88 protein-coding genes, 2 tRNA genes and 3 rRNA genes (2 of these 93 running past the window's edge) are annotated in these 115343 nt (G+C 44.0%); 52 read left to right on the top strand and 41 right to left on the bottom strand.

Annotation, left to right across the window (positions count from 1 at the left end):
- From AC3IRT_RS16105 to AC3IRT_RS16070, 8 genes are all read left to right on the top strand, one after another.
- On the top strand, positions 1-769 hold the 3' portion of the coding sequence (locus tag AC3IRT_RS16105) for a ribonuclease Z (protein ID WP_489394227.1). The gene continues 152 nt to the left of window position 1, outside the view; only the last 769 of its 921 coding nucleotides appear in the window; its start codon lies off the left edge, out of view; its stop codon occupies positions 767-769.
- 91 nt (positions 770-860) lie between these two features.
- Positions 861-1913, top strand: a complete 1053-nt coding sequence (gene hisC, locus AC3IRT_RS16100) for a histidinol-phosphate transaminase (protein ID WP_489394226.1) — start codon at positions 861-863, stop codon at positions 1911-1913.
- A gap of 6 nt (positions 1914-1919) precedes the next feature.
- Positions 1920-3059 (top strand): bifunctional histidinol-phosphatase/imidazoleglycerol-phosphate dehydratase HisB, encoded by a 1140-nt coding sequence (gene hisB, locus AC3IRT_RS16095; RefSeq protein ID WP_489394225.1) that lies wholly within the window; start codon positions 1920-1922, stop codon positions 3057-3059.
- Between the two features lie 32 nt (positions 3060-3091).
- A complete protein-coding gene (hisH, locus tag AC3IRT_RS16090) occupies positions 3092-3682 on the top strand; it encodes an imidazole glycerol phosphate synthase subunit HisH (RefSeq protein ID WP_489394224.1) in 591 nt (196 codons plus the stop codon).
- 111 nt (positions 3683-3793) lie between these two features.
- Positions 3794-4546 carry a 1-(5-phosphoribosyl)-5-[(5-phosphoribosylamino)methylideneamino]imidazole-4-carboxamide isomerase gene (locus AC3IRT_RS16085; RefSeq protein WP_489394223.1) on the top strand — a complete coding sequence of 251 codons (753 nt, stop codon included), beginning with the start codon at positions 3794-3796 and terminating at the stop codon, positions 4544-4546.
- Position 4547: 1 nt separating this feature from the next.
- Positions 4548-5300: an imidazole glycerol phosphate synthase subunit HisF gene (gene hisF, locus AC3IRT_RS16080; protein WP_489394222.1), complete on the top strand. Its 753-nt coding sequence runs from the start codon at positions 4548-4550 to the stop codon at positions 5298-5300.
- 27 nt (positions 5301-5327) lie between these two features.
- Complete coding sequence (hisIE, locus tag AC3IRT_RS16075) at positions 5328-5918, top strand: bifunctional phosphoribosyl-AMP cyclohydrolase/phosphoribosyl-ATP diphosphatase HisIE (RefSeq protein WP_489394221.1); 591 nt, start codon at positions 5328-5330, stop codon at positions 5916-5918.
- Positions 5919-6218: 300 nt separating this feature from the next.
- Positions 6219-7118 carry a WD40 repeat domain-containing protein gene (locus AC3IRT_RS16070; protein ID WP_489394220.1) on the top strand — a complete coding sequence of 300 codons (900 nt, stop codon included), beginning with the start codon at positions 6219-6221 and terminating at the stop codon, positions 7116-7118.
- Here AC3IRT_RS16070 and AC3IRT_RS16065 read toward each other — a convergent pair.
- The 4 genes from AC3IRT_RS16065 to dacB form a co-directional block, all read right to left on the bottom strand.
- Positions 7115-7600 carry a GAF domain-containing protein gene (locus AC3IRT_RS16065; protein WP_489394219.1) on the bottom strand — a complete coding sequence of 162 codons (486 nt, stop codon included), beginning with the start codon at positions 7598-7600 and terminating at the stop codon, positions 7115-7117. The genes AC3IRT_RS16070 and AC3IRT_RS16065 overlap by 4 nt on opposite strands.
- Before the next feature lie 33 nt (positions 7601-7633).
- Positions 7634-8218: a Holliday junction branch migration protein RuvA gene (ruvA, locus tag AC3IRT_RS16060; RefSeq protein WP_489394218.1), complete on the bottom strand. Its 585-nt coding sequence runs from the start codon at positions 8216-8218 to the stop codon at positions 7634-7636.
- 17 nt (positions 8219-8235) lie between these two features.
- On the bottom strand, positions 8236-10512 hold the full coding sequence (locus AC3IRT_RS16055) for an NADP-dependent malic enzyme (protein ID WP_489394217.1): 2277 nt from the start codon (positions 10510-10512) through the stop codon (positions 8236-8238).
- 70 nt (positions 10513-10582) lie between these two features.
- Positions 10583-11995: a D-alanyl-D-alanine carboxypeptidase/D-alanyl-D-alanine endopeptidase gene (gene dacB / locus AC3IRT_RS16050; RefSeq protein WP_489394216.1), complete on the bottom strand. Its 1413-nt coding sequence runs from the start codon at positions 11993-11995 to the stop codon at positions 10583-10585.
- Between the two features lie 219 nt (positions 11996-12214).
- Between dacB and AC3IRT_RS16045 the strand changes: the two genes are divergently transcribed.
- Positions 12215-13351, top strand: a complete 1137-nt coding sequence (locus AC3IRT_RS16045; RefSeq protein ID WP_489394215.1) for a beta propeller repeat protein — start codon at positions 12215-12217, stop codon at positions 13349-13351.
- Between the two features lie 67 nt (positions 13352-13418).
- Here AC3IRT_RS16045 and AC3IRT_RS16040 read toward each other — a convergent pair whose 3' ends face one another.
- Entirely contained in the window at positions 13419-15194 is a 1776-nt protein-coding gene (locus AC3IRT_RS16040; protein WP_489394214.1) for an aminopeptidase P family protein, read from the bottom strand.
- 30 nt (positions 15195-15224) lie between these two features.
- Positions 15225-16283, bottom strand: a complete 1059-nt coding sequence (locus AC3IRT_RS16035; RefSeq protein ID WP_489394213.1) for an Mrp/NBP35 family ATP-binding protein — start codon at positions 16281-16283, stop codon at positions 15225-15227.
- Between the two features lie 126 nt (positions 16284-16409).
- Here AC3IRT_RS16035 and AC3IRT_RS16030 point away from each other — a divergent pair, with 126 nt between their 5' ends.
- Entirely contained in the window at positions 16410-18479 is a 2070-nt protein-coding gene (locus AC3IRT_RS16030) for a transglycosylase domain-containing protein (protein WP_489394212.1), read from the top strand.
- A gap of 11 nt (positions 18480-18490) precedes the next feature.
- Positions 18491-19057: a hypoxanthine phosphoribosyltransferase gene (gene hpt, locus AC3IRT_RS16025; protein WP_489394211.1), complete on the top strand. Its 567-nt coding sequence runs from the start codon at positions 18491-18493 to the stop codon at positions 19055-19057.
- A 3-nt stretch (positions 19058-19060) separates the two neighbouring features.
- Here the strand turns inward: hpt and AC3IRT_RS16020 are convergent, their stop codons facing one another.
- Complete coding sequence (locus AC3IRT_RS16020) at positions 19061-19630, bottom strand: DNA-3-methyladenine glycosylase I (protein WP_489394210.1); 570 nt, start codon at positions 19628-19630, stop codon at positions 19061-19063.
- 102 nt (positions 19631-19732) lie between these two features.
- On the opposite strand from AC3IRT_RS16020, the gene AC3IRT_RS16015 reads away from it, so the two are divergent.
- The 3 genes from AC3IRT_RS16015 (at position 19733) to AC3IRT_RS16005 (ending at position 22538) form a co-directional block, all read left to right on the top strand.
- Positions 19733-20701 carry a DUF4271 domain-containing protein gene (locus AC3IRT_RS16015; protein WP_489394209.1) on the top strand — a complete coding sequence of 323 codons (969 nt, stop codon included), beginning with the start codon at positions 19733-19735 and terminating at the stop codon, positions 20699-20701.
- 14 nt (positions 20702-20715) lie between these two features.
- Entirely contained in the window at positions 20716-21483 is a 768-nt protein-coding gene (locus AC3IRT_RS16010) for a uroporphyrinogen-III synthase (protein WP_489394208.1), read from the top strand.
- Between the two features lie 182 nt (positions 21484-21665).
- Positions 21666-22538 carry a cupin-like domain-containing protein gene (locus AC3IRT_RS16005; protein WP_489394207.1) on the top strand — a complete coding sequence of 291 codons (873 nt, stop codon included), beginning with the start codon at positions 21666-21668 and terminating at the stop codon, positions 22536-22538.
- Positions 22539-22612: 74 nt separating this feature from the next.
- Here AC3IRT_RS16005 and AC3IRT_RS16000 read toward each other — a convergent pair whose 3' ends face one another.
- Positions 22613-25543: a PD-(D/E)XK nuclease family protein gene (locus AC3IRT_RS16000; RefSeq protein WP_489394206.1), complete on the bottom strand. Its 2931-nt coding sequence runs from the start codon at positions 25541-25543 to the stop codon at positions 22613-22615.
- Positions 25544-25578: 35 nt separating this feature from the next.
- Positions 25579-28941, bottom strand: a complete 3363-nt coding sequence (locus AC3IRT_RS15995; RefSeq protein ID WP_489394205.1) for a UvrD-helicase domain-containing protein — start codon at positions 28939-28941, stop codon at positions 25579-25581.
- A gap of 156 nt (positions 28942-29097) precedes the next feature.
- Here AC3IRT_RS15995 and AC3IRT_RS15990 point away from each other — a divergent pair, with 156 nt between their 5' ends.
- On the top strand, positions 29098-29622 hold the full coding sequence (locus AC3IRT_RS15990) for a 30S ribosomal protein S16 (protein ID WP_489394204.1): 525 nt from the start codon (positions 29098-29100) through the stop codon (positions 29620-29622).
- A gap of 99 nt (positions 29623-29721) precedes the next feature.
- On the opposite strand, the gene AC3IRT_RS15985 is transcribed toward AC3IRT_RS15990, so the two are convergent.
- Positions 29722-30588 carry an alpha/beta hydrolase gene (locus tag AC3IRT_RS15985; RefSeq protein ID WP_489394203.1) on the bottom strand — a complete coding sequence of 289 codons (867 nt, stop codon included), beginning with the start codon at positions 30586-30588 and terminating at the stop codon, positions 29722-29724.
- 66 nt (positions 30589-30654) lie between these two features.
- Positions 30655-31620 (bottom strand): hypothetical protein, encoded by a 966-nt coding sequence (locus tag AC3IRT_RS15980; RefSeq protein WP_489394202.1) that lies wholly within the window; start codon positions 31618-31620, stop codon positions 30655-30657.
- Between the two features lie 379 nt (positions 31621-31999).
- Between AC3IRT_RS15980 and AC3IRT_RS15975 the strand changes: the two genes are divergently transcribed.
- From AC3IRT_RS15975 to pnp, 8 genes are all read left to right on the top strand, one after another.
- Positions 32000-32356 carry a hypothetical protein gene (locus AC3IRT_RS15975; RefSeq protein WP_489394201.1) on the top strand — a complete coding sequence of 119 codons (357 nt, stop codon included), beginning with the start codon at positions 32000-32002 and terminating at the stop codon, positions 32354-32356.
- A gap of 91 nt (positions 32357-32447) precedes the next feature.
- Positions 32448-32741, top strand: a complete 294-nt coding sequence (locus tag AC3IRT_RS15970; RefSeq protein ID WP_489396141.1) for an alpha/beta hydrolase-fold protein — start codon at positions 32448-32450, stop codon at positions 32739-32741.
- 201 nt (positions 32742-32942) lie between these two features.
- Positions 32943-33485 carry a DUF1697 domain-containing protein gene (locus AC3IRT_RS15965; protein ID WP_489394200.1) on the top strand — a complete coding sequence of 181 codons (543 nt, stop codon included), beginning with the start codon at positions 32943-32945 and terminating at the stop codon, positions 33483-33485.
- 100 nt (positions 33486-33585) lie between these two features.
- A complete protein-coding gene (gene rimM, locus AC3IRT_RS15960) occupies positions 33586-34113 on the top strand; it encodes a ribosome maturation factor RimM (protein ID WP_489394199.1) in 528 nt (175 codons plus the stop codon).
- A 59-nt stretch (positions 34114-34172) separates the two neighbouring features.
- Positions 34173-34370 (top strand): hypothetical protein, encoded by a 198-nt coding sequence (locus AC3IRT_RS15955; protein ID WP_489394198.1) that lies wholly within the window; start codon positions 34173-34175, stop codon positions 34368-34370.
- Positions 34358-35389, top strand: a complete 1032-nt coding sequence (locus AC3IRT_RS15950; protein WP_489394197.1) for an acyltransferase family protein — start codon at positions 34358-34360, stop codon at positions 35387-35389. The genes AC3IRT_RS15955 and AC3IRT_RS15950 overlap by 13 nt, the downstream gene beginning before the upstream one ends.
- A 109-nt stretch (positions 35390-35498) precedes the next feature.
- Entirely contained in the window at positions 35499-35777 is a 279-nt protein-coding gene (gene rpsO, locus AC3IRT_RS15945) for a 30S ribosomal protein S15 (RefSeq protein WP_166336278.1), read from the top strand.
- A gap of 176 nt (positions 35778-35953) precedes the next feature.
- Entirely contained in the window at positions 35954-38110 is a 2157-nt protein-coding gene (gene pnp, locus AC3IRT_RS15940) for a polyribonucleotide nucleotidyltransferase (RefSeq protein WP_489394196.1), read from the top strand.
- Positions 38111-38187: 77 nt separating this feature from the next.
- On the opposite strand, the gene AC3IRT_RS15935 is transcribed toward pnp, so the two are convergent.
- Both AC3IRT_RS15935 and AC3IRT_RS15930 read right to left on the bottom strand, forming a co-directional pair.
- Positions 38188-38508 carry a DUF493 family protein gene (locus AC3IRT_RS15935; protein ID WP_489394195.1) on the bottom strand — a complete coding sequence of 107 codons (321 nt, stop codon included), beginning with the start codon at positions 38506-38508 and terminating at the stop codon, positions 38188-38190.
- Positions 38509-38556: 48 nt separating this feature from the next.
- The gene (locus tag AC3IRT_RS15930; RefSeq protein ID WP_489394194.1) at positions 38557-40803 is read right to left on the bottom strand and encodes a GH92 family glycosyl hydrolase; all 2247 of its coding nucleotides are present in this window, start codon (positions 40801-40803) and stop codon (positions 38557-38559) included.
- A 154-nt stretch (positions 40804-40957) separates the two neighbouring features.
- Between AC3IRT_RS15930 and AC3IRT_RS15925 the strand changes: the two genes are divergently transcribed.
- A complete protein-coding gene (locus AC3IRT_RS15925) occupies positions 40958-41965 on the top strand; it encodes a LacI family DNA-binding transcriptional regulator (RefSeq protein ID WP_489394193.1) in 1008 nt (335 codons plus the stop codon).
- A 10-nt stretch (positions 41966-41975) separates the two neighbouring features.
- On the opposite strand, the gene AC3IRT_RS15920 is transcribed toward AC3IRT_RS15925, so the two are convergent.
- The gene (locus tag AC3IRT_RS15920) at positions 41976-43136 is read right to left on the bottom strand and encodes a methionine aminotransferase (RefSeq protein WP_489394192.1); all 1161 of its coding nucleotides are present in this window, start codon (positions 43134-43136) and stop codon (positions 41976-41978) included.
- A gap of 484 nt (positions 43137-43620) precedes the next feature.
- Here AC3IRT_RS15920 and AC3IRT_RS15915 point away from each other — a divergent pair, with 484 nt between their 5' ends.
- The 8 genes from AC3IRT_RS15915 (at position 43621) to AC3IRT_RS15880 (ending at position 53845) form a co-directional block, all read left to right on the top strand.
- Positions 43621-45030: a formylglycine-generating enzyme family protein gene (locus AC3IRT_RS15915; RefSeq protein WP_489394191.1), complete on the top strand. Its 1410-nt coding sequence runs from the start codon at positions 43621-43623 to the stop codon at positions 45028-45030.
- Between the two features lie 906 nt (positions 45031-45936).
- A 16S ribosomal RNA gene (locus AC3IRT_RS15910) occupies positions 45937-47464 on the top strand.
- A gap of 150 nt (positions 47465-47614) precedes the next feature.
- A tRNA-Ile gene (locus tag AC3IRT_RS15905) sits at positions 47615-47691 on the top strand.
- 18 nt (positions 47692-47709) lie between these two features.
- Positions 47710-47783 (top strand) — tRNA-Ala (locus AC3IRT_RS15900).
- A 196-nt stretch (positions 47784-47979) separates the two neighbouring features.
- Positions 47980-50866, top strand: a 23S ribosomal RNA gene (locus AC3IRT_RS15895).
- A gap of 196 nt (positions 50867-51062) precedes the next feature.
- A 5S ribosomal RNA gene (gene rrf, locus AC3IRT_RS15890) occupies positions 51063-51174 on the top strand.
- Together the 16S, 23S and 5S rRNA genes with 2 tRNA genes alongside form the textbook arrangement of a ribosomal RNA operon.
- 113 nt (positions 51175-51287) lie before the next feature.
- The gene (locus AC3IRT_RS15885; RefSeq protein ID WP_489394190.1) at positions 51288-52193 is read left to right on the top strand and encodes a hypothetical protein; all 906 of its coding nucleotides are present in this window, start codon (positions 51288-51290) and stop codon (positions 52191-52193) included.
- Between the two features lie 230 nt (positions 52194-52423).
- Positions 52424-53845 carry a Gfo/Idh/MocA family protein gene (locus AC3IRT_RS15880; RefSeq protein WP_489394189.1) on the top strand — a complete coding sequence of 474 codons (1422 nt, stop codon included), beginning with the start codon at positions 52424-52426 and terminating at the stop codon, positions 53843-53845.
- A 93-nt stretch (positions 53846-53938) separates the two neighbouring features.
- Here the strand turns inward: AC3IRT_RS15880 and asnS are convergent, their stop codons facing one another.
- Complete coding sequence (gene asnS, locus AC3IRT_RS15875) at positions 53939-55384, bottom strand: asparagine--tRNA ligase (RefSeq protein WP_489394188.1); 1446 nt, start codon at positions 55382-55384, stop codon at positions 53939-53941.
- An 88-nt stretch (positions 55385-55472) separates the two neighbouring features.
- Complete coding sequence (locus tag AC3IRT_RS15870) at positions 55473-55793, bottom strand: DUF3817 domain-containing protein (protein ID WP_489394187.1); 321 nt, start codon at positions 55791-55793, stop codon at positions 55473-55475.
- A 212-nt stretch (positions 55794-56005) separates the two neighbouring features.
- Between AC3IRT_RS15870 and lpdA the strand changes: the two genes are divergently transcribed.
- Positions 56006-57394, top strand: coding sequence for a dihydrolipoyl dehydrogenase (gene lpdA / locus AC3IRT_RS15865; protein ID WP_489394186.1), 1389 nt, complete (start codon positions 56006-56008; stop codon positions 57392-57394).
- 100 nt (positions 57395-57494) lie between these two features.
- Here the strand turns inward: lpdA and AC3IRT_RS15860 are convergent, their stop codons facing one another.
- On the bottom strand, positions 57495-57989 hold the full coding sequence (locus AC3IRT_RS15860) for a Dps family protein (protein ID WP_489394185.1): 495 nt from the start codon (positions 57987-57989) through the stop codon (positions 57495-57497).
- Positions 57990-58186: 197 nt separating this feature from the next.
- Between AC3IRT_RS15860 and AC3IRT_RS15855 the strand changes: the two genes are divergently transcribed.
- Complete coding sequence (locus AC3IRT_RS15855) at positions 58187-58597, top strand: BrxA/BrxB family bacilliredoxin (protein WP_489394184.1); 411 nt, start codon at positions 58187-58189, stop codon at positions 58595-58597.
- A gap of 139 nt (positions 58598-58736) precedes the next feature.
- On the top strand, positions 58737-60377 hold the full coding sequence (locus AC3IRT_RS15850) for an amidohydrolase (RefSeq protein WP_489394183.1): 1641 nt from the start codon (positions 58737-58739) through the stop codon (positions 60375-60377).
- A 13-nt stretch (positions 60378-60390) separates the two neighbouring features.
- Here the strand turns inward: AC3IRT_RS15850 and AC3IRT_RS15845 are convergent, their stop codons facing one another.
- Together AC3IRT_RS15845 and lipA are read right to left on the bottom strand one after the other, a co-directional pair.
- Positions 60391-61311, bottom strand: coding sequence for a hypothetical protein (locus tag AC3IRT_RS15845; protein ID WP_489394182.1), 921 nt, complete (start codon positions 61309-61311; stop codon positions 60391-60393).
- Positions 61312-61356: 45 nt separating this feature from the next.
- On the bottom strand, positions 61357-62238 hold the full coding sequence (gene lipA / locus AC3IRT_RS15840) for a lipoyl synthase (RefSeq protein WP_489394181.1): 882 nt from the start codon (positions 62236-62238) through the stop codon (positions 61357-61359).
- Between the two features lie 211 nt (positions 62239-62449).
- Here lipA and AC3IRT_RS15835 point away from each other — a divergent pair, with 211 nt between their 5' ends.
- Complete coding sequence (locus tag AC3IRT_RS15835; protein ID WP_489394180.1) at positions 62450-64708, top strand: glycoside hydrolase family 20 protein; 2259 nt, start codon at positions 62450-62452, stop codon at positions 64706-64708.
- A gap of 168 nt (positions 64709-64876) precedes the next feature.
- Positions 64877-67696: a carbamoyl-phosphate synthase large subunit gene (gene carB / locus AC3IRT_RS15830; RefSeq protein ID WP_489394179.1), complete on the top strand. Its 2820-nt coding sequence runs from the start codon at positions 64877-64879 to the stop codon at positions 67694-67696.
- A 385-nt stretch (positions 67697-68081) separates the two neighbouring features.
- Here carB and hemB read toward each other — a convergent pair whose 3' ends face one another.
- From hemB to AC3IRT_RS15795, 7 genes are all read right to left on the bottom strand, one after another.
- Positions 68082-69059, bottom strand: coding sequence for a porphobilinogen synthase (hemB, locus tag AC3IRT_RS15825; protein ID WP_489394178.1), 978 nt, complete (start codon positions 69057-69059; stop codon positions 68082-68084).
- A 6-nt stretch (positions 69060-69065) separates the two neighbouring features.
- Positions 69066-70652 carry a hydroxymethylbilane synthase gene (hemC, locus tag AC3IRT_RS15820; protein WP_489394177.1) on the bottom strand — a complete coding sequence of 529 codons (1587 nt, stop codon included), beginning with the start codon at positions 70650-70652 and terminating at the stop codon, positions 69066-69068.
- A gap of 98 nt (positions 70653-70750) precedes the next feature.
- Complete coding sequence (gene hemA, locus AC3IRT_RS15815) at positions 70751-71992, bottom strand: glutamyl-tRNA reductase (RefSeq protein WP_489394176.1); 1242 nt, start codon at positions 71990-71992, stop codon at positions 70751-70753.
- A 194-nt stretch (positions 71993-72186) separates the two neighbouring features.
- Positions 72187-72807, bottom strand: coding sequence for a DUF8465 domain-containing protein (locus tag AC3IRT_RS15810; protein ID WP_489394175.1), 621 nt, complete (start codon positions 72805-72807; stop codon positions 72187-72189).
- Positions 72808-72837: 30 nt separating this feature from the next.
- Positions 72838-73530, bottom strand: coding sequence for a leucyl/phenylalanyl-tRNA--protein transferase (gene aat / locus AC3IRT_RS15805; protein ID WP_489394174.1), 693 nt, complete (start codon positions 73528-73530; stop codon positions 72838-72840).
- Positions 73531-73546: 16 nt separating this feature from the next.
- Complete coding sequence (gene rbfA / locus AC3IRT_RS15800; protein ID WP_489394173.1) at positions 73547-73927, bottom strand: 30S ribosome-binding factor RbfA; 381 nt, start codon at positions 73925-73927, stop codon at positions 73547-73549.
- Positions 73928-74362: 435 nt separating this feature from the next.
- A complete protein-coding gene (locus AC3IRT_RS15795; protein WP_489394172.1) occupies positions 74363-77191 on the bottom strand; it encodes an alpha/beta hydrolase family protein in 2829 nt (942 codons plus the stop codon).
- A 214-nt stretch (positions 77192-77405) separates the two neighbouring features.
- On the opposite strand from AC3IRT_RS15795, the gene argH reads away from it, so the two are divergent.
- Positions 77406-78740 (top strand): argininosuccinate lyase, encoded by a 1335-nt coding sequence (gene argH / locus AC3IRT_RS15790; RefSeq protein WP_489394171.1) that lies wholly within the window; start codon positions 77406-77408, stop codon positions 78738-78740.
- Between the two features lie 133 nt (positions 78741-78873).
- Here the strand turns inward: argH and AC3IRT_RS15785 are convergent, their stop codons facing one another.
- From AC3IRT_RS15785 to AC3IRT_RS15755, 7 genes are all read right to left on the bottom strand, one after another.
- Complete coding sequence (locus tag AC3IRT_RS15785) at positions 78874-80478, bottom strand: calcineurin-like phosphoesterase C-terminal domain-containing protein (RefSeq protein ID WP_489394170.1); 1605 nt, start codon at positions 80476-80478, stop codon at positions 78874-78876.
- 13 nt (positions 80479-80491) lie between these two features.
- Positions 80492-81928, bottom strand: a complete 1437-nt coding sequence (locus AC3IRT_RS15780; protein ID WP_489394169.1) for a hypothetical protein — start codon at positions 81926-81928, stop codon at positions 80492-80494.
- A gap of 11 nt (positions 81929-81939) precedes the next feature.
- Positions 81940-85110 (bottom strand): TonB-dependent receptor domain-containing protein, encoded by a 3171-nt coding sequence (locus tag AC3IRT_RS15775; RefSeq protein ID WP_489394168.1) that lies wholly within the window; start codon positions 85108-85110, stop codon positions 81940-81942.
- 112 nt (positions 85111-85222) lie between these two features.
- Positions 85223-86164 (bottom strand): FecR family protein, encoded by a 942-nt coding sequence (locus AC3IRT_RS15770; protein WP_489394167.1) that lies wholly within the window; start codon positions 86162-86164, stop codon positions 85223-85225.
- Positions 86165-86273: 109 nt separating this feature from the next.
- Positions 86274-86885 (bottom strand): RNA polymerase sigma factor, encoded by a 612-nt coding sequence (locus tag AC3IRT_RS15765; protein WP_489394166.1) that lies wholly within the window; start codon positions 86883-86885, stop codon positions 86274-86276.
- A gap of 163 nt (positions 86886-87048) precedes the next feature.
- The gene (locus tag AC3IRT_RS15760) at positions 87049-88563 is read right to left on the bottom strand and encodes a TlpA family protein disulfide reductase (RefSeq protein WP_489394165.1); all 1515 of its coding nucleotides are present in this window, start codon (positions 88561-88563) and stop codon (positions 87049-87051) included.
- A 117-nt stretch (positions 88564-88680) separates the two neighbouring features.
- Complete coding sequence (locus tag AC3IRT_RS15755; RefSeq protein WP_489394164.1) at positions 88681-89742, bottom strand: aldose epimerase family protein; 1062 nt, start codon at positions 89740-89742, stop codon at positions 88681-88683.
- Between the two features lie 146 nt (positions 89743-89888).
- Between AC3IRT_RS15755 and AC3IRT_RS15750 the strand changes: the two genes are divergently transcribed.
- Together AC3IRT_RS15750 and AC3IRT_RS15745 are read left to right on the top strand one after the other, a co-directional pair.
- On the top strand, positions 89889-91235 hold the full coding sequence (locus AC3IRT_RS15750; RefSeq protein ID WP_489394163.1) for a deoxyguanosinetriphosphate triphosphohydrolase: 1347 nt from the start codon (positions 89889-89891) through the stop codon (positions 91233-91235).
- 31 nt (positions 91236-91266) lie between these two features.
- Positions 91267-93384, top strand: a complete 2118-nt coding sequence (locus AC3IRT_RS15745; RefSeq protein ID WP_489394162.1) for a type IA DNA topoisomerase — start codon at positions 91267-91269, stop codon at positions 93382-93384.
- Between the two features lie 5 nt (positions 93385-93389).
- Here AC3IRT_RS15745 and AC3IRT_RS15740 read toward each other — a convergent pair whose 3' ends face one another.
- Positions 93390-94514: an acyloxyacyl hydrolase gene (locus AC3IRT_RS15740; protein WP_489394161.1), complete on the bottom strand. Its 1125-nt coding sequence runs from the start codon at positions 94512-94514 to the stop codon at positions 93390-93392.
- Between the two features lie 116 nt (positions 94515-94630).
- Between AC3IRT_RS15740 and AC3IRT_RS15735 the strand changes: the two genes are divergently transcribed.
- Together AC3IRT_RS15735 and AC3IRT_RS15730 are read left to right on the top strand one after the other, a co-directional pair.
- Complete coding sequence (locus AC3IRT_RS15735; protein ID WP_489394160.1) at positions 94631-95641, top strand: hypothetical protein; 1011 nt, start codon at positions 94631-94633, stop codon at positions 95639-95641.
- Between the two features lie 86 nt (positions 95642-95727).
- The gene (locus tag AC3IRT_RS15730) at positions 95728-96180 is read left to right on the top strand and encodes an energy transducer TonB (RefSeq protein WP_489394159.1); all 453 of its coding nucleotides are present in this window, start codon (positions 95728-95730) and stop codon (positions 96178-96180) included.
- Here the strand turns inward: AC3IRT_RS15730 and uvrA are convergent.
- The 6 genes from uvrA to AC3IRT_RS15700 all read right to left on the bottom strand — a co-directional run bounded on the left by uvrA (position 96177) and on the right by AC3IRT_RS15700 (position 105403).
- Positions 96177-99038: an excinuclease ABC subunit UvrA gene (gene uvrA, locus AC3IRT_RS15725; protein WP_489394158.1), complete on the bottom strand. Its 2862-nt coding sequence runs from the start codon at positions 99036-99038 to the stop codon at positions 96177-96179. The two genes, AC3IRT_RS15730 and uvrA, sit on opposite strands and share 4 nt — an antisense overlap.
- Before the next feature lie 78 nt (positions 99039-99116).
- Positions 99117-100169 (bottom strand): hypothetical protein, encoded by a 1053-nt coding sequence (locus AC3IRT_RS15720; protein WP_489394157.1) that lies wholly within the window; start codon positions 100167-100169, stop codon positions 99117-99119.
- Between the two features lie 11 nt (positions 100170-100180).
- The gene (locus AC3IRT_RS15715; protein WP_489394156.1) at positions 100181-101053 is read right to left on the bottom strand and encodes a hypothetical protein; all 873 of its coding nucleotides are present in this window, start codon (positions 101051-101053) and stop codon (positions 100181-100183) included.
- On the bottom strand, positions 101043-101597 hold the full coding sequence (locus AC3IRT_RS15710) for an RNA polymerase sigma factor (protein ID WP_489394155.1): 555 nt from the start codon (positions 101595-101597) through the stop codon (positions 101043-101045). Before AC3IRT_RS15710 ends, AC3IRT_RS15715 begins: the two co-directional genes overlap by 11 nt.
- Before the next feature lie 166 nt (positions 101598-101763).
- Positions 101764-103011 carry a DUF4374 domain-containing protein gene (locus tag AC3IRT_RS15705; RefSeq protein WP_489394154.1) on the bottom strand — a complete coding sequence of 416 codons (1248 nt, stop codon included), beginning with the start codon at positions 103009-103011 and terminating at the stop codon, positions 101764-101766.
- A complete protein-coding gene (locus AC3IRT_RS15700; protein ID WP_489394153.1) occupies positions 103001-105403 on the bottom strand; it encodes a TonB-dependent receptor domain-containing protein in 2403 nt (800 codons plus the stop codon). Before AC3IRT_RS15700 ends, AC3IRT_RS15705 begins: the two co-directional genes overlap by 11 nt.
- A 167-nt stretch (positions 105404-105570) precedes the next feature.
- Here AC3IRT_RS15700 and AC3IRT_RS15695 point away from each other — a divergent pair, with 167 nt between their 5' ends.
- The 9 genes from AC3IRT_RS15695 (at position 105571) to AC3IRT_RS15655 (ending at position 113418) form a co-directional block, all read left to right on the top strand.
- Positions 105571-106776, top strand: coding sequence for an alpha/beta hydrolase (locus AC3IRT_RS15695; protein WP_489394152.1), 1206 nt, complete (start codon positions 105571-105573; stop codon positions 106774-106776).
- Between the two features lie 26 nt (positions 106777-106802).
- A complete protein-coding gene (locus tag AC3IRT_RS15690) occupies positions 106803-107849 on the top strand; it encodes a YncE family protein (protein ID WP_489394151.1) in 1047 nt (348 codons plus the stop codon).
- A 39-nt stretch (positions 107850-107888) separates the two neighbouring features.
- Positions 107889-108863 carry an ABC transporter permease gene (locus AC3IRT_RS15685; RefSeq protein WP_489394150.1) on the top strand — a complete coding sequence of 325 codons (975 nt, stop codon included), beginning with the start codon at positions 107889-107891 and terminating at the stop codon, positions 108861-108863.
- Positions 108860-109810 (top strand): iron chelate uptake ABC transporter family permease subunit, encoded by a 951-nt coding sequence (locus tag AC3IRT_RS15680; protein ID WP_489394149.1) that lies wholly within the window; start codon positions 108860-108862, stop codon positions 109808-109810. The genes AC3IRT_RS15685 and AC3IRT_RS15680 overlap by 4 nt, the downstream gene beginning before the upstream one ends.
- A complete protein-coding gene (locus AC3IRT_RS15675; RefSeq protein WP_489394148.1) occupies positions 109807-110574 on the top strand; it encodes an iron ABC transporter ATP-binding protein in 768 nt (255 codons plus the stop codon). Before AC3IRT_RS15680 ends, AC3IRT_RS15675 begins: the two co-directional genes overlap by 4 nt.
- Positions 110571-111512 carry a siderophore ABC transporter substrate-binding protein gene (locus tag AC3IRT_RS15670; protein ID WP_489394147.1) on the top strand — a complete coding sequence of 314 codons (942 nt, stop codon included), beginning with the start codon at positions 110571-110573 and terminating at the stop codon, positions 111510-111512. Before AC3IRT_RS15675 ends, AC3IRT_RS15670 begins: the two co-directional genes overlap by 4 nt.
- A gap of 2 nt (positions 111513-111514) precedes the next feature.
- Complete coding sequence (locus AC3IRT_RS15665; protein ID WP_489394146.1) at positions 111515-112324, top strand: siderophore-interacting protein; 810 nt, start codon at positions 111515-111517, stop codon at positions 112322-112324.
- Positions 112325-112331: 7 nt separating this feature from the next.
- Positions 112332-113003: a class I SAM-dependent methyltransferase gene (locus AC3IRT_RS15660; protein ID WP_489394145.1), complete on the top strand. Its 672-nt coding sequence runs from the start codon at positions 112332-112334 to the stop codon at positions 113001-113003.
- A 91-nt stretch (positions 113004-113094) separates the two neighbouring features.
- On the top strand, positions 113095-113418 hold the full coding sequence (locus AC3IRT_RS15655) for a transcriptional repressor (RefSeq protein ID WP_489394144.1): 324 nt from the start codon (positions 113095-113097) through the stop codon (positions 113416-113418).
- 8 nt (positions 113419-113426) lie between these two features.
- On the opposite strand, the gene AC3IRT_RS15650 is transcribed toward AC3IRT_RS15655, so the two are convergent.
- Entirely contained in the window at positions 113427-114296 is an 870-nt protein-coding gene (locus AC3IRT_RS15650) for a UbiA prenyltransferase family protein (protein ID WP_489394143.1), read from the bottom strand.
- 169 nt (positions 114297-114465) lie between these two features.
- On the opposite strand from AC3IRT_RS15650, the gene acs reads away from it, so the two are divergent.
- Positions 114466-115343, top strand: partial view of an acetate--CoA ligase gene (acs, locus tag AC3IRT_RS15645; RefSeq protein WP_489394142.1) — the 5' portion only. Its footprint extends 1039 nt past the window's final position; only the first 878 of its 1917 coding nucleotides appear in the window; its start codon is at positions 114466-114468; the stop codon falls past the right edge of the window.

Below are 115343 nucleotides of genomic sequence, written 5' to 3'. Positions count from 1 at the left end.
AAGTAACCGAATCAACCATATCTTTATCAGTCACCTGCACGGAGATCATTACCTTGGTTTGGTAGGTTTAGTTTCGTCCATGCATTTGATGGGGCGGAAAACCGACTTGCACTTATACGGGCCGCCTCCATTGGAAGAAATATTAGCCTTGAACTTCAAATATTCGGAGACAGAGCTTCGGTATAATCTGATTTTTCATCCCACGAATCCCAACGAAAACGAAGTGCTCTATGAGTCCAAATTACTGCGCGTAGAGACATTCCCTTTACGCCATCGGATTGCTTGTACTGGCTTTCGGTTTCAGGAAGGAGAGCGCCCCGCCAAATTAGATGTTGAAAAGGTCGCGAAATTGGATATTCCTGCTGCCTTGATTAATGGCATAAAATGGGGTTTGGATTTCACGGATAAAGATGGGACGGTACATCCTTCGAGCGAACTCACTACGCCAGCGCCCATACCTAGAAGCTATGCGTACTGCTCAGATACCGTGCGCATTCCCGATTATTTGCCATCGATACAGCAGGCAAATCTCTTGTATCATGAATCCACTTTTCTACATGAAATGAAGGATCGTGCTGTAGAAACCTTTCATACGACATCGTTGGAAGCAGGGGAGATTGCCAAAGAAGCGGAGGTTGGTCATTTGCTTTTAGGGCATTATTCGGCGCGCTATAAAACCAAAGAGCTGAACCTGCTGTTAGATGAAGCCCGTTCCGCATTCCCACATACGGATCTTTCCGTAGAAGGAAAGTGGTACGAAGTCGAGTAACTCCGCATCCATTCTACCAAAATAGTTCATGTTATTCGTGATATTTTGCTCATATTTACAAAATCATAATTTTTCCACCATTTAGTTAGTAATGTCATTTAATTTAGACTTTCTTTTAAGGGAAAACATAAAAAATCTACAGCCCTACTCTTCTGCCAGAGATGAATTTGATGGCGAAGCTTCTGTGATGTTGGATGCCAATGAAAATGCTTATGGCTCGCCGTTAAGCCAGTCTTTCAATCGTTATCCTGATCCATTACAATTAGCGGTAAAGCAGAAATTGTCAGCTATAAAAGGCATAAGCACCGATCGCATATTTTTGGGCAATGGTTCCGATGAAGCAATTGACCTCTTGTTTAGAGCATTTTGCAGACCGGGAATAGATAATGTTATTTTGCTGCCACCTACGTATGGCATGTACGAAGTATCCGCTAACATCAATGATGTTGCGGTGCGAAAAGTAACGCTGACTGCTGATTATCAATTGGATATTGATACCATTGCGGCAGCGGTAGATGAGCATACCAAAATAATTTTTATTTGCTCGCCCAACAACCCGACAGGCAATAGCATTCACCGTCAGGATATTGAAACTATTCTAGTCAATTTTGACGGGGTCGTGGTACTAGACGAGGCCTACATCAATTATTCGAAGCAAAGTTCGTTTCTTCCGAATCTGGCCGAATTTCCCAATTTAGTGGTTTTACAAACCTTGTCTAAAGCGTGGGGATTGGCGGCATTGCGCTTAGGAATGGCCTTCGCCAGTACAGAAATCATTCAGATTTTTAACAAAATCAAACCACCATACAATATTAACCAAGCTACGCAAACTTATGCCATCGAAGCCTTGGAACGTATTGATACGGTCAACGAATGGATTCGGGAAACAGTGGATGAGCGGGCTTTATTGGTAGAACAATTGCAGCGAATCCCACAAGTGGAGCACATCACACCATCTGATGCCAATTTTGTATTGGTGCGTTTGCAAGAGGCGAGACCGCTGTACCATCACTTGGTGAGCAACGGCATCATCGTACGTGATCGTTCTACGGTGACCTTGTGTGAAGGCGCTTTGCGAATGACCGTTGGTACGCCAACAGAAAACCAAACGTTGCTTGCTCAAATTAAAGAATTCTATAGTTAATACGATATGTCAGATTTATTGAAGCGCGTCTTATTTATCGACCGTGATGGCACCTTGATACTCGAACCCGAAGACGAACAAATTGATTCGTTTGCGAAGTTGAAATTTTATCCAGGCGCATTGCACTATTTGCCCAAGATTGCCAAAGAATTAGATTTTGAATTGGTCTTAGTGACCAACCAGGACGGATTGGGGACGGATTCGCATCCGGAAGACAACTTCTGGCCAGTGCATCAGTTCATCATGGAGACTTTTGCAGGTGAAGGAGTGGAATTTGCTAGAGAACATATCGATCGTACATTTCCCCACGAAAATGCCGCTACGCGCAAACCAGGTATTGGTTTGTTGGGTGAATATTTCGACACAGAAAACTATAACCTTACCGAATCATTTGTGATCGGTGATCGGGTAAATGATGTGAAGCTGGCGCAAAATCTCGATGCTAAAGCTATCTGGCTTGGGGGCAATACAGCTCTTGGTCTGGCAGAGAACGTGGAAATATCGACCGATACGGTGGCGCTGCAAACCACCGATTGGAAGGAAATCTATGAATTTCTAAAATTAGGCACGCGCACGGCTTCGCATCAGCGGAAAACGAATGAGACTGATATATCCATCACGATCAATCTGGATGGCAGCGGCAAATCGGATATAGATACCGGATTACCATTTTTTGATCACATGCTCGATCAGATCGCGCGCCACGGCGCTTTGGATCTTACGATTCGCGCCAAAGGTGATCTGCATATCGACGAACATCATACCATTGAAGATACAGGGATTGCTTTAGGCGAGATTTTTGCGAAAGTATTGGGCGATAAGCGCGGTATTGAACGTTATGCATTTACTTTGCCGATGGATGATTGCTTAGCGCAAGTGGCGCTTGATTTTGGAGGCCGCAGTTGGATTGTATGGGATGCAGAATTCAAACGTGAGAAGATTGGTGATATGCCGACGGAGATGTTTTTCCACTTCTTTAAATCATTCAGCGACGCTGCCCGTACCAATTTGAATATCAAGGCTGAAGGCGATAATGAGCATCACAAGATCGAAGCTATCTTTAAAGCCTTTGCCAAGTCGATTAAGAAAGCCGTACGACGCGATGCAGAAAATATGCAATTGCCAAGTACCAAAGGCTTATTGTAAGTCGTGATGCAGAAAAATACTTACCAGACCACATGATTGGAATTGTAAACTACGGAGCAGGGAATATATTTTCATTAACAGCCGCATTGGTACGCTGCAATCTGCCGTATGGCATGATTAACGAACCAGCTGATTTTGATAAATACGAGCGGATTATTATCCCCGGTGTGGGTCACGCAGGTGCTGCGATGCAGAAGCTCCGCGATTCGGGATTGGCAGAAGCCATTTCTACGCTCACCAAGCCCGTGCTAGGCATTTGTGTGGGCATGCAATTGCTCACGAGTTTTTCAGAAGAAGGCAATGCTGACATGCTGGGCGTATTCCCGATGCGAACGCTGCATTTTCAACAGCGTATTGCTGAAAAAGTACCGCATATGGGGTGGAATACCACACAAATCCGTCGCGATTGCCGTCTGTTTGATGACATAGTGGATAACACGTACTTCTATTTTGTGCATTCTTTTTTTATAGAATTCCAAGAAAAATATACGGCTACTTCGACCAATTACGGCGTCGATTACGCAGCAAGTATCCATAAAAACAATTTTTACGGCGTGCAATTTCATCCGGAGAAATCCGGTCCAGCAGGAGAGCAATTGCTCCTGAATTTTGCAAGGCTTTAAACAAACTTAATACGGATGTGCACATGATCATAAAGGATCATGCGTACATCGTTACCGATTATTCACTATTTTTGAACAGTAAACTGATTTTTTTTCTTGATTGATTCTACCATGTATATTATACCAGCTATTGACGTTTTAGACAAAAAAGTAGTTCGCCTACGCGAAGGAAACTACGATGATGTCACCCATTACGAGATCTCTTTAGAAGAGCAAATTGCCAATTACCATGCGAATGGTACAGAGATCGTGCATATCATTGACCTAAATGGTGCAAAGGGTGATTTCTCTAATCAGCAGTATCTTTTTGAAGTATTGAAAAAAACGGATATGAAGGTACAATACGGTGGTGGCGTACGCAGTATCGAGAAAGTGAAAGAGCTGGTAGATGCAGGCGTTTACCGCGTGATTGTCGGTACACAAGCGATTACGAATCCTTCTTTCTTAGAAGAACTGAGTGCACTCAACGAAGGACGTGTGAAATATGCGGATCACGTAGTAGTAGCTATTGACGTACTCGACGAGGTGATTAAGTACTCGGGTTGGTTGGAAAGCTCTCCTATCAAACTCATTGAATACATTGATAAATGTCTTTCACTAGGTTTTTACCGTTTCTTGTGTACAGACATTAGCAAAGATGGCAAATTGGGTGGAGCTGGTGTCGAATTGTACAAAAAACTATTGGATCACTCTCCAATCATCAAATTGATCGCATCGGGCGGTATTAGCTCGATGGAAGATATACAAGCGCTACAAGATTTGCAACATATCGAGTCGGTAGTGGTCGGAAAAGCGATTTACGAAAACCACATTTCGATCGATGATATCAAAGACTGGAACTTAAAAGCGTTGATCAAATTCTAGTATGTTAGCAAAGCGCATCATTCCCTGTCTGGATGTAAAGGATGGGCGTACCGTAAAAGGGGTCAACTTTGTAGACCTACGCGATGCTGGCGATCCAGTTGAGTTAGCTTGGCAATATTCACAGCAGGGAGCAGATGAATTGGTGTTTCTGGATATTACCGCCACACACGAAGGCCGCAAAACGATGATCGATTTGGTGAAGTCGGTGGCTCGGCAGGTCAATATTCCATTTACGATTGGTGGTGGAATCAATGAATTAAAGGATGCTGACGCCTTGTTGGCGGCTGGCGCGGATAAGATCTCTATCAATTCTGCTGCAGTACGTAATCCGACCTTGATTGACGAACTAGCTAGATCATTTGGAAGCCAATTTGTGGTCGTAGCGGTAGATACGCGTCTTGTAGACACAAAAAACTTGGTGCACCTGCGTGGTGGCCGCGAACAGACGGATTTCGTCACCGAAGCGTGGATCAAAGAAGCAGAAAGTCGGGGAGCTGGTGAGATTTTGCTCACCTCCATGGATCACGATGGTACCAAAAGCGGATTCGACCTATCTTTGCTGTCCAAGATCAATTCTACGATCAAGATACCGTTGATCGCCTCTGGAGGCGCCGGAAATGAACAACATTTTGTGGATGTATTCCAGCAAAGTGGTGTAGATGCTGCTCTGGCAGCATCAGTATTTCACTATGGCGAAATACTGATTCCAGACTTAAAAGACACATTAAGAAAAAACCACATCGTGGTAAGATGATAAAAAATCGAAGGGATATATAGGGTTATGCAAAAGGTAGATTTTTCAAAAGGAGATGGTTTAGTTCCTGTGATTGTGCAGGATGTACAAACTTTGGAAGTATTGATGTTGGGTTATATGAATTCGGAGGCTTGGGAGAAAACGCAAAAAGAGCGCCGCGTCACCTTTTATTCACGTAGTAAGCAACGTCTGTGGACTAAGGGCGAAGAAAGTGGGCATTATCTCGAGGTACAACACTTGCATGTAGATTGCGATCAGGATACGATCTTAATCAAAGCGCTACCTTTGGGTCCGACTTGCCATACCGGAAGCCGAAGCTGTTTCAATACCGATCATAATCAAAATTTCCTTTTCGAACTGGAACGCGTGATTCAGCAACGTATCGATATCCCGACAGAAGGATCGTATGTAAATAGTCTTCGTCAAAAAGGATTGAATAAGATTGCACAGAAAGTCGGGGAAGAAGCGGTAGAAACGGTTATTGCGGCTTTAGCGGAAACCGAACATGACTTTGTCAATGAATCATCGGATCTGGTATTCCACCTGATTTTACTGCTGAAAGAAAAGGGCTTGGGGCTGCAAGAAATTGCTGCTAACTTGGCTTCTCGCCACAAGTAGATCTTACTAATGCATAATATTATTTTTTCTTCGGCGCAGGGTGAATACTTGCGCCACTATTCCTATAGCACATATTAGCATATTGAACAAAAAGGCTTTTATGCCAATCTGCTCTGTGAGGTAGAAGTACAGAGCGACCACAGCTAGTATGCTAAAACCAATGATAATAACTAATGAAACCTTTTTCATAACGTTGGAGCTTTAGTAAATCGGACACGTATTATCGCAGTACGGTCAAGAATACTACAGCTAAGCGCTTGAAATTGTTTTTCTCCATCACGAAGCTGTATCTTTGTTTCTATGCCAGACGTCTCTTTACTTTATACGCTACGCGGTCATCAAAATCCTATTTTTACGTTAGCAACGGGTGATCATCACACCTTGTTTTCAGGTGGTAACGATAAGGGCGTGGTGGAATGGGATTTGCAGACGATGCAGTTCCGACGGATTCTTTGTGCGGTGTCGCATTCCGTGTATGCGCTTCATCGGATTCCCAATACCGACTTGTTGGCGATTGGCTTGCGCTCTGGTGAGATCCTGATAGTGAATTATTTGGAGCAGAAGCTCGTGACTAAAATGAAAACAGAATCCGGCGCTGTGTTTGCGCTGCAGTCGCTACGTGAGAAGTCAGAACTGATCGCCATCGGAGAGGAAGGAGTAGCTTACGTCTACGATACGATCTATTTTAAGCTTTTGTATCGATTCCGCGTATCAAAGGATACCGTACGCACCATTGCGGTAGATTCAGCTACGTCCACCGTATATTTTGGGGACAAAACCGGGGCTATTTATAAATATGATAGCAGGGAGTACGAACCTGTACAACAAGTCCTAGTGCACAAGATGCCGGTGACCAGTTTGTGTGTGGTGGGCGAACAATTGCTTTCTGGTGGTAGAGATGCTAAATTATATCAATTATCTACTTCTGATTTTGCGGTGCAACACGAAATAACGCCGCATATGTTTACCGTATATGGTATTGTGGCCAATGCCGATCAAACACAAATCGCGACGGCGAGTCGCGATAAAACCTGGAAGATATGGGATCCAAAGACCTTGATTTTACTCAAAAATATCAGTGTAGATCGGGGTTATGAGAGCCACATGCTATCGATTAACAGCATTCTATGGCAAGATCAACACATCATTACAGCAGGTGATGATAAGACGATCAAGGTGTGGGAAGTCGCGGCAGACTAAATTTCAGAAGCGGCTGTTAAAATCGTAATCATTTCTTGTAAATACTGCGCATCTACCTCATCAAAACTATTCAACTCGGCACTATCTACATCTAACACACCAATACAAGCACCTTCGTGCATGATCGGCAGTACAATCTCTGAGCGTGATAGTGAGCTGCAGGCGATGTGCCCTGGAAATGCATCTACATCGGGCACGATAATCGTTTCGGCCTTCGCCCATGCCGTGCCACAAACACCGCGATTGTGTGCGATGCGTGTACAAGCTACTGGCCCTTGAAATGGACCTAGTACCAATTGATCATCTTTTACTAAGTAAAAACCTACCCAGAAGAAACCAAATTGCTCTTTTAATGCTGCAGCGAGATTCGCCATATTGGCTACAAAATCCGACTCGTAATCGATTAAGGCCTTGACTTGTGGAATCAATGCTTGGTATTGTTCTTCCTTGGTGCCAGTTGCACGTGTTAAATCTTCGGCCATAGTAACGATGACATGCTCGGTAAATGAATGTAATTATAGTTTTTTCAAGGCTGCTTTAATCAAGCTTTCCACAGAATGGTCTTCCGTAGATTGCAAAATTTGCTGCATGACCTTTTCTACTTGAGGTTTCGGGAATCCCAGCATGATTAATGCGGAGTTGGCCTCTTCGTGCGCCGATTGCGTAGGAACGTGATCCATTAGCAAGGCGTTTGGCCCTTCTTTCTTCAATTTGTCCTGCAATTCTAAAATCACACGTTGCGCGGTTTTAGGGCCAATGCCTTTGATCCGTTGGATCACAGCAACTTGTCCTTGTACGATCGCTAGTTGGATCTCCTCTGGCGTAATGGAAGAAAGCATCATCCGGCCGGTATTTGGCCCGATGCCAGAAACAGAAATCAAGTGATTGAATAAGTGCCGTTCGCTCTCTGTCGCAAAGCCATACATGGTCTGCGCATCTTCGCGTACCTGAAAAGAAATGAACAGCTTACAGCGTTCTATTTCTTTAATTTGGCTAAACGTGGTTAACGATATGTGCACATGGTAACCCACGCCACCCACGTCAATGATGACGTGGGTAGGGGATTTTAATACCAGTTGTCCGTCGAGGTACTCGTACATAGCTTTTTGTTAGAATATTAGTTTTCTCTAGATTGTGCGTCTACCACGGCAATTTTTACCATGTTGACAATCTCACGCACCGAGCTATCCAACTGCAAGACATGTACCGGCTTGTTCATACCTAATAAGATTGGTCCGACCGCTTCTGCTTCGCCCACTTCTTGCAATAATTTGTAAGCAATATTTCCTGATTCCAAGTTCGGGAATATCAAGGTATTGGCTGCTTCACCATTCAACTTGCTGAACGGGAAGTTTGCATTCAGCATGTCTTTATTCAACGCAAAGTTAGCTTGCAAATCACCATCCACAATGATCTCAGGAGCTTTATCATGTAATATTTTTACCGCTTGACGTACCTTATCGGCTACTCGGCCCTCGGTCGAGCCAAAGTTGGAGTACGATAACATCGCAATGCGTGGTGTAATATTAAAACGCTCTTTCACCGCGTTGTTTACCAAGATGGTGATTTCCGCTAAATCTTCTGCACATGGATCTTCGTTTACCGTGGTGTCAGCCAAGAAAATAGGTCCTTTTTTCGTCAACATCATGTACATACCGGCTACTCGGCTTCCTGGTTTTGCACCAATCACTTGTAATGCAGGGCGAATAGTTGTCGCATAACTGCGCGTCAATCCAGAAATAAAGGTGTCTGCTTGGCCAAACTCGACCATCGAAGCCGCATAATAGTTGCGGTTACCACGGATCAATTTTTCGGCCTCTAAGCGGCTAATGCCACGACGCTGGCGTTTCGTATACAAATGATCCACAAATTGCTTAAACGTATCTGTTTTTACTTGTTTGCTAGGATCGATGATCTGAGTGCCTTCCAATTCGAAAGCATATTCTTCGATGATATGACGAATGCGCTCTTCGTCGCCCAACAAGATAGGAATAGCAATTCCTTCTTCTAGTACGATTTGCGCTGCGCGCAATGTTTTGTAGTTATCTGCTTCGGCAAATACCACGCGTTTCGGGTTGTTCTGCGCGCGTGCAGAAAGCGTCCGCATGATGCCATCATCTTTACCTAGGCGCTTGCGCAATTCTATGCTGTATTCTTCCCAGTTATCAATCGTTTTGCGTGCTACGCCGGATTCTACTGCTGCTTTGGCAACTGCCACAGATACTTCGGTAATCAGGCGTGGGTCCGTTGGTTTAGGGATCACATATTCCTCCCCAAAACGAAGGTTATTGGTGTTGTATGCTTGGTTTACTTCTTCTGGCACGGGCTCTTTCGCCAATTTTGCAATAGCATGTACCGCGGCGATTTTCATTTCTTCGTTGATCGCTGTGGCGCGCACGTCCAATGCACCACGGAAGATATATGGAAATCCCAATACATTGTTTACTTGATTCGGGAAGTCGGAACGACCAGTTCCCATAATCATATCATTGCGCGTAGCGCAAGCCAGTTCGTAGTCAATCTCCGGATTCGGGTTGGCCATCGCCAACACGATTGGTTTGGCCGCCATGGATTGTAGCATTTCTGGTGTCAATACATCCGCCGCAGATAATCCAATAAATACATCGCTGTCTTTTACGGCATCGGCTAAGGTATAAATATCACGATCAGTTGCCCATTCTGCCTTAGTAGGATCTAAGTTGTCACGATCATTGCGGATAACACCTTTGCTATCCAGCATCACGATGTTTTCTTTTTTAGCACCTACAGCGATATACATCGCCGTACAGGAAATTGCGGCAGCACCCGCGCCATTCACTACGATTTTTACTTGGCTAATATCTTTTTGCTGTAGTTCACAAGAGTTGATCAAGGCTGCGCCAGAAATAATGGCGGTACCATGCTGATCATCGTGCATCACCGGAATGTTCATTTCTGCTTTCAGCCTGCGCTCAATCTCGAAACATTCTGGTGCTTTGATATCTTCTAAGTTGATGCCTCCAAAAGTCGGCTCCAAGGCTTTGACTATTTTGACAAACTCATCTACATTTTTGGTGTCCAACTCTAAGTCAAACACATCGATATCGGCAAATATCTTGAATAACAAACCCTTTCCTTCCATCACTGGTTTACCGGCTTGAGCACCGATATCACCTAATCCCAATACGGCAGTACCATTAGAAATTACCGCGACCAAATTGCCCTTTGCGGTGTATTTGTACGCATCTTCGCTATTCTCCGCAATTGCCAAACACGGCTCAGCAACTCCTGGCGAATAGGCCAATGATAAATCTCGCTGTGAACTATGAGGTTTGGTAGGGACTACTTCGATCTTGCCCGGACGACCGGAAGAGTGGTAACGTAATGCGTCCTTTTTTCTATTTGCACTGCTCATTGAATTCTGTTTTGATGTATAAGTTTATGTTTGTGGGTACAAATCTATTATTATTCCATGACTTGAAGAACTATTGTTTTAACACGTTCAGTAATTTGAACATGCGCTGACGCATACTCGCTGCGCTCCCTTTGTAATTGTTGACAAAAAGGGTGAAAGTCAGCTCTTGGCCCGCCTTATTGGTCTGAAATCCGCTGTAGCCAAGTACACCGCCGATCGTGCCGCTTTTCATTTTCATTTGGTTGATCGTGGGCAGGCTTTTGTAGAAATCTGCATACCAAGGCCTGCTGCAAGCGTATTGCATGATGCGGTTCATTGAATTGGCCGTCACGCGGTTTGCAGGCGATAATCCAGATCCATCCAGCATACCTAGATCCGAATGGGGAATGCGCAAGGTCTTGTTCCAGTACGCTACGACATAATCGGCGCTTTCTGCCGTTGTTTTTACATTTTTCTGCTCGCGTCCGATCGTTTTCAATAAGGCTTCGCCGAATAGGTTAATGCTTTTATGATTGAACCAATAGATAATCTCTGACAACGCGGGTGACTGATGAGTCGCAATGGTTTTTGTGGGTAAGCGTTCGTAATCCGTAAGTTTAAAAGCAGAAGCTGCAACACCATCCACCAACACGCCTTCCTGCGCCAGATTTGCTTTCAAATCGTGTGCAAGCTGATACGCCGGATCTGGAATAGAGATTTCGATGGTTTTATTCAAGTCTTTGCCGTAGCTGCCTTTTAACAAGATGGAATTGGCGTAAGGTGTAGAAAAACCAAATACCTTGTCGCCCGTTCCGGCATTTCCTGTAGTTACTTCATTGTGAATGGTCAGATAACTCAGATCGACCGATAGTTTTTTGATGGCCGCTGGTTTGCCAACCGCCGCAGGCGAGAAGGTAATACCTGCTTTATTCTCCTTCCAATTAAGCCCAGAAACACCAGCTCCATAATAATTACCAATATCTGCGGCTGGCCAACCCGTCGGCACTTGGTTGCCATCGAATATAGTATCATCGCCAATGATGTGACCGCGAATACGCTTAATACCCAATTGCTTAATGGCAAATGTCCAATTGTCTAAGATGTTTTGTGCTTGAGTCGCCTCATAGCGATCGCTGCCCAAAGTAGGATCGCCGCTGCCCTTTATGATAATATCGCCTTGAAGATGTCCCATCTTGTCGATTGCACCAGTATACGATAGCGTTGTGGTGTATTTATAATCGGAACCTAGCAATTCGAATGCGGTGATGCTCGTAATCACCTTTAAGGTCGAAGCGGTAGCCATTCCAGTATTCGCTTGATGCTCAAATACGACCTGTCCCGTTTTTGAATCAGTAACAATGAAGGCGGCTTGCTGTGTCGTCAACCCGCCTTCGCTGCGAAATTGATTGAATGCTGTGGAAAGTTTGCTGCTCAGGTTTTGCGCAGAGCTATTGGTAACAAAAAGAATAGAAATGAAAAATAAGAAGGATTTAAAAAATGCCATATCACAAATATCGGGATATGACCTACACGAAGATGTTAAATAGCCCTAGTTTTTCACATAATCATACAACATCTTGTGAACAGCTTAGAATAAGATGCAGTCAATCATTATTTGCAGTGTTAAAGCTATATTAAGAATATATGAATATTAAGGTTGTGTTTCTCTATGTTATGAAATTTAAATATTTTCGTGTCATTGCTATCAAATTAATAACTAAAGATGAATCGCATTTTTTTACTATCAAAGCTATTTATATTAGCTTTACTATTCTCGGTGTTGTCCGGTTGCTCCAAAGAAAATATGATCGAAACAGAGCCCATAGCGGAGCAAGAAGAAAAGTTGAGCTGGAAGGCGGTTGAGCGTTTCAGTTTTTTTGATGTCACGCAGTTGAATGGTTTCGCAACCGAAGATCGCTTTTCTATTTTAGGTACAAGTGGTTTTGCGAATTTGGCCAAATCCGACTCAAACGCTGCTAAAGATGCCCCAATCTTTCAGATGTATGCATTAGATTTTATTCCACCATCGAATCGCAAGTTTCCCATTGGTGCGCATTATTTTGTGGGATCAAATATGTCGTCCAGCGATGCAGTAGGCTTTTTCTGTACTGAAAATCCCATTCGTGCAACTAGGAAGGATTGGATATATATTAGAAGCATTGACCCTCTTTTTGCCGATATGAAAGGCGTACATGTGGCTTCTGGTGATGCGATGGTTATTAATAATAAAAATAACCAAACGCTGATCGCTTATGGCGCTTCGGTCATACCTGGCCATGTGTCATTACTACGTTTTCTTCTGGTAGACGTTGATCCTGGAGATTACGATGCTTATCGTCCGTTAAAAGTACAGTCGACAAAAATTATTCCGATTGATGCTTTGCTAGAAACGAATGTTGTTGCCATGCTTGCAGTGGAAGATCATTTTTTGGTGTCCTCTTTCGAGAAAACCTATCTGATAGATTCGGAAGGAGGTTTTAAAGAAGTATTAGGTGTACCCGTTCACAATATTTTTCAAGATCAGGGTGTCGTGTATGGCACGTCTTTCGGTAATTTAATGATGTCACACGATGGTGGAAATAACTGGACAAAAGCAAAATTGCCTTTTGATAACATGAGAGAGATCAACTTTACACATGTTGGCGATGACCTTGTTGGATATCGGTATGGTCAGCTTTGGCGGTTTAATTTCCGGGATAACGGATATCAAGTAGAAGAGCTTGATAATACGGGTTTGGAAGGAAAGGCAATCACATCGGTCAATGCTTTTGATGGTCAAGTGTATATAACAACGCTCGCAGGCGTATACCACAAACCTGTAGAACAGTTTTTCGAGGTCAAGCCAAAGGAAATTAATTAATACAATGTGATTAAAAAGATTTCAAAAAATAAATGGCCGTAAGATTTCGTCTTACGGCCATTTGTTTTTAAATTTTCGCTGTTTTCTCTTTCAACCAAGCTGCTTCTTCTATGGAGAGCAGCGGCGATAGCTGATTGTAGGTCCAATCATTGTAATTGTTGAGCCAGTCAATGTGTTTTTGATCCAACAATGCCGTATTCACCAAGTCAGTAGTGATATAGCAAACTGTCAACGTTTCAAAATCCATGAAATCACCAAACTCATTATGAGATAGTGCACGGCTCAATACCAGATTTTCGATACGGATACCATACGATCCTTCGCGGTATAATCCTGGTTCTATCGAAGATATCATGCCTTCTTCGATAGCGATATCGACATTTGAAGGATTTAACACCTGTGGGCCTTCATGCACATTCAGAAAGAAGCCCACACCATGTCCTGTACCATGTCCGTAGTTGCGCAAGGTTTCCCAGATTGGGCGACGCGTAATCGCATCAATCTGATAGCCGCGCGTGCCTTGTGGGAAAACAGCCATGGATCCTTCGATCAGACCTTTTAATACAATGGTATAATCTTCTTTTTCTTCCGAAGTGATGTTTCCTAAAGAAACAACACGGGTGATATCGGTTGTACCAGAAGTGTATTGGCCACCAGAATCTACCAATAACAATCCAGCAGATTTTAAGGTTGCATCACTCTTAGGCGTCGCTTTGTAATGTGGCAATGCACCGTGCTCCAAATAGCCAGTAATGGTATCAAAAGAGATATCCACAAAACCATCCTGCGCCGCACGGAATGTCCGCAGCTCGTCGGATATACTGATTTCTGTCAGATTTCCATTGCCTACATTTTCCTCCAACCATTTGAAGAAACGCGTGAGCGCTATTCCATCTTTCAGCATGGTTTCGCGTGAAAAGCTTACTTCGGTAGGATTTTTCACCGCCTTCAAAAATGTAGATGGATTCGTGTCTTCCAAAACCTTCACGGATGCAGGAATGCTTTCGTATACGGCATAACAAGTCCGTTTTGGGTCGATCAGGATCTGTTCTACAGCCAATTGTTGAACAGCAGTATGTATACTGTCGTATGGTTTTATATTAACACCTGCGGCATTCAATGCTGCTTGATCGGCCGCCGATAATTTAGAAATATCGATGAATAGCGTTGCACGCTTTAATTCGACCATCAAGAAACCGAGCACAACAGGATTGCAGGGCACATCATTACCACGAATATTCAATGTCCAAGCCAAGTCATCTAAAGAAGAGATGATATGTGCCTGTGTATGGAGTTTCTCCATCTTGAGGCGAATAGCAGCAATTTTGCTGGCCGCATCTTGTCCGGTCGTATCCGGATGAATGAGGTAAGCGGCATCGGTCGGAAGCAATGGCCTGTCTACCCAAGCGGCGTCTAATAAATCTACACCGCCATCAATCGCTATTCCCAATGGTTCTAACTTTTCTTTGATGGTTTTTGCCAAAAGAAGTGAAGTCAGATTACCATCGAAAGCAACGGTATTTCCTTTGCTGAATTTTTCGGACAACCATTCTACATATTCTGCTTTGTGCTGTATTTTTAGTTTTACCAACTCAAAACCAGTATCTAAGAGCTGCTCTCTACCTTGCACGAAATAGCGCGCATCGGTCCATAATCCAGCAAAATCTTGTGTAATCACCAAAGTACCTGCCGATCCGGTAAATCCTGAAGTCCACGCAATCGCTTTGAAGCGATCGGGAAGGTATTCACTGATATGGGGATCTGCAGAAGGTATAATATAGGCATCTATGCTGCGCTCCGCCATGGATTCGCGAATAGCTGCCAGCTTTTTAATGTGTTCCATATGTATTACTGTTTTGTACTAAAAATCTATTTAGGTATTTGCCAGAATAGATAATTCCTGTGCCACGCGGCCTGCGATCTGCACATACGCTTGTGCTACCGGCTCCTGATCGTCCAACAAGATGGGGAAACCATTGTCGCCTGCGTCGGCTACTGCTTTCACCAATGGTATTTCTCCTAAGAAAGGTACGTTATTTTCAGTGGCTAGGCGCTTTCCGCCATCTTTCCCGAAAATATAATATTGTTTATCAGGCAATTCTGCTGGAGTGAAATACGACATGTTCTCGACGATACCGAGAATAGGCACATTGATGCCTTCCATGCGATACATCGCCATTCCTTTGATCGCATCTGCCAATGCGACGTGCTGCGGTGTCGTCACAATCACCGCTCCTGAAATAGGATAAGTTTGTGATACCGTGATGTGGATATCGCCTGTGCCCGGCGGCATATCGACTACGAGGTAATCGATCTCGCCCCAATCGGCATCATTGAACAATTGCTTGATCGCAGAAGTGGCCATCGGCCCGCGCCAAGGAATCGGCTGATTAGGATCTGTAAAGAAGCCAATGCTCAACAATTTCAGTCCGAATCGCTCGATAGGAAGTATTTTGGTTTGTCCGTCAGCTGTTTGTGTGGATTGTGGCTTCGCGCCTTCCAGGCCAAACATAATCGGCAGCGAAGGGCCATAGATGTCGGCGTCAAGCAAACCCGTGCGCGCGCCTTGCTGGCTTAGTGCCAGCGCCAAGTTGGCTGCTACAGTAGATTTGCCGACTCCACCTTTACCAGAGGAAACTAGAATGATGTTTTTAATTCCCTTCAGCTGATTGCTGTCTGCTCCGATCACGCGCGAGGTCATGTTGATGTCCACGGCGATTTCTTTGGAAACAAATAAACTGATGGCATTGCGGCAGGCGTGCTCGATATGTCCTTTGAGCGGACAAGCTGGCGTCGTCAAAACGACATCAAACCGGATTTTGTTGGGAAGGATCTCTATATTTTGGATCATGTTCAGCGTCACGAGATCCTTTTTTAAATCAGGTTCTTCGACGTGACCCAGCGCATGTAGAATTTGTTCTTGCGTAATCATTATCTTTCGTTGGAGATACAAAGCTAAATAATGCGGTGCATACTCTTGTCATTTGGATGTTTTTAATGGTTTTTTGTCTATTTTTAAGCCGTATTTTCACTTCATATTATCCCAGAAAATCACTTTATGTTTGCTAAGAAGATTCCTATCACCGCTCAACAGAAAAAATGGCTTTTCATTTCGATGGCTGTCCTGTTGCTGATTATGGCGATTGGCTTTATCTACTATTTTTCGGTTCGTCAAGGTTTGTTGGACCGAGCGATGGCTCGTGCGCAGAAACAATTGAAGGAAGAGTACGGACTTACGTTGAGCGTGGAAGATTACGGCTTCGCAGGATTAAGTACCGTAGCGCTGAGCGGGGTAACCGTGATTCCAGATTCTGCTGCGCAGTTAATGGCGGTTAAGCAGCTGAACGTCTCGGTCGAATTTTGGCCTTTATTGCGTAAGCGCATCAAGCTCGATGCAGTCGGCATGGATCATGCGGCGCTTACGATGGTAAAAGAAGGTGATCGCACCAATTACGACTTCTTGTTTCGCAAGAAAAACGCGTCGACCAAAGATACCACAAGCGCCAAAAGTAGTTTAGCGCAAAAGGTAGATCGGCTAATCCGTCAGGCATTCGATAAGATTCCATCCAATCTAGATCTGAACGAAGTTCATGTGACCTATCAGGATAGTTCCGGCATACAAGGATTACATGTTCCCGAAGGCAAAATGCGCAATGGCCGCTATGACGTGGATGTATTCTTGAATGAGGTCAGTGATAAATGGAATCTCAAAGGTCGGATAGATGCCAGTGATGAAGAGTTTAGTGTGACCGTCACGTCCGATCGCCCAGATATGGAAGTGCCATTTTTGCGTAGTCGACTTGGCTTGGCGGTGCGTTTTAAAGCCGTGACCTTCGATCTGAAAGAGATTAAAAGACATGGTAAGGATCAATTAAAATTGTCCGGAAATTGGGAAGTAGAGCAATTGCAGGTACAACATCGCAGATTGTCCGAAAAACCCATCGTCGTGCCTCAGGCCTCTGCCGAAGGCGGTTTTCTACTGTCAGAAAATGCTGCTGAATTGTTGGAAAATTCCTCTATGAAAGTGCGCGATTTTGTCGTGAAGCCAAAGCTTAAATACACGCATACACCGAGCAAATTGCTGGAATTGTCTGTGAGCACGGGCCAGTTTGCCGCGCAAGATTTTTTTGATGCGATACCCAATGGCTTGTTCGAGACCTTGGAAGGCATCCAAGTAAAAGGAAATATCGCCTACCAACTCAATTTTAAAGTAGATTTCGACAATCCAGAGGATTTGGTTTTTCAGTCGCAGATGGATGATCGCGAATTGCAAATCGTGCGTTGGGGCAAGGCCGATGTAGCTGCGCTAAACCAGCCATTCGTACACGGTGTGTATGAAGATACCAGCAAGCTGCGCGATATTGTGGTAGCGCCATCTAATCCCAACTTTCGGAATCTGACGCAGATCGCGCCAATCTTGCAACGCACGGTATTGAATACCGAAGATCCGTTCTTCTATAAACACCATGGTTTTGAGGAAGAAGCTTTCAAGCTATCTATCGTGACTAATATCAAGGAGCGTGCATTCAAGCGCGGTGCGAGTACCATTTCCATGCAATTGGTCAAAAACTTATACTTAGATCGCAATAAAACCATGACTCGCAAGTTCGAAGAAATCGTGTTGGTTTGGCTGATGGAGCGTTCGAAAGTAGTCAGTAAAGATCGTTTGTTTGAAATCTACCTCAACATCATCGAGTGGGGCAAAAACATATATGGTATTACGGAGGCTGCCAATTATTATTTTGGCAAGACGCCTAATGAGTTGAATGTCGGTGAAAGTTTGTTTCTGTCCAGTATTATTCCAAGGCCAAAAACAGGTTTATCATCTTTCGATTATACCGGGCATTTGAAGCCATGGGTACGTCGGCATTTTAATACTTACGGCTATATTTTGTCAAAACTCAACCAGCTCCATGACGTAGAAGTGCCCGAAGCATACGGTTTTTATGGCGTGACCTTACAGCCAAATCTCCGTCCGCCAAGACCGTATGGTGTCGTTGATTCTATACCATCTGCTGATGATTTGCATAATCTCATTGATGGCATCGATGCAGAGGAGCAGCAGCGTCGTAGTTTGATAGAGCGCCTGTTTGGCAAAAAAGAACAAGAAGAAGTAGAAGAAGAATAAACCCGCGATGCATGAATAATAAAATTACGATTGACGATCTGGATTTTGAATTGCTGATCGACAATGACCAAATACTTAAAAGTACCCGCCTGATTGGGATTGATATCAACGTAAAATACGAGGATAAGATGCCCGTCTTTATTGGTGTGCTAAATGGCTGCTTTATGTTTATGGCAGATTTGCTGAAGCAAATCACAGTTCCTTGCGAGATGTCTTTCGTGAAGCTATCCTCGTATCATGGTACAGAGCAGCAAGAGGTCCAAGAATTATTGGGCTTGGAAATGGATCTACGCGGGCGGCACATTATCATTGTGGAAGATATCGTAGACACGGGCAATAGCTTGAAGCATACGATGGAAGCGTTGGAAAAACTGGAAGTGCAATCTATCGCGGTATGTACATTATTGATCAAGCCGTCTTGTGTGGAACATGAGTTTGACAATATTTTATATACGGGATTCGAGATTGAAAAAGAATTTGTAGTGGGCTATGGCTTAGATTATAATGGGATGTGCCGTAATCTCATGCATATCTACAAACATGTTCCAAGAGAAGAAGAAGACCGCAAAGCGGAATAGCTTTTATACGCGAAAGGAGCAATCCGTCACATGGTCGTTCACCATACCGACCGCTTGCATGTAGGCATAGCAGATCGTCGTTCCGAAAAACTTAACACCGCGTTTTTTCAAATCTTTGGCGATAGCATCGGATATTGACGTAGCGGCAGGTACTTCGCTCAGGCGATTAAAGTTGTTGATGATTGGCAGATTATTTGGCATGAAGGAATAAAGGTATTGGTGGAAACTACCAAATTCGGCTTGGATCGCTAGGAAAATTTGCGCGTTGGTAATCGTACTTTTCACTTTCAAGCGATTCCGGATGATTCCAGCGTCCAATAATATTCTTTCTACATCATCTTCGGTGAATTGAGCGACGGCTTGCGCATCGAAATCAGCAAATAGACGCCGGTAATTCTCGCGTTTGCGCAAAATCGTGATCCAGCTAAGACCGGCTTGTGCTGATTCCAATACCAGAAATTCAAACAATATCTGATCATTCGTCACCACCCGACCCCATTCTTTATCGTGGTATTCTTGATACAATTCATCTTGGCCGCACCATCCGCAGCGTGTATATTTGCCTTCTGCCATCTTGTTGGTGAAATTACGAGTTTCTTCGCAATAATTGCTATTCGTACATCTTCCTATTTATCTTTTGTCAATTCCCGATTAACTCTCTATTTTTACGACTGCATGCACATACGAACTTTTTGGATTTCCTTTTTAGCGACTATCGTAATACTGCTGTCTAGTACTGGGCATGGTAGGGCGCAGAACATAGATCTTGCAGCAGATTCTGTAGCGCGGCTGCAAGATAGCCTTCGTCGCGAATATGTGCAGGATTCGGTGCGAAACGTGTTTGCTACAAAATACGCTGCACTGATCTACGATAATCCTTACAGGGAAGGTTTTATAGATCATCGTTTACGAGATGTGTTAAAAGCCGCTCCGGGCAAATTTTTGGTGTGGGAAGAATATCTTGCTGATTCGGCAAGCGATGCAGTTGCAGCTGGAATAGAACGATCACGTCGGCCTTTGTGGGTATTTGGCACTGCGATGGCGCTGCTTCTCTGCGTCGGTGTTATTCGTTTTATATTTCCGGCCGAGTTTCATATTATTATAGATGCTTATTATCGGGAGCGTTTACTACAGCAGATTAGCAAAGAAGATAGTATGGCGACTTCTTGGCCTTACATCTTTTTGTATGGCGTATTTAGTCTAGCCTTAGGTTTGTTTATCGTGGTGTATATGTCCGGTTTTCGTGATGCCCATTTCCTCACTTTTGGCAACTACATGAGAGCATCCGGATTGATCGCTGTTCTCTTTATCCTGAAAATATTGTTGGTGCGATTTGTATCCTATGTTTTCAATCTGCAGCGGCTCGTACGAGAGTATATTACCGTCATTTATTTGGTATACTTCAATAGTGTGTTGTTTCTCCTGCCATTTTTGCTGTTTATCATCCTTTCACCGACCTCGTATTTTAATATTATATTAATTCTATTCGTGTTATCTGTGTCTATTATGTTCATATATAGGGTTTTGCGGACAGTTTTGAATGTGTTCACTCAGACTCGATTTTCTATATCCTATTTAATTATTTATCTTTGCACCTTGGAAATTGCTCCAATCCTATTGCTGATTAGAGCCCTGGGGAACTAAATAATTTCATATTTATGCAGATTGACGTAGAAAGAGCAAAGAAAGTAAAGAGCATACTCGTGACTTTGCCAAGACCTGAAAATGATAAATCCCCTTATTTCGCATTGGCGGAAAAATATAATTTAAAGCTGGATTTTCGCGCTTTTATTCACGTGGAAGGCGTTTCGGGTAAGGATGTGAAGAAAGATAAGATCAACTTTTCAGATTATACCGCGGTAATTTTTACCAGTAAAAATGCCGTTGATCATTTCTTTCGCGTCTGTGAAGAGATGCGTTTCGAGGTATCGGCGGATATGAAATATTTTTGTATCACGGAGGCCATTGCATTGTATTTACAGAAGTACATTCAGTACCGCAAGCGTAAAATTTTCTTTGGTAAGCAGACCGCGAAAGACTTAGAAGATGTGTTGAAAAAGCACAATTCTGAAAAATTCCTTTTCCCATGTTCTGATGTGGCCAACGAGGAAACGCAAAACTGGTTGCAAGATAATGGCTACGATTCTACCCCGGTTGTCCTTTTCAAAACGGTTATCAGTGATTTGAATGACTTAAAGGAAGTGTTTTACGATGTCATCGTGTTTTTTAGTCCTTCCAGCGTACAGTCATTATTCGAGAACTTTTCGGATTTTGTACAAAACAAGACTCGCATTGCTGCATTTGGAGCTACTACACAGCAAGCGTTATTAGATCATAGCTTGATCTTAGATATCCCAGCACCCACACCAGAAGCACCAAGTATGACGATGGCTGTAGAGCAATACATCAAAACAGTAAATAAATAGGCAATCGCCGAATGACTTAAAAAAGGATGACAATTGTCATCCTTTTTTAATAATATAACTTCCAAGGTAAACTAGAAGTTTATTTAGAATGATTCTCGTCACTTATCAATTCCAAATACGCTTGGGCTGATTTTTGTAGTGATTATTTTTTATGTTTGTATTTATATAAAATAGTTGAGCTTGTGAAACTAAAACCAGTAGAAAGTATCGAGGGAATATCTTCCACAGATTTTGTCAGGGATTATCTGAACAAAGGTCGGCCAGCGCTGATCAAAGATTTCATCAGGAAAGATAGTCCTTGCTGGACAAAGTGGAATTATGAGTTCTTTAAGAAAATAGCAGGTAAGGAAAAAATCAACGTATACGGACGTGAGGAGGAGGGGCAACAACATTTCGCCAGTCCACCGATCGGACAGATGACATTTGGAGAATACCTCGATCTGATTCTCAAAGAGCCTACAGAACTGCGTCTATTTTTGTTCAATCTGATGAAAATCAGACCTGAACTCAAAAAAGATGTACTATATAATGATGTGACCGGTGGCAAAGTGTTGCAATGGTTGCCATATATGTTCTTCGGGGGCGAAGGGTCCGCCACACGAAATCACTTTGATATCGATATGTCGCACGTATTTATATCGCAGTTTCAAGGATCAAAACGTATCTGGATTTTTCCAAATAGCCAGTCTGACTTGATGTACAAGTTGCCTTACAATTTCCATGGCATTGTCAATCTAAAAACGGGAGATCCAGAGGAGTATCCTGGTTTGAAATTGTTGGAAGGCTACGAAGCTGTGATCAATCCTGGAGATACCTTGTATATGCCGGCGGGCTGGTGGCACTACATTCAATACGATACCGAAGGATATTCTATTTCTGTAAGGGCATTGCCCAATTCATTACCTGAAAAGATCATCGGTGCGCGAAATCTATTTGTGACGCGTCATTTCGACGATGCTATGCGTAAAATATTTAAAGATCGTTGGTTCAATTATAAAATTGACATGGCCAAGCGACGTGCCGAGCGAGCCATTCGTAAGCGAATAAAGAATTAATCATGCTTTATCACATACAAAAAGAAGGAAGACCACCGGTCTTCCTTCTTTTTGTATGTGATATGTCGTTGCGCTTAATCATTATCTGAACTTTCGTCCAATCCTTCGGCAACGCTATTACGGTAGAATAGCGTATACGGATCGCTCGGGTACACATGCATATCTGCTTTGTGCTTGAATGGAACCGCAGGATCGAAGATCTCTTCTAAGGTCTTGCGTAGAAAGTTGACGAACTCTTCTTTCTGTTCTCGGAGATAATCGCCTTCCAATGCGCCCATATCCTTGCTGACGAATAAAGTACCGTCTTCGCGCATACGGCGTGCTACATAAAGATGCGGTTCTAAATTGCGCATTCCTGTTTTCTCCTCGAATACATAAGTGTAAAACAGCGTTTGTATCAACGCCTTGTGGATGTCGTTGGTGCCATCAGTAAGCGCAAATACGGTTTCTGCGCTTTCCTCATCCGCTTTGTTTTTGGCTTTTTTGAAAGCCACTTTGTCGGCTCCCGTTTTATAATCCACAATACGCGTTTTTACTTCGCCATCTGGCGTCACGACCTCATCGATTCGGTCAATAATGCCGTATATCTTAATGTATTCGGTCTTGCCTTGTACCGTGATCGGGAAGTCGAGGTAATAATCTTCGCTGTTTTCTAGCTCGATAATACGGAAGGATTGGTACTGCTCGATATCATATTCCAAATACATGCGTATGTATGCCGAAGCAATCTGCAACATGATACGTTGCAAACTATTGAGGTCAGTGGCCGTTTCGTACGTCGTATGGTATTGATGGCCGATCTCCTTCACGACCATTGTTTCAATCTGTGGAATGCTTTCTTCTAGGCGCTTGGTGGCGACAAAGTCAGTCATTCCCCGATAGGGGCTAAAAATTCTTTCCATCACTTCGTGAATGATAGAGCCCAGGTTATTGATTTCAAACTCTTGAGATACTGAAGGCGGCTCTTTGATGCCGGCAATATGCTTTAAGAAAAACTGTAAAGGTGATTGCAGATAGGTCGTGAATCCGGTAGCCGATATATGGCTGGTCTTATCGCGCAGGTAATTGTTGTACAGATTATCCCAAACTTTCCCAGTCTTCTCGATGACCAATTCCGGCTCTTGCGCTGGGAAAGAAATTGGTTGTTGTTGCGTATGATGGATGATGTTGAATTGGCTCTCAAATGCCAGCTGCTTAATAAAGCGACTTTCCTCGCCCGAGCTATTCTCATCCACAATGCTGTTGTAAAACAAGTGTATGGATTCGCTATGTTGAAAATGACGGTAAAAGATATAAGCCGACAATGCATCTTGATTGGCAAGAATAGGCAATCCGTAAGCACGACGCAGATTGTCTGGTAAGAAGGTCGGGGAGTTGGTTGTTTTGGGTAAAATGCCTTCGTTGGCGCCCAATATATATACGTGATCGAAGTTCAGACTACGGCTCTCTAATAAACCCATAATCTGTACGCCTTGCAGCGGATCGCCCTCGATGGCAGCCGATATCGGCAGGAGCGCTTTACGAATCAGGCCGATTTGGAATGGAATATTCAAAGGCCCAATCTGATCCATCCCGAGTAAGAGTTGCTGTAGCACGCGCCGTGTTTCGAAAAGCAAGGTATAATCGATCTGCAAGGCAATGCCCTCGCTGCTGGTCGATTCCTGCAATTTTTCGAGCATCGTGATCATCTTCGGGATTAGTGCTCTTGACTCACCTACCGGCGCAAAGAAATCTGGAATCACGGCGCTACTGATCTGCAACACATCCAATCCTACTTCGAAAAGTTGCTTGTCTAGCACTTCTTTCTGAATGCTATTCTTTTGTTCGCTTGCAATCTTGATTAGCGGATGGCTGAGAAAACTTTCGATAAGCGGATAGGGCAGTTTATGCTTCTTGCGCCAGCTCACTTCTTCCTGCACGGTAAGCCACAAATCGAGTAAGCCGTATAAAGGCGATTGCAATAAGGGAAATCCGGTGGTGATATTCACGCGAATAGCAGGCAGACTTTGCAAAAGCGGTACTAGCAAACTTTCGTCGGCTAGCAAGATCGCGGAGGATTTGCCTTCTTGCTCGTGCTTCTCCAAGATTTGGTAAAGCAGCTTGGTTTGACTCACTCGACCAAGCGAAGCATACAAGTGTATATCATCACGCCGTTGCCCGATCACGTGTGGGGCTTCGCCCAATGAATTGACTAGGTTGTTTACATTACGTCGGATAAAAAGTCCGGCTTCTTGCATCGTATCTTCGACATAGTAAGCGTCGGTATCAAAATAGAATAAGGCTTTGTCTTCGTCTTGCCATCGTTTGAACAAGGTGGATTCCACCCGGTTCAATGCATTAAATCCTACAAAGAGTACTTTTTTGTACGGTGCAATGAACTGCTGTTTGGTAGCGCGGCCTTCGGCCAATTCCCGATACAGCGTCGGGTAGTTCGTTTGCTTTTCTTGCGCCAAACGCCCTTTGAAGCGGCTGTACAAGTGCGGTAACCTTTTCCACAGTTGCAAAAATCGCTGTTGCACCCCGGTGTGCCCCGCCATGGAGAAGGATTGCCAGAATTGACGAATATAACCTTGCTGCTCCGGCGTGAGGTGCTGAAATTCTAAATCAATCTTGCCGGTATCATACAATTCGGTGTAAATCTGATCTACGGCTACCAATTCATAATCCAACTGACTGAAATCACTGAGAATCAATTCGGCAATGGGGTAAAACTCTTCCGGACTTTCGGGTTCGCGACCTTCTTGCTGCAGCAGTTCGTTGTGAATCTCATACAGGTAGAAGAATTGCCGCAAGGCCGAGGCATCCGTTTTGTCCGTAGCCTGCTTGAAAAACTCCTGAATGGTGAAAAATTGTGGTGACCAAATGGCTTGGCCGTACACCTCAGAAAGGTATTTCTTGAGGTAGGTGATCGGACGTTTATTATTGAACACGATAGCGATTTCGGACAGATCTTGTCCGAATCGCTGTTGTATATCTTCGGCTACTAATTGTAGGAATGGCTTCATGGAATGGGCTGATGTTAATGTGTTGCTTGGCATTGCTATACGACCTCCTGTAATTGATTAGAAATGGCGTAATACAGGAATCCCTTCACGTTTTGATATCCCAAATTGCGCAGCGCCTGCATGTATTTGTCGACCTGCGCTTGGTGCCCGACATAATCGCCTTGCGTAAACTTAAAATCGAGCACGATGGTATCTGTGGCATTGGTAAAGACCTTGTCGGGACGAATCGTTTCGCCATCTTTGGTGATAATGCTCGACTCGTTCCAGATTTTGTAATCCTGCATGAGCCATTCGCTGATGCGCGGATGATGCCATACTTGATAGATGTGCTTGCGCAATTCTTCCTTGTCGTCTTTAGCTAATATTCCTTCTTCAATATATTGAGCGATGCGGGATTCGATCTCCAATTCGTTGGCCACTTCAGACAGAATCTCGTGTGCCATGATGCCGTACTGCGCTGCTTTCTCTACTTGTGGTAGCGTAGCTAATGATCGACGGCTGGATTTGTTCCAGGCTTGATCTAGTTCTGCGGAAATCGGATATTGGGTAATAGTAATGCTGTTGTTCGCTACCGAAATTGTTGCTTCGGTCGCTGGTGTCTCGGTCGAATCGTGAATCCGCAACTCCGCGTCTTCCACCAGAAATGGGCTAGTGCTTGTATCCAAAACTTGGAAGATCGCATCGCTGATGTATTCATCTTTAATTTCCAATCCGCTGATCTCGCCCGTCTTTTTGTCCACCGTTTCTTTGAAAAATGGCGCAGTGATGTACAGATGCTTGATGGCGCGTGTGGTGGCGACATAGCAAGTGTTGAGCGCATCCATGTAGTTGAATAGCATTTCTTCAAAATACTGTTTATAAAACAGCGACTGCCCTAAACTCGATGTGTATTTTAGTGGGATTTTGCCCAAAGCTTCAAACGGCGTGCCGTCAGCATCGATCCAAAAATCTCCTAAAGGCATGCCGTCGAGTTTCCAGGCGGCAAACGGCAACATCACTACATCGTAAGCCAATCCTTTTGATTTGTGCACGGTGGTTACTTCAATCGCATTGATCTTGCCGCCGGAAGGCAGCACGGCACGATGTCCATCTTCTTCCCAATACGTCAAAAATTGATGAATACCGCGCTCGCCATTGGCCGAAAATCCAGCAACCAAATCTTTGAAGGCCAATAAATACGGAATATGCAAGTTTTCCGGTTCGGTAAAGCCGAAAATTTCGATCAATCGTTCGATCAGTTGTACTAAAGGAAGCTCAGGCCATTGACCCCAAAACTCAATCAACTTTGGCGGTAAGATCGCGTGTAAACGCTGTATGTCATTCTCCCGAAATAATAACCATTGGTCCTGATCGAAAGCTTCTTGGCGTTGCAAGATTTGGTACAGATAGGCCATATTTGCTTTGTGCACGGTGTGCTTTGCCGAATTATAGACTAAGGCGCGCAGCGTCTCGATGAAGAGCTGTATCGCATCATTAGCCTGTAGGCTAAGTGCATCGCCAGAAATCACTTCGAAGGATAAATTGGTGCTTTGCTTATAAGCCATCAAGGCCTGAATCACATCCTGCGCCTCCTTATTTCTGCGTACCAAAATACCAATCTGATTGGGGCGGTATTTGCCCGAAGAAATCCATTCGCCAATCTGCTCACACAATTTTTGTATTGCATCGGCAGCCACGCGGTTGCTGCGGTACCGCCCGTCCGCCACGGGCAGATATACTAGATCAATTTCTCCTTGCGGCTTATCTAGCTGTTGCTTTCCGGCAGGTACGGCTTGATGGCTATTTTCATATGCTTTGACCAGCATTCGATCATTGCCAGATTGATGCCACCATTGCAGATCCTCATCGCTTAGCGCCTCTTGTACATGTGCATTGAGCACCTCTTGCAAATGCGTCGGTAATCCGGCGTAGATGTGATTGTTGAATTGGATAATGTTGGGCAAGCTGCGGTAGTTCACGTCCAATGTTTCGCTCGCGATAAAGCTGGGCTTGTCTTGCTCGCTCAAGTGAAATGCGGATCCGACCTGTTCTTCGACTTGCTGTAGCAAGATACGCCAGTCGCCATTGCGCCAGCGATAAATGCTTTGCTTTACATCGCCCACTACGAGGTGCTCGCTCAGCTGTCGGTCGGCATTGCCGAGCGCATTGATAAGCAAAGGGCTGTAGTTTTTCCACTGCGTACGGGAAGTATCTTGAAATTCATCAAACAGAAAATACCGAAAACGACTCCCGATCTTCTCCCAAATAAAAGTCGGATCGTTGTGCGCATCTAATCCGAGCTTGCTAAGCAATAACTGCGAATCGGAGATGAGCTGTGCGCTATTTTCCTTGCGCCAGCGCGCCAAGAGATCGCTCATTTCTTTGAGTAAGCGTAAGAAATATAAATTGGCCTGCACTGATTGGTAGGCTACGAAAGTCGGGAAGAGTTTTTCCAGCTCGGCCATGCTCTGCAAGACCGGATTGAACTGTGCGATCAAATCATAGCGCACTTGCTTTTGCTGATCGGTGAAAGCATCTTCATTATCAATGAGCTTGGTGTACCTCTCGATGGTTTTCTGGAGGTCGCTGGCCGAGAGCTTGTTGACTTGCGGGCGTAGTTTGCTGGCCGCAAATAATGGATTGCGGGATTTGCCTTTGAGCTCGTCGCCTTGCACTCCTGATGCGGTATATGTTTCTTGAAAAGTGCGAATGGCTTCGGCTAAGGCATCGGTATAGCCTTTGGTCATGGTGGCGCTTTCCTGATTGAGGCGTTCGAAGACTTGGCGCGCATCATTTTGCAAGATGTGGGCATCAAACTCCTGAAAGTTTTCTGAAAAGATCAACCCCGCCAATGATAGGAGTTGCTGGCGGTAATTCCAGTTTTCATTGTTGGCGATTTTTTTCTCGGCGTACTCGATGATCCATTCCAGCAAATCGGGGCGATCGTCTAGCAATTGATTGAGCATAACGGTTAGCTCGGCCTTCACCTTGTTGATGTTCATCTCCACCTTATAACCGGCATCCAGATGCAGCTCGTAGGTGAAGCTGCGGATTACTTTTTGGGAAAATCCATCAATGGTGCTCACGGTGAAATGACTATAATCGTGTAGTATCCTACGGTATACTTGGTGTGCCTTCTGTTGGATGATGGCTTCCGTCCATTGGGTCGATTGCGCTAGCAGGATATTTCTGAAGTCGGCTATTTTGCGATCTTGATTGCCTTCGGCCAATCCTTGCAGCACGGAAAGAATACGCTCTTTCATTTCGGCCGTGGCTTTATTGGTAAAGGTAACGGCCAAAATCTCGCGATAGCTATTCTCATTGTGTAATAGCAGCGTGAGATAATGAATAGTAAGGCTAAACGTCTTGCCCGAGCCGGCGGATGCTTTGAGAATCTTTAAAGGAGGAACCGTATTCATACCGTGAAGGTAATAACTAAGGCTGGTATTTGGAAAAGCAGAGGTTGGCCTGATCGATAGATTTCATTTTGTCTTTACCAATCAAATAGTTACCTTTGCGTCCCCTCTTGTGATTAAGCTCGGGGGATATGTTGAATACATAAAAATTAAAAGAAAATGGCAACTAAAATCAGATTGCAAAGACACGGTAAAAAAGGAAAACCTTTTTACTACGTAGTAGTGGCAGACTCTCGTGCTCCACGTGATGGTAAATTCATCGAGCGTATTGGTTCGTACAACCCAAACACTAATCCAGCGACTATCGTATTAGATTTCGAAAAATCATTGGATTGGATCAATAAAGGTGCTCAACCTACAGATACTGCTCGTGGTATTCTTTCTTCTCAAGGTGTTTTGTACAAAAAACACTTACAAGGTGGTGTGAAAAAAGGTGCTTTTGACGAAGCAAAAGCAGAAGAACTTTTCACTACTTGGTCTGAAGGTAAAGAGTCACGCGTTGAGGGTGCTAAATCTACATTAGCCTCTTCGAAAGACGAAGCTAAAAAAGCAGCTTTAGCGGCAGAAGCGAAGAAAAAAGAAAACAAAGCAGCGGCTATCGCAGCTAAAAATGCACCTGTAGCAGAAGAAGCTCCTGAAGAGGAAGTAGAAGTTGCTGAAGGTACAGAAGAAACAGAAGGATAATTTCTATTTCAAATGTATTCGGAAAAGCCGATCCTTTATGGGGTCGGCTTTTTTTGTGAATGCATTATATGTTTCGGAGAGATTTCCTGCTCAGTGATTTTACTCTTTAAAGTTCCTAGACACAAATGGTAGGCAGTAATATAGCGCCGAGTGCCAATACAGTGCATCGTGCGCACCATCTCTTATGCGAAACTCGACCGGAATCTTCGCTTCACGCATGGCGCGAAAAAAATCAATGTTAGTATCTAACAGGAAATCGTCGTCACCACAATCAACAAACCATTTTACCGTTCTCAATTCTTCTTTTTGCTGTTCTGTCGCATTGACGACATAATCCACACAGCTGTTTTTAATGACGGATTGCGATAATAGGGAAAACTTGTCATCCTCTTTTGGTGGTGTTGAACTATTCGGCATGGCCATCAAGGCACTCATGGCATATATCGAGCTAAACATATCTGCGTGGCGCTGCGCATAACTAGTACTTCCGCCGCCGCCCATAGAGAGGCCAGCAATTGCTCTATTTTGCTTGTTGCCGATAACGCGGTAAGTGCTTTCTATATGTGGTAGAAATTCTTTGTAAAAGAATTGTTCATAATTCCATCCGGGCATATCAAAATAGCCATTCCATTCTGTTTTCGGGTCGCCGCCAGCATTGGGACTTACGATAATCATATCTACCGATTCGCCACTAGCGGCGAGTTGATCTTGCACCTCTCTCACATCATATTTTTCGAACCAAGTGGTGTTTACGCCAGACAGTCCGTGCAGTATATACAGGATGGGGTATTTTTTCTGCGGATTATTTGCGTAATCTTTGGGTAAATAGATTGTGTAAGCTCGATCAGCATTTAAGATTTTGCTGTGCATGATATTGGTTTCTACCGTGCTTTTGGATGCTTGATTTTGGGCACTCGTGCCTATAGCTACGGTAAGCAGAAAGAGGAATAATAGGTGGTATTTCATGGCTAAAATAAATTGTGGTATCTATAAAAATAGAGAATTTTTGTAAGACTTTAAGTGGACATTATTCTATTTACTTGGACTCACGATTGGCGTATTGGATTCAATAATAATGGTAGGGATCAGCGGTAGCGTTTGTTTCCAAATCCCCGATACATCAAATCGATGACCCGATTCCTCATTTTGAATGGTAAATGTGTATTCACAGACGCGTTCCACATACGTCATCTTGCCTTTGAGCTGCAACTTTCTACCCGGATTCACATCGAAATGCGTGCGCGACTGGTTTTCGTCCAGATAGAATGTTTGGGTAGTTCCTTCTTGATATTTTACTGCTGGCGACCACCGATTTCCGCCGTCAACGATTAATTCTTGCATATATACCATGGAATCCTGATCATTCCTTATCCAATCAAACGTGCCATACTCGTTACTCTCGAATGTGGAAGTGTATTTTACATTTTTAAAAATATCTTCGGTCGGCATACTCTTCATTTCTGATGAGCTATTGATCAATTGCAGTGGAGAGCATTCGTGATCACTCGTGTATTTTGTTCGGAATTCTTCCAGCTCTGTAAATTTTCGGTCGACAATTCTATAGCTGCTGCCACGGCGTTGTGTGATCTTGATCTCGTCTCTTTGTCCGTTAGAGACTAGGCCGATGTGAACTGTTCTCGGTGTCTGCTCAAAATTTTCCTTTAGACTCAGAAATAGGGTTGCGCCATTCTGTGACTTGGCCATTTGCAGCCAACCATTAGCGGCAAACACGGTGTCTTGACCATTTAGCCTTAATGCTCGGCCACTGCTATCTGCTAAATTATGCGGTTGATCTTCGAGTTTTACGTAATCTACCACCCAATCTGCACCGGCTATTTCTATATTAGTTGATAAGCCACTGCTAGCACTAAAGTCCTTAAAAGTATTTTCCACCAGTGGAATTGCTGGGCTAGCATCTTTCTTACAGGAAATGATTGCAGTGGTAGCGAAAGTGAATATCATTAAGAATAATGCGGATTGGAGATGCTTTCGATTCATGAGAATAAAATTGGATAGTGTGGCGGCCATCCGGTAGATAACAAGTGACCATCGGTAAATATATGAAAAAATACTATCTGGTCGGCATCAGGTTTTATTAGCGGCGAGCAGTTCCTAAGTTTGTAATAAGTTATTGCTAAAAAGCTTTATTGCTTCGTTAAGTTGCGAAGTAATCATAATTGTCTTTACTCAATTGGCAGATAGGCTTATGTTCCCAATCAGGGAGAGTTAAAGCATTTTATAGTATAAAACTTTAAGGTTAATTTAAATTATTTATTTGAATATTTACCTCGTTTGGATTAGACCTTGATTGTTTTTAGTTAACAACATCTTCTTTGCTATGAATAATCAATTGTGTCCTAAAAAAGCTACGATAATAATGCTATTTATTGTAGCTTTCTCGTTCTTAAGTATTGCGCAGGAACGTCAAGTTCAAGATGAACCTAATCTTGTTAAGTTCAATGCATTGCCACTGGTGATAGGCAAGTTTGCAGTAGAATACGAACGTTTGCTTACCGACCGTATTTCTGTGGGAGCAGAGGTGGCCTTTCGACCCAATAATCGGCTGCCTTTTCGTTCATTTATCGAGAATAGAGTAGACGATGGTGATGTTAGAGATCTAGTGAGAAATTTTAGGAGCACAAGTTTTTCACTCACTCCAGAAGTTCGATTTTATACCTCGAGACGCGAATCTTTCACTGGATTTTATATCGTACCTTACCTGCTAATACATTGAATGAGCTAATAAAAGCAAATAAAATCCCAGCGGTGATGCTTGTTGGGATTGAAAACACGCAAAGAAGGCGAGATTTGACGGGCCGACAAGTATCGAGCAGGACAAAGAAATAGCGCCTGTAGCCGGTGGTTCGGCTGAATTCAGAGCTTTTATTAGTGCAGAACTGATTCTGGAAATCGGTAAGCGGTACAGGACAAATGGGAAAAATGGTATTCTTGGAGAATCTTTGGCTGGGCTTTATGTGGCGGAGACCTTTTTGTTGCAGCCTGATCTTTTTGATTTTTATATGGCCTTTGATCCATCATTGTGGTGGAGTGACGAATATTTTGTAAAAACGGCGGACGTGCATCTAGATAAATTGAAGGACACGAATAAAACTTTCTGATTTGCGGTAGCGGGCATAGACGGGGTTGCCGCATCTGCGCGCAAGCTGTCGGATATTTTGCCAGGAAGAAATCAGGAAAACATTACTTGGAAGTATGCTGATGAAACGAATGAAGAACATCATACTATTTTCCGGGCTACCAAAGAAAGAGCGATTATCTGGACATTGAACAATTTATAAAGATCCTTACTACACATAGTTATGATAACATACATTTCGATATTGAGAGGAATAAACGTAAGCGGACAAAAAACAATTAAAATGGACGCGCTGAAACGTATGTATGAAAGCCTAGGTCTCGAAAACGTGCGCACCTACATTCAGAGCGGAAACGTTCTGTTTTCATCGTCGGGAACAAATTCAAAAGAACTGGAAGACCTAATCTCTAAGGAAATCCAGAAGGAGTTTAGATTTGAAGTACCTGTGCTGGTACTTAATCTAACAACATTACAAGCAATCGTCGCCAATAATCCATTCGCCAAAGAGAATAGCAAAGATATGGCTCTTTTACACATTACTTTTTTAGCGAGCAGTCCAGCAAGTTATGATCTGGAAAGCATTCTCCAAAAGAAACAACCAAGCGAGGAAATTGCGATTACGGCCAACGCTGTCTATTTATATTGTCCGAACGGATATGGCAAAATAAAACTCCACAACAGCTTTTTGGAAAATAAGCTGAATACGCAGGCCACCACACGCAATTGGAAAACGACAAACGAATTGCTAAAATTGGCACTGGTTTAAGAACAGAGCAGTTCTTTGTTGGATAATATCAAAGTTGTCTGCGGTCAAAGGTTTTTTTTAATCTAAGTATATCTTAAAAACATCTGCTTACTTTTGTGGTATGAATATCGATGAATCTTTCTATATAGGGTATATCTCTAAAACGCGCGGCCTCAAAGGCGAATTACAATTCTTTTTCGAATTCGAGGACTATAAGGATTTGGATTTTGATGTGCTCTTCGTAGAGATCAACAAAAAGTTGGTGCCTTATTTTGTGGATCAAATAAAAGTGCAAAATAATAGTACGGCATACGTGAATCTGGAAGATGTGGATCATATTGATAAAGCACAACCGCTTGTGCGCAAGAAAGTATATTTGGCAAATGATAAAATGCCGGTGCGCGATCCTGATGATTTTAGATACAGCGACCTGGTCGGATATGAAGTCGTGGACAATCAGGAAGGCAAGCTGGGGGTGATTACCGGCGTGCAAGAGTTGCCACAACAGCATATTGCGACGGTAGATATGGAAGGCAAGGATTTGATGTTTCCGCTTACCGAACAATTGATTGTAAACATAGGTAAAGACGATCGACTGCTGGAAGTTGATCTGCCAGAAGGATTGGTAGCACTTTACCGCGAGGTATAACAAAATCCCCGACAAGCCGTCGGGGATTTTGTTATATTAGATGTCGATCTACAAAAATTATGACCATGCAACCTCGTTATTATTCCTTAGATATTTTTCGTGGCGCTACCGTCGCATTAATGATTCTGGTAAATAATCCAGGAAGTTGGGCACATATGTTTGCGCCGCTGCAGCATGCGCTTTGGCATGGCTGTACGCCGACTGATTTAGTTTTTCCTTTTTTTTATTTGCCGTGGGCAATGCCATGGCTTTCGTGATGCCACGTTTGCAGGAAGCGGGAGCAGCGACTTTCTGGGGAAAAGTGCTAAAACGAACGGTACTGATTTTTCTAATTGGCTTAGGGCTCAACTGGTTTCCGTTTGTCGCTTGGTCTGCCGATGGCTTGGTTTTCAAAGAATGGATCAATAGCAGTGATGCGAACCAAGGGATTCGACTATTTGGTGTTTTGCAACGCATAGCGATTGCTTATCTTGGTGCTTCCCTGCTAGCATATTATCTAAAACCCAAAACTTTACTGTATACCGCTATCGCATTATTGTTAGGTTATTGGGCGCTTTGCGCATTGTTGGGTAGCGGTGATCCTTATTCTTTGGCTGGTTGGTTTGGTACAGATGTCGATAAATTGCTTATTGGCGTGCCGCATATGTATAAAGGCGAAGGTGTGCCCTTTGATCCGGAAGGAATAGGAAGTACTTTGCCGGCAGTAGTGCAAGTTGTTTTTGGGTATTTGACGGGTGTTTTTATTCGCCAACGCGGAAGTGTTTCTTGGTTTTGGAAGAAAGTGCCGACTTCGCAAGAACCACATTTTAAATTGATCGCCAGTCTTTTGGTCACAGGTTTTATCGTGTTGATCTTAGGCTGGTTTTGGTCTTTAGGCTTCCCGATCAACAAAAAAATCTGGACGAGTTCCTATGTTTTTTACACCACAGGATTGTCCATCTTAACTTTGGGCGCTGTGATTTGGTATACGGATTTGCAAGGTGTGCGTAATGCAATTACACGGTTTTTCGACGTGTTTGGGAAAAATCCGCTTTTTATTTTTGTGCTTAGCGGTATGTTACCCAGAATCTCAGGACTAATAAGAATGCAGCAAGGCGTAGATGAAAACGGCCAAGCCATCTACACTACACCGCTAGCTTGGTTTTATGACAATGTATGTGTGCCATTGCCTGGTCCGCCAGAAGTGGGCTCATTCTTTTATTCTCTATGTTTTCTAGTCGTGATGTGGCTTGTTTGCGCGATTCTCGATAGAAAGAAGATCTATATTAAGGTATAAGCGGTTACTGATGCACGCATGTGCCAATATGATCTTGTCTATTTGGTTGAGATTTAGTAGCTTTGCAGCCAATTAACAATTTTTATTTACGCTTTCATATTATTCAAGAATGTATTTAAGTAAAGAGTACAAAGCAGATATCTTCGCAGAGTTCGGAGGTGGAGCAACAAACACAGGTTCTGCAGAAGGACAAGTAGCATTATTTACTAAGAGAATTGCTCACTTAACAGAGCATTTGAAAAAGAACAGAAAAGATTTCAATACACAACGTTCTCTACAGATGTTAGTAGGTAAACGTCGTTCATTGTTAGCTTATTTGCACAAAAAAGATATTAATAGATATCGTGCGATCATCAAAGGCTTAGGCTTGCGTGAAATCATCAAATAAGTTTTAGTAAAAAACAAGAGAGAAGCCATCCGATTTATCGGGTGGCTTTTTCTTTTTATCCCCCCTCTAGAAAATTGAATAAGCTAACGATATTTAGTGTACCTTTGTGCTGAAATTAAAAGTCTTAGTATTTTCGGTATGTCGCCATGATGAAAACATACCATAATGAACACACAATGAGTTATAACGAAATCAAAACAACTATCGATATGGGCAATGGAGCTCAGATCGAACTTTCTACTGGAAAGTTGGCCAAACAGGCAGACGGATCAGTAGTGTTGAAACAAGGAAGCACCATGCTGTTGGCAACAGTAGTGTCTGCCAAAGAGGCAAAACCAGGAGTGGATTTTCTTCCATTATCTGTAGATTATCAAGAGAAATATGCAGCTACCGGACGTATACCTGGTGGTTTTTTACGTAGAGAGGCAAGATTATCTGATTATGAGGTGTTGATTTCTCGTATCGTGGATCGTGCTTTACGTCCATTATTCCCTGAAGATTATCATGCGGATACGCAGGTGATGATTTCTTTGATCTCTTCAGACAAAGAAGTGATGCCAGATGCATTAGCAGGTTTAGCGGCATCTGCTGCGCTTGCGGTATCGGATATTCCTTTCAACGGACCTATTTCAGAAGTTCGCGTAGCGAAAATCGATGGCCAATTGGTGATCAACCCAACGCGCACTGAATTAGAAAAAGCGAGCTTAGAGTTTATCGTTGCTGGATCCGCACAGGATATCGTGATGGTAGAAGGTGAAGCAAATGAAATCTCTGAAGCAGAGATGGTAGAAGCAATTGCTTTTGCACATGACGCGATCAAAAAACAGGTAGCAGCAGTTGTAACCTTAGCAGAGCAAGTGGGTAAAACGGTAAAACGTACGTACAGTCACGAGCCGACAAACCCAGAATTGCGCGAAGCGGCTTTCAAAGCTACTTACGATCAAGTATATGCGGTAGCAAAATCGGGTTCAACCAAACACGAGCGTTCAGAACAATTCTCTGTAATTGGCAAAGCATTCTTCGAAACATTAGGCGAAGAGTTGGATGCAGATACAACATTCTTAGCTAAAAAATATTTTCACGATGTACAGTACGATGCGGTTCGTAACCTTTTGTTAGATGAAGGTATCCGTTTGGATGGCCGTAACTCGACAACGGTTCGTCCGATCTGGACTGAAGTAGATTACTTACCTGCAGCACACGGTTCGGCGGTATTTACACGTGGTGAAACACAATCATTGACTTCTGTCACATTAGGAAGTAAAGATGATGAGCAAATGATCGATGGTGCATTCATCAACGGTTACAATAAATTTATCTTACACTACAACTTCCCTGCGTTTTCTGTAGGCGAAGCAAGACCAAACAGAGGTCCAGGTCGTCGTGAAGTAGGACACGGTGCATTGGCGATGCGTTCATTGAAACAGGTATTGCCTGCTCAAGACGAAAATCCATACACGATCCGTATTGTTTCTGACATCTTAGAGTCAAACGGTTCGTCTTCGATGGCTACTGTTTGTGCAGGTACTTTAGCATTAATGGATGCCGGTGTGAAAATCAAAGCGCCAGTTTCTGGTATTGCTATGGGATTGATTACGGATGAGAAATCTGGTAAATACGCGATTCTCTCGGATATCTTGGGTGATGAAGATCACTTAGGTGATATGGATTTCAAAGTAACAGGTACTGCAAAAGGTATTGTAGGTTGCCAGATGGACTTGAAGATCAATGGTCTGAAATGGGAAGTGTTGACACAAGCTTTGGATCAAGCGAAAGAAGCTCGTCTTCACATCTTAGGTGAGATGAACAAAACATTGACTGCTCCACGTGAAGATTACAAATCTCATGCGCCTCGTTTGGTATCCATCACCATTGATAAAGAATTTATCGGTGCTGTTATCGGACCCGGTGGTAAGATCATTCAAGAAATGCAACGCGAAACGGGTGCGAGCATCTCGATCGAAGAAGTGGACAACAAAGGAGTTGTACAAGTATTCGCAGACAATAAAGAAGCAGTTGATGCGGCGCTGACTCGTATTAAAGCGATTGCTGCTAAGCCAGAAGTTGGTGCTATCTATGAAGGTAAAGTGAAGTCTATTATGGCGTTTGGTGCTTTCGTAGAGATTATGCCAGGCAAAGATGGTTTGTTGCATATCTCCGAAATCGATTGGACTCGTCTAGAAAACATGGAAGGTGTATTCACCGAAGGAGAGATCGTAAAAGTGAAATTATTAGATGTGGACAAACAAGGTAAATTGAAGCTTTCTCGCAAAGCGCTATTGCCACGTCCTCCACGTGAAGAAAAACCAGCTGCTGCTACACCAGCAGAGTAGTTCGGATTTTCTATACTAAGTAAAAAAGGCTCGCCATTTGGCGAGCCTTTTTTTTGTGTTGGCAAAAGATGCATTGCTCACAGCATCATCACCGATTCTATCTTGGATACCGACTTGTAATAATTGATCACTTCGTCGGCAGAGTTTACGTACGTTTCCACGGTGATGGATTTGTATTTGCCACCGCTAGATTCTTTAAACGAAAACTTCGAACTGGTATGTTTGAAAATTTCGTGGATCTCCGGCTCTTTGTCTAAGGCACTCTTCACGATAAATTTAAACTTGTATACGGAAGGAAATTGCTCGACATCGAGCAATTTCTCCTTAAAATTTTGATAGAAATCTTTGTCATTTCCATCTTCCATATCTTGGATATTGATGTTGCTAAAATCTGACATATATAATCCTTTCTCCTTGTTTAGCAATAAGTATACTTATCTTTTGTCTTATTTACCAAATTTTTTGTTTGGTTTGTTGCTCATTTCTAGCTCCAACTTACCGCCTTGCATCAATTCTTCGTGGGTGATGTGCGTGCGTGTAAGGGCTGCGCCATTCAGCTTTGCTGATTTGATATATATATTGGCGTCGCTTTGGTTTTTTGCATCTATCACAAAGGTGTTGCCATTTGGCAAATTGATCGCTGCATGCTTCATACGTGGAGAACCCAACACATATTCGCCACTCATCGGGTTAGCAGGATACAATCCCATGGATGAAAATACATACCAAGCGCTCATTTGTCCGGCATCATCGTTCCCGCACAATCCATTAGGAGCTGAGGTGTAGTTTTGCACCATAGCTTCATTCACCAATTTGGCTGTTTTCCAATGCTCGCCAGCCATAGCGTACAAATAAGGTACGTGGTGGTTTGGCTCATTGCCTTGCGCATATTGGCCGATCAATCCAGAGATATCTGGCGATGCATTGTCCAATTCTTCTGGCAAGTTGATGAATTCATCCAAACGATCTATGAACGCTTTCTTTCCACCTAATAATCCCATCAAGCCATCTACATCATGTGGTACTAACCATAAATATTGCCAAGCATTACCCTCGCAATAATCATTTTTACGGTGCTCTGCCATCAATGGATCAAACGGACGACGGAAATCGCCATTCGCTGATCTACCGATAAAAAAGCGTTCATCTTTATCGAAATAGATTTCGTACAATTTTGAGCGTTTTTTGAAGTACTCGGCATCTTCCGTTTTACCCAATTTCTCGGCTATACGATATACACCATAATCTGCAATGGCATATTCTAATCCCCAAGCTACCGCCTCATTGTCCATGCTATCAATCGGAATAAAGCTCAATTCACGAACGAATTTTAATCCGTAATCATCGCCCATAGCGGTCGTTTTTACGGCTTCCCACAATAATTCGTGATCTTTTTCATCGACCAATCCTTTTAAGAATGCATCTGCGATAACCGGAATAGCCGGTAATCCGACCATCGTATTGGTTTCGTTAGCCCATAGGTGCCATACCGGAAGCTTGCCTTGCTGCTGATAAATAGACAAAAAGGTTTTTACAAAATCCGACGTTACTTTTGGTTTCTCCAAAATCGTCATCAACGGGTGTAATGCACGGTAAGTATCCCATAAAGAGAATATCGTATAGTTTACGAAATCTGCATTACGATATACCTGCTTATCGGTACCCATGTAATCGCCATTATGATCATCAAAAATAGTAGGAGCGAAGTACGAGTGGTACAATGCCGTGTAAAATACTTTTTTTAACTCATCGGTACTGTCGTAATCAATCTTTCCGAGTGTCGCATTCCATTTGGCATCCGCCGAAGCAGTCGCTTCTTGAAAATTCCAGTTAGGAATTTCCTTTTCAATATTATCCAAGGCATTTTCGGTACTCACCGGAGAAAGACCAACTTTTAGCTCGATCGTATTATCCTCCGCTGCATCGAAGAAAAGTGCTGCTTTTACCGCTAGGCCTTTAAAAGCGTTGTAGCCTGTTCTGGCCACATCACCATCGAAGTATTTGACGTTTTTGATTGGTCTAGAGGTTTTGAGCGCAAAATATACTTTCTGGTCGGAAGCCCATCCCGAAGAAAAGCGATAGCCTACAAAAGTGGTTTCGTCGATCTGTTTCAGGTACGTATCTGTTGCTTTATCCCAATTCATCCGGAAACCCAGATCTACCAATACGTGGGCATTATCTGTATTGTCATAAATATATTGGTGATAACCTACGCGCTCCGAAGCTGTAAGGTTGGCTTTTACTTTGTAATCGTCTAGATAAACGCTATAAAAACCGGGTTTAGCCGTTTCGTTCTCTTTTTTGAAATGCGAACCATAACCGGTATGCATTTTATCAAATTCTGCTGGTTTTAGTTGCAATTGACCCGTGGCCGGCACGACCATGATATCATTCAGATCTCCGATCCCTGTACCACTTAGGTGAGTATGCGTAAAGCCGAGGATATCCTCACTTTTATAATTATAGCCACTGCACCAGTCCCAACCATTGAATTGATCCCATGTCTGTGCAATCTGCGTAGGTCCGAGTTGAACACCACCAAATGGTACGTTTGCTCCCACAAATACGTGCCCATGTTCCTCAGAGCCAATAAATGGATCGACAAAAGCAGTAGGCTTTTGTTGTGCATGCGCAGTCGATGCGACTGCGATGGCCAAAATGAATTTAGTTTGCTTAATTAGTTTTCTTAACATCTGTGTTTAGGAATATTGAATATGTAAATCTACAAAATTTATGTTGACCACTATTAAAACCTTTTAGCAAAATATGATTCGCATATTATATAAGGGTGTGCTAAAATTTTTGCTAAAAAATCCATAAATTGGACAAAAAACAACCCTAACAATTATGAGCAAGAGAATCCTGATCAGTGATATTGCTAAATCACTTGGCGTATCAGTCACCACCATTTCCTTCATTTTGAACGGTAAAGCCAAAGAAAAACGAATTAGTGATGCATTGACCAATCGGGTATTAGAATATGTAAAAAAAGTAGGATACAAGCCTAACCAACTAGCGCAAAGTCTTCGTACAGGGCAAACCAAAATCTTAGGATTGCTAGTTGAAGACATATCTAATCTGTTTTTTGCCAATATTGCCAAACACATTGAGGAGTTTTCGTACGCCAGTGGCTACCATTTATTGTATTGTAGTATGGGGAATGATACGGTGAAGGCGAAGGAGTTGATCCAGTTGTTTTACGACCGGCAGGTAGATGGCTTCATCATTACGCCAACCGAAGGATTGGAAGATGTAGTAGCGCTGCTGCTAAAAAATAATGTTCCGGTCGTACTATTTGACCGGTATATACCGCAAGTAGAGACAAATTATGTGGTGACAGACAATTTCAATGGTGCCTTTCGTGCTACCAAGCATCTCTTGGAGAACGAGGACAATCGTCGTATTGGTTTCGTGTCCTTGTATTCGGATCAGACACAAATGCGTGACCGGATGGATGGCTATATGAAAGCATTGGATCAGTACCAGCGACAGGCTTACATCAAAAAAATTCAGATTGATGAACAGGAAGATGTTGCTATGGCGCAAATTTTTGAATTTATTGAAGATAATAAATTAGATGCCGTCTTATTTGCTACCAATTATCTAGCTATTACTGGGCTGAAAGTGAATAAAAAGTATGGAAAGCTGCCGGCTATGGTTGCTTTCGACGATCATACCTTGTTTAAGTTGCACGAACCAGCAATTTCGGTGGTGTCCCAACGGATTGAAACCATTGCCGAAGAACTGGTGAAGGTACTATTGCGACAGATCCGTAATCCACAATCAGAAGTGAAACACATTGTAGTGCCTTGCGATCTGAAAATTCGGGATTCTTCTACGGCTAAAAGTAAGTAGGAAGTCGCTATTATATCGTATTCAACTGCTGGATAGCACGCTCCAGTGTTTCCTCTTTTTTTGCAAAGCATAGACGAAGCGTCTGTTGTTCCGTAGCATCTTGGTAAAAAGGTGCTAAGGGGATGAGTGCAACACCATGCTTCTCGATTAATTCTATGGCAAAGGCCATTTCTGATTGATCGCTGATCGTTTTATAGTTGAGCAATAAAAAATATGTGCCCGACGATGGATTGATCTCAAAGCGAGATGGAGCCAATCCGGCAGTTACTAAATCTCGCTTTTTCTGCATAAACTGTGATAGCTCGTGATAATAACCCGGATTGTCCAGATACTTTGCTATGGCATGTTGCATAGGTGTATTCACGCTGAAAACATTTTGCTGGTGTATTTTTCGAAACTCCGCTGTGAGTGCGGCGGGGGCAATCACATAACCTAATTTCCAGCCCGTGCAGTGTAGTAACTTTCCAAAAGAAGCTACTACGAAACTGTGTGCACGCAGATCATTTAATAATAAGGCCGATTGATGTTTCTTTTCATCATATATAAGATGTTCGTACACTTCGTCGCTGAGCACGAACAGATCGTTGCGGACTACAATAGTCTGCAACTGTAGCAAATCTTCTGCTGTCCATACGATGCAGCTCGGGTTTCCGGGATTATTAATGATTATCATTCGGGTTCGATCGCTGACTAGATCTGCCACCTGTTGCCAATCTATGCTGAAATCGGGTGCAGACAACTGTACTGCGGTCACTTTGCCTCCGAATAGTTCGACCGTTGGACGGTAGCAATCATAAGCCGGTTCGAATATAACGACTTCATCACCGGGATGTATCATGGTAGCGATCGTTGTAAATATAGCTTGCGTTGCGCCATTGGTAATGGTGATCTCGCTTTCGGAATCTACATTTACTTGATAGAAGCTTTGATATTTTTCGGCAATACGCTGGCGAAGTGATGGAACACCCGGCATCGGAGCATATTGGTTGGCTTGTTGATGCATCACTGAACTTACCAAATCTAGTAATTTTGGATCCACAGGGAAGTCTGGGAAGCCTTGTGCAAGATTGATAGCTTGGTGTTCTTGTGCCAAAGCTGTCATTTTAGAAAATATATTAGTGCCTTGTTTAGGCAATTTGGAGATCCATCCTTTTTTGTGCTGAATAGTCATTGTAAGCTAATTGAGTATTACACGAATATAATACTGTTCTTCATTATTCCTATGAAGATGCCATTGAAATTCTTCTACTGTAGGATTAGTTGGGTTGTCAATTTACAGCTAGTACACATTTAGTGTGTGAGCTCATATCAAATTCTGTCATTCAAGACTTGCAGATGTTTAGGTAGGTGATTCGGAAAATTGTTTACTCACTCTTGGAGATCATTATTGCGCGCTGATTAGATAGTAAACCTTTCAAGGCATTATGCGCTCTGTAGTTTAATTTATTTCTATTTTAACTTCGTGCATTTCTTTAAGTCAAATAGATAGTAGCGAAATAATGTTATAATTTATTTAAATAATTTTTTTTGATATAAAATTACATTTATAGAATTATATTTGATTTTTATAAAATAAACCTCCTTCAGTTAGATTGTTGTCCCAAATATAGATCACATATAAACTAATTATTTTGTTACTAACAAATGTTTTAATTATGAACTCAATTTTTAAATTGATACTGGCTGCAGTAATTTGTCTGCTATTTACACAAGGATGTGTAAAAGAGGAAGAACCGACTGTAGTACCTCCGCCAACGGAATTAATACCACTTCGTGATGCTCTTAAGAAGCTTTCGGGAGCGCTTGAATTGGTCAATAGTGATTGTGGCGCCACCTATGAAACTGTGCTACAAGAATTGGCAGAGGTGAGAAGGGAATTCAATGTAGCTGTTAGGCGAAATTCGAATATGATTCCGCGTCGCGAGGATTTTGAGCAACGCTTTAAAAATCTGGAAACAGAAGCTACTTATATCAAGCAAGCTTGCCGCCGTGAGATTTTTGTGACGCCTTTATTTATCTCCAACGATCACATGGGTGGCGCACTAGGAGAGTGGAGGGCTCGTATAGATTTCATTATTGAAAATCTTAATGCAGCAGTTCCTGTACAATGGGAAGTTAATCGTGCTAATCTTACGAATACAACGATAACGCGCGCTACTGCTGCAGGAACAAATTTTCGTGACTGTACAGATGGTTTTTGTCCAGAAATGACTGTTGTTCCTAATGGGACATTCATGATGGGCGCGACACAAGACCAGCTTAATCTTTTTAATATTGGTATGGATCGTCGTCACTGGGAATTGCCTCGGCATCAAGTTACAATTCCGCGACCTTTTGCTGTAGGAAAACATGAAGTTACCTTGGCAGCGTTTCAGGCTTTTGTAGATGATACGGGTTGTGAGGTCATTGGCGGTTGTCGGACATACCTGCCCAATGCCGATCCAACCGGTCAAACTTTCCGCACGAATATCAGTTATAAAGATATAGGCTTTCCTACTCCAGCCAATTCTCCAGTTTCGTGTATTACCAAAGAAAATGCGAAAGCCTACACGCAATGGTTGTCTAGAAAAACGGGTAAAAATTACCGTCTACCAACTGAAGCAGAATGGGAATTCTTTGCGCGAGCAGGAACCGAAACTGCATATTTCTGGGGTGATGCTATCGCACCAGGAACAAATTTTGCAAATGTTTATGATCAGTTAAGTATAACTACTAACGATTTTCGAGCAAACGGTAACTCCTTTATGCCTTATCCAGGTTCTGACGGTTTTGCATACAAAGCCCCAATAGGCTCTTTTCCTCCGAATGCTTTTGGTTTACATGATGTTATAGGTAATGTAAGAGAGTGGGTTGAAGATGTTTGGATTGATGATCCAAGAGGCAACTATATTGGTGCGCCTACAGATGGTTCTGCGCGTAAAGATGGCTTAACTCTGTTTGGTTTATCTCGCGGTGGTGCATGGTATTATCAACCATCTACCACTCGGTCATCCTATCGTAATGCGTACCTTTCTTCTGAAATGAGAGGCACGACATGGGGTTTGCGTGTAGTGCGCGATCTATAAAGAGAATTTAATCTTTGCATATAAAAATACATCTAGTATATTTTTATATAATTGACGGAAGATATCTATTGAAAGCGAGTTTCAATAGGCATCCTGCTATGTTTTGGATTCTCATAAAATCAGACATAGCTACTGAATAGTAATTTTAGCTCATTGTATATTCCATATAGCTTGCCTGTTACATCTGTTGTTTTATTATATATAATAGATATAGTTGTGTGATCTTCATTTGCGCACTGCTGTTTCTTGCGCTTCCTCAAAGTATGTATAATCCTCGCTGAACTTGTGTTTTCAGTTTTCCAACTTCACGATTTATGCTTTTACATAGAGGCGGTTTATATAGTGATGTAGTAAAGGAGCTAATAAATAGCGATGCTCTTTTAAAAAAATCTCTCTACAAATAAGGTAGTTAGGTATTGTTAAACAGAAAAGAGTTAGAAATGTTTTTGGGGTGCGAAATTTTATTCTACCTTTGCACCACTCCGCAAGGGAGGAACGATGTTGAAAAGATAGAAAAGAGGGTTTATGATGGTTTAGGCTATGATAATTCTGATTTTCGGAGCGGGGAGATCTTCAAATTATTTTCAAAATAAATTTGGAAGTTCAGAAAAGATTCCTACCTTTGCAATCCCAACCACATAGGAAGGGTAACAAAATGAAACGTTAAGCTCGAAAGAGTAAAACATAAAGGCCAAAGCGCGATGCGGCGGCGAGCAAGTTCTTTAAAGAAATGATCATGATGCGTGGTGAGTAGTTTAGCTTAATTAGATTCTAATGAGGCGGCGAAAGTCACGGAATAAGAAAATGAGAAAGCTAGAATAAAAAATACGATTCCGGATTAGATATTAAAAAAAGACAATTTCTAATTATTTTATATAAATAGTTAGGTGTCGAACAATTCATTTTACAATGGAGAGTTTGATCCTGGCTCAGGATGAACGCTAGCGGCAGGCCTAATACATGCAAGTCGAACGGGATCTGAGGGTAGCTTGCTACCCGATTTGAGAGTGGCGCACGGGTGCGTAACGCGTGAGCAACCTACCCATATCAGGGGGATAGCCCGAAGAAATTCGGATTAACACCGCATAACAATACGTTAACACATGTTAATGTATTTAAATATTTATAGGATATGGATGGGCTCGCGTGACATTAGCTAGTTGGTAAGGTAACGGCTTACCAAGGCTACGATGTCTAGGGGCTCTGAGAGGAGAATCCCCCACACTGGTACTGAGACACGGACCAGACTCCTACGGGAGGCAGCAGTAAGGAATATTGGTCAATGGGCGCAAGCCTGAACCAGCCATGCCGCGTGCAGGATGACTGCCCTATGGGTTGTAAACTGCTTTTGTACGGGAATAACCCTTTCTATGTATAGGAAGCTGAATGTACCGTAAGAATAAGGATCGGCTAACTCCGTGCCAGCAGCCGCGGTAATACGGAGGATCCAAGCGTTATCCGGATTTATTGGGTTTAAAGGGTGCGTAGGTGGCTATTTAAGTCAGGGGTGAAAGACATCGGCTCAACCGATGCAGTGCCTTTGATACTGAATAGCTTGAATTATGTTGAAGATGGCGGAATGAGACAAGTAGCGGTGAAATGCATAGATATGTCTCAGAACACCGATTGCGAAGGCAGCTGTCTAAGCATTGATTGACACTGATGCACGAAAGCGTGGGGATCAAACAGGATTAGATACCCTGGTAGTCCACGCCCTAAACGATGATAACTCGATGTTAGCGATATACAGTTAGCGTCTTAGCGAAAGCGTTAAGTTATCCACCTGGGGAGTACGCTCGCAAGAGTGAAACTCAAAGGAATTGACGGGGGCCCGCACAAGCGGAGGAGCATGTGGTTTAATTCGATGATACGCGAGGAACCTTACCCGGGCTTGAAAGTTACTGAATGATTTAGAGATAGATCAGTCCTTCGGGACAGGAAACTAGGTGCTGCATGGCTGTCGTCAGCTCGTGCCGTGAGGTGTTGGGTTAAGTCCCGCAACGAGCGCAACCCCTATGTTTAGTTGCCAGCACGTTAAGGTGGGGACTCTAAACAGACTGCCCGTGCAAACGGAGAGGAAGGTGGGGACGACGTCAAGTCATCATGGCCCTTACGTCCGGGGCTACACACGTGCTACAATGGCCGATACAGCGGGCAGCTACCTGGCAACAGGATGCGAATCTCGAAAAGTCGGTCACAGTTCGGATCGGGGTCTGCAACTCGACCCCGTGAAGTTGGATTCGCTAGTAATCGCGTATCAGCAATGACGCGGTGAATACGTTCCCGGGCCTTGTACACACCGCCCGTCAAGCCATGAAAGTTGGGGGTGCCTAAAGCATGTAACCGCAAGGAGCGTGTTAGGGCAAAACCGATAATTGGGGCTAAGTCGTAACAAGGTAGCCGTACCGGAAGGTGCGGCTGGAATACCTCCTTTCTAGAGATGCGGAAACGTATTGCTTACCACGCACATGACATTACTTTAAATACATTAAAGATAGAACACACAAGAAGGAAATACAGCACCCACCCTATATCTAAAGATATACGGTTAGGTAGTATCACCCGAGAAGAGATATATAAAGCTAGTCCCGTAGCTCAGTTGGTTAGAGCACTACACTGATAATGTAGGGGTCAGCAGTTCAAATCTGCTCGGGACTACCAAACACAATCTTACACGATGGGGAATTAGCTCAGCTGGCTAGAGCACCTGCCTTGCACGCAGGGGGTCAACGGTTCGACTCCGTTATTCTCCACTATTCCAAGTGGTAATATATAGTATATAGGCACATTAGAAACGGCGATATAGTATATATATCTACAGGAAAAACGTTCTTTGACATATTGAGAGAAAGAAGACACAAGAAAAGAAACAACAGAGCATATCTGTGCAACTTTTCGGAGTTGTATAGAAAAATCGTCCCTTCCGAGCAAAAGCGGAAAGAGGATTTGAAGAAAGTAACAAAGGGCACACGGGGGATGCCTAGGCTCTCAGAGGCGATGAAGGACGTGATAAGCTGCGATAAGCCACGGGGATTAGCATATGTGAATTAATCCGTGGATTTCCGAATGGGGCAACCTAGCTAGTAGAAGACTAGTTGTATAATACGCGAACGCGCCGAACTGAAACATCTAAGTAAGCGTAGGAGGAGAAAATAATAATGATTTCGTAAGTAGTGGCGAGCGAACACGAAAGAGCCCAAACCATAGTTGTTACGGCAATTATGGGGTTGTAGGACCACGACATTGTATTGTCGCTATGAACTGGAAGCAGGTGGGAAACTGCGCGATATGGGTGATAGCCCCGTACAGGTAAAGAATGACAGCATAGTGGTATCCTGAGTAGGGCGGGACCGGAGAAATCCTGCTTGAATCTGCCGGCACCATCCGGTAAGGCTAAATACTCCTGAGAGACCGATAGTGAACTAGTACCGTGAGGGAAAGGTGAAAAGAACCCCGAACAGGGGAGTGAAAAGAACCTGAAACCGTGTGCTTACAAGCGGTCGGAGCGGATTTATTCCGTGACGGCGTGCCTTTTGCATAATGAGCCTACGAGTTACTCTTGTCCGGCAAGGTTAAGTCGTTAAGCGACGCAGCCGAAGCGAAAGCGAGTCTGAATAGGGCGCATAGTCGGATGAGGTAGACGCGAAACCTTGTGATCTACCCTTGGGCAGGTTGAAGTTGCAGTAACATGTAATGGAGGACCGAACCGATAAACGTTGAAAAGTTTCCGGATGACCTGAGGGTAGGGGTGAAAGGCCAATCAAACTGGGAAATAGCTCGTACTCCCCGAAATGTTTTTAGGAACAGCGTCGGCATAGAGTCTTGTAGAGGTAGAGCTACCGATTGGGTGCGGGGGAGTCAAATCCTACCAAATCCAGACGAACTCCGAATGCTACAAGATATGGCCGGCAGTGAGGCTTTGGGTGCTAAGGTCCAAGGCCGAGAGGGAAAGAACCCAGACCATCAGCTAAGGTCCCTAAATATACGCTAAGTTGAACTAACGAGGTCCGGTTGCCCAGACAGCTAGGATGTTGGCTTGGAAGCAGCCATTCATTTAAAGAGTGCGTAACAGCTCACTAGTCGAGCGACCGGGCGTGGATAATAAACGGGCATCAAGTGTATTACCGAAGCTATGGATTCATACTGAAAGATGTATGTCTGGTAGGGGAGCATTCTATCGTCGGAGAAGCAGTGAGGTGACTTATTGTGGAGATTATAGAAAAGCAAATGTAGGCATAAGTAACGATAAGGCGGGTGAGAAACCCGCCCACCGAAAGAACCAGGTTTCCTGATCAACGCTAATCGGATCAGGGTTAGTCGGGGCCTAAGGCGCATCCGAAAGGAGGTAGCCGATGGACAACGGGTTAATATTCCCGTACTTTTATATACTGCGATGTGGTGACGGAGTAGTGACACTGCCGCGAACTGACGGAATAGTTCGTTGAAGTGCGTAGGTATACAGACTGTAGGCAAATCCGCAGACTGTGCTGAAACACGATAGTACAGCAAAGCTTCGGCGGCGCTGATAGTGCAGGTAATCAGACTTCCAAGAAAACCCGCTAAGCTTCAGGTATATAAAACCCGTACCGCAAACCGACACAGGTGTTCGAGGAGAGAATCCTAAGGTGCTCGAGTGAATCATGGCTAAGGAACTCGGCAAAATGGCCCTGTAACTTCGGGAGAAGGGGCGCTTCCTCCAGCGATGGAGAAGCCGCAGTGAAAAGGCCCAGGCGACTGTTTAGCAAAAACATATGGCTTTGCAAAATCGAAAGATGAAGTATAAGGCCTGACACCTGCCCGGTGCTGGAAGGTTAAGAGGGGATGTCATCGTAAGAGAAGCATTGAATCGAAGCCCCAGTAAACGGCGGCCGTAACTATAACGGTCCTAAGGTAGCGAAATTCCTTGTCGGGTAAGTTCCGACCTGCACGAATGGTGTAACGATCTGGGCGCTGTCTCAGCCATGAGCTCGGTGAAATTGTGGTATCGGTGAAGACGCCGATTACCCGCAACGGGACGGAAAGACCCCATGAACCTTCACTATAGCTTAACATTGGAATTGGATACAGGATGTGTAGGATAGGCGGGAGATGTTGAAGCGGCTTCGCTAGGAGTCGTGGAATCAACCTTGAAATACCGCCCTTTCTGTATTCGGTTTCTAACTCGGTTTAGCCGAGGACATTGTTTGGTGGGTAGTTTGACTGGGGTGGTCGCCTCCAAAAAGGTAACGGAGGCTTTCAAAGGTGGGCTCAGTACGCTTGGTAACCGTACGTGGAGTGCAATGGCATAAGCCCGCTTGACTGTGAGACCAACAAGTCGATCAGGGTCGAAAGACGGACATAGTGATCCGGTGGTTCTGTATGGAAGGGCCATCGCTCAAAGGATAAAAGGTACTCTGGGGATAACAGGCTGATCTCCCCCAAGAGCTCATATCGACGGGGAGGTTTGGCACCTCGATGTCGGCTCGTCACATCCTGGGGCTGGAGAAGGTCCCAAGGGTTGGGCTGTTCGCCCATTAAAGTGGCACGCGAGCTGGGTTCAGAACGTCGCGAGACAGTTCGGTCCCTATCTGTTGTGGGCGTTGGAAGTTTGAGTGGATCTGTCCTTAGTACGAGAGGACCGGGATGGACTGACCGCTGGTGAACCAGTTATGCCGCCAGGTGTACGGCTGGGTAGCTACGTCGGGAATAGATAAGCGCTGAAAGCATCTAAGTGCGAAACTAGCCACGAGATGAGACTTCCTTATAGGGTCGTAGAAGATGACTACGTTGATAGGTCATAGGTGTAAAGGTAGAGATACCATAGCCAAGTGATACTAATAGCCCGAAGCTTTCGCAATGATAGAAAACGTGTTCTGTTGTTTCCTGTGTTTCTTACGCTAGCAATAGTGAATGGTATGCAGATTATATTTTCTTACTGTCCTTCTTTCTTTCAAATATATGTCACGATATTCTTTTGTACTGGGATATACGTACTGCCAATAGAGATTGATCTCGATACGCACTACTATATACTCGATACGAAATAAAGATATTCAGGTGCCTATATCGGCGGTGTCCACCTCTTCCCATTCCGAACAGAGTAGTTAAGCCCGCCAGAGCCGATGGTATTGCCGTAACAGGTGGGAGAGTAGGTCGGTGCCTAATTTTATACTAAAGCCCTTGCAACAAAATTGCAAGGGCTTTTTTTGTGTAAATATTTTTTCTTAAAACCATCTCTAATAAAAGGCGTATATTACATTCGACAACGAATTAGTGATATGTATACATTATCTTACGTAAGAGGTCTTTTATTAGGATTACTGGCATTCCAATGTATTGGGAGCGAGCTATATGCACAGGGACCTAGATTCACTATTGCTCCGCGCATAGGTTATGGAGTACAAAATCTAGATTGGTCCATAGCCGGCAATCTAGATGGCACCGGACCAAATGTATATTCAGAGCTAATATGGGATCAAATCCAAGGGATGAATTATGGCTTGCAGGGAACAATCCGTATACTGCCTAAACTGGATATCGTTCTAGAAGGAGACTATCAGCATACTCGTAGTGGTAAAGCGCGTGATACAGATTATAATGGAGATAATCGTACCGCTCCGTTTTACGATGAGCGTTTTAGCAGCGACGAGGGATACTTCTATAATTACCGAGTTTCAGCAAGATATGTACTGCCTGATCTCGGGCCTATTTCACCTAGAATACTGTTAGGTTACGAGCAATTAGGCAATCGCCTATTTCTATTACCGCTACCTGAAGATAGGGAAAATAGGGATTTGCGCACCATTTATCAAACTGATTGGTATGGAGGGCAGATGGCTCTAGAGTTGGCTTACGCCTATGATTCATTCTATGTATTGGGTAGCTACGGCTTCGGTTTGTATGACTTCAAGGCTAAAGCGAATTGGAATTTGATCGATAATTTTCAGCAACCGGTTAGTTTTCGTCATTCTGCCTTGGGTTTAAAGCACAATGGAGTATTGCGCTTTGGCTATCAGGTAAACTCCATATTCGCTATTGAGCTCTCTGGACAATATACTAGCGCTGTTACCAATAGTGGATTAGATGAACTGTATACGCGTAATAGCGGGACTTTGCAGACTCGTTTTAACGGTGCTAATCTATCGCAATATAATGGTTCCCTAGGTGCCCGTTTCGCATTTTAAGCACTTTCCTCAATAACGCCTGATGCAGATGTCGTCTTGAAAATTGGCGCCATTTCCAATTTCTCCAATTTAGTAGGGATTTTTATGTTTTAAGCAATCGATTGCGTTGTCTGCTAGGTTTTATTTGTCCGCAAATTGATTTATACTTGGTACAGCAGTAATTTCAAGCGTCTGCTGCTGCTGCTTCACAAGAGACGGCGCTGCGCATGACCTATAAAACCTCATTTACTATGGATTCTACAAGACGTTCCTTTTTAAAACAGGCCAGCCTGCTTTCCGGTTTAGCCGTTTCATTGCCCAATATAGTCCATTCCAGCGCTGCTTTTTCAGCTAACAATATGTGTGGATTTCGCGCACCCAAAATCGACCAAGTACGAGTGGCAATCGTTGGGTTGGGAAATCGTGGCTCGGGAGCTGTCTCCAGAATTACCTATATACAAGGAGCGACTGTGGTGGCGCTATGTGATCGGCATGAGGATCGCGCGCAACGAGAAAAGCAAAAAGTGGTCGATGCAGGTCTGCCTGCTCCAAAAACATACGCAGGTGATGATGGCTGGAAACGTATGTTAGCAGAGAATGAACTCGATCTCGTCTATATCTGTACTCCCTGGGAATTCCATGCGCCAATGTCTATTGCCGCCATGCAAGCCGGTGCGCATGTGGGCTGCGAAGTACCCATTGGACTGACCGTAAAAGAATTGTGGAAGGTGGTACAAGTTTCTGAACAAACGCAAAAGCATTGTATGATGCTCGAAAATTGTTGTTATGATTTCTTTGAGTTAATTACGCTTAACATGGTACAGCAAGGATTGTTTGGCGAACTGATACATGCGGAAGGTGCGTACATTCACGACCTTTTGGATCTCAATTTTAGCAAGACCTATTACGATGACATCTGGCGGCTGAAGGAAAATATCCGCTTGCATGGAAATCTTTATCCCACACATGGCATCGGTCCTATTGCACAGTGCATGAATATCAATCGTGGCGATCAGATCGCTACACTGGTAAATATGCAAAGCGCCGACTTTCATATGGCGGCAAAAGCAGCTGAATTGGCCACTCATGATGAGGATTTCGCGCCTTTTGTTGGAAAATCTTACAGAGGAAATATGAATACAACGTTGATGAAGACACAGAAAGGCAAAACCTTGATGATACAGCATGATGTCAGTTCACCGCGCCCTTACTCACGTATACATATGCTCAGTGGTACCATGGGCTTTGCCCAAAAGTATCCTACCAAAGGTTTGTCCTTCAAGAATTACAAAGATGGTCACGCGTGGCTGCCGCAAGTAGAGATGGCAGAGCTAGAGGCTAAATATACCCCTGCTATGGTCAAGCTCATTGGTGAACAAGCCAAGGCAGTTGGCGGACATGGCGGTATGGACTTTATCATGGATTGGCGCTTGATCGACTGTCTGCGCAATGGTTTACCATTGGATCAGGATGTTTACGATGCCGCATCGTGGAGTGCCATCATACCACTAAGTATACAATCATCAGCACAAAATAGTCGACAGTTGAATTTTCCAGATTTTACGAAAGGGAATTGGAAAAGTAATGCACCGGTAAACCTGAGTTTAGAAGGCGGTGGCAATACGAAGATCCGTGCTATTGCTAAAGCTGGTGAAGGACAGTTGCAGGTTTAACATGTTCTTGGTTAGCTTCTTATATTTAAAGAAACACCTCTTAAGACGATCGTCTTAAGAGGTGTTTCTTTAAATATTAAGGGTTGATTGACCCTAAAACTCTGCGTTTTTCGGCGTGCGTGGGAAAGGAATCACGTCACGGATGTTGCTCATACCCGTGGTGAATAGTACCAATCGCTCGAAACCAACTCCAAATCCTGAGTGCGGCGCTGAGCCAAAACGTCTTGTATCCAAGAACCAGTCGATCTCATGCTCTGGAATACCTACTTCGGCCATGCGCGCCAACAATTTCTCTAAACTTTCTTCCCGTTGAGATCCACCTACCATCTCTCCGATACCTGGGAATAGAATATCCATAGCACGCACCGTGTGGCGGCCTTGTGCATCTGGTTCATTCTGCTTCATGTAGAACGATTTGATCTCTCTTGGATAATCCGTTAAGATCACCGGTTTTTTGAAATGTTTCTCTACCAAATAGCGCTCGTGCTCTGATTGCAAATCAGCACCCCACTCTTCGATCAAGTATTTAAACTGTTTCTTTTGGTTCGGTTTGCTACGTTTCAAGATTTCAATCGCATCCGTGTACGTTACCCGTTCAAAATCATTGGTCAGTACAAATTGCAATTTGTCGACGAGATTCATTTCTGAGCGTTCGCTCTGTGGCTTAGATTTCTCTTCTTCCACCAATCGGTTGCTCAAGAAAGCGATCTCGTCCGAACAGTTTTTCAGCGCATAGTTAATCACATATTTCAGCAATTCCTCTGCCAGATCCATATTGTCTTCTAACTCGTAGAAAGCCATTTCTGGTTCGATCATCCAAAACTCCGCCAAGTGGCGCGTCGTATTCGAATTTTCTGCACGGAAAGTTGGGCCAAAGGTGTATATATTTCCTAAAGCCATCGCAGCCAGCTCGCCTTCTAGCTGTCCAGATACCGTTAAGTTGGTCGATTTCCCGAAAAAATCTTCTTTATAGTTTACCGTACCATCTTCATTACGGGGTACGTTATCAAAATCAATCGTCGTTACGCGAAACATTTCGCCAGCACCTTCCGCATCAGAACCAGTGACGATAGGTGTGTGCATATACACAAAGTCACGTTCATTGAAGAATTGATGCACAGCAAAAGCCAGCGCATTGCGTACTTTGAATATGGCATTGAACGTACCCGTACGGAAACGTAAATGTGCAATCTCTCTCAGAAATTCTAAGGAATGTTTTTTGGGTTGTAATGGATATTTTTCTGGGTCAGAATCACCCAAAATAGACAATTCATTTACCTTGATTTCCACACGCTGCCCTTTGCCTAGCGACTGTACCAACTCGCCTTTTACACGAACGGCCGCGCCAGTAGTAACACGACGTAGCAAGTGCTCATCGGTGTGCTCGAAATCTACTACAGCTTGGATATTATTGAGTGTAGAGCCATCATTAATGGCAATAAATTGATTGTTGCGAAAAGTCCGCACCCATCCTTTAACGATTACCTCTTGACCAAAGTCTTCTGCGATCAGCAGTTGTTTAATACGTGTATGTTCCATTATAATTATCTATACCCTGCGCGATTGCGCTTTTGCATTGCAAGGATACGAAATTATGAGGTATTGCCGAAAATAAAGCCGATTTCAGCTAGATCTTTTCTTTGTTAATAATCTTCAGCACATCACGCTCTACCCAGAATGAAACGATCGGAATCAAGGATGCCGCAAAGTACATAATCACCCGTTTGAACTTCCAATTATAGGATTGCCAACAAGCGATCAGTAGAACCACGAAGATAACCACTAGAAAACCATGAATAGATCCGGCAATGCGTACCGTACTCAAACGAATATCTTCGGGCACCTCCATGAAGCGAGATAGCACGTACTTGATGGGCATCGCTACAAAAAATAAAATAATTGTGGAGATAGCCTCCCACAGCGCAACTTGTCTGAAAATTTTGAGCATAGCTATATTAATCGCGTTTGAATGGTTCGCAAAGAAAGGCATAAATGGCGATCTGTAGAATTCTTTTTCGGGAACTGACTTAGACCTGACAAAATCTCGAAGTTCATCGCCTTATTCGTAAGTATTTTGATAGGGAATTTGCGGAATAAAATGTAGAAAGGTGTATTTTTGGTATATTTGTCTAATAGAATCAAAACGACAACGTTATATTTATGAGTTACGATATTATTGTTATTGGTAGTGGTCCAGGTGGGTATGTTGCTGCAATCAGAGCATCCCAACTCGGTTTTAAAACAGCGATTGTAGAACGTGAAGCTTTGGGTGGAATCTGTTTGAACTGGGGCTGTATTCCTACAAAAGCTTTGTTGAAAAGTGCACAAGTGTTCGAATACCTGAACCATGCCGAAGAATATGGTATTAAAGTGAATGGCGGAGAAGCAGATTTCGGTGCTATCGTGAAGAGAAGCCGTGGTGTAGCCGACGGAATGAGCAAAGGTATCCAGTTCTTGATGAAAAAGAATAAAATCGATGTCATCATGGGTACGGCCAAAATCAAAAAAGGTGGTAAAGTCGAAGTAAAAGGTGCCGATGGTGCAACCAAAGAATACACCGCTAAACATACTATTTTAGCAACAGGAGCTCGCTCTCGCGAATTGCCTAACTTGCCTCAAGACGGTAAAAAAATCATTGGCTACCGCCAAGCGATGAATCTGCCTACACAACCAAAATCTATTGTAGTAGTTGGTTCAGGCGCTATTGGTGTCGAGTTTGCTTACTTCTACAACACAATTGGTACTAAAGTAACTATCGTGGAGTTCATGGATCGTATCGTACCGGTAGAAGACGAGGAGATATCGAAACAATTAGAGAAATCACTGAAAAAAGCAGGTATCAATATTTTGACCAAATCAGAAGTGACTGGTGTGGATACAAAAGGCGATTTATCTAAAGTGAAAATCAAAACCGCAAAAGGCGAAGAAGTTATCGAAGCCGAAATCGTGCTTTCAGCAGTGGGTATAACACCAAATATCGAAAATATCGGACTAGAAGAAGTCGGTGTAAAAGTAGATAAAGGCCGTGTATTGGTAGATGATTTTTATAAAACTAACGTTGAGGGCGTTTACGCCATCGGTGATATTGTAAAAGGTCAAGCTTTGGCGCACGTAGCTTCGGCAGAAGCCATCACATGTGTGGAGAAAATCAAAGGCTTGCATGTAGATGCTATTGACTACAACAACATTCCAGGTTGTACGTACTGTTCGCCAGAGATTGCTTCTGTAGGATATACAGAGAAAGCAGCGAAAGATGCTGGTTACGAAGTGAAAGTGGGTAAATTCCCATTCTCTGCATCCGGTAAGGCATCTGCCGCTGGCGCAAAAGATGGTTTTGTCAAAGTAATCTTTGATGCCAAATACGGAGAGTTCTTAGGAGCACACTTAATTGGTGCCAACGTCACAGAGATGATTGCTGAAATCGTCGTAGCGCGCAAGCTAGAAACGACAGGGCACGAAATCATCAAGTCGGTACATCCACACCCTACCATGAGCGAAGCGATCATGGAAGCGGCTGCTGATGCGTACGGAGAAGTAATCCACTTGTAGGCATTACGAGATATAATACAATAAAGAAGCCGCTTACTAAGTTGTTAATCAACAAAGTAAGCGGCTTCCTTATAAATAAACTATAATAAACAGTTTCCTGTTATCCGAGGTGAGAACGTAACATCCAAGCCGTCTTTTCATGTTCTTCCATCAGTCCAGTTAAGAAATCCTCGGTACCTGTATCACCGGCAGACTCTGCCAGTTCGATGCCCGAACGAATCACCATAATCACAGTTTCAAAGTCAGAAGTCAACTCCTTGATCAATCCTTGGCTATCTGTGCCTCCATGTTGTATTTCTGATAGGTGTGTTAGTTGTAGGTATTTTGCTAGTGATCCTACAGCATAATGTCCTAGCATACGTACGCGCTCTGCCACGTCATCAATATTTACAGCTAATTGATTGTATAGCCCTTCAAAAAATAAGTGTTGTGAGTGAAAATCTGGTCCTTCTACGTTCCAGTGTGCATGTCTGATTTTGGTATATAAGACCGTGTAGTCTGCTAACAATTTATTTAAAAATTCAGACACATTCGCCATATCTCTTTCCTGCAAGCCTATTTCAGGTTGCGTATGTTTTTTCGATAGTGTACTCATAATATTCCTAATTTATCTTAAATAGTATGCAAATCATATGCCTGATTGGTCAGATTACGTAAGGATAATGTCAATTTTAAACAGGCATAAATTTGTTTAAATGAAGGCGCGGTACAAATCTTACATTCTTCTGATTCCATGGTCTTGTCCTGCTACTGGTTTCCTGTTATATTTGTAATAATCAAAAACGAGAAGATATGTATCCAGAATATTTAGTAACCCCTATGCGTCAGGAATTGGTTGACGCTGGGTTCGAAGAGCTAAAATCCGCAGCAGCAGTAGAAAGCATTATTCCTTCGGAAGGAACCGTGTTTGTTGTTGTTAATTCAGTATGTGGATGTGCGGCGGCTAACGCACGCCCAGCGGCAAAAGCAGCGGTCAAAAACGAAAAGCACCCAGATAAATTAGTTACGGTATTTGCAGGTATGGAAAAAGATGCTGTGGATAGAGCACGCGAATATATGCTGCCTTATCCGCCGTCATCTCCAGCAATGGCCTTGTTTAAAGATGGTCAGTTGGTCCACATGATCGAGCGTCACATGATTGAAGGTCGTCCTGCTCAAATGATTGCAGACAACCTCGTAGCCGCATTCGAGGAGTACTGCTAGTCCGAATTTTATTTTGTTTTTTTGAATGAAATAGAAAAGCTTTTCGCTTACGCGAAAAGCTTTTCTATTTCTATAGCCTGCGCATATTTAGCTATAATCTCCGTCAATTCTTTCGTAAATTAGCACAAAGCCCTACCACATGAAATCGATACTCGCCGCTTTTGGTTTACTCTTTCTATCTGCCTCTTGCACTACCAATCATGAGGTCGATTTGATTGTGTACAATGCGCGCGTGTATACGGTAGATTCGGCTTTTACGATTGCAGAAGCTTTTGCAGTACGAGGTGGTGTATTTATCGAGATCGGTAGTTCCGAACGCTTGCTGCAGCGTTATGAAGCAAAAGAAACCATCGACGCGCAGGGCGCAGCCATCTATCCTGGTTTTTACGATTCGCACACCCATTTTCTGGATTTTGCTTCCTCGTTGGATATGACTAACCTGTACGGAGCACAATCGTTTGATGATGTTTTGCAACGCCTACAAGCACATATCAAGACCTATCCCGATCGTCCGTGGCTTGTAGGTGCAGGCTGGGATCAGGAGCGCTGGGGCGATGAGCCATTCACCGTACGAGATTCCTTAGATAAATATTTTCCAGATATTCCCGTGTACCTTTCTAGGGTAGATTATCAAGCAGCTTCGGTGAATTCCAAAGCATTAGAAATCGCCGGTATAGATACTGCATTTTATGTAGAAGGTGGTTTGATATTGACAGATTCTGTAGGCAAGTTAAGTGGCGTCTTGATGGATAATGCTATGGCTTTAGTACAGGAGCATATTCCAGAGGTTGGTGACGATCAAGAATTACGCGCACTGACTAAGGCAGAGCAATTGTTGTTTTCTGTAGGGCTCACCAGTATTGTCGATGCCGGTCTGAATGAGAGAGATTTGGAATTTTTGAGAAATCTTTATACCAGTGAAAAGCTGAAAATTCGTAATTATGCGATGATCGAGGATAATCTGCGAACCGTACGGCGTATGATTCGCAGTGGATATTATGATGATGGCCGGCTGAGCATTCGCGCGGTGAAACTCACGGCAGATGGTTTGTTGCGCACACGAAGCGCCAGCTTATTAGCTGCTTATTCAGATGATAGCACCACACGAGGGTTTTTACTGCAAACGCCAGAAGAGTTAGAGCGAACTATTAAAGAAATTGCTGCGACCAACTTTCAGCTAAGTACCCGCGCTGTTGGGGATTCCGCTGCGCGGATAATATTGGATCTTTACGGGAAATATCTCGGTCAAAATAATGAAAGACGTTGGCGTATCGAGCATGCTCAAGTGATCAATGAGTCGGATTTTGAGAAGTTTGATCGTTTCCGCGTTTTTCCTTCCCTACAGCCAGCGCACGCTACATCAGATATGCATTGGGTGCGAAATCGCATTGGCGAAGAGCGCTTGCACAATGCCTATGCACTAAAGCGCTTGGTGGATAACTACGGCATGGTCGCCATTGGAAGTGGTTTCCCTGGGGAAAACTTTAATCCGCTCAGTAGCTTTCATGCTGCCGTGACCCGTGTGGATGCCAATGGACTTCCAGAGGGAGGTTTTGAAATAAAAAATGCGCTAACGCGTCGCGAGGCATTAATGGGGATGACGATCTGGGCCGCACAAGCCTGCTTCCAAGAATCCAGAAGAGGCAACATTCAACGTGGAAAAGACGCCGACTTTGTGATCTTGTCGAAAGATATCATGACCATTCCTGACGGTGAATTGCGAAGCGTGGCCGTGTTGCGTACCGTGATCAATGGCGAAACGGTTTATCAGAAGAAGTAAAAGCATGCAGTCTTTATTCGATATCTCGAGAAGAATGCTCATCTTCGATTGCGATCAGATACCCAGCCGTAAGCCAGTAGATCGGTACGACGATGAGCATGAATCCCAAAAGTGTATACACAAAGTAACGTAAGGAAATCCAATCGCGATCTACAGCATTGCCTTGATACACGGCGCTATACGAACTCTTGAAATAGGAATGATTGCGAGCCAATTGCGTCAGCACCTGTTTTTCTAGTCCTTGATCGTACAGCTCAAAATACAAAAACGCACCCACGCCGATTTTTTTGAAATGCCGTAGCGATTGCTCGAAGTAAGTGCGGCCTTTGTTTCGCGCGAACTCCTCTTTGGAGATGGTGTTTTCGTATTTAAAGGCTAGCCAAGCTTTGGCAGCACTTTGATACGCATTCTTCTGGGAGAAGATGGGTAATAAAAAAAGGGATTTCAGATGTACTTTATTCCGATTCCAGCCCTTTCCATTTTCGTAGCTGTGGATAGGTATTACGCGCATCCGATCTACATGCCATTCGCCCAGCGAAAGAAAAGTAGGTTGCTCGTGTGGCGGCATTTCTTCCACGCTTTGCAAGTGCAATACTTTGCCCACATTGTACCGAATACTGGTAGATAGCGGTTGAAATAATACGATCGCAGAACACGTCAGGATAAACGCCAGCGCAAAACGATGTGCTGCATGGCGTTCTACGGGGAGCAGGAGAAAGTAGAAATTTGTCTTTCCATACAAGTAAGAAACAAATACACTGCTGATAGCTGCACCCACAGCAAGCGGTAGCAAAATACGAGTGATGAAAAAAGGAAGGCCATCATCTTGGGTATGAATGTACCATGCATATAGCAACGAGCTGACCAATAAAATAAAAAGCAATGCGATTAGCATTGCTCCTGTAAAATATCTTCTATACTTTGGCTGCCTCATGTTTTACTAATGTAAATAAAAACAGCTTAATTATCAATTAGTTGCTTATTGCATATCAAAGAGATGCTTCTCTGCGTGGTACGAAGATCTTACCAATGGGCCAGATTCAACATACTTGAATCCCATCTCCAATCCGATTTCCTGATAGCGTTTGAATTGATCTGGTGTGATCCATTCTACCACCGGATGGTGTGCTTTACTCGGTTGCAAGTATTGACCGATGGTCAAAATATCTACCCCAACTTCATATAAATCGCGCATCGCTTCTACCACATCTTCTTCTGTCTCGCCAAATCCTAGCATAATGCCAGATTTGGTACGTAATCCTGCTTCTGCAATACGACGTAGACATTCTAGTGAGCGATCATATTTTGCTTGGATACGCACTTCGCGTGTAAGACGGCGTACCGTTTCTAGATTGTGCGATACCACCTCCGGACGAACGGCTAATACGCGATCCAGATTGTCCCATTGTCCTTTAAAATCAGGGATCAAAGTTTCCAAAGTAGTTTCTGGGCTTTCGCGACGAATAGCATTGACCGTTTCTGCCCAGATCGTAGATCCACCATCTTTCAAGTCATCACGATCCACGGAAGTGATCACGCAATGTTTTACTTCCATCAGTTTCACCGATTGTGCCACACGATTTGGTTCGTCTAGATCTACCGCCAACGGCCGGCCTGTCGCTACGGCACAGAAAGAACACGAGCGAGTACAGATATTTCCCAAGATCATAAAGGTAGCGGTGCCGGCACCCCAGCATTCGCCCATATTCGGGCAGTTGCCACTCTCACAAATCGTGTGCAATTTATGTTCATCAACCAGCCCGCGCACATGGCGATATTCCTTGCCTACAGGCAGTTTTACACGTAGCCAATCAGGTTTTCGCTGTGTTTGTTGTGCTGGAATAACGGGTAATTCAATCATAGAACAAAGTTACACATTATTTCATTTTTTCTGCAAGGCATTTGTCGAGCGAGTTTCATAAGTTTATCACTTTTTTGATCGGTCATTTGAAAGACGCTCCAAGGCCTTTGAGTTCCTAGCGTCGGCGTATCTCCTAAAAGTTTTACAATCCGCAGATTGTCGGTTCAGACTTTATTTAGGATCTTTGGGTACAAACTATTACTGCTTTCCTATGAAATTTTCGCGACTCATACTACTTGGTTGTTTTCTCCTAATAGCTTGGTGCAACAGTAGGGCACAAGAGCTGCATGCCGATCTGATTCCGCGGCCCGATAAAGTCGTGATCAACGAAGGTAAACTTTCTTTGAATCAAGCATTTCCGGTATTCTATAGCGAGCGTTTTATGGAGTTGAGTCGGTTAGTTGGTGATATTCCGAGTATACAAATCACTTCTTATGAGCTGTTTAAGCGGGTGAGAAAACAGCAACCTACAGCCATATGGATTCTAGAATCCAAAGCATCGGATAATCTCCGTCCGAGCGAATATACACTGCTGATCAACCCAGCTGGTATCATCATCAAATCTCCTGATGTAGCAGGGGCTATGGCCGGTGTGCAGAGTTTGCATCAACTACGCATGCTACAAGATTCGGATGTGCTTCCTTTTGTTGAAATTCAAGACAAGCCACGTTTTGCCTACCGCGGATTGCATTTGGATGTTTCGCGCCATTTTATGCCTTTTGAGTTTTTGAAAAAGTACATCGATGTGATGGCTTTATATAAGTTCAATCAGCTTCACTGGCATTTGACCGACGGCGCTGGATGGCGTTTGGAGATTAATCAGTATCCTGAATTAACCAAAAAAGCAGCTTGGCGGCCGCAGGCACATTTTGCCGATTGGGAGCAGTATGGCAAACGCTATGTAGCGCAAGGTACGCCCAATGCGCATGGCGGATTTTATACGCAAGATCAAGCCCGTGAATTGGTCGCTTACGCAGCCAGAAAGGGCATCAATATTATTCCTGAAATCGAAATGCCTGGCCACTCCGAAGAAGTGTTGGCGGTGTATCCAGAGCTTTCTTGTACCGGACTGCCGTACACGCAAAATGAGTTTTGTGTGGGCAATGAACAGACTTTCACTTTTCTAAAGAATGTGCTGGATGAGGTGTTGGATATTTTCCCTTCGGAATATATTCATATCGGGGGAGACGAAGCTGATAAATCGCATTGGAAAACCTGCCCGAAATGTCAGGCCTTGAAAGAAAAACTACAAGTAAAGACCGAAGAGGAGTTGCAAAGCTATGCCGTGCAGCAAATGGATGAATACCTGCAATCCAAAGGACGTAAAATGATTGGCTGGGACGAAATCTTAGAAGGCGGACTAACGGAAGGTGCTACCGTGATGAGTTGGCGCGGCGAAGAAGGTGGCATCGAAGCGGCTAATAAAGGACATGATGTGATTATGACGCCGCAGAGCCATCTGTACTTCGACTTCTATCAGTTCGATCCACGCACACAACCCAAAGCATTTGGCGGCTATCTGCCACTGGAACGTGTGTACAGCTACAATCCGGTGTCTGATAAGATCGCGGCGGACAAAGCCAAACACATCTTAGGTGCGCAGGCGAATTTGTGGACGGAATATATGCCCAACCCACAGCAAGTAGAATACATGGCTTTTCCTCGCGCATTGGCCTTAGCAGAGATCAACTGGACGGCTCAGGATCAGCGCGATTTCCCTGATTTCAAACGTCGTTTGCAAAAGCATTATGCGCTGTTGCAAGATTTACAGATCAATTACTATCGTCCAAGTTTTGATGTACTGTATGATGTAGTGTACGATGCTGCAAAGAAGTCAAATCGAATTACCTTAGCTTCTGAGCAGTTTGAACCGACGATTCGATATACCACTGATGGTACAGATCCAGACAATCAATCGCCGCTATATATCGCGCCAATTGATTTGGCTGTAAGTGCCACGCTGAAGACCGCGTCGTTTTTAGATTCTGCTCGTATGGGTCCTATCAAAACGGTAGAATTAGACATTCATAAAGCGATTGGCAAAACAGTACAATACAACACGAAGTGGAATGAAAGATATGCTGCACAAGGTCAGAATACCTTAGTCGATGGTCGCAAAGGCGGTGTCTCGTATCAAGATGGCAAATGGCAAGGATTTACATCCGATATTGAATTGGTGATCGATTTGGATCGCCGCGAAGAAATCAACCGTGTTGCTGCACGCTTTATGCAAATGCCAGGCCCAGGAGTATTCTTCCCAGGTTCGATCAAAGTTTGGATTTCCGACAATGGTAAAAGCTACCGCGAAGCGGGTTCCTTCGTGCCACATGTAGATAAAAATCCGACCGTACTCGATATTCAATCTTTCGAGATCATGTTCGAAAAACCGGTGATGGCGAAGTTCATTAAGTTCGAAGCCAAGAATACGAAGAAAGCCTTTTTATTCATCGATGAGATCGTTGTAGATTAATTTATGCGTTATTTTTATATTATTCGTACAAGTTTGTCCCGATTTATAAAAAATAACTGTAATTTTGCACTCCGACAAAGCAGTCGGAATTCCGCACTCTACAATGCACATCCCGTTGCGCTGTCCCACAATTAACAATTTGTATTTTAACATTTTGAATTCAAAGAAATGCCAAGAAACACTTCCATCAACTCGGTTTTAATTATCGGTTCAGGGCCTATTGTCATCGGACAGGCGTGCGAATTTGATTATTCGGGCTCACAAGCCGCCTTATCTCTAAAAGAAGAGGGTATCCGAGTTTCGATCATCAACTCCAATCCAGCAACGATTATGACAGATAATATCGTCGCGGACAATGTGTATCTATTGCCGCTTACTTGTGAGAGTATCGAGCAAATATTGGAAGAGCAACAAATTGATGCTGTATTGCCTACCATGGGCGGACAGACGGCATTGAACTTATGTATTGAGGCATCCAACAGAGGTATCTGGGACAAATACAACGTGAAAGTGATTGGGGTGGATGTTGCCGCAATCGAAAAAACAGAGAATCGCGAAGAGTTTCGTCAGCTGATGATCGATATCGGTATCGGTATTGCCAACTCAAAAATTGCTAATTCGTTTTTAGAAGGTAAGGAAGCTGCGCAATTAATTGGCTTCCCATTAGTTATTCGTCCATCGTACACATTAGCTGGTACAGGGGGTGGGTTCGTGCACAAGAAAGAAGATTTTGACGCTGCATTGAACCGCGGTCTGCATGCTTCACCTACACACGAGGTGTTGGTTGAGCAAGCGGTATTAGGCTGGAAAGAATTTGAATTGGAATTGTTGCGCGATACCAACGATAATGTGATTATTATCTGTACAATCGAGAACTTCGATCCAATGGGTATTCACACAGGAGATTCTATTACGGTAGCACCGGGCATGACATTATCTGACAAGTGTTACCAAGATATGCGTAATCAGGCCATCCTGATGATGCGCTCTATTGGTACATTTGCCGGAGGTTGTAACGTACAATTCTCCGTGAATCCAGAGAACGAAGAAATCATCGCGATCGAGATCAATCCACGTGTATCTCGTTCATCGGCTTTAGCATCTAAAGCAACAGGATATCCTATTGCGAAGATCGCTGCTAAATTAGCCATCGGTTATAACTTAGATGAGTTGCAAAATCAAATCACCAAAACTACTTCGGCTTACTTCGAGCCAACGTTGGATTACGTGATCGTAAAAGTTCCTCGTTTTAACTTTGATAAATTTAAAGGCGCTAATAAAGAGTTAGGGTTGCAGATGAAAGCCGTAGGGGAAGTGATGGCAATCGGTCGTACCTTTATCGAGGCATTGCAGAAAGCAGCACAATCGTTGGAAACAGGCCGCGCTGGTCTTGGAGCTGATGGGCGTCAATCGCGCGATCTAGAAGAGATTATGTACTCATTGGAGCATCCAAGTGCAGATCGTCTTTTCCATGTAAAAGATGCCTTCGAAATGGGCGTGCCTTTAGAGTCTATCCGCAAAGTCACACATATCGACAAATGGTTCTTAGTGCAAATCCAAGAATTGGTGCACTTAGAGACGGAATTGCGTCGTTACCAACTGAACAATATTCCACGTGATTTCTTCTTGACCTTGAAACAAAAAGGATATTCTGACGTACAGATTTCTTGGTTGTTGGGCAATGTGACAGAAGATCAAGTATACGACCGCCGTACCGAACTAGGCATTCGCCGCGTGTACAAAATGGTCGATACGTGTGCGGCAGAATTCCCAGCACAAACACCATATTACTACTCGACTTTTGAGGATGAAAACGAATCGGTAGCATCTGATCGCAAAAAGATCGTTGTATTGGGTTCTGGTCCTAACCGTATCGGTCAAGGTATCGAATTCGATTACTCTTGCGTACATGGCTTGCTAGCGGCCAAAGAATGTGGTTACGAGGCGATCATGATCAACTGTAATCCAGAGACGGTATCTACCGACTTTAATATGGCCGATAAGTTGTACTTTGAGCCCGTATTCTGGGAACATGTACGTGAAATCATCGAGTTGGAAAAACCAGAAGGTGTGATCGTACAATTAGGTGGTCAGACGGCGTTGAAAATGGCGAAGCAACTGGAAGATTTAGGTGTGAAAATCATCGGAACATCCTTCGCTAACATGGATCTTGCTGAAGATCGCGGTAGCTTTTCTGATTTGTTGAAAGAATTGGATATTCCGTATCCGAAATACGGTGTAGCGACTTCTGCAGAAGAAGCTATTGTGGTCGCTAATAAAGTGGGTTATCCGGTACTAGTTCGTCCTTCCTATGTGTTGGGTGGTCAGGGCATGAGTATCGTGATCAACGACGAAGATCTGGAAAAAGCAGTTGTGAAATTATTACGTACGCTTCCAGGAAATCAGATCCTAATCGACCATTTCTTAGATCGCGCAGAAGAAGCGGAGTCAGATTCGATCTGTGACGGCGAGGATGTACACATCATTGGTATGATGGAGCACATTGAACCAGCAGGTATTCACTCGGGTGATTCATCGGCAGTATTGCCTCCATTCAGTTTGTCTGAAAACGTGCAAGCGAAGATGGAAGAATACTCTAGAAAATTAGCAAAAGCGTTGAATGTACGCGGTCTTTTGAACATACAATTCGCGATCAAAGATGAGCAAGTGTATGTAATCGAGGCCAATCCGCGCGCTTCTCGTACCGTGCCATTCATTGCCAAAGCATACGATGTACCATACATCAATATCGCAACAAAAGTGATGCTAGGAGCGAATAAGTTGAGCGATTTCAACATCGTACGTAAGCTGAAAGGTTATGCAATCAAGGAACCGGTGTTCTCCTTCTCAAAATTCCCAGAAGTAGATAAGCAGCTCGGCCCAGAGATGAAATCTACGGGTGAGTCTATTCGTTTCATTAAAGACTTAGAGGATCCGCATTTCCGTGAGTTATACAGTCAAAAATCTATGTTTTTAAATGCGCAGTAGCGATTAGATTTACAGTATTTAGATATGAGTATCTAGATATAAAAACGGTGGCTATCCTTCTGGATAGCCACCGTTTTACATTTTAGAGAATTGTGATTCAGTTGTTTAGATCGCTTCGCATGCTCGGGATGACGCTGCGAAAGAAGGTTCGGGCCTAGAAAGGCTCTTCGTTACGAATGCCGAGGTACGAGGGTGACCACCAAAGGCAGCTCCGAAGGAAACTAATCTAAACACAAAGAATCCCATTCGGTCGACCGAATGGGATTCTTAAATTCGTCATTGCGAAGCCGAAGTAGTAGGCAGTGGCAATCTAGAGTTGTAAACTTCTATTATTGGAAAAGATAGATCGCGTTGTCATACCTCCGCGCGACGACGAAATGGTAATTTATTTCGTCAACCAACCATTAGCCAACACTTCTTTGGCGTGGTAGGTGAGGATAGAAGAAGCACCTGCGCGGCGAAAACTCAACAAGGTTTCCATTGTAGCACGTTCTGCATCTAACCAGCCGTTTTGTGCGGCAGCTTTGAGCATCGCATATTCGCCACTCACGTTGTATACCGCAATTGGAAGGTCAAAGTTATCATGCAATAGCTTCACTACATCCAGATACGGAAGTCCTGGCTTCACCATCAAGAAATCTGCCCCTTCTTCTACGTCTAGCTGCGCTTCGATCAGCGCTTCTCGTACATTAGCAGGATTCATCTGATAGGTCTTCTTATCGCCTAACTTAGGTGCTGAGTTCAACGCATCGCGGAATGGCCCGTAGAATGCAGAAGCATATTTTGCCGTGTACGACATCAACGATACGTTGGTAAAGCCATTGGTGTCTAATACATCGCGAATGTATCCAATGCGGCCATCCATCATATCCGAAGGCGCGATGATGTCGGCTCCAGATTCGGCGTGTGCTAAGGCCATTTTTCCTAAGACTTCCAAGGTTTCATCGTTTAGGATTTCGCCATTCTCTACGATACCATCGTGCCCGTCTGAACTGTATGGATCCATCGCGACATCCGTCACCACACAAGCTTCCGGAAAATTCTTCTTCACCGCTTCGATCGCGCGAAGGTATAAGCTATCTTTCTGGTAGCTAACTGTAGCAAGTTTATCTTTCAGGGAATCCTCGATATTGGGGAATAAATCAAAAGCCTTCAGTCCGAGATTCATGCAGCTTTCTACTTCACGAAGCAAGTTGTCAATACTATACCGGAAGATGCCTGGCATGGATTTTACTTCCGTCTTTTGATTTTCTCCGTCGACAATAAATAACGGAAAAATCAAATTGCCTGCGTGCAGGTGCGTTTCCTGCACCATATCACGAATTACAGCCGATTTTCTATTTCTACGCGGTCTAATCATCATCTTATTTTATCTATCTAAACCAAACACCGCTTCTGCCAAGCCCACCTCATCGGGTGAGAATGGTAAAACGTAAGGAATGCCCATTTCATCAAACTTTTTGCCGGTCGACGTACCAATAGAGATCACTTTCTGCCCTGGATCCAATAAATGTTCGCGGAAATAAGCCTCTACATTGCTTGGCGATGTGAAGATCAATACCTGTGCATTGGTTTTGTCCACATCCTCCATCTGTACCGTCTCATAGATCGGGATAGTGATCACTTCCGTATCCGCGCTCAAGGCATCACGCACGGTGTTCATGCTTTCTTTCGCGCACGGAATCACGACTTTCGTACCATTGGCTACTTTCGCAAATTCCGTCGCAAATTCTTCAGCCGTTACGCCAATCTGGTCACCCGAAAAGTCGGCAACACGATCGTATTTACGCAAAGCCTGCTCCGAACCCTGTCCCAAAACCGCAATCTTGGTCTTTTTCATCAGGTAAGGCTCCAGCTTAAAGAAATGATCGATGGCATTTTTGCTTCCGAAAAATAGCCAATCCACATGTTTCAGGATAAAAGAATCCAAGTGCTTTATGATCGGGAAGATCTTGATCAGCGATCTGCCTTCTACCTCAATATCATGTTTGTTCAAGAAGCGAGAAAGGTAAGCGTCAGTATCAAGATCGCGCGTAATAAAAACAGACTTGGTAAGGTTGCGCTCTTTTTGGAATTTGTCGAATATGCGTTGAGCCAAGCCTTCCGTGCTTTCCGCACGCACAAATAGGCGGTCTGGAAATTCTTCATTGTCTTCCGCAACAGAAGTCCATACTTCATATTGACCATCATGCTTGCGGCAATAGCAGCCTAATGGCGCATGGCAACCTGCATCAAACAGATTGAGTACCTTGCGCTCTACGGCGATGGTTTCCTGTACGGCCAAATCGTTGATCGGTTGCAGAACATCATAAAGTTCTTGATCGTTATCACGAATTTGTATCGCGAGTACACCTTGTGCCGGTGCCGGAATGATTTTTATCGGTGGAATAGCTTCTACATGAAATTCAGATAGATCCATCTCTACACGCTCAATGCCTGCTTTGGCCAACATGATCGCATCGTATTTCTCATCACGTAGCTTCTGTACCCGCGTCTGTATATTGCCTCGCAGATCGTCAAAGTTCAAGTCTTGTCGGAAAGAAAGTAATTGTGCTTTACGACGATTGGATGAAGTCCCAACTTTTGCTTTGTTTTTGAGTGAAAGTCGTTGGGTAATATCTACTTCTTCTTTGCGAATAATCAACAATTCGGCGGGATCTTCGCGCTCCGAAACTGCGGCGATAGATAAGCCCGGCGGGTTGATCGTTGGTAAATCTTTGTGTGAGTGTACCGCCAAATCGATCTGGCTAGAGAGTAATTCTTCTTCTAGTTCTTTGGTAAAAAATCCTTTGCCCTCTAACTTATCCAACCGAAGGTGTTGCACGATATCACCTTGTGTTTTAATGATTTTGAGTTCGGATTCTACTCCGATAGCTTGCAGTCTATCTTTGATATAGTTAGCTTGCCATAATGCCAAAGCACTGCCTCTCGTGCCGATTGTAAGTTTTCTTTTCACAATGAAATAGTAAAGGTGTAAAGATGTGGGGCTATATTACCCAAAATGATGCTGATATGCCAGAGAAAACAGAAGGAAAAGGGCGGGAAGAATTTTATTTAATTCTGCGCGACGTCAGTTGATTGTACTAAAATCTCCTTTGCCATCACCATAGGAACTTTAATGTATTTCTTTTCCATGTAATTGATGACTTTCTCCAGTACTTCAAGTGCTTGCGGATCCAATCCATTCAATTCGCGTGCAAATACCTCATTCATGGCAGTAGCACGTATCTCCTTGATTTTGTCTGGAACCTGACGCATAGCAACCTCTACTCGTCTTTGTTTAATCATCGGAAGAAATTCCTCGATGTTTTGATGTATGATTTTCTCCGCATGATGTAGTTCATCATAGCGTTCTTTAATGTTTTTCTGTGCAATAGCTTGTAAGCTACTTACCTCAATGTAGTGGATCGGATTTTCCGCAATCACAGCAGCATCGATATCATTGGGGATAGCGAGATCTACCACTACTTTTTTGTCTACTTCACCGTTGCACAATGAGGTGTACAACGCCTGATCGACAATAGGCTCGGATGATCCCGTGCAGGTAATCATCACGTCAAAACCTTTCTTGTAGTTTGCCAAGTCAGATAGTGGGAACGCGGCCGCTTGAAGCTCAGATGCTAAAGCGTAGGCTTTCTCCACCGTTCTGTTGAAGATGACAAAGTTTTTGTACTTATGTTTTTTAAGGTATTTCGCTAAGTTTTGATTGGTCTCACCGGCTCCGATAATCAAGATGCGAGGATTCTCTACCAATTTCACTTCTCGTAGCTTACGGTAAGCCAAGGAAACGACAGATATCGGATTGCGAGAGATATTGGTGTGCGTATATACTTCTTTAGCAGTTTTCACCAAGCGATCCATCATCATACGCATGAAATCTCCGGTAAACCCGGCATCGCGACAGCGCTCATACGCACGGCGAACCTGTGCTAGGATTTCTTTCTCACCAACCACTAAGCTCTCGATCGAGCAAGACATGCGAAGTAGATGATTTAGGGCATCCATACCAGCATACTTGTTCACTTGACCTAAATAGCATTGTAAACGCTCCGAAGGAACACAAAAATTCATGCTATGCATGAACTGTGAAATAAACTCATCCGTAAGTTCATGTGCCCCGTAAAATACAAATTCTACGCGGTTACATGTACCAATGTAAAAGATTTCAGGGATATCTAAGCTGTTCTTGAGATTGATCAATCTGTGATTCAACTCTTCGTTGCAGATAACCAAATTTCCCAAGTCTTTCAACTCGACATGTTTGTGTGTAAACGCTATTACTTTTAAATTTTCCAAAGTCTGCTACTCGCGCTATGATTCGTCCTGCAAATGTAGATCAAAAGCCGCCTGTTTATGTCAAAAATCTGTCAAAGCGACAAATTTAGAACGATTTTAAATAGCGATAAAATAATTGTATACCGTTGTTTTTAAGTGTTTTACAACTTTAGTGTGTGGGTATACTACGATAGTTTGTGCAATTAAATGACAGTCTATTTACCGAAATCTTTTAAGCGTTGTATTCCGATATCTTTTTTCTCTATATCGAGCTGGGTTACCCACGCTTTTTCAGAGAGTAAATCCAATCTTGTCTTCGGGTCACTAAGGGATACCGGTTTGATGCGGATCTCCTCTTCCAATACCGGTTGTGCAGTATGTGGCGTGCTGCTGTGCCTGATAATGCGGATGGTAAAAATAGGCCATTTGCCTACGGCAGAAAAATTAGCTTTGTAAAATTCCACTGTTTTCTTTGTGCTCAGTAAAAAACTAAATAGTCCTTTTTGCTTGCCAGCCTGTGTTTCACCAACGGCAATTAGTAATTGGAAGGAGGTTTCATTCACAATCCAGAAACGCGCTAACCCTTCTTTTTGCTCGCCAGTAACGGCCAAATAAATGCCTTTCTCAATGAACTCACCCACCACCTCTGGCGGTGCATCTTCATCGTCTTGGCGCTTCATGTCGCCATGTACTGCTGTTATTTTCGTGACCGATACGGGGATCTCAAATCCAGATTCGTCCGTAACGCCAATAATGTCATCGCTCAGAAAAGACGTGATATGGCCCTCAATAGCCTCATCCACAAAACGTACAAAGTCACCTATTTTGAAGTTCATATACTATCTCCTAATCCTTATGTTATAAATCTAATTGTTGTTTTTGTTAGGATGGATCAATAAATCCAAACCATTTTTCATGTATTCCTGCTGATCCAATATATGCAGGTAAGTTTCTCGCGATATCATGCCAGCGCCTAGGCTTTCCAAATGTTCGGAATGAATCTGGCAATCGATCAGTTGTAGGTCGAAATGAGTTGCAAATTGTATTAAGGCGTATTTTGAGCTATTGCTCGCCAGAGAAAACATACTTTCGCCGCTAAAAACCTTTCCGACCAATATCCCATACAATCCGCCGACCAGCTCGTTCTCTTTATTCCACACCTCTATAGAATGTGCGAAACCCAAGGCATGCAATTGTATATATGCGGCACGCATATCGGCTACGATCCATGTGCCATCCTGATCTTTTCGCGTTGTCGTTGCACAAGCATCAATAACGGCAGAAAAGGCCTGATTATGCGTCCACCGAAATCGATCGGATCGCAGTACTTGTCGCATGCTTTTGCTGACGCGAATGTTTTTTGGATCTAATACAAAACGCTCGTGCGGTGCATACCACAATATCGGCGTCTCTTCACTATACCACGGGAATACGCCATTTTGGTACGCCTGTAGCAATCGGGTAGGAGATAAGTCGCCGCCTACGGCGAGCAAACCATCTTCTTCTGCCAGCGCCGGGTCAGGCATCTGCGTCGGATCTGCATTCAATTGAAAGATCATGAACTACCGGTGGTCCTTAATCTTCCACGTCTGGTTGACGCGGCTCCTTGCTAATTTGGTCAAATATTTTGTCCATATGTTCCACATATTCATTGGTGTCGTCCAAGAAGAATTCTAGATGTGGTACAATACGTGCATTATTCTTGATGCGTGTGCCCAATTTGTAGCGAATCTCATTGGATTTGGTTTTAATTTTTTCCAAATCCTCTTTCGCGGTTTGTGTATTGATGAAGCTCAGGTACACACGTGCGATCGCTAAATCTGGCGTAACGCGCACTCGAGTAACGGTAATAAATGCATTCGGCGCCCACTGATGTGCTTCCCGTTGAAATATCTCTGCTAAATCTTGCTGGATTACACCTGCAAATCTCTGTTGTCTTTTGCTCTCAGTTGCCATGATAATATGAGGTTATAAGGTAACGCTATATTAAGATACAAATATAGGCAAAATAGATCACATCAATTTTTGAATAGAATAGGGAATGCGATGGGAAAATAAAATACCAATAAAAGGAAAAAGCTTGTCTAAGGATTAGACAAGCTTTTCATCAAAAACTAGTTTATAATTGGATAGCATGAATTTCGTGTAAGTTTTAAGACTTTTTAGGTCTATCAAGTTTAAAGTTTACTTCTGGCAGTGATGAGTAAGGGTAAGCTTACTCAGATTTTTTTTTCATCTCCCTTTACATCACAAACATAGGGTTTTGATTTAGACCTCACAAACTAAAACTCAAAAAAAAGTAAGTGGTTACTTTCTGTGTTCTATGCTGTTTAGACTTACACTTTGCTAAATCGTATAAAGCAACGTTGAACCACTTACTGACGCATTTTATTAAAATGCACGATCTTCCAGATGTTTGTCCATATCAAGGTAATTGATACCTTTTTCCCACCAGTCGGGAGAAGTTGCTCCCTTCAAATAGTGATCAAAAAATTCCATCATGCGCACAGCGTAGTCTTTTTTATTCACTTCTTTCGCTAAGCCGTGATTTTCTCCATTGTAAGTCAACATCGTTACCGGCTTCTGCAATCTGCGTAGTCCATTAAAGTATTCTATACCCTGAGTATAGTCTACCGCACCATCTTTATCGTTGTGCAAAATCACCAGTGGCGTGTTCACATTTTTGATGTGGTAGATGGGAGAATTGCGTGTGTACGCATCCCAATTGTCCCAATAACCTGTCGTCAATCTGCCTTGTGATGACTCAAAAATACTCTGATTGGTCGTTCCCGAGTTCCAGTAAATCAAGCTATACATACTAATCATGTTCGTCAATGGCGCTCCCGCCACCGCTGCTTTGAAAATATCTGTTTGCGTGATGAGGAAAGAGGTCTGGTATCCGCCCCACGAATGTCCGTGAATACCGACGCGTTCTTCGTCAACAATACCTGTTGCCACCGCAGCTTTTACTGCTGGTACCACGCAGGCAACAGCAGACATACCAGGATCATTCAGTTTGTACGCAATATCTGGCATCAGCACGGCATATCCGTTACTGGTGTATACCGCGCGGTTGAAGCCTCCGCCCGGGAATGCAGGGTTAGAATAACTATTCGTGCCATCCGTCAGTCGCTCATAGATATACGTAATAGTAGGGTAGGTCTGTCCTTCTATATAATTAGCAGGCAAGAAAAGAGTGGCTTGCAGTGTGTCGCCAAAGTCATTGACATAGCTGATTAGTTTCGAACCGCTGGATAGCGCGTAATCATTTTTATTAGGCGTATTCTCTGTTAGCTTTCGGGTGTTTTTAAACGCGCCATTATCCGTCACATATAGTTCGGGCGACGTGGTATTGTTCTCTTTTACGAAAAAGAGGTCGTTCGCTTGTTTCGGCTTGGTGATATAAGAATAGAGATCGTCCGAATGTTGACGTATTTCCACATTATTACTTCCCGCCTTTAACACGGCAATTCCCGACTGTTTGTCTGCCTCATTAAACACCGTGAAATATTGATCTTTTTTCAGATCTGTAAAGTCATCATCTGGGTAAATGTTAGATAGCAATCTTGCAGCGGTCCATTGCTGCTCCTTCCAGCGGTCTGTCAACGCAATAGCCGACTTCCCATCCGAAGAAACTTTCCACAGGTCGTAGTTATCTCTTAAAAGCACGTACTTGCTATCGGCCGTCCAGCCAAAGTTAGGTGTGCCTGGTTTTTCTACATTATTATCTACTTTCTCTGCAATAAAGCTGGTCGCCATCTTTGCTGTTAAATTCGTAGAAGACAGGCTGCTCGTATGTAGATTGTGGTAATGGCCATCTTGGTAGTACAATAGGTATTGACCATCTGGAGAGAAAGAGATATTTCTCAAAGCGTTGAGATAAAGCTTTTCGATAGCTTTGCGGCTTTGGCCAGTCGCAATATCTACGAGATACAGATCCGCAAACTGTTGTCCGTCTAAGCTAGACGTCATCTCGTACGGTGCGTAATCCAGCGCATAGCCTAGGTCTTGGTTTGGCGCTAGCGTAATGCTCTTGCGCGCACTGTCTGCCAGCGATACGAATTGTTTGGTTTTTACATGATAAGCCGATTGTACGGTGTAGTTCTTATCCCGATTAGATTGGGTGCGTTGGGCAGATTGCAAACGTTTATCTTGCCAATTCCAGATAATCATATCGGGCTTTTCCGCATCCTTATCTTTTTTTGCGGCCGGCTTTTTATCCGCAATCTTGGTAGAATCTTGTGCAGTGCTGTCAGCGACTGCTTTTTCCAACTTAGCTACGCCAAAGAATAACGTGTTGAGGTCTTTTGACCAAAATGGGCTACTGTTTTCACTAATGCCGAATCCAGCCGTAATCTCTTTTTCATCCAATCCCGTATAACTGATGATGTTGGACGCATTCCCGCGCATATCTTTCACGCCGATAAGGGTGTATACAGGCGTTTTATATGCCTTGTCTGTTTTTGCCTTTAGCAAGGCAAGCGCGGTACCTTCCTTATTCCAGTTAATTTTGCTATACGCAGCTTTGTCATTATCGAGCGCATAGGTGGTGCCTGTTTGCATGTCGCGGAGAAATACACCATTGCCGTTTTTGCTATTTGCATCAATGGTATACGCCAAGTATTGTCCTGATTTGTTAAATTGAAATTCGTTGACATTGCCGATATTAAACGTTTGCTTATTTTGTAAGTTGTACAATAGTAGGTCGCTTCCTTTCGGGGCATCAGGGCCTTTGGGGCCTTCGCCTGCCGACTCAAAGCGCACGGCCAACCAGTTGCCGCCTTCGTTTGAAAATTCAAAAGATTTCGCCCGGTCAAAGAGTACGCTGCTGGTGTCCTTGATGGCGACCAGTCGTAAGTTCTTAAAATTGGGTTTCTTTGCTTTTTCGTTGGCTTTGATCGTTTTGTATGGAGCCGCTTCAAAGAAAGCGACATGGCTGGACGATTCATTGAAGCGAATCGGCCCCGTCTCGCCGCCAATTTTGTATTGATATTTAGTCGTGTCGAAGGCGCTTTTCAAAAGCAAGTTAAGGTCACCTTGTGTTGGTCCTTCTGCATAAGCGTACCATTTTGCATTGTTGGAGATCGTGAGTACGTTCATCCGAAGGTATTCCCATTTCGGAATATCTTTCCAGCTGATGGGTGGTTTGCTTTCCTGCGATTGCACGCGCAAAGCCGCAAACAAAAGCGTGCTAATGAGTATAAAGTTTTTCAATTTCATAGTGAGGTATTCGTTGATCGTTATTTTGGATTTTCGAATATATTGAATTTTAATTCTTTTTCCGGTAGGTATCAGCAAGGTTACCGTCTCCAAACAATTGATTTAACGGTCTGCAATTGCTACTTTTGGTGGATTTAAACGCGATCCTCTGGAATGGAAACGGAGCAACTACCTCCAGCTTTTCCGATCCGCAGGGCGAAAAGCATGATTATATATGAAGATTTGGCAAAAAAATATAGACGTTGATACATTCGTAGAAAACTTCACCGTTGGTAATGACCGGGCGATGGATCTCCATCTGGCTGGAGCAGATGTGCTGGGGTCGCTGGCACACACGCGTATGTTGCACAGTATAGGTCTGATGACGGCAGACGATCTTGCTGCGGTACAAGCTGAACTAAAGCATATTTATCAAGATATCCTTGCCGGAAACTTCGAAATCGAAGACGTGGTAGAAGATGTGCATTCGCAGATCGAAATGTTGCTGACGCAACGTGTCGGCGAAGCCGGAAAGAAAATACACTCGGGCCGCTCCCGCAATGATCAGGTACTGGTAGACCTGAAATTGTATTTCCGTACGGAGATCGAAAGCATGGTAAAGCATACCGAAGGTTTGTTTAACCAATTGATCGAACTAAGCAATACGCACAGTGACGTGCTGATGCCTGGATATACACATTTACAAATTGCCATGCCTTCATCCTTCGGATTGTGGTTTGGTGCTTATGCCGAAAGCTTGGTAGATGATTTACACCTCATGAAAGCGGCATGGCAAGTGTGCAACAAAAATCCATTGGGTTCGGCTGCTGGGTATGGCTCTTCGTTTCCGCTAGATCGCACGATGACGACTCAATTGTTGGGTTTTGAAGACCTCAACTATAATGTGGTATATGCACAAATGGGGCGGGGGAAAACGGAGCGTATTCTCGCACAAGCCATGAGCTCTATTGCTGCTACATTGGCCAAGTTTGCGATGGATGTTTGCCTGTTTATCAATCAAAATTTTGGTTTTATCTCCTTTCCGGCGCATCTCACTACCGGTTCCAGCATTATGCCGCATAAGAAAAATCCGGATGTTTTTGAGCTGATTCGTTCCCGCTGTAATAAGATACAGGCCTTGCCGAATGAAATTGCCTTAATGACGACCAATTTGCCGGTAGGCTATCACCGCGATTTACAGTTGCTGAAGGAAAACTTGTTTCCAGCTTTTCAGTCGCTCAAAGATTGTTTGGAGATCGCCACCTTTATGCTGCAGCATATCGATATCAAGAAGGATATTTTGGAAGATCCAAAGTACGATTACTTGTTTAGTGTAGAGGTAGTCAATAATGAGGTGTTGCAAGGAATTCCATTCCGTGAAGCATATAAGAATATTGGTTTATCGATCGAAGAAGGTACTTTTAGTCCGGAGAAAGCGGTCAATCATACCCATGAAGGCAGTATTGGTAACTTGTGTAATGATCAGGTCGTTCGTATGTTCGAAGAGGCAAAGTCTGCCTTTGGTTTTGAGCAGGTGGAGAAAGCATTGAAAGATCTGTTAGCAGATTAAACAACGCGATATGCGATTAAATGAAAGAGGGCAGTCTATCCACAGGCTGCCCTCTTTGCTATGAACGTGTTTCCTTGCGAAGACACGTTGCTTCGGCTTTCCAATTCCTTTTCAGGTGGCGCCTTTTATCCAATTATGGGAGATCCGGATAATCCTTCGTCGGTTCGATGCGGTAGGTACTCGTTGCTTCGTGTACACGACCGTAATCATCTGTTGCACGTACTTTAATTTTATGTTCGCCAACGGCCAAGTCAATCGGTAATCCGACACGCCACAAATGCGTGCTGGTCATTCCATCTGTAGGACGACGACCTGGAAGCAACGTCTCCAGATTATCCCAAGGATATAAAATCGCGGAGTAAGCTGGATCGATTGTTCTGGCTAGCATCATCTTTTCCCATTTGCCACCATCGATCGCAAATTCGACTTTATTGCCATGATGACCCATAAAGAAGTTAGCAAAAATTGCTGCGCGTGTTCGTTTCCCTTGACCAACTACTTTCGGATGGTACAAGTTGATCTGATAGGTGGAATCTTTGCCCGATGGCTTGTAGCTAATGCGGTAATCGTGTTTGTTAAAATCGACAAAAGCATAACCATTTGGCGTGCCATCGCGCATCGTTGCGGCCGGTACACCGCGCTCGTCCAATTCGCCGCTGTACCAATCTCCTGATGTTGTACCAGCGTTATATTCGTGGTGCGGTTTCGATTGCTGCCATCCGTCCGCTTTTCCGTAGAAATGCTGTGTCTGCGTATGCATGTGTGCAGATAGTGACAAGGTGTGCGGATAGTCTTTCAACAGATCAAACAGGCGCTGTCTATCTTCCGCACGGAACGTGTCGCCATTTCTATGCTCTAACGGAATATGGAATGCCAAAACAACTAATTTGGAATGATCCACATGCTTCAGGTCATTCTCTACGAAATCCAGCTGATCTTTGCGGAATCCGCCCAGATATCCTTTCCCAGTGCGTGGGTTCGGGTAACGCACATTATCCAATACGATAAAGTGCACATGGCCGTAGTTGAAGGAATAATTGGCAGGGCCAAAGTTTCTTTCAAATGTCTCGTCCGATAAGCTATCTGCTGTCACATCATAGTTCATGTCGTGATTGCCTTTTAGATTGTACCAAGGCAATCCGATGCGCGCAATGCTAGAGCGGTAGGAGGGATGCAAGCTCAAATCATCGCCCACCAAATCGCCCAAACTCAAGCCGAAAGCCACATTTTGTATGTCGACTACTTCATCTACAATAGCACGATTAAAAAAGGTCATTTCTTGTGCCGTGTACGCTTGTGGATCTCCAAAAAGCAACATGCGAAATTCCTCTTTTTCTGCATTTTTCTGCAAAGGAAAATCAATAGATTTTGGCAGTGGACCGGTAGGATCCACACCTGCATAGGTCAACTCCTTTGGCGAACCTTTGGGTTTGTGTATATAATAGGATTGGTGTAGGTTATGCTCGTTTAAAGGCGCAGCGTATCCTGCAGGCTTGATCACAAATACAATATTGTCTTCGCCAACGGGAAGTTCGTACTGTCCTTTTGCATCGGTCAATACTACTTGTACGCCATTACTCACGGCTACTTGGGCAATACCTTGCTCACCTTTGTCCCATTTTCCATTTTTATTGAGGTCATCATAAACCTTGCCTTTGGCCAATTCTTGTGCGTTGCCTGTTAGCGCAGCAAACAAGAAAGCCGTCGTGGCCAATAGGCCAAATATATTCTTCTTCATAGTTTTCTGTAAATTATTTAATGAATGGCATCACGTAAGGCGATGCTTTATGTTGAACCAATACCTTATTCATATCATACGCCATAGTCACGGTAGCATTTGCCCGATCGTAGCTGAAATCGTCCAAGCCTCTGTTGGTCGGGATAAAATCTGGAATGACTGCTTTGATATGCTGTTCGCTAACGTTGCGGTTGTTCAATTGCTCGCGTTCCGAAACGGGGAAACGAATACCTAAGTCTGTCATTCTGCGCCCTTCAGCGATAAAAATTTCCTGACGCAATAGGTAGATAAGATACAGTGCCCCTTCTTGCGATGTTATGGCATCAATTTCTACATCGGTAATATGCGTGCCCGAAACCGAATAGGCCGGAATAGTTCCTTTGGCGCGATCTAATACGAATCCCGACACGGCTGGGCTTTGTGCGTCGAATTTGACTTGTACGGCCGTAATAGCATAATCCGTTCTGTTGCCACCATTACGCGTGTCGTTTTTGTCATTGAGTTGTGTTACTGGTCTTTTGCTTACGGTATTGCTCAATAAATCCTTCAAGGTTTGCTTTACCGCGGTCAAATTGTTTTGTACGGCTTGCGCTTCCGCCAAGATCAGGTACGCTTCTTCGGCTTTGGCGATAGCAATAGGCTTCTCATCGTCGAAGATATTGCTGGTTTGGTGGAAATACTTTGGATCTAGAAAGTCCAATCGCGGCAGCGGTGCAAATGAATTGGTTGTACTAGAGAAAATGGCGCTTTGGAAATTGTTAGATGGGCCACTTTGTGTACCATATTTTACCTGACGAAGCAGAAGTGGTGTCGCTACGATCTGATTGGCAAAGTTGGTAGCTTCGGCTATATTTCCTAAACCATAATGACAGCGCGCAATTAATAATGTGCAGGCGTTTTTGTCCGCAGCAGCGCTATACAAGGTAGAGGCTTCGTTGAGCAGCGCAATCGCCACATTGCGTAACTCTACAGGCGATTTTACCTCGCCCAATACCGTAGTCGGCAACCCTACATACAATTCTGCTCCCAAAATATGGGCGTATGCTTTTGAAAAAAGCAGTTCCGCACGGATCTGCTGATCTGCTGGCGACTCAGAAAAGGTGAATTTGGTCAATCCAAATTCACTCATCTCAAGCAGCTTTTGGATGTTGGCCTGAATATTCGTGACATCACGATCAAAGTGGTTGATCTCCGGATTGTCGAATACCTTACTACTCTGCGTGTAATTGTTGAAGTAATTGTCAGAAACGATTTCGGTAAACTCCACCACGGTACCCACGGTCAAGCTGGTTTGGCGGCGCACGCCGTTCAGCCAAGTAGGTAGTGATTGTTGTCCGTCAATAAAACGCTCTTCGGTGACGTACGGATTTTCTACTTCGAAAAGTTCGCAAGAGCTTAGCAATAAGCTAGCGCCTGCTAATAGATATAGGGGATTAAATGATAATTTCATGGTGTTATTTCTTAAAAGGACATTTTAACAGAGATCAAGTATTGTCTAGGCGCGGAGTAGGTTGCGTAAGAAACTCCGCCGGTCGTTGCGCGACCCTGACCTTGAGCCGACCCACTAATGGTTGCTTCTGGATCAAAACTAGATGTCGCAAAGTTGAATGGATTCATCACGGTACCGCTCACGACGACACTTTTTGCAAAGGATTTAATCATTTGCTGTGGCAATGTATAACTCGCGCCAATGGTTCTGATCTTGATGTAATCTGTTTTCTCTACGAACATATTGGTGAATTGCAACCAACGGGTGCGTTTGAATGCGGAGTTGATTTCGCCTTCTGGAATGCCTTCGTCGCCAGCGCCATAATTGTATCGAAATTGGCTGTCCCAGTTGTTGGCATAAGCACCTTTTTGGTAATCGCCATTGGCAAATATGTTGAGTGATTTCCACTGGAAGTTCACGCCCATGCTACCGAAAAGATCTGGAATCGTGGTGCCCAGATTTTGTAATGGCGTGGTGCTTTCCAATACACCATCTTCACCAAATACGCCATACGCACCGCGGATAAATCCGATGGGGTAACCTTCTTGTACAACAGTTTGTATCGTACGCTCGCTAAATCCGGCCAAGTTGAATGGCGCAGCTCCGTTAGAAGACAATACTTTATTGTACAAGGTGTTGATAGCCAAGTTGAAGCGAAGGGAAGTGTTTTCTTTCTGAATTGCGACAATTTGTGTAGAGAACTCCAATCCACGATTTAGGATCGTGCCTACATTTCTGAGCGCTAATGCTTCACCTGTAGAAGGCGCGGCCGGAACAGAAAATAAGGCATCATTTGTTACCGCATGATATAGGCCAGCCGACAAAGTAATGCGGTCTTTCCAGAAGCCTAAATCTAAACCTGCCTCAAATGTGGTGGTTTTCTCTGGACGCAAGTCTACGCCAGGCATACCAAACATAGCAGCTTGACTGCCCAAATATCCTTCGAAGCTTACCGTTCTTAAGTTGAGGAAGGCCGGCGGAAAGTTTCCAGCTACACCATAGTTACCGCGTAATTTGGCAGAAGGTAAGAATGGAAGATGATCACTCCACCAACTTTCGGACGATGGGATGTACGAGAATCCAACTTTAGGATAGTATTGCGCCCCGATATCTTTACCAAAGGCACTATTGCCATCTCCGCGAAGACCTAAATCCAAGAAGAGTTTGTTTTTCCAACCTAAGTTCGTCTGCGCGTACACCCCATAGTTCACCACTTCGTCCACGAAGTTATCACTGCTCGTTGCGATCGCTTCGCGAATGGTTCTTGCGCCATCGCGCACATTCGTACCATTGTAAGCCACTTGCTTGTCTTCGTTGCGGAATAGTTGTCCACCAACGGTAGTAACAGCCGAAAAATCGCCGATCTCCGCGCGATGCTGTCCGTTTAATTCCAAGGTCAATCCCCAGAATTTCCGTTCACCATTATTGATACTTCCACGATCTGTGGTGAGGTTACCTGTGGTGTGCGTTAGGTATTCATTCGTTTGGATCGTTTGGTTGCGCACGACCCGGTAATCGATACCACCCACCGCTTTAATGTTGATGTTGTGCACAGGTTTGTACTGAAAAGTCTGTCCGGTTTGAAAGCGATTCACCACAATCTCATTATCCTGAAGCCGTTCTGCGGTGTGTACAAAGGTTTTCATCTTTTCAAATTCTTCGTCCGACAGATCATCAATGCGTGGGTTAAATCTCGGAGTTGGTCCCGTTACGGCCGATGCACCACTTTCTGCATACCACAATCCGGTATAACCACCTTGATTACCATTACGTGTACGCTTGAAGCTATTGTTGACGAAGGAGAAGCTGCTTTCATACGATACTTTTTCATGTAATTCGGCTTTGAATCCCGTACGCAGGTCGAAACGCTGATTCTGATTTTGCTTGAATAGCTGTACACCCGAACTGTTGAGGTAAGCGCCGGTGACGCTGTAGCCCACTTTTCCGCTGTTGCCATTCACCGCGATATTATAGCGTTGGAAAAGTCCGGGCTCAAACAAAAGCTCTTTCGTCCGTTGGAAATGCAGAAAATCCGTCGTGGCACGCTCCGCACCAAGAGTTGCCTCGGCGGATACGCTGGTGCGATCCGCACCACCTTTTTTAGTGAAAATCTGAATTACGCCATTCGCCGCATCCGAGCCATATAAAGTAGTAGCAGCACCACCGTTTACATATTCCACACGCTCGATATTATCGATTGGAATATCGGCCAGCGCACTCACGCCAGCACCCTGCGCGCTACCGCCACCAATAGCCGATGCGGTATTTAGATTGTCCATACGCACACCGTCTACATAAATTACAGGCGTAGAATTCATAAAAGCAGAAACCACACCGCGAGCGCGAATGATAGACGTCGCGCCGGATTGTCCACCTGTTAGGCGGATTTGCGCGTTCGGCAATTTCGACTGTAGGAGTTGGTCGAAACGGGTTGCCGGTACTTTCGCGAGCTCATCGCCACCAATGCTGGCGATGTTGGTAGAAAGCCTTCTTTTATTGATGTCAAGACCTTGACCGGTGATGACCACTTCATCCAATCCGAAAAGATCTTGTGCTAAGTCGATCTCTAATTTTTGAGATAGGTTGCTGCGCTGTACCGTGATATCTTTGGTTTTATAACCCATAAAACTCACGCGGATGGTCCAGCTTTCTGCATCGGGAAGATCTAGCTTAAAATTTCCGTCGACTCCCGACTTGATCGATCTGTTTTTGGCAACTACAGCGAGCGTGGCTTCCGATACGGGTTGGCGCGTCAGCTCGTCGCGCACGATACCGCGAAGTACCGCTTGTTGTTGCGATTGGCTTCGTGTTTCGACTTTTGGCGCTGGGTTTTCAGTCAATGCATGCAGTAGAATAATGTCGCCTTTGATTTGGTAGGCGATGCTTGTGCCACGTAGTAATTCTTCTAGCATATGTGGTAGCGAATGCGTTTTGTCGTAGCTAGCTGCTTTCTTTCCGATCAGGATCTCTTTGTCGTAGACCAATCGTTTGTTGGCGTTTTTGGCGATTTTCTCCAAAGAGACAAGCAAAGCACTTCCATCTGCCTGCGTGGTATACGTGGAGACGGTTGTCAGCATCTTACCTTGTGTGGGAGCAGCCCCTAAAAGGCAGGCTCCAGTAAGCAGCAATAGGTAACTTTTCATTTTTTGTGGTTGATGTTTGTTGTTTGATTAATAAGGATTAAAGTGCTGTGTCTGGCTAGATTCTATAGTTTGCGCGCAATCCAGCCCGTGTACAGCCACTCTTTCCAGTTTGTTATTTGGATTGAATAATTATTTTTCCATTTTCATGTCGGTAGGTTGTACTGGTAGCCAAGCAGATCATCTCTAGAATGTCTTCCATATCATCCTGCGTAGTGAATTCGCCCGAAAATTTGTGATCGTCTGCTAAGGATTGTTCGAGAATAATAGCGATGCCATAGCGCTGCTGTAGCTTTTGAGCGATATTTTGAAAGTTGTCATCATGGAAGAGCAACGTGCCTGTCCTAGCAACCTCGTGTGTATAGCGCTGGACTTCATCGTCCGTTTTGCTGTACACCAAACTGTCGGCAGCGATTAGGGTATATTGTTTGCTCGGATCGTGTAGCGATGATACAGTTACCTTCCCAGTCTTTACAGCGATATGCCATAGCGATTCGTTTTCATAAGAACGAATGCGAAAAGAGGTTCCCAGTACTTCGGTTTGCATCGCTGGTCCTTTAATTCTAAAAGGTCGGGAAGTATCTTTCTGCACTTGAAAGAAAACGTGACCAGTCAATAAATGGATGGTGCGTGCGGTATCCGACTGAAAATCTGAACCTACTTCTACGTGCGAGTTGGCTTCCAGCGCGATGGTCGAACCATCGGGCAATGTGATTTGCTTGGTTTCGCTAGCGCCCGTTTGATAGATTAGACGCTCCGGTTGAAAGAAATGATACAGACCAAACGTGAGAAGAAGCGAGGCGGCAGCTGTGGTCGCAGCACTCCAGATTGAGATGCGGCTATTTCGCGTTGTCGAGGTGCGCTGTTCCGTTGGATAAGTCGCTTCGTCAATGTGTAACCATATCTTTTCGCGGATGGCTTCCTGCTCATCTTCGCTATGTGGTAGCGGTTTCTTGACCAAAAACGAAAGCCACTGTCGCAGCGCCTCCGTCTGCTTTAAGGTGTTCTTCTTTTTAAGGTAGTTTTCTACGATTTGCTGAATTTCTTTCCGCTGCATATAAGTACTGTTCATTACTTATTAGTCTAGAAAAGGCGAAGGGAGGACTAGTGGGTTGTGTTATGAAATCGTTACCAGTCTATTAAAAATTGGTGCGCTGATCAGGCTACTAAAAGTGATTTAGCACAAGTGCTACCGTGAGGTAAGCAGCATCGCCTAATTGTGCTCGCAATTTTCGTCTGGCGGCAGCCAAATGATTTTTTACGGTTGCTTCCGAGATCAGCAATTGTTTTGCGATCTGCGGAATGGTCAGGCATTCTACGGTACGTAGATAAAAAACTTGTCGCATTTTTTCAGGTAGTAAACTAACCTGTCGGTCGATCTCCTCCTGCAATTCGTGCACCAAAACTGGGTCTACCGCTTCGGCAAAACTTTCCACTAAAGCATTTTCTAAGGGAATGTTCCGCTTGTTGTGGCTTAATCTGGTTTGTAGTCGGGTGAGGGTTTTGTAGCGTACCGATCCGTACAAATATTGGTCAATGCTGGTCTGGATTTGTAGCTCATTGCGCCGATCCCAAAAGTTGATGAATACTTCCTGCACCACATCTTGGGCATCATCATTATCTTTTAGCAAATGGTAGGCAAGTCGGTACAACCGCTGCCAGTTACGTTGAAAAATGGCAGATAGTTGCGCATGACTCACGACTTGCTGGGTCGTCAAATCCAGCGAATCTGCTAAAAGCTCGCCGCTGTAATCTTCATCGGTAGGTGATACATGCATCACCGACAAAGGTCGCAAGCAAAGATTAAGGGAAAATTAAAAGTGCGTAAGGATACTGTTATAAGTTTGTTGCCACAGGTATCCGTTTTGGTTAGAGCAAAAAAAACCTCTGGAAGAATTTTTCCAAAGGTTTTTATACATTCAATATGTTTTCTAATATTCCTTAACCGCGTTTTGCCAAAGCAATTTTGGTGTCCAATTCTTTTACTAACTTATCCACATTGGGTTCTGATCCAGAGTTTTGGAAACGGATGAAGCCATCTTTGTCGATTATCACTTTCGCAGGGATACCTTGGATACCATAAGCTGTTACCGTTGCTTTTGAGCGATCTTTCATTTCGTCAAATAGCACGTTGAAGTTATAGTTGTTTTTTGCGATAAACTCATCTACTAGCTCTTTGTAGTTTTCTTCACGTTGCCATGTATCAATAAATAGAAACTCTACTTCCTCATCGTTCGCATATTTGTTAACAGCTGCTTGCATACCAGGGAATGAGATGATACAAGGTCCACACCAAGTCGCCCAGAAATCTAGTACGACTACTTTACCTTTTAATGATGCTAAGGAAACTTCTTTGCCTTCACGATTCATTAATGTAAATGCAGGCGCTTCCTCTTTCTTCATTTCCTGCTCATATTTCGCAAAATATGCTTCCGTCATTTGCTTATCTAAGTCGGCAAGATGTGCTTGGAAGTCAGCTTTGTCACCATGCACGTCTTTGTACAACATCTGCGCTTCTGCTACGATCGTAGAATCTTTGCCATTCGCAGCGATAAACTTTTCGTACGTTTCCAAAGCTTTAGCTTTGTCGCCCTTTTGTGTGTAGGCGTTGCCTAATGACCGAGCATTTTGCAAGGCATAATAACCGCCGTAATGAGATTCTTCCAACGAAGATTGCGTGATCGCAATGGCTTCATCATAGTTTTTCTCTGCAGTTAGTAAAGAGGCGTATTGTGGTGCTACTGCATTATAAGAGTACGCATTATTACTTCTCTTAATTTGGGGGTCTTCTGATTCCGCGGCAGCCTTACCAATGGCATAAGCATCTTTCAATAAGGTAGAATAAGTGCTCAAATCTTGTTTTTCTTCCTCTGCTTTAGCAAAGGCATTCGAGATGGCGGTCACATAGTAATCAGAACCTTTTAGTTGTTTTAAGAGTTCTTGTGTCTTCGCTGTATTCGACTCTTTGATATAACGGGACGATAAGTGATATAGACCAGCTTGATAGATGGCTTGATCTTTTTCAGCATAATTAGCAGCAGGATATTTCTGTGCCCAAGCAGTATATTGTTGCTCAAAATCAGCTGCCGAAGCATCTTCTCCAACTTCTTTCATCATGTCAGAATACGCTTTGTTGCGCACGGTTTTACCTTGAGGATATTGAGTTTCAATTGACGCTCGAATTTCTTGTGCACGCGCTTCATCATCGAGAGCTCTCTCGTATACCATGGCTGCCAGACTCAATTGGTCTTCATCTTTTTTCTGAGCTAGTGCTTCCGCTTCTTGCTTCAAGAGCACTTTGTCTTCCTCGGTGCCACTTGTTGCTAATTTATTGATCTGTGCTACAATTTCTTCGTAGGTCGCGCCATCTTTAGCGGCCACTACTTCCTGTGCATTAGCTTGCTGGAAGTACAATACGGCGCTACAGGCTAGCGCGATCCATTTTATGTTTTTCATATACGTATAAACTTAGTTTTTGAGAGTCTGCTTAAAAGATTCTGAACATTCGTGTTCTGCGAATGGAACTGATAAACTGTTGTTTGATACACGATTACGTGTTTAAATTTATTGTTTTTATTTGTGCAGAGAAAATTTATATATCGTCTTAGACTGGTATTCCTGTCCTTTGTCAAGTACCACGGACGGAAATTCGGGCATATTCGGCGAATTGGGGAAATGCTGCGTTTCAAAACACAAGCCCGTATAAGGTGTGTACGCTTTTCCAGATTTGCCGGTATCTTTACCAAACAAGTGATTACCGGTGTAAAAATGAACGGATGGTTCAGTACTGAAAACTTCCAACTGAATGCCGGAAGAAGCTGATCGCGCCGTGGCTAAAGGTTCTTTATCGCCAACAGTTACGACATAGCTGTGGTCAAATCCTTTGGCTATTTCCTGTTGCGGGTTACTCAAGTTCAATTGATCCGAAATAAGGGTTTCGGCTCGGAAATCAAATGGCGTAGTCGCGACCTCTTCGCCCATATTTAGCGGGATTTGATCTGCATTGGTCGGGATATATTGACTAGACGGAATGCGTACATAATGATCCAGTACCTCACCTTGGCCTTCGCCATGCAAATTGAAATACGCATGATTGGTCAGGTTAAGTACAGTCTTTTGATCGGTTACTGCTCTGTAAGCAATCTTCAATTCATTTTCATCCGTCAACTCATAAGATACATGTACGTTGAGGTTGCCGGGAAACCCACTTTCGCCATCATTTGCGGTATAATAAAAATCGACTTTATGCTGCAGGCTCACTTGTCGATCCCAAACGCGATCATGAAATCCATCGCTACCGCCATGCAGGCAGTTACTACCATTGTTTTTCTCTAACAGGTATTCTCGGCCGTCCAACTCAAAACGAGCATTTGCAATCCGGTTGGCATAGCGCCCCACCGTTGTCCCCAAAAACTTCGCTTCCGCTTTCAAATAATCTCCAATGTTATCAAAACCTAAGACCACGTCGGTCGGCTCGCCCTGTTGGTTGGGCACGATAATACTCACGATCCGCGCGCCATAATCGGTCAGTGCAACTTGCATACCGGCCTGATTTTGAAGCACAATAAGATGGGTGTTTTTGTCGCGGTGCTTTGTCTTGAAATGTGTGGGATCAGGGAGATGGTATGTGGTCATATAAGATCGTTCTATCTATTCGATGACTAAAGATAACGAATATTTTCAATCCCGACAAATGGCAGATTAGGGCCTAAAAGTGAATCGACTGGCATTCCCCTTCTCCCGATTAAACCGTATATTTGACGGTCAAAACACGATGTTACATGCAGTGGAAACAACTATTATCGGCCAAAAGATGGGGCTACGAAGCACGCGAGCTGAACGATCAGATCGATGCACGTTCTGAGTTTCAGCGTGATTACGATCGCCTAATCTTTTCCTCGCCTTTTCGCAGATTGCAAAACAAAACGCAGGTATTTCCATTGCCTGGATCCGTGTTTGTACACAACCGATTGACGCATAGCTTAGAAGTGGCCAGCGTGGGAAGATCTTTAGGTCGCTTGTTTTACATGATGACCAAAAAAAACAATCCCAATATTGACATAGAGGTTCCTTTTTTGCAGGAGGTTGGCAATATTGTTTCAGCTGCTTGTCTGTCTCACGATTTGGGTAATCCGGCTTTCGGACATTCCGGCGAAGCCGCTATCTCATCTTACTTCACCGACGGCGCTGGGCTAGATTTTAAGGATAAGGTTACAGCAGCGCAATGGGAAGACCTGACTCATTTCGAAGGTAATGCCAATGCGCTACGCATTTTGACACATGCTTTTAATGGGAAAGACGATAAAGGCTTTGCGCTAACATACACCAGCCTTGCTGCGATTGTAAAATATCCTTGCCGTGCCATTGACGGGCACATTAAAGGCAATCATCATCGCAAGAAATATGGCTTCTTTGAGGGCGAAAAAGTCATTTTTGATAAGATTGCAATTGAGCTCGGTTTAAAAGTAGATCCCGAAAATCCGGAAGGATATTTGCGTCATCCTTTGGTCTATCTGGTAGAAGCGGCTGATGATATTTGTTATAATATCATCGATTTGGAAGATGCGCATCATCTGCGAATTCTATCATATCCCGAAGTAGAGGAGTTATTATTGCCGCTATGCGGAGATGCAAATCTGCGCGAGCGATTGGATGGACTGGCCGACGAGGGAAGCCGCGTGTCGCTCTTGCGCGCTAAAGCCATAAATACGTTGATTCATGGTTGTGCGAAGGTATTTACCGACAAACAAGACGAATTGCTATCAGGCACATTCCAGTCTTCGCTGATCGATGCCTTGGATCAGCCTTTGGTTGAGCAGATGAAGCGCATTGAAAAGCTGTCCATAAAGCGTATTTATAATGCGCCCAATGTGGTTCAGATTGAAATTGCTGGTTTTAAAGTAATGAATGCCTTATTGGGCGAATTCTTGCCTGCTTGTCTTAAAACCAAAAAGACTAAGTTTGATGAAAAGGTTGTTGCAATGATTCCAGAGCAGTTTCATGCGTCGTCCGACGATGTGTACAGCAAGATCCGTTCTGTGCTAGACTTTGTGTCGGGTATGACCGATGTGTACGCCGTAGATTTGTACCGCAAAATACAAGGAATTACCATTCCTTCCTTAGACTAAACACGATCCTTACGTTTCGATAATATAAAGCATGAAAGTAGTAATTGCGGAGAAGCCGTCTGTTGCGCGGGACTTGGCGCGAGTGATGGGAGCGAAAAATATTAGAGATGGCTATATCGAAGGAAATGGCTATGCTTTTACCTATGCGTTTGGGCATTTGGTGCAATTGTGCACGCCGCAGGCGTATGGATATCATAGCTGGTCGGCCAATAATTTGCCGATCATCCCATCCGAATTTGCACTGGAAGTAAAAAAAGTACGTAAAGATGGTCGCCAGATCGATGATGGTGGCGCAGCCAAGCAACTAAACACGATCAAAAGCTTGTTGGACAAAGCCGAGGAAATCATTGTGGCAACGGATGCGGGGCGCGAAGGGGAATTGATTTTTCGCAATATTTATTATTACCTCAAATCTGATGTGCCGTTCAAACGTTTGTGGATTTCATCGCAAACAGATAAAGCCATTAAAGCGGGTTTTGCCGCTTTGAAAGAAGGTACGGAGTACGATAGCTTATATATGTCGGCACGATCTCGTTCAGAATCCGACTGGCTCATCGGTATCAATGCCACACAAGCGATTACGTTGGCCGCAGGAAACAAAGGTTTATTATCCTTGGGTCGTGTACAAACGCCGACTTTGGCCATGATCTGCGCGCGCTATCTGGAAAATCTTGATTTCAAGCCCCAAGCGTTTTTCAAGATTCAAGCTGGTTTTGAAAAAGACGGGATTGCATTTACCGCTACATCCAATAAGTTTGATAAAAAAGAAGATGCTGATGCACGATTTGCACAGCTAAAAGTAGGGGATAATGCCGAGGTTACGCAGGTCGAAGCCAAAGAGACTAAAGAACCGCCACCTTTGTTGTACGATTTGACCAACTTACAGCAAGATGCGAATAAAAAACACGGCTACTCGGCCGATCAAACGCTGAGCATTGCGCAAACGCTGTACGAGAAGAAAGTCATTACCTATCCGCGTACGGGTTCGCGGTATATCGGAGAAGATGTATTTGAAACTGTCGATCCCTTATTTCAGCACTTGGCCGCTACCGGACCCGAAAGTATTGCGGCGATTAGCAGAAATCTGATCGGAGCGAAGCTCAATAAGCGCTCGGTGGATGACAAGAAAGTCACCGATCACCATGCTCTGCTCGTGACCGACGAGAAACCGGGGCCGATGCCCAAAGATCAACAACATGTGTATGAGATGATCGCGAAGCGAATGGTCGAGAGTTTTTCCGAAATATGTATTAAAGACATTACGACCGTCGTGCTGAAAGCCGCAGATACAGAGCTGATTGCCAAAGGAACGGTTATTCGCCAATACGGATGGCGCTTATCGGCAGAGCAGGTGGAACCAGCTGCGGAAGAGGAAAAAGGCAGTGAAGATCAGGATAACGAAAACGCGCAATTGCCGAAGTTGACGACGGGTGAATGGCATGAGATGCGTTCGCTGGCGTTGTCCGAGCGATTTACTAAAGCAAAACCTGTACATACCGAAGCTTCCCTCTTAAAGGCGATGGAAACTTCTGGTAAGGAAATCGAAGATGAGGAAATGCGCCAAGCGATGAAGGATTGTGGATTGGGAACGCCGGCCACACGCGCTGCTACCATCGAAACCTTATTTCAACGCGAATACATCCGCCGAGAAAAGAAAAAATTGGTACCAACGGATAAAGGGTTGACAATCTACAACTTGGTCAAAGATCGCTCTATTGCCAAAGTCACCTTAACGGGTAAATGGGAGCAAAAGCTAGAAGAAATGCGTGCCAACAAGGTGTCTTACGATGTCTTCATGAAGCATATCAAAGATTACACGGCGAAGATTACCGGCGAACTGTTGCAGTTGAAAATTGCTATGGCGCAGGAAGAAGCCAAACCCCAACAAAAAGGCAAGATCAAATGTCCGAAATGCCAACCCGGCAACATCGATCTGTACGAAAAGATTGCGCAGTGTGATCGCTATGCGCAAGGTTGCGACTTCAAGATATGGCGCACTTTGAATGGTGTATTTATAGAAGAAAAGGAAATGAAAAATCTCTTGGAGAAAGGCAAAACTTCTGTGCTGAAAGGCGTGAAGAATAAGCAAGGTCAGCTGGTAGAAGCGGCCTTGACTTTCGAAAATCTTCGCGTTAGCCCGGTAGAATAACCGAGCTAACGATTAAACGTATAGCCGACCGTCCATTCGATGAAATCCGCCTTTCCCATGTGTGCTTTGATGGATACGCCCGCATTGATGTTTTGATACACATAATAACGTGCTCCTGCGCGTAGAAAGAACTTGTTGATCTCCCCATTGAAGACTTGATTGTGGATGTAATAGCCCACATTCCCATTCAATACCAATCGTTGGTTGAGCACATGCGCTAAATAAAACGACGGGCCGCCCGAAAGTTTGGAGCCTAAATCACCTGATTTATCGCCGGCAACTTCATCATCATTGCCCGAAGAAGAATAGAAAAGATCCAATCCGCCGCCAATACGCCATTTGTGACTTACATGCCGGCTAGCATACGCACTTACCGTAGATTTGAAATAGAGCTGATCATTATCTTGACTAAGCTGTTTCACGCCTGCACCATAGTTGATGTGGAAAAGTGTACGCCTGCTATAAGGCGGAATATCTGCTTTTCGGGCACTTACTGGTATCGGGTTTGGTTGATAATTAACAGAGATTGTCAATGGTACGAGGTTCACCCCCGAGTTTGGCAAAGCCAATGCGCCATTGGAAAAGTGATGAAAGGCCAATCCTACACCGGCGCGCCATTTGGGATGAAACGCATATTGCGCACGTATGCCAAAATCGATAAATACATTGTTCTTCGAACCAATAACTAAATTCAAAGGATTATCTTCCTCATCAAATGGATAAAAATTTCCTGATAAACCTAATCCAATGCGATAATCATACGACCAACGGCTGTGTTCTCTCGGCGCAATAGGCGTCTGCACGAATCCATACAGCGCATACGGATTGCCGATAATGTCGTTATGAAAGGTGCTGGAATAGAATCCAATTCCGTAAATCGGATTGTTGTATAATTCGAAATAGGGGTCTTCTTTATTTCGCTGCTGCCAGCCCACTTTGAAATTGATGCCTTCGTAATAAGCATCTTGATAAGCGACCTTCGCGTTTTTCTGCTGTAAGATGCCCCCATTTTCTATTTCCATTTCAAAAATGATGGGAGATTTTCGCTTTGCGATAGAATCCGTTTGTGCATATACACCATTTGCAACAACGATAAAAAAGATAAAAAATAGCGTAAACAGACGTAGCACGAATAAAATTTATTGATTAAGGCGCAAAAGTACATACATTTTTAGGATTTTCTGTTTCGTTATAGTCATTCATCGCCATTTTTACGTCATTAGCTGAGCATTGTGTCAAATAATTTATGCAAAGCCCTACCTTTGTCCGAGATATGGCGACACGACTTTATAACCCTTTTCTGGATTTTACATTTGATAACCAGACTTGCTTTTTGACTGGCAAAGCATTGCATTCTGCTGATGAGCAAATTCAGGTGTTCCCCGTATGGATGATGCGTGCTTTCAATTTGGAAGAACAGCCCTTCAAGATGCTGGATGAAAGCTTTTCCACATACAAAAAGTTGAAGTTGCCCTGCTCTGCGGACGCGGCATTGCAGCTAGAATCGGTAGAATCGGCGGTCGAACGTGCCATGGCTATTGGCTATACGGCCGTGAAGGAATTACCAACCACGATTCTTTTTCAATGGGTCGCCAAGATCTTATATGGCGTGGTGTTTAATGAAATACAAGCCGGTATTCGGCAGGCTACAATGAGTGGCGAAGAGATGAACTTCTCGCAGGCGTTGGTGCACAAATTTCGCAATATGCACACGATGTTGCAGTCGGCCATTCACCCAATGGAATTTGAAAATAGAAATCCATTTTCTGTGCTAGTGCTTCCAGTAGAAAATGCGTCCGAAACGTTTATTTACCGCGATGAAATCAATACCTTGATATTCTCCTTGCGGATGAATGATTTTGCGATCATCGCTACGCTACAAGACAATGGCACGCATGCCATCTATCACGAAGATGTGCTGGCAGCGGTAAAAGACAAAGTATTGCATCCGATCCAGTTTGAAGAAATCTGTGCGCGTTATTTCTATTCTGCGTACCTGTTTAATAAACTGCCAGAATACACCTATATGGACACGCCTAATATGATCTATGTAGAGCCAATGCCGATGCAAGATTGGACGATGAAGCCTATTTTCGATCATTGGCAAGTGAAAACCTATGGACAGGTGCTGGAGAATTTCTGGAAACCGTGGGGATACACACTTTTCGAGATTATCAAAAATCCGGAACAACCAATGAGCTTTATATCTGATGAACATGGCAATTTTCGGGAGCAGGTAGATTTGCCACTTTCCTAATTAGGCTCAGCCCGGGTAACATTATACGGCTTATTTCGTGGAGTGATTTTTGTTTCTTAACTCTTAGAAAGGTAGAAAATACAAATATGCAAGCAATAAAAGACATCTTCTTGGTCGTGCTCGTACTTTCGCTGAGTGCGATCATGAGCCCTGCTCGTGCCCATATAGGAAATCATATTTCGGTGGATACCATTTATAGCGAGGTGGATGTGATTCCGCGGTTTTCTGGTGGCGCAAGAGGCTGGAGCAACTTCCTGAATAAACACCTGAATGTGCGCAATATACAGGAAAGCATCGATGAAGATAGTTATATCAGCTTCGGGTTGGTACAGCAGGCCAATTTGGAGTTTACCGTATGTGAAGACGGTCAAGTCTGCGACATAGAAGTGCTCAATGCCGATAAGATCAGTCCGGAATTTAAGGAAGAAGTCATGCGCGTGATGAAACGTTCACCACGCTGGAAACCGGCGCTGCGCAATGGTCAGCCAGTTAAAACCCGTTTCCGACAACCAGTCGTGGTCAACCTGAAAGACCTTTAAACCGTTGCGGTTGCTTGAGGTTTCATCTCTTCTTTCAGGAATCTTCCCGTTTCGCTTTTCTTCACTTTAATCAGATCTTCGGGTACGCCAGCAAATAGCATGGTACCGCCTGCGGCGCCACCTTCAGGCCCCATATCGATCACCCAGTCTGCCGTTTTGATGACATCTAAGTTGTGTTCAATAATCAGGACACTGTTTCCACGATCCACTAAACGATTAATCACGCCCATCAATACATTCACATCCTCGAAATGCAAGCCGGTAGTCGGCTCATCCAAGATGTAGAACGTACTCCCGGTATCTTTTTTGGATAACTCGGTCGCTAGCTTTACACGTTGTGCTTCGCCACCAGATAGTGTGGTAGAAGATTGTCCTAAGGTGATATAGCCCAAGCCAACATCTTGCAAGGTTTTAATTTTGCGGTAGATGGAAGGGATGTTTTCAAAGAACTCCACTGCCTCATCGATACTCATGTACAATACATCCGCAATTGATTTCCCACGATAGCGTACTTCCAATGTTTCGCGGTTATAGCGTTTGCCATGACAGTTTTCACAGGGTACTTGCACATCGGGCAGGAAGTTCATTTCGATGATTTTCAAACCTGCACCTTGGCAGGTTTCGCAGCGTCCGCCTTTCACGTTGAATGAAAAACGTCCCGGTTTGTAACCCCGGATCTTGGCTTCGGGCAACTGCACGAATAGCGTGCGAATGTCGGAGAAAACGCCGGTATACGTTGATGGATTGGATCGTGGTGTTCGTCCGATCGGACTTTGGTCAATCTCGATCACTTTATCAATATGCTCTAGCCCTTGAATGGATTTGTAAGGAAGCGGTGTCGCTTTAGCGCGAAAGAAATGATGATTCAATATTGGGTACAGTGTTCCTGTAATCAAACTGGATTTTCCAGAACCAGATACGCCGGTTACAGCGATTAGTTTTCCTAGCGGGAATACCGCATCTACTTTCTTGAGGTTGTGCCCAGTTGCTCCCGAAAGCACCAGCTCTTTGCCATTGCCGGCACGTCGTGTCGCAGGAATGGCTACTTCTTTTCTGCCATTTAGATAAGCCGCAGTCAGCGTATCCGCTTTCAAAATATCTTGTGGAGTGCCTTCTGCCACAACTTTTCCGCCATGTAAACCGGCCAATGGCCCCATATCAATTACATAATCGGCATGCAAGATCATATCTTTATCATGCTCCACCACCAACACCGAATTGCCGATGTCGCGCAGGTTTTTCAAGGCATGAATCAAGCGTTCGTTGTCGCGCTGATGCAGACCAATACTCGGCTCATCCAGAATGTACAATACATTGACCAATTGTGAGCCAATCTGCGTGGCCAATCGAATACGTTGCGCTTCGCCACCCGAAAGGGTTTTCGAACTACGGTTGAGCGTAAGGTATGTAAGTCCAACATCCAGCAGGAAGCCTAAACGCGTACGGATCTCTTTTAGAATCTCAGTCGCAATCGTGCGCTGGCGATCGTTCAGACGATCTTCTAAACCTTCAAACCAAGCATACAGATTGGAAATATCGGTCGAAGCCAACTCGTAAATATTCTTGCCATCCATCTTGAAATGGAGGGATTCCTGTTTTAATCTTGCGCCTTTGCAGCTAGGGCAGGTTACTTTCGTGCGAAAATCTTCGACCGGTCTGCTATCTTCCTGTTGTTTTGGAGCGTGCTCCTCCAACATCGTAAAGATACCTTGAAAATTAACTTTATATTCTCTGGCGCCATAGCTACCATAGGAAACGGTGAGTGGAATAGGCTCGTCTGCACCGTACAAAAGCAGATCTATTTGCTCTTCTGTCAGTTTGCTGATCGGCGCTGTAAGCGAAAAGTCGAATTTGGCGGCGATGGCTTTAATGATCGCGGAAGTCCAAGATTCGCGCAGCGCGCCAATCGGTACAATAGCACCTTTCTGAATGCTCAAAGAACGATCTGGAATGACCATTTGTTTGTCAATCTCAAATACATAACCTAATCCATCACATTTCGGACAAGCGCCATAAGGCGAGTTGAACGAGAACGTATTGGGCTGTGGTTCATCGTAGGAAATCCCAGATTCTGCATCCATCAAATAGCGGCTGTAGAAATTCTCCTTATCTTCTTTATTAACAATCTTGATAATTCCTTTAGCGGTTTTCAATGCTTGCAATACGGAGGTGTACAAACGCTTACGATCCTCTTCATTAACATACAAGCGATCGATAACGATCTCGATATCGTGGATCTTGTATCGGTCTACTTGCATTTTGGCAACCACATCCAAGATGTCGCCATCCACACGTACTTTGGTGTAACCTTGTTTGCGGATTTGCTCGAATAGCTCACGGTAATGTCCTTTCCGACCTTTGATGACCGGTGCCAAAATATAGATGGGATCGCCTGCGTATTCTTCCATAATGCGATCGATGATCTGATCGTCAGACATGCGCTCCATCTTGCGGCCGCTGACGTAAGAATACGCTTCGCCAGCACGTGCATACAGCAAACGCAGGAAATCGTAAATTTCGGTAATAGTACCGACGGTAGATCGGGGATTTTTTGACGTAGTTTTCTGTTCGATAGAAATAACCGGACTCAAACCAGAGATTTTATCCACATCGGGGCGCTCCATGCCGCCCAGAAACTGACGGCTATACGCCGAAAAAGTTTCCATGTAACGTCGTTGTCCCTCGGCATAAATGGTGTCGAAGGCCAAGGATGACTTTCCACTACCACTTAAGCCGGTGATCACGACCAGTTCATTACGGGGAAAGGATACATCAATGTTTTTAAGATTGTGTACCCTTGCTCCAAAAACCTCTACCTCACGTTGTTCACCCAGATCTACCGTCTTATCTTTTGCCATTAGAATCCTGATTTATGCAGGTGGCAAAGTTACGCATTTTAAAGACGACTTTTGCGCATTGCTTGGTATACTTCGTTCTTACTTGCTGGTGGTGCGTAAGTAGATTTTGCCATGCGTGGTGCGCAAGTTGATGTTTTCACCACCACCATTGATTGTGCCTTGGATTCGATTGGACGAACCAGAAATCGTAAATGACTGTGGTAATTCTGAAAAAGCAGATTCCAGCGCCACATTAGCGGATTCCATGGCTTGTTCTACGACTGTTCCAATAGAGTCCAATAAGCCTTCTGATTGCAGGTCGATGCTAATTTTGTTCCTTAAACTATCCGTATTTACATACGTCTTTGTCTTTGAGAGTACAATCGTATGATCTTTTTGCTTCGTCGCTGGCTTGAGGTCAATGTTGAGTTCCTCGGCCGCAAAAATTTCGCCCAAAGTGGTGCGCAATTCCAAATTGGCGGGTGTTGATTTGGGAACAGCGACATCAATGAAGCCCAAAGTTGATATTAAAGACACAGGCCCTTTCACTGGTTTATCTAATACTGCTTCAATGTTTCCATGTACCGTTTTGATGGTCATCGGTCCAGTAACTCGTTGTAATTTTATATCACCAAAGGTGCTGCTTACTTCGATGTCCGACAAGAGATCTTTTAAGGTAATACCACCTTCTACCCAACTAGACGGTGCTTTAATCGCTAATGCAATTCTATTAGGTAACCGAAGATGCACCGAGTCCAATTTCTGACGATTTACGACACTGAGTATCGCAATACCATCCGATTCGGTAAGTTGTAGTCCGACACCGGTATTATCCTTCAACCCTGAGCTGTTGATGCCTTGTAAGCCCGCGGCACGCTCGTCCTGTTCTGAGCGTTCTGCCCAAGTAGTCACGACCACTTCATTGCCATCGTATCCTTCTACGGAGATCGCATTGGCATTCACGAGTAGTTTCCCACTGTTCTTCTTAAAACGGTATTCTTTTCGTTCACGATTTGTGTTATTGGATTTTGCTGGATTTAAAGCATCTTCACCAAATACCGCCGCAGGCGGTCGTTTGGGTTGTGTTTGCGCTGTAGCCCAAGTACACATAGCTAACAAAGCTATTACGCTGCTGATTATCTGAGTTTTCATAGTCTTGTGTTTTACCAATTTTTCATTAATACGGCATAGGCCTGATTTTTCACGAGGTCAATAGCCAAGGGATCTTCTACGATCGCTTCCAAACGTTTGGTCGTAGCATCGTTGATCTTAAGATCTTCTGCGCCAGCCATGGCTTGCATGAGCTCTACTTGCATGGCTGGGTCTTTTTGTTGCAGGAATACGTCCTGAATTTGTTGTTCTTTTTGCTCTGCCGAAGTATGTTCCATGTAGATATCATACGCTGCTAAGCGGATATTCTCGTTGGGATCGCTTCCCATGAGCTGCTGGATTTTTGCCATACCGGCATCCGGTACATAATCCATACTCGCCAATTGCAGCACGCCTTCCATTCGATTAATCGCAGAACTTTCATCCGAAAGCAAAGCATAGGATTTTTCTAACGGATCTTCCGTTTCTACGCGGATTGACTGATCATTACGTGTCGGTGTTTTCGTTTGACTCGTCGCTGCATTCGCTGTGCGCGCATCGATATCATACGTCAATCCATCCTTGTCGCTGCTAACGTCTGGCGTTGGCTGTTCAGCAGTTTGACTTTGTATACTGTTGTTGTTTTGCGGTTGTTCTGTTTGCGCAATCTGAGATGCTATATTGTTGTCTACAACCGTATGCTGTCGATCGAGTTGTTTCCAAACAATACCGCTCACCATTAATATGGCTACAATCGATGCTGCGGCATACCAAATACGCGTTGGACGCATCCGCTTGATCGGAGTAACATTTTCCTCTTGCTGCGCGGCCTCGTCGGTCTGCTGCGGTAATTTTTTCTTAATCTGATCCCAAACGAGCGGTGAAGGCTGATGCCGATCAAACGCCTGTCTATTCTCGTTCACAAATTTTTTCAACTTATCTTCCATAACACCCTTTCTCTTTTATCATTTGTGCTATTTTTTGCTTCGCTCGGTGATACTGACTGCGTACTGCCGTGTGTGACAGACCCAATGTTTCGCCGATTTCCTCTTGCGACATATCCTCAAAAAGAAACAGATTGACAATAGTCTTTGTCAGATCGGGTAGTCGTTCTATCGCCTGTTCGATGTCCTCTACGCGACTTTGCTGCCACTCGTTTTCTTCGTCTTCCCGTAGTATTTCCGATCCTTGTACTTCATCGATATCGGTAAAATAGATACGACGTTTGCGCAGATGCGAAATGCTTTTGTTGATGGCAATGCGCTTCGTCCAAGCTTCGAAACTATCCAGCTCTACCAGACGGTTCACATTCGAAAATACATTGACAAATACTTCTTGCAATAAGTCTTCGGCTTCTGCCATATTATTCACGAGCCGATAGATCGAGTTATAGATCGACGTAGCATACCGTTCGTACAGCCGTGTATACCCGCTGTCCTTACCAGCAAGACATAAGTCTATTAATTCCTTATCGGTCCAGCTCGCTTTCACCTTACTATCTTATCCTAGTGTTTTTCATCTTGTTTCTATTCTATAGTCGCCACGATGTGAGCAATGTTGCAAATTATTATAAAAAACTTGCTTACAGCAAAAAAGCCACCCAATACGGTGGCTTTTTTGCTCTGCTCTGAAGATGGTGTCTATATGCTTGTGGATCTTACTGCACGTTTGCTTTCGTAAAGCCAGCTGCATGACCATCGGATACATGGATGATCTGCTGCGCACGATTGCCATTCAACTCGTAATAACCAGTTACGCCCGCTTTGGATGGTGCATTTACCCGCAAGATGATGCGACCATCTATTTCAAATGCCGCGTAAGCGCCACCAGAGTTAGTCGATAGTTCTACACCTTCTACGGCAGTAATCGCTTTGGAATTGATATCGACGACGTGATACTTCCAGATTTCGCCTGTATTGATATTATTAGGCGTAAGGGACAATGGTACCGAGTTAGCAAACACGATTAGTTTGCCATTTTTGGCCAGCAAACTCGTGAATTTACCGGTGTCTCCTGAATAAATATCTGAGTATTTCAATTCCCAGCTTGCGTCGATTACCGTTTCCGCTGCTTTGATACGCGCAATTTTCGAACGACCACCTAATGCGCCTGGACCACCTTGACACAAGATGTACAAGTCGCCGTTGGTATCGAAAGAATACATTTCATTATCATTGATGAAGGCAATGGATTGCGTATTCGGAATGGTGATGGTTTTCTCATATTTCTGCGTAGCCAAATCAATGACCGCAATAGAAACATCATTAAACACATCGTTGAACATACCTCTCGCCATACCCGTCCCGCTGCTATATACGATATCAGCATACAGCTTGCCGCCCTTGATAGCTAAAAAGTGTTGTCCAATCCCTTGAAAGGTAATACGAGCATCATCTCTTCGTAGTTTGGCTTCAAAATCTTCCTCGATTTTTCCTGTTCTCTGCACTACTGAAGGATTAAATGTTTGGATAGCCCAAGGCTCATTACCATCCCAATAATAGCCTTTCGTATCGTTCTCGATCACAAAATTTCCAGAACCGTTCAAGGTATTGCCCGTCAGGATCGATGCGCCATAAGAGATTGCGCCTTGCGAAGTGATGTTCAGCTTGTGAATGCCTCGTTCGAAGCTCGCGTTAAACATTTTATACACGTTGCCATTATGCGTACGCCATCCTTCATTGGCTTGCCCAAGGAATGCTGTAGGCTGCGCCGAATTAGAGATCGTTCCCGAAGGGAAATCCGCATAGCTGCTCATAAAGCCAGGTTTCAATTGAGTTACCTCGCTCATAGTTTGTATTAGATAGACACTTTCTGTTTCGTTTCCAGGATTTGGAGCATCATCCGAGCAAGCAGTAAATCCGAATAAAGAGAGCGCAAGTGCTTGAAATATAAATTTAGTTTTCATGTGCATTGAATAGTTGATAGGTGAGTTTTAAGTGAAAGCTACGTCCGGCACGTTGTACGCGGAAGTAATCGTATAGTCGGGCGTTTAGCATGTTTTTGACTTCCATGCTGATGCGGTATTTATCCTTTTTCATGCGGTAACTGAGACCACCACTGAGTAAATTTTGGTTGGGAATGATGAGGTCAGATGCTACGCTTGCACTGCCTGATAAGCCTAGAAAACCTCTGGGTTCGGCTTGGCGAGGAATAGTTTCTAGGTAAAATTCGCGTACAAAATTGTAATTCAAATACACATCCAATCTGTTGTCGGGCTTTCCGACGCCGTCGATATGCGCATTCAAGCCCAGGTTCGCAAAGAAATAAGGTGTGTTTTGCAAGCGTGCGCCATTGCGCCATTGATCACTCGGTAAATCAAAGCCCATCAGCCGAAGGCTCTGCCAAGTTGCGTTTCCTCTCACATCCAAGAAAGAATTGATTGGATGCGCTAAATCCAGCTCCACGCCATAACCTTCTACATTATTGATGTTTTGGAACTGTGCATACGGCGCTAATACCGGTACCAACAGGATTAATCCGCGTGTACGTCGGTAGAAGGTGTTGACCTCATAGCTGAGATTGCGGAATCGGTTACGCGTGCCCAAATTAAAGTTTAGACTGCGTTCTGGATTTAGATCGAAGTTCGGAACGGTCCACACCGCGTCTCCAAACAGTTCATCAATCTCGGGAATACGATACGCATATTCGGTAGAGAAGCGCACATTTCTGTCGGCATCCCATTCATATTTCACCGATCCGCCAGCACCGAAGTAGCTCTTCGAAACGGACGTTTCTTCGTTCTCCGAAATCGGGCGATTGGCCCAGGCCTCGGTGCCCAGTGAGCGATAATGATACCATTTGCCCATAATGGAATAAGACCAACGATCGCTTACTTTGCCGGACCAATCTAATCCCAAAATCTGTTTGCCAAAGCGCGTGCGAGCCGAAAGCACGTCAATATCAGAATCTGCAAAGCGAGGCCCTAATGGATCTTCGCCGGTACGCTTACTTCCTGTTACTGTATAGTTGGCAGATAAGGTATTGTTGGCATTCCAGCGCCAGCTCAGCGTCGTGCGAGAAGTGATTTGTTGGATACGAATGTCGGATAAGGACGGGCGACCACTTTCGCCGATATTGCCCGGTGTAGAAGTGAGGTTGCCAAACCAATCGTAGCGACCTTGCAAAGTGTCGACAGTATTAAACTTCAAGGTATTGGCCACCGCAAATTGTTCGACCGTCAACCGATCTTCGAGAAAGCTGCCGACATAGCGTAAAGTTGGGATCACAGAAGATTGCTTCGCTAAAGCGGCACCGTACGGCGATGTCATCAGTACCGGATGCTGTTGCTGTCTCTCCACATCAAAATAAGCGAGACTGAACCGTAAATCCTTGGCCCAAGGCTTATCTTTCACGCCCACAAATGCTTCACCATACACACCGCGATAAGCATTGTGGAATAACTCTACCGATTGTTCGCTCGGATTGCCCGTATTAGGATCGGGCACCATCACAAAAGCATTGTAATTATTGTCGGAGTAATTATAAAAAGCTTCTAAACCCGTGTAAAAACCATTCTGTTTTCGCGTGGATGCATTGACCGCAAAACGATGCGTGTTGAAAGAGGCAATTTCATAACTCGCATCCAATTGATCGCCTACGGGCAAACTTTTGGTGACCAAGTTGACCGCGCCACCTAAGGCATCTGCACCCAACGAAATGGGCAACACACCTTTAAATACTTCTACGCGTTCTAGCGAATTCACCGGAATATTATGAATACCGTATCCGCCAGATAAGTAATTTAATGGTACACCGTCTTTGAAATAGCGGACCGCACGTCCTTGAAAACCATTGACCGAAACATCGACCGCATTGCCCAGTCCGCCGCTTTGGCGAATGCGCACACCCGGCGAACGATTGATCAACTCGGCCAAGGTAACAGGTTGCTCTGCAACTGCACGCGTGTCGACGACTATGCTGCGAATCGCCTGTCTGCGCGCGCGCTCGGTATCGGATTGTCCCACGACTTGCACTTCGGCAATCTCGGTGTCGTCTGCGGAAAGTGTGATATCTAAATACAATGATTCGTTTGCTACTTTTTGCACGATTTCCTCTTGCTCTCGGTACCCGATGCCCGACAAATGCACTATTTGTGTGCCATTGGCAACATTGCGAAAAACAAAGCTGCCCAACGAATCGGTGCTTATGCGCTGCTCGCCCAAAGTAACCGTGATGCCTGTCAAAGGACTAGCATGACGATTCTTCACACGGCCATATACATCCGAATTTTGTTGGGCGTAAGAAGCACATATCCAGCAAAAAGTAATGAACAAAAAGAAGCTTGATTTTGTGCTCATGTGGCGACAGAAATAATATTTTCTGCTAAATTAGATTAAATCTTAATAAAATCAAAAGGTTAGGTGTTTGGACAGCATTTATACGGGATGAGAATTGGTATTTGTTTAGAATATGTCTAAATTAGCGATCTGTTTACACATAAGCAGACATTGATACCGATAGCAATATGAAAACGAGGGTTTGGCTGCTATGCCTAACAACAATTTTAATAGCGAAGTGGGGAATGGCACAAGTGCTTTATGATGTGCGCATTACGATACACAACCGGGATCAATCGGCACATGTTGGCGAGGATTTCTTTATAACAGGTGCTTTTAATGGTTGGAAACCAGATGCGGTACTAGTTGGCGCTATCCCGGGATACGGCAAATCGATTCAGGTCACCATTCCTTCGGTTCCTAAAGGACTTTTTGAATATAAATTTACGCGTGGTAACTGGGAAACGTTGGCTTCTACTGCCAAAGGAAATTTAGAAGGTCCGATCAAGCTGATTGTTACCGGCGATACCGCAGTCACAGCCACGATATATGGTTGGCGAGATGATTTTCCCACTTCGACAGCGACTCCGCAAGTTCACGTTTTAGATAGCGCATTTTACTTTCCAACATTGGATGTACAGCGCCGTGTGTGGATTTACTTACCAGAAGGGTATGCACAATCGCAAGAAAGCTATCCCGTTATTTATATGCACGACGGGCAAGATCTATTTGACGAAGCAACTTCTAAAGGAAGAATCGGTCCGTTGGAATGGCGCGTAGACGAAGCGATTGATGAAGCAAAGGATAAAGCCATCGTGGTGGCCATTGCGCATGCGGAAGATATCCAGCAGCGGCAAAATGAATATTTCATGCGCTCGACCACTTCTTTTCCACAACCATTAGGCGAAGCCTATCTCTCCGATATCGTAGCGATCTTAAAACCATACGTCGATCAACATTATCGCACCAAGGCGGATCGTGCACATACGGCGATGGCAGGAAGTTCGGTAGGCGGTTTACTCACCTTTTACGCAGGCTTGCTACATCCTGAGGTATTTGGCACAGTCGGTGTGTTATCACCTTCCATTTGGTTGGATGAAGGAAATATTGACCAAGCGATTGCCAAAATTCCCGCGAAAAATGAATCCTCAAACCCTCATTTTTATTTTTATGGTGGAGGTAACGAGAATCGCATAAAGCCGGACGGCAGCCGCGTACGCATGCACGACGATATTGAACGCATCCTCCAGATGATGCAAGATAGCGGCCGGCAGAAGATACAGGTGGCGATCGAGCCAGATGGCCGACATGGTGCTTGGTACTGGCAAAAAGCCTTTCCCTATTTCTATAGCTGGTGGACATCCCAGCTTGCTCAAAAAGAGAATCAATCCTAAATACATATTTTTTATTTATTCAAAACATGAACTTACATATCAACAAACATCAGAAAAATGCCGCACGCTTGGTGATGGCCTTAGGATTATTGGGTGCTGCTCAAGGTACTTCGGCGCAGCAAGTAGAGAAATCAGCTCCAGCTGGAGCTGGTATTTACGAAGCGGTTATCAATCAGGCTGATGGACATATTTATGTGTCTAGCGCTGGTTCGAGATCGAATCCAGGTGGTGCTCTATACAAAATCGATCCAGAAACCTTAGCGATTGTCGATAGCATTTCGATGAAAGATAATCCTCCTTTCGGATTAGGCATCAATAATAAAACGCAAGTGGTGTATACCACCAACACCAGAACCAATTCGGTAAGCGCCGTGGATTTAAAAACCAAAAAAGTCTTGGCGACATTCAACGCCGGTGGCGAAAAGTCGCACACGCGTGAGGTATTGGTAGACGAAGATAACAACATGGTGTATGTAACCAACGTAGGCGATCCAAGTGATATTTGGGTAATTGATGGTAAAACCAACACGGTAGTGCGTACGATTCCTAATACCGGTAAAACAACGACAGCATTGGCATTCAATAAAAAGAAAGACAAATTCTTCGCGACCAATATGGGCACGAATGAAGTAGCTGTGATCGATATCAAAAGTGGCCAAGTAGAGAAAAGCTATCCTTCTGGCGGTGAATCACCCGTAAACTTAGTATCTGCTGACGATCGTCTATTCGTCGCTAATCAAAAATCAGGAACGGTTACCGTATTAGATGCTAAAACGGGTACAATTTTGAAAAGTATTCCATCAGGAGCAGGTGCTATCGGTATCACGTACGATAAGAAAACCAATCGCGTATATTCTGCCAACAGACAAACAGGAACGACGACGGTGATCGATGCGAAATCCTACGAAGTATTGGCTGATCTGCCAACTGGCTCACATCCAAACCACGTGCGTGTAAATCCTAAAACGGGCGTTGCATTTGTCGTCAACAAGGCAAAAGGTGGTCGTCCAGTGGAAGGACAGCCTGCTCCAGCGGCAGATACAAACGGTGATACGCTAACGAAAATCAAATAAAAAGCGATATTTGCCTTTCGAACAGCATAGCACGCCCTATTGGAGACAACTAAGAAAATTTCTATTCCGATAATATACGCAGGCTCCATCGTGAGCTTGCTCGTATTGATCTGGATTTCGCTATTTACTGGCGTGAAAGACATCGCCATGCGTGATGTCTTCGCGATGTCTTCGGATCAGCTATTGGTATTTACCATCGCGCGCATACCAAGAGCGATCGCATTGGTGCTCACGGGCGCAGGATTGAGCGTGGCGGGCTTCATTATGCAGCAGCTTTCGCAAAACAAGTTTGTGTCGCCCACGACTGCCGGATCTTTGGAAGCGGCTAAAATGGGGATTCTCTTCAGTATATTGTTGATTCCACAAGCGTCTATGGGCATGAAGTCCGTCTCAGCTTTGGTATTTACATTGGCAGCCAACCTATTATTTATGCTGATGGTGCGTCGGGTGCGTTTTCGCAGTACGGTGTTCATCCCGTTACTCGGGATTATGTTTGGCAATATCTTGGCCGCGATCTCTACGTTCTTTGCTTTTAAGAACGGCATTGTGCAAAATGTTCAAGAATGGATGATTGGCGACTTTTCTGCCGTGTTGCAGGGGCAATATGAATCGATTTATCTGATCTTGCCGGCCGTGGTGTTAGCGTACATCTATGCGGATCAGTTTACGATCGTTGGAATGGGTGCGAGCTTTGCCAAGAATTTGGGTATTTCGTATACGACAGTCGTGAATCTGGGCTTGTTTGCTGTTTCGCTCACCGTAAGTGTTAGCGTCGTAACGGCAGGAGCAATCCCGTTTCTCGGTCTGATTGTGCCCAATATGGTGAGTATGATGATGGGTGATAATCTCCGCCGTACGCTACCGATGACGGCGCTTACTGGTTCGATTTTTCTGCTCTTCTGCGATATTTTAGGCCGTACCATCATCTTTCCATATGAAATACCGATCGGTCTGATGGTGGGCGTTATTGGCGGAATCATCTTTTTATTTTTAATACTAAGACGAAACCGATGATTCAGCGTAAAAAGATAATCGCAATGATATTGATGATGGTGACCATCATCGCCTTATTTATGCTATCCAACACAGGTCCGAATTTGGATTATGTGATTCCACGGCGTGCAATACGTCTAGCGACTATTTTGTTGGTGGGCATTAGCGTAGCTTATTCTTCGCTCATCTTTCAGACGATTACGAACAATAAGATCTTGACCCCAGCGATTATGGGCTACGAATCGGTGTTTATATTGTTCCAGACGGTGATTGTGTTTATGTATGGAGATAAGACTTTTCAGGTGATTACGCATCAGGATAATTTTTTCTATGCAGTATTGCTGATGATGGCGTTCTCCTTTCTGATGTACGTGCTGATTTTTGGCAAAAGCAAGCAGAATATTTACCACTTACTATTGCTGGGTTTAGTATTGGGTGCACTTTTCCAGACCTTCGGCCAGTTTTTGCAGATCGTAATTGATCCCAACGAGTTTTCGGTTATTCAAGGATTTATGTTTGTTTCTTTTAATAAGGTCAACACCGATCTGCTGCTGATTGCTGGCGCAACGTTGTTGGGCGCGTTGCTCTTTGGTCAGCGTTACCTGAAATACCTCGATGTTATCGCGCTTGGACGCGAACACGCCTTGAATCTGGGATTGAATTATAATAAATTGGTCAAGATTTACATGTTGCTGATCTCACTTTTGGTGTCGGTATCTACCGCATTGGTCGGTCCGGTTACCTTCTTGGGCATTTTAGTGACCAATCTTACCTACGAATTATTTCAAACGCGCAAACACCGGTACATGGTGTGGCTCTGTAGTGGCATAGCTTGTGTGGCCTTACTATTAGGGCAATTTTTAGTAGAGCATATCTTCAACTTTTCGACGACGGTGAGTATTGTTGTCAATTTCGTAGGAGGAATCTATTTTATGTATTTGATGCTTAAGACAAGGAAAGCAATATGATCCGTTTCGAACAAATCACCAAGACATACGGTAAGCGCATCGTGCTGGATAATATCTCTTGCAGCTTGCCCAAAGGGAAGATTACTTCGTTGATCGGTCCGAATGGAGCCGGAAAAAGCACTTTGCTATCTATTATCAGTCGGCTGCTAGAGGCCGATAAAGGTAAGATTTACCTTGATGATATATGTTTTGACGATTATAAAAGTGAAGATTTGGCCAAGCGTTTGTCGATTTTACGGCAGTCCAATCATATCGATCTTCGGCTTACGGTGAGAGATTTGGTGGCCTTCGGCCGATTTCCTTATTCTAAAGGTCGATTGACGGCCGAGGATGAGGTGCAGATTGATAAAGCGATTCACTTTGCGCAGCTCGAAGATATGGCCAATAGCTACATTGATGAGCTGAGTGGCGGTCAAAGGCAAAGGGCATTTATTGCCATGATTATTGCGCAGGATACCGATTACATCTTGCTGGATGAACCGCTGAATAACTTGGATATGAAGCATGCTGTTCTCGTGATGAAAATGCTGCGCCGCCTGGTAAATGAACTGGGTAAAACGGTCGTGATCGTGATCCATGAGATCAATTTTGCATCGCAATACTCCGATTATATTATTGCCATGAAAGATGGGAAGATCGTGTATAACGACGAGACGGATCGGGTCGTGCAAGCCGACACCTTAAAAGAAGTATTCGGAATAGATTTCGATATCATTACTAAAAACGGGAAAAATATTTGTAATTATTTCAACATAGAAACATGAAAAATCTTTTAAAACTAACGAGCATCGCTTGCCTTTTGATTACGATGGTGAGCTGCAATAATACTAGTTCTGAAAACGAAAATACCGCTTCAGATTCTACGGTGATTAGTCACAAACTGGGCAATACCACAATTCATGGGCAGCCGACAAAAATCGTAGTATTCGACTTCGGATCGCTAGAAACTTTAAATGAATTGGGCATTAAGCCCGTCGGGATTCCTAAAAATTATACGCCAGATCATTTAGCTGCGCTAAAAGACGATGCGCAAGTAGCAGATGCTGGCGGACTGATGGAACCGAATTTTGAAAAGATCAACAGCTTAGCACCAGATCTAATTATTATTTCGGCGAGACAAGAGCGCTTCTATGATGAGTTTATCAAGATTGCACCGACCATATTTGTGGATGTGGATAACAGCAATTACATGAAATCTTTTGAGGAAAATTCGGTGCTATTGGGCAAGTTGGTCGGACAGGAAGAAGCAGTAAATGAAAAAATTGCGGCTACCAAAGAGAAGTTGAAACAGGCGCAGGAGCAATTGAAAAACAAAACGGAAAATGCCTTGATCGCGATGCATAACAATGGTCGATTTAGCGTGTATGGCGCGGGTTCTCGTTTTGGGTTTATCCATGCCGAATTGGGTGTGAAGCCGGCTGTAGATGAATTGGAAGAAGCGACGCACGGACAAAAGGTGTCAAACGAATTCATTGTAGAAACTAATCCAGATTACCTATTTATCGTAGATCGTAACGAAGCTGTCAAAGGAAAAGGCGCGGATAAAAGCGAAATTGAAAATAAACTGATTCAGCAAACGAAAGCTTACAAACAAGGACATATCGTCTACCTCAATCCACAAGTTTGGTATTTATCGGGCGGTGGTATTACTTCGACCAATATGATGATTGACGAAGCGCTGAATGTGCTGAAAAAAGGATAGTTATGGAACGACCAGTGATTGCCAAACACGTATTTCGGGTTTGGGCAAAAGAATATATAACTCCACATTACATCCGAATCACGCTGGAAGGGGAGGGCGCCAAAGAATTTGCGGCCTGTAGTTTGGGAGCGAACAATAAAATAATGATTCCGCCAGCGGGTCAAAAGAAAGTGAAATTAGCGGTTTGGGACGATGCCAATAGCGAGTGGATCTTGCCAGCCGAACACGAAAGGCCGTTGATTCGTACGTACACGCATCGGGCGATCGATACGGAGAATAATCGTATTGTGATCGAGTTTGTCGATCACGGTGATACTGGACCCGCTTCATCTTGGGCGCGACGCGCCGAAAAAGGTGATGAATTGGGGGTGGCGATGAAAATCCGAAAAAGCACGTTGTATCCAGCAGCCGATTGGTATTTATTGGTTGGCGATGCGACGGCCATTCCGGTGCTGCGTGTTATCTTGGATTCTTTACCGCTAAGCGCAACAGGTCATTGTATCGTAGAAGTGCACGGGCAAGAAGACGTGCAAACCGAGTTTCATCATCCGGGATTTACCATTGATTGGGTATTCAATGCCGAACCAGCAGCAGGAAGTTCGCTACCGCAAAAAGTGGTGGACACGATCATTCCGGCAGGAAAAGAATGTTTTTGTTATGTGGCCTGTGAATATCAAAGTGTGAAACAGATCCGCGAGCATTTCAAGAGTACATTAGGTTGGTACAATAAATCGTTCTACGCATTTTCCTATTGGAAAGCTGGTACGGCCGAAGATAAATCGGCCGAGGAGCGTCGCGACGAAAGTAAATAAGAATCGTATGGCAACGGAAGAAGAATTACAGGGTATCGCAGCGCAGCTGCGCTGTCCTGATGGCCAACATGGCGTACAGATTGGCGACAATATGAACGAAACCAACATCGATATGACGTTGCAAACGCTGACTGCGTTGCAGCTAGCCGATGGCGATCAGGTATTGGAATTGGGTTACGGAAATGGCGGTCATTTGGCGAAACTCGTTGATGCCGCCAAAGATTTAAACTATGTGGGAGTCGATATCTCACAAACCATGCAGTCGGAAGCGCAACAGCTCAATGCTGCGCTGATGACACAGCATGCAATCTGCTTCGACTGTTATGATGGATCGGTGCTTCCTTACGCCGATCGGTCCTTTAATAAAATATTTTCTGTGAATACAGTGTATTTCTGGTCGGATCCAGTAGCGATGTTGCAAGAATTGGCGCGTGTGGCCAAGCCCGATGCGGTTCTGGCCATCACTTTTGCCAGTAAAGCTTTCATGCAAACCTTACCGTTCACACAGTATGGATTTATGTTGTACGAACCAGAAGATTTGGAGGCTTTATTGAGCGATAGCGCTTGGACGATAGCAGATCTGCAAAAGTGGACAGAGCAAGTGCGTAGTAAAGTCGGCGATTTGGTCGAGCGCATGTATTATGTCGCACTATTGCGGCATCGTTACATCCCTTCGTAATTCTTCTCTTTATTTGAAGCGGCATTATGCCGTTTGGATAATTCCTCCGTTATTTGTGCTATCGTAAGAAGGCTAAATAAACGAGGGCTTGATGAAGAAGAACAAGGCAGAATCAAAGCAACAATCCGTCGGAGAATCGTCGCAAGAAGCATTGACTTTACAAGTGTATGAAACGCTGGTGAATGATAGTTTTATTGTCAATAAACAGCGCAAAATCGTTATCGAAGAGTTGATGTCTCAAGCAGAGCGTACCACTGCGGAGCAACTCTGGTTAAAGATTTGTAAGACGAAAAAGATCAGTATTTCTACCGTGTACAATACCTTGAATATTTTGTGCAGAAATGGTATTGCTTACAAGTTTTATGACGAGATTAATCAAGCATTTTACATGATTGACCAAACTTTTTTTCTGTAAACTAACCCTTAAAAATAGATGGCCAGCCCCACAAATACAAATTGCACGATAAGTGCGAGATCCAGTAAATATACGGCATGATAATGCTTTTGCTGCGCCACAAAAATAAAACGGCGCAACAAGAAGAAAATGAATAGATTGGTAATCCACAATCCCACTTGGATGGATAGTGTAAAGGGAGCGAATGCAATTAACAGCGTGTGGAAAGCAATAAGTACATAGTTTAATTGAATAGCCTTTTGCTTGCCGATCATAGTCGGCACCGTTTTCAAGTTGTAGTACGAATCTTGTTTGATATCCCGCACGTCAAACGGAAGTGTACATACTAATAGAAATAAGATTTTAACGACGCCTACGAAGTTGGCTGCGGTCCAATTGATCGCGATGCCTTCTGCCCAAGTCTCCACGACAGGTAATCCCACCGTACTCAACGACCACACGACTGCAATATGAAATAACTTCAGTCCTGGAATCTGCCGTAAGCCGCCGTTATGCTTTCCGAGCCGAAGAAAAGGAATGTTGTACAGCAAGCTCAGCACACCGATAAATCCCAGATACAGCATGGTGTACCAGTGGATGTGCCATGAGCTATAGGCTAACAAAAATCCTGCAATAATCGTAACGCTTACCATCGTTTGCTGATGTCTAAAAAACCATCGCGTTCGAGCGAATGGAGAATTTGCTGGTTGCGCAGGCTTTGCATAGAACAAGCTCATATTATACAAAGCAACGGTAGAGCATCCTTCGATCAGTAGGATAAACGGATTGGTCGGTAGATCAAGAATCAAGTAGGTCAGTGCACTTTGTGCTACGCTGGCCAGCGCAATGATCCCATTAGAAAAGACCAATATTCGGAACAGATGAATAAATGGTTTCATATCTGCGCTTGACAAAAAACTTGTTTAAACATTCTTCTAAAACTTGGGTTATTTTAATATAAAAGCTAAATTAGTTAAAGTTACGGGTGTTTAAGCCAATCAAATAACGAATTGGCTGAAAATAATAAATACATCGTGATCTATAAACCTAACACAATACTTGAGATAGATGAGTTTCCAAATTAATACCTTTGAGGCCTATCAGACGGCTTACGACAAAAGCGTTTCCGACCCGGAAGCATTCTGGGGAGAGATTGCTGAGCACTTCTTCTGGAAAAGAAAATGGACCAATGTGCTTAACTGGAATTTTAAAGAACCAGATATTCGTTGGTTCGAAGGAGCGAAGTTAAATATCACCGAAAACTGTCTGGATAGGCATATCTACAACAATGGCGATAAGCCCGCTATTATCTGGGAGCCTAATGATCCGCAAGAGGCGCATCGCGTACTTACCTACAAACAGTTGCTGGCAAAAGTAGAGCAATTTGCGCATGTGCTCAAAAACAACAACGTGAAGAAGGGCGATCGCGTATGTATTTACTTACCGATGGTGCCCGAATTAGCGATCGCTACGTTGGCTTGTGCCCGGATCGGCGCAATTCACTCTGTCGTATTTGGTGGTTTCTCCGCGACATCCATTGCCGACCGGATCAACGATGCCGAATGTAAGCTGGTCATCACTTCTGATGGTGGTTTTAGAGGTAATAAGGTGCTGGAACTTAAAAATATTGTAGACGATGCGTTGGTACAATGTAAATCGGTAGAGCGCGTAATCGTATTGACACGTTCACGCACACCGGTATCCATGATCAAGGGGCGTGATGTGTGGTGGGAAGATGAAATCTCAAAAGTAGAGACACAAGGAAAACTCGCTTTCCCAGCAGAGGAAATGGATTCCGAAGATCCTTTATTCATCTTGTATACTTCTGGCTCTACGGGTACGCCAAAGGGTGTGGTACACAGCACGGCCGGATATATGGTATATACCGGATACACGTTTTCAAATGTGTTTCAATATCAGCCCGATGAGGTTTATTTCTGTACGGC

The organism is Sphingobacterium sp. KH_072, assembly GCF_057837975.1.
This window is presented reverse-complemented; position numbering and strand designations above follow the sequence as displayed.

What these genes read in the sequence shown, in the direction of transcription:
- AC3IRT_RS15775 (WP_489394168.1), bottom strand. Translation starts at nt 85,110, where the DNA reads ATGAAAAGTTACCTATTGCTGCTTACTGGAGCCTGCCTTTTAGGGGCT.
- AC3IRT_RS15660 (WP_489394145.1), top strand. Translation starts at nt 112,332, where the DNA reads ATGGCAACGGAAGAAGAATTACAGGGTATCGCAGCGCAGCTGCGCTGT.
- hpt (WP_489394211.1), top strand. Translation starts at nt 18,491, where the DNA reads ATGAATAATAAAATTACGATTGACGATCTGGATTTTGAATTGCTGATC.
- argH (WP_489394171.1), top strand. Translation starts at nt 77,406, where the DNA reads ATGAAGATTTGGCAAAAAAATATAGACGTTGATACATTCGTAGAAAAC.
- AC3IRT_RS15785 (WP_489394170.1), bottom strand. Translation starts at nt 80,478, where the DNA reads ATGAAGAAGAATATATTTGGCCTATTGGCCACGACGGCTTTCTTGTTT.
- AC3IRT_RS15695 (WP_489394152.1), top strand. Translation starts at nt 105,571, where the DNA reads ATGAAAACGAGGGTTTGGCTGCTATGCCTAACAACAATTTTAATAGCG.
- rimM (WP_489394199.1), top strand. Translation starts at nt 33,586, where the DNA reads ATGAATATCGATGAATCTTTCTATATAGGGTATATCTCTAAAACGCGC.
- rpsO (WP_166336278.1), top strand. Translation starts at nt 35,499, where the DNA reads ATGTATTTAAGTAAAGAGTACAAAGCAGATATCTTCGCAGAGTTCGGA.
- AC3IRT_RS15700 (WP_489394153.1), bottom strand. Translation starts at nt 105,403, where the DNA reads ATGAGCACAAAATCAAGCTTCTTTTTGTTCATTACTTTTTGCTGGATA.
- AC3IRT_RS15780 (WP_489394169.1), bottom strand. Translation starts at nt 81,928, where the DNA reads ATGAAATTATCATTTAATCCCCTATATCTATTAGCAGGCGCTAGCTTA.
- AC3IRT_RS16035 (WP_489394213.1), bottom strand. Translation starts at nt 16,283, where the DNA reads ATGATTACGCAAGAACAAATTCTACATGCGCTGGGTCACGTCGAAGAA.
- AC3IRT_RS15755 (WP_489394164.1), bottom strand. Translation starts at nt 89,742, where the DNA reads ATGACCACATACCATCTCCCTGATCCCACACATTTCAAGACAAAGCAC.
- AC3IRT_RS16045 (WP_489394215.1), top strand. Translation starts at nt 12,215, where the DNA reads ATGAATCGCATTTTTTTACTATCAAAGCTATTTATATTAGCTTTACTA.
- AC3IRT_RS15810 (WP_489394175.1), bottom strand. Translation starts at nt 72,807, where the DNA reads ATGAACTTCAAAATAGGTGACTTTGTACGTTTTGTGGATGAGGCTATT.
- AC3IRT_RS15980 (WP_489394202.1), bottom strand. Translation starts at nt 31,620, where the DNA reads ATGAATCGAAAGCATCTCCAATCCGCATTATTCTTAATGATATTCACT.
- AC3IRT_RS15665 (WP_489394146.1), top strand. Translation starts at nt 111,515, where the DNA reads ATGGAACGACCAGTGATTGCCAAACACGTATTTCGGGTTTGGGCAAAA.
- lipA (WP_489394181.1), bottom strand. Translation starts at nt 62,238, where the DNA reads ATGATTGAATTACCCGTTATTCCAGCACAACAAACACAGCGAAAACCT.
- ruvA (WP_489394218.1), bottom strand. Translation starts at nt 8,218, where the DNA reads ATGTACGAGTACCTCGACGGACAACTGGTATTAAAATCCCCTACCCAC.
- AC3IRT_RS16030 (WP_489394212.1), top strand. Translation starts at nt 16,410, where the DNA reads ATGTTTGCTAAGAAGATTCCTATCACCGCTCAACAGAAAAAATGGCTT.
- AC3IRT_RS15750 (WP_489394163.1), top strand. Translation starts at nt 89,889, where the DNA reads ATGCAGTGGAAACAACTATTATCGGCCAAAAGATGGGGCTACGAAGCA.
- uvrA (WP_489394158.1), bottom strand. Translation starts at nt 99,038, where the DNA reads ATGGCAAAAGATAAGACGGTAGATCTGGGTGAACAACGTGAGGTAGAG.
- AC3IRT_RS15795 (WP_489394172.1), bottom strand. Translation starts at nt 77,191, where the DNA reads ATGAAATTGAAAAACTTTATACTCATTAGCACGCTTTTGTTTGCGGCT.
- AC3IRT_RS15950 (WP_489394197.1), top strand. Translation starts at nt 34,358, where the DNA reads ATGGCTTTCGTGATGCCACGTTTGCAGGAAGCGGGAGCAGCGACTTTC.
- AC3IRT_RS15965 (WP_489394200.1), top strand. Translation starts at nt 32,943, where the DNA reads ATGATAACATACATTTCGATATTGAGAGGAATAAACGTAAGCGGACAA.
- AC3IRT_RS15930 (WP_489394194.1), bottom strand. Translation starts at nt 40,803, where the DNA reads ATGTTAAGAAAACTAATTAAGCAAACTAAATTCATTTTGGCCATCGCA.
- AC3IRT_RS16065 (WP_489394219.1), bottom strand. Translation starts at nt 7,600, where the DNA reads ATGGCCGAAGATTTAACACGTGCAACTGGCACCAAGGAAGAACAATAC.
- AC3IRT_RS15845 (WP_489394182.1), bottom strand. Translation starts at nt 61,311, where the DNA reads ATGAGGCAGCCAAAGTATAGAAGATATTTTACAGGAGCAATGCTAATC.
- AC3IRT_RS15955 (WP_489394198.1), top strand. Translation starts at nt 34,173, where the DNA reads ATGACCATGCAACCTCGTTATTATTCCTTAGATATTTTTCGTGGCGCT.
- AC3IRT_RS15975 (WP_489394201.1), top strand. Translation starts at nt 32,000, where the DNA reads ATGCTATTTATTGTAGCTTTCTCGTTCTTAAGTATTGCGCAGGAACGT.
- hisIE (WP_489394221.1), top strand. Translation starts at nt 5,328, where the DNA reads ATGCAAAAGGTAGATTTTTCAAAAGGAGATGGTTTAGTTCCTGTGATT.
- AC3IRT_RS15985 (WP_489394203.1), bottom strand. Translation starts at nt 30,588, where the DNA reads ATGAAATACCACCTATTATTCCTCTTTCTGCTTACCGTAGCTATAGGC.
- AC3IRT_RS15715 (WP_489394156.1), bottom strand. Translation starts at nt 101,053, where the DNA reads ATGGAAGATAAGTTGAAAAAATTTGTGAACGAGAATAGACAGGCGTTT.
- AC3IRT_RS15690 (WP_489394151.1), top strand. Translation starts at nt 106,803, where the DNA reads ATGAACTTACATATCAACAAACATCAGAAAAATGCCGCACGCTTGGTG.
- AC3IRT_RS15675 (WP_489394148.1), top strand. Translation starts at nt 109,807, where the DNA reads ATGATCCGTTTCGAACAAATCACCAAGACATACGGTAAGCGCATCGTG.
- AC3IRT_RS16085 (WP_489394223.1), top strand. Translation starts at nt 3,794, where the DNA reads ATGTATATTATACCAGCTATTGACGTTTTAGACAAAAAAGTAGTTCGC.
- AC3IRT_RS15760 (WP_489394165.1), bottom strand. Translation starts at nt 88,563, where the DNA reads ATGAAAAACATAAAATGGATCGCGCTAGCCTGTAGCGCCGTATTGTAC.
- AC3IRT_RS15650 (WP_489394143.1), bottom strand. Translation starts at nt 114,296, where the DNA reads ATGAAACCATTTATTCATCTGTTCCGAATATTGGTCTTTTCTAATGGG.
- AC3IRT_RS15765 (WP_489394166.1), bottom strand. Translation starts at nt 86,885, where the DNA reads ATGCATGTATCACCTACCGATGAAGATTACAGCGGCGAGCTTTTAGCA.
- AC3IRT_RS15880 (WP_489394189.1), top strand. Translation starts at nt 52,424, where the DNA reads ATGGATTCTACAAGACGTTCCTTTTTAAAACAGGCCAGCCTGCTTTCC.
- AC3IRT_RS15860 (WP_489394185.1), bottom strand. Translation starts at nt 57,989, where the DNA reads ATGAGTACACTATCGAAAAAACATACGCAACCTGAAATAGGCTTGCAG.
- AC3IRT_RS15670 (WP_489394147.1), top strand. Translation starts at nt 110,571, where the DNA reads ATGAAAAATCTTTTAAAACTAACGAGCATCGCTTGCCTTTTGATTACG.
- lpdA (WP_489394186.1), top strand. Translation starts at nt 56,006, where the DNA reads ATGAGTTACGATATTATTGTTATTGGTAGTGGTCCAGGTGGGTATGTT.
- AC3IRT_RS15705 (WP_489394154.1), bottom strand. Translation starts at nt 103,011, where the DNA reads ATGAAAACTAAATTTATATTTCAAGCACTTGCGCTCTCTTTATTCGGA.
- AC3IRT_RS16015 (WP_489394209.1), top strand. Translation starts at nt 19,733, where the DNA reads ATGCACATACGAACTTTTTGGATTTCCTTTTTAGCGACTATCGTAATA.
- AC3IRT_RS15680 (WP_489394149.1), top strand. Translation starts at nt 108,860, where the DNA reads ATGATTCAGCGTAAAAAGATAATCGCAATGATATTGATGATGGTGACC.
- carB (WP_489394179.1), top strand. Translation starts at nt 64,877, where the DNA reads ATGCCAAGAAACACTTCCATCAACTCGGTTTTAATTATCGGTTCAGGG.
- AC3IRT_RS16040 (WP_489394214.1), bottom strand. Translation starts at nt 15,194, where the DNA reads ATGGAACACATTAAAAAGCTGGCAGCTATTCGCGAATCCATGGCGGAG.
- hisF (WP_489394222.1), top strand. Translation starts at nt 4,548, where the DNA reads ATGTTAGCAAAGCGCATCATTCCCTGTCTGGATGTAAAGGATGGGCGT.
- AC3IRT_RS15990 (WP_489394204.1), top strand. Translation starts at nt 29,098, where the DNA reads ATGGCAACTAAAATCAGATTGCAAAGACACGGTAAAAAAGGAAAACCT.
- hisB (WP_489394225.1), top strand. Translation starts at nt 1,920, where the DNA reads ATGTCAGATTTATTGAAGCGCGTCTTATTTATCGACCGTGATGGCACC.
- AC3IRT_RS16010 (WP_489394208.1), top strand. Translation starts at nt 20,716, where the DNA reads ATGCAGATTGACGTAGAAAGAGCAAAGAAAGTAAAGAGCATACTCGTG.
- asnS (WP_489394188.1), bottom strand. Translation starts at nt 55,384, where the DNA reads ATGGAACATACACGTATTAAACAACTGCTGATCGCAGAAGACTTTGGT.
- AC3IRT_RS15885 (WP_489394190.1), top strand. Translation starts at nt 51,288, where the DNA reads ATGTATACATTATCTTACGTAAGAGGTCTTTTATTAGGATTACTGGCA.
- AC3IRT_RS15745 (WP_489394162.1), top strand. Translation starts at nt 91,267, where the DNA reads ATGAAAGTAGTAATTGCGGAGAAGCCGTCTGTTGCGCGGGACTTGGCG.
- aat (WP_489394174.1), bottom strand. Translation starts at nt 73,530, where the DNA reads ATGATCTTTCAATTGAATGCAGATCCGACGCAGATGCCTGACCCGGCG.
- AC3IRT_RS16020 (WP_489394210.1), bottom strand. Translation starts at nt 19,630, where the DNA reads ATGGCAGAAGGCAAATATACACGCTGCGGATGGTGCGGCCAAGATGAA.
- AC3IRT_RS15995 (WP_489394205.1), bottom strand. Translation starts at nt 28,941, where the DNA reads ATGAATACGGTTCCTCCTTTAAAGATTCTCAAAGCATCCGCCGGCTCG.
- rbfA (WP_489394173.1), bottom strand. Translation starts at nt 73,927, where the DNA reads ATGGCAACTGAGAGCAAAAGACAACAGAGATTTGCAGGTGTAATCCAG.
- hemB (WP_489394178.1), bottom strand. Translation starts at nt 69,059, where the DNA reads ATGATGATTAGACCGCGTAGAAATAGAAAATCGGCTGTAATTCGTGAT.
- hisC (WP_489394226.1), top strand. Translation starts at nt 861, where the DNA reads ATGTCATTTAATTTAGACTTTCTTTTAAGGGAAAACATAAAAAATCTA.
- AC3IRT_RS15870 (WP_489394187.1), bottom strand. Translation starts at nt 55,793, where the DNA reads ATGCTCAAAATTTTCAGACAAGTTGCGCTGTGGGAGGCTATCTCCACA.
- AC3IRT_RS15835 (WP_489394180.1), top strand. Translation starts at nt 62,450, where the DNA reads ATGAAATTTTCGCGACTCATACTACTTGGTTGTTTTCTCCTAATAGCT.
- hisH (WP_489394224.1), top strand. Translation starts at nt 3,092, where the DNA reads ATGATTGGAATTGTAAACTACGGAGCAGGGAATATATTTTCATTAACA.
- pnp (WP_489394196.1), top strand. Translation starts at nt 35,954, where the DNA reads ATGAGTTATAACGAAATCAAAACAACTATCGATATGGGCAATGGAGCT.
- AC3IRT_RS15935 (WP_489394195.1), bottom strand. Translation starts at nt 38,508, where the DNA reads ATGTCAGATTTTAGCAACATCAATATCCAAGATATGGAAGATGGAAAT.
- AC3IRT_RS16000 (WP_489394206.1), bottom strand. Translation starts at nt 25,543, where the DNA reads ATGAAGCCATTCCTACAATTAGTAGCCGAAGATATACAACAGCGATTC.
- AC3IRT_RS15720 (WP_489394157.1), bottom strand. Translation starts at nt 100,169, where the DNA reads ATGAAAACTCAGATAATCAGCAGCGTAATAGCTTTGTTAGCTATGTGT.
- AC3IRT_RS15920 (WP_489394192.1), bottom strand. Translation starts at nt 43,136, where the DNA reads ATGACTATTCAGCACAAAAAAGGATGGATCTCCAAATTGCCTAAACAA.
- AC3IRT_RS15850 (WP_489394183.1), top strand. Translation starts at nt 58,737, where the DNA reads ATGAAATCGATACTCGCCGCTTTTGGTTTACTCTTTCTATCTGCCTCT.
- AC3IRT_RS15730 (WP_489394159.1), top strand. Translation starts at nt 95,728, where the DNA reads ATGCAAGCAATAAAAGACATCTTCTTGGTCGTGCTCGTACTTTCGCTG.
- AC3IRT_RS16070 (WP_489394220.1), top strand. Translation starts at nt 6,219, where the DNA reads ATGCCAGACGTCTCTTTACTTTATACGCTACGCGGTCATCAAAATCCT.
- AC3IRT_RS15655 (WP_489394144.1), top strand. Translation starts at nt 113,095, where the DNA reads ATGAAGAAGAACAAGGCAGAATCAAAGCAACAATCCGTCGGAGAATCG.
- AC3IRT_RS16055 (WP_489394217.1), bottom strand. Translation starts at nt 10,512, where the DNA reads ATGAGCAGTGCAAATAGAAAAAAGGACGCATTACGTTACCACTCTTCC.
- AC3IRT_RS15770 (WP_489394167.1), bottom strand. Translation starts at nt 86,164, where the DNA reads ATGCAGCGGAAAGAAATTCAGCAAATCGTAGAAAACTACCTTAAAAAG.
- AC3IRT_RS15915 (WP_489394191.1), top strand. Translation starts at nt 43,621, where the DNA reads ATGAACTCAATTTTTAAATTGATACTGGCTGCAGTAATTTGTCTGCTA.
- dacB (WP_489394216.1), bottom strand. Translation starts at nt 11,995, where the DNA reads ATGGCATTTTTTAAATCCTTCTTATTTTTCATTTCTATTCTTTTTGTT.
- AC3IRT_RS15855 (WP_489394184.1), top strand. Translation starts at nt 58,187, where the DNA reads ATGTATCCAGAATATTTAGTAACCCCTATGCGTCAGGAATTGGTTGAC.
- AC3IRT_RS15925 (WP_489394193.1), top strand. Translation starts at nt 40,958, where the DNA reads ATGAGCAAGAGAATCCTGATCAGTGATATTGCTAAATCACTTGGCGTA.
- AC3IRT_RS15735 (WP_489394160.1), top strand. Translation starts at nt 94,631, where the DNA reads ATGCAAAGCCCTACCTTTGTCCGAGATATGGCGACACGACTTTATAAC.